The 112544-nt window shown below is 61.8% G+C and carries 104 protein-coding genes and 3 pseudogenes (1 of these 107 cut by a window edge); 45 read left to right on the forward strand and 62 right to left on the reverse strand.

Annotated elements, in window-relative coordinates; translation table 11 throughout:
* A protein-coding gene (locus J7557_RS13190; protein ID WP_291420521.1) for a DMT family transporter crosses the window boundary here: on the reverse strand, positions 1 to 228 show its 5' portion. Its footprint begins 711 nt before the window's first position; the window shows 228 of its 939 coding nt (coding positions 1-228); the start codon lies at positions 226 to 228; its stop codon lies beyond the left edge, outside the window.
* A gap of 145 nt (positions 229 to 373) precedes the next feature.
* Between J7557_RS13190 and J7557_RS13195 the strand changes: the two genes are divergently transcribed.
* Positions 374 to 889 carry an RDD family protein gene (locus J7557_RS13195; RefSeq protein ID WP_291420522.1) on the forward strand — a complete coding sequence of 172 codons (516 nt, stop codon included), beginning with the start codon at positions 374 to 376 and terminating at the stop codon, positions 887 to 889.
* Positions 890 to 948: 59 nt separating this feature from the next.
* Positions 949 to 1680 (forward strand): arginyltransferase, encoded by a 732-nt coding sequence (locus J7557_RS13200; protein ID WP_291420523.1) that lies wholly within the window; start codon positions 949 to 951, stop codon positions 1678 to 1680.
* Between the two features lie 138 nt (positions 1681 to 1818).
* Here the strand turns inward: J7557_RS13200 and J7557_RS13205 are convergent, their stop codons facing one another.
* From J7557_RS13205 to J7557_RS13225, 5 genes are all read right to left on the reverse strand, one after another.
* Positions 1819 to 2127 carry a Dabb family protein gene (locus J7557_RS13205; RefSeq protein ID WP_291420524.1) on the reverse strand — a complete coding sequence of 103 codons (309 nt, stop codon included), beginning with the start codon at positions 2125 to 2127 and terminating at the stop codon, positions 1819 to 1821.
* A 322-nt stretch (positions 2128 to 2449) separates the two neighbouring features.
* Positions 2450 to 4750 carry a DNA topoisomerase IV subunit A gene (gene parC, locus J7557_RS13210; protein WP_291420525.1) on the reverse strand — a complete coding sequence of 767 codons (2301 nt, stop codon included), beginning with the start codon at positions 4748 to 4750 and terminating at the stop codon, positions 2450 to 2452.
* 266 nt (positions 4751 to 5016) lie between these two features.
* Positions 5017 to 5727, reverse strand: a complete 711-nt coding sequence (gene recO / locus J7557_RS13215) for a DNA repair protein RecO (protein WP_291420526.1) — start codon at positions 5725 to 5727, stop codon at positions 5017 to 5019.
* Positions 5728 to 5732: 5 nt separating this feature from the next.
* On the reverse strand, positions 5733 to 6350 hold the full coding sequence (locus tag J7557_RS13220) for a Pr6Pr family membrane protein (protein WP_291420527.1): 618 nt from the start codon (positions 6348 to 6350) through the stop codon (positions 5733 to 5735).
* A 6-nt stretch (positions 6351 to 6356) separates the two neighbouring features.
* Positions 6357 to 6800, reverse strand: coding sequence for a MarR family transcriptional regulator (locus tag J7557_RS13225; RefSeq protein ID WP_291420528.1), 444 nt, complete (start codon positions 6798 to 6800; stop codon positions 6357 to 6359).
* Positions 6801 to 6891: 91 nt separating this feature from the next.
* On the opposite strand from J7557_RS13225, the gene J7557_RS13230 reads away from it, so the two are divergent.
* Positions 6892 to 7230 carry an antibiotic biosynthesis monooxygenase gene (locus J7557_RS13230; RefSeq protein ID WP_291420529.1) on the forward strand — a complete coding sequence of 113 codons (339 nt, stop codon included), beginning with the start codon at positions 6892 to 6894 and terminating at the stop codon, positions 7228 to 7230.
* A 9-nt stretch (positions 7231 to 7239) separates the two neighbouring features.
* Here the strand turns inward: J7557_RS13230 and era are convergent, their stop codons facing one another.
* From era to rpoZ, 7 genes are all read right to left on the reverse strand, one after another.
* The gene (era, locus tag J7557_RS13235) at positions 7240 to 8163 is read right to left on the reverse strand and encodes a GTPase Era (protein ID WP_291420530.1); all 924 of its coding nucleotides are present in this window, start codon (positions 8161 to 8163) and stop codon (positions 7240 to 7242) included.
* On the reverse strand, positions 8163 to 8867 hold the full coding sequence (gene rnc / locus J7557_RS13240; protein WP_291420531.1) for a ribonuclease III: 705 nt from the start codon (positions 8865 to 8867) through the stop codon (positions 8163 to 8165). Before rnc ends, era begins: the two co-directional genes overlap by 1 nt.
* Positions 8864 to 9688 (reverse strand): signal peptidase I, encoded by an 825-nt coding sequence (gene lepB / locus J7557_RS13245; protein WP_291420532.1) that lies wholly within the window; start codon positions 9686 to 9688, stop codon positions 8864 to 8866. Before lepB ends, rnc begins: the two co-directional genes overlap by 4 nt.
* Before the next feature lie 31 nt (positions 9689 to 9719).
* Entirely contained in the window at positions 9720 to 10139 is a 420-nt protein-coding gene (gene acpS, locus J7557_RS13250; RefSeq protein WP_291420533.1) for a holo-ACP synthase, read from the reverse strand.
* A gap of 160 nt (positions 10140 to 10299) precedes the next feature.
* A complete protein-coding gene (pyrE, locus tag J7557_RS13255; protein WP_291420534.1) occupies positions 10300 to 10890 on the reverse strand; it encodes an orotate phosphoribosyltransferase in 591 nt (196 codons plus the stop codon).
* Positions 10877 to 13162, reverse strand: coding sequence for a bifunctional (p)ppGpp synthetase/guanosine-3',5'-bis(diphosphate) 3'-pyrophosphohydrolase (locus tag J7557_RS13260; protein WP_291420535.1), 2286 nt, complete (start codon positions 13160 to 13162; stop codon positions 10877 to 10879). Before J7557_RS13260 ends, pyrE begins: the two co-directional genes overlap by 14 nt.
* Positions 13163 to 13311: 149 nt before the next feature.
* On the reverse strand, positions 13312 to 13680 hold the full coding sequence (gene rpoZ / locus J7557_RS13265; protein ID WP_035081556.1) for a DNA-directed RNA polymerase subunit omega: 369 nt from the start codon (positions 13678 to 13680) through the stop codon (positions 13312 to 13314).
* A 223-nt stretch (positions 13681 to 13903) separates the two neighbouring features.
* Here rpoZ and J7557_RS13270 point away from each other — a divergent pair, with 223 nt between their 5' ends.
* The gene (locus J7557_RS13270) at positions 13904 to 14455 is read left to right on the forward strand and encodes an NYN domain-containing protein (RefSeq protein ID WP_291420536.1); all 552 of its coding nucleotides are present in this window, start codon (positions 13904 to 13906) and stop codon (positions 14453 to 14455) included.
* Between the two features lie 176 nt (positions 14456 to 14631).
* Here the strand turns inward: J7557_RS13270 and smpB are convergent, their stop codons facing one another.
* Positions 14632 to 15132 carry an SsrA-binding protein SmpB gene (gene smpB, locus J7557_RS13275; RefSeq protein WP_051960501.1) on the reverse strand — a complete coding sequence of 167 codons (501 nt, stop codon included), beginning with the start codon at positions 15130 to 15132 and terminating at the stop codon, positions 14632 to 14634.
* A 5-nt stretch (positions 15133 to 15137) separates the two neighbouring features.
* Entirely contained in the window at positions 15138 to 16013 is an 876-nt protein-coding gene (gene dapA, locus J7557_RS13280) for a 4-hydroxy-tetrahydrodipicolinate synthase (RefSeq protein WP_291420622.1), read from the reverse strand.
* Positions 16014 to 16246: 233 nt separating this feature from the next.
* Here dapA and J7557_RS13285 point away from each other — a divergent pair, with 233 nt between their 5' ends.
* Positions 16247 to 17191, forward strand: coding sequence for an alpha/beta hydrolase (locus J7557_RS13285; RefSeq protein WP_291420537.1), 945 nt, complete (start codon positions 16247 to 16249; stop codon positions 17189 to 17191).
* 10 nt (positions 17192 to 17201) lie between these two features.
* On the opposite strand, the gene J7557_RS13290 is transcribed toward J7557_RS13285, so the two are convergent.
* Positions 17202 to 18554 carry an OmpA family protein gene (locus tag J7557_RS13290; protein ID WP_291420538.1) on the reverse strand — a complete coding sequence of 451 codons (1353 nt, stop codon included), beginning with the start codon at positions 18552 to 18554 and terminating at the stop codon, positions 17202 to 17204.
* A gap of 151 nt (positions 18555 to 18705) precedes the next feature.
* Positions 18706 to 20166, reverse strand: a complete 1461-nt coding sequence (locus tag J7557_RS13295) for a hypothetical protein (protein WP_291420539.1) — start codon at positions 20164 to 20166, stop codon at positions 18706 to 18708.
* Positions 20167 to 20567: 401 nt separating this feature from the next.
* Between J7557_RS13295 and J7557_RS13300 the strand changes: the two genes are divergently transcribed.
* A complete protein-coding gene (locus tag J7557_RS13300; RefSeq protein ID WP_291420540.1) occupies positions 20568 to 21308 on the forward strand; it encodes an SDR family oxidoreductase in 741 nt (246 codons plus the stop codon).
* A 176-nt stretch (positions 21309 to 21484) separates the two neighbouring features.
* On the opposite strand, the gene nagA is transcribed toward J7557_RS13300, so the two are convergent.
* From nagA to J7557_RS13315, 3 genes are read right to left on the reverse strand one after another with little or no spacing between them, the layout of a single operon-like run.
* Complete coding sequence (nagA, locus tag J7557_RS13305) at positions 21485 to 22645, reverse strand: N-acetylglucosamine-6-phosphate deacetylase (RefSeq protein WP_291420541.1); 1161 nt, start codon at positions 22643 to 22645, stop codon at positions 21485 to 21487.
* Complete coding sequence (locus J7557_RS13310) at positions 22642 to 23673, reverse strand: SIS domain-containing protein (protein WP_291420542.1); 1032 nt, start codon at positions 23671 to 23673, stop codon at positions 22642 to 22644. The genes nagA and J7557_RS13310 overlap by 4 nt, the downstream gene beginning before the upstream one ends.
* Complete coding sequence (locus tag J7557_RS13315; RefSeq protein ID WP_035081539.1) at positions 23670 to 24455, reverse strand: GntR family transcriptional regulator; 786 nt, start codon at positions 24453 to 24455, stop codon at positions 23670 to 23672. Before J7557_RS13315 ends, J7557_RS13310 begins: the two co-directional genes overlap by 4 nt.
* Positions 24456 to 24705: 250 nt before the next feature.
* On the opposite strand from J7557_RS13315, the gene J7557_RS13320 reads away from it, so the two are divergent.
* A complete protein-coding gene (locus tag J7557_RS13320; RefSeq protein WP_291420543.1) occupies positions 24706 to 25602 on the forward strand; it encodes an N-acetylmuramic acid 6-phosphate etherase in 897 nt (298 codons plus the stop codon).
* 103 nt (positions 25603 to 25705) lie between these two features.
* Here J7557_RS13320 and J7557_RS13325 read toward each other — a convergent pair whose 3' ends face one another.
* Positions 25706 to 28129, reverse strand: a complete 2424-nt coding sequence (locus J7557_RS13325; RefSeq protein ID WP_291420544.1) for a glycoside hydrolase family 2 protein — start codon at positions 28127 to 28129, stop codon at positions 25706 to 25708.
* A 137-nt stretch (positions 28130 to 28266) separates the two neighbouring features.
* Here J7557_RS13325 and J7557_RS13330 point away from each other — a divergent pair, with 137 nt between their 5' ends.
* Positions 28267 to 28743 carry an SRPBCC family protein gene (locus J7557_RS13330; RefSeq protein ID WP_291420545.1) on the forward strand — a complete coding sequence of 159 codons (477 nt, stop codon included), beginning with the start codon at positions 28267 to 28269 and terminating at the stop codon, positions 28741 to 28743.
* Positions 28744 to 28884: 141 nt separating this feature from the next.
* Here the strand turns inward: J7557_RS13330 and J7557_RS13335 are convergent, their stop codons facing one another.
* The 4 genes from J7557_RS13335 to J7557_RS13350 all read right to left on the reverse strand — a co-directional run bounded on the left by J7557_RS13335 (position 28885) and on the right by J7557_RS13350 (position 32953).
* Complete coding sequence (locus J7557_RS13335) at positions 28885 to 29394, reverse strand: GNAT family N-acetyltransferase (protein ID WP_291420546.1); 510 nt, start codon at positions 29392 to 29394, stop codon at positions 28885 to 28887.
* Complete coding sequence (locus J7557_RS13340; protein WP_291420547.1) at positions 29394 to 30494, reverse strand: Xaa-Pro peptidase family protein; 1101 nt, start codon at positions 30492 to 30494, stop codon at positions 29394 to 29396. The genes J7557_RS13335 and J7557_RS13340 overlap by 1 nt, the downstream gene beginning before the upstream one ends.
* A gap of 198 nt (positions 30495 to 30692) precedes the next feature.
* Complete coding sequence (locus tag J7557_RS13345; protein ID WP_291420548.1) at positions 30693 to 32282, reverse strand: ABC transporter substrate-binding protein; 1590 nt, start codon at positions 32280 to 32282, stop codon at positions 30693 to 30695.
* Positions 32279 to 32953: a helix-turn-helix domain-containing protein gene (locus J7557_RS13350; RefSeq protein WP_291420549.1), complete on the reverse strand. Its 675-nt coding sequence runs from the start codon at positions 32951 to 32953 to the stop codon at positions 32279 to 32281. The genes J7557_RS13345 and J7557_RS13350 overlap by 4 nt, the downstream gene beginning before the upstream one ends.
* Positions 32954 to 33154: 201 nt before the next feature.
* Here J7557_RS13350 and J7557_RS13355 point away from each other — a divergent pair, with 201 nt between their 5' ends.
* The 5 genes from J7557_RS13355 to J7557_RS13375 all read left to right on the forward strand — a co-directional run bounded on the left by J7557_RS13355 (position 33155) and on the right by J7557_RS13375 (position 37263).
* Positions 33155 to 34156 (forward strand): ABC transporter permease, encoded by a 1002-nt coding sequence (locus J7557_RS13355; RefSeq protein ID WP_291420623.1) that lies wholly within the window; start codon positions 33155 to 33157, stop codon positions 34154 to 34156.
* 127 nt (positions 34157 to 34283) lie between these two features.
* Positions 34284 to 35186 (forward strand): ABC transporter permease, encoded by a 903-nt coding sequence (locus tag J7557_RS13360; RefSeq protein ID WP_291420550.1) that lies wholly within the window; start codon positions 34284 to 34286, stop codon positions 35184 to 35186.
* On the forward strand, positions 35183 to 36019 hold the full coding sequence (locus tag J7557_RS13365; protein WP_291420551.1) for an ABC transporter ATP-binding protein: 837 nt from the start codon (positions 35183 to 35185) through the stop codon (positions 36017 to 36019). The genes J7557_RS13360 and J7557_RS13365 overlap by 4 nt, the downstream gene beginning before the upstream one ends.
* The gene (locus tag J7557_RS13370; protein ID WP_291420552.1) at positions 36016 to 36747 is read left to right on the forward strand and encodes an ABC transporter ATP-binding protein; all 732 of its coding nucleotides are present in this window, start codon (positions 36016 to 36018) and stop codon (positions 36745 to 36747) included. Before J7557_RS13365 ends, J7557_RS13370 begins: the two co-directional genes overlap by 4 nt.
* Before the next feature lie 24 nt (positions 36748 to 36771).
* Positions 36772 to 37263, forward strand: a complete 492-nt coding sequence (locus tag J7557_RS13375) for a GAF domain-containing protein (RefSeq protein ID WP_291420553.1) — start codon at positions 36772 to 36774, stop codon at positions 37261 to 37263.
* A 196-nt stretch (positions 37264 to 37459) separates the two neighbouring features.
* Here the strand turns inward: J7557_RS13375 and putA are convergent, their stop codons facing one another.
* Positions 37460 to 40831 carry a bifunctional proline dehydrogenase/L-glutamate gamma-semialdehyde dehydrogenase PutA gene (putA, locus tag J7557_RS13380; RefSeq protein WP_291420554.1) on the reverse strand — a complete coding sequence of 1124 codons (3372 nt, stop codon included), beginning with the start codon at positions 40829 to 40831 and terminating at the stop codon, positions 37460 to 37462.
* Between the two features lie 120 nt (positions 40832 to 40951).
* Here putA and J7557_RS13385 point away from each other — a divergent pair, with 120 nt between their 5' ends.
* From J7557_RS13385 to J7557_RS13415, 7 genes are all read left to right on the forward strand, one after another.
* A complete protein-coding gene (locus J7557_RS13385; protein WP_291420555.1) occupies positions 40952 to 41419 on the forward strand; it encodes an Lrp/AsnC ligand binding domain-containing protein in 468 nt (155 codons plus the stop codon).
* Between the two features lie 139 nt (positions 41420 to 41558).
* On the forward strand, positions 41559 to 42596 hold the full coding sequence (locus tag J7557_RS13390) for a PotD/PotF family extracellular solute-binding protein (protein WP_291420556.1): 1038 nt from the start codon (positions 41559 to 41561) through the stop codon (positions 42594 to 42596).
* Positions 42597 to 42749: 153 nt separating this feature from the next.
* Entirely contained in the window at positions 42750 to 43574 is an 825-nt protein-coding gene (locus J7557_RS13395; protein WP_291420557.1) for an ABC transporter permease, read from the forward strand.
* On the forward strand, positions 43571 to 44362 hold the full coding sequence (locus J7557_RS13400) for an ABC transporter permease (RefSeq protein ID WP_291420624.1): 792 nt from the start codon (positions 43571 to 43573) through the stop codon (positions 44360 to 44362). The genes J7557_RS13395 and J7557_RS13400 overlap by 4 nt, the downstream gene beginning before the upstream one ends.
* A gap of 9 nt (positions 44363 to 44371) precedes the next feature.
* Positions 44372 to 45433 (forward strand): ABC transporter ATP-binding protein, encoded by a 1062-nt coding sequence (locus J7557_RS13405; RefSeq protein WP_291420558.1) that lies wholly within the window; start codon positions 44372 to 44374, stop codon positions 45431 to 45433.
* 157 nt (positions 45434 to 45590) lie between these two features.
* Entirely contained in the window at positions 45591 to 46928 is a 1338-nt protein-coding gene (locus J7557_RS13410; RefSeq protein ID WP_291420559.1) for an amidohydrolase, read from the forward strand.
* A gap of 4 nt (positions 46929 to 46932) precedes the next feature.
* Positions 46933 to 47826 carry a nucleoside hydrolase gene (locus J7557_RS13415; protein WP_291420560.1) on the forward strand — a complete coding sequence of 298 codons (894 nt, stop codon included), beginning with the start codon at positions 46933 to 46935 and terminating at the stop codon, positions 47824 to 47826.
* Here J7557_RS13415 and J7557_RS13420 read toward each other — a convergent pair whose 3' ends face one another.
* Complete coding sequence (locus J7557_RS13420; protein ID WP_291420561.1) at positions 47827 to 48996, reverse strand: M20 aminoacylase family protein; 1170 nt, start codon at positions 48994 to 48996, stop codon at positions 47827 to 47829. It lies immediately after the preceding gene.
* Positions 48997 to 49069: 73 nt separating this feature from the next.
* On the opposite strand from J7557_RS13420, the gene J7557_RS13425 reads away from it, so the two are divergent.
* On the forward strand, positions 49070 to 49756 hold the full coding sequence (locus tag J7557_RS13425; RefSeq protein WP_291420562.1) for a phosphoribosyltransferase: 687 nt from the start codon (positions 49070 to 49072) through the stop codon (positions 49754 to 49756).
* Here the strand turns inward: J7557_RS13425 and J7557_RS13430 are convergent.
* Both J7557_RS13430 and J7557_RS13435 read right to left on the reverse strand, forming a co-directional pair.
* On the reverse strand, positions 49753 to 50547 hold the full coding sequence (locus J7557_RS13430) for a creatininase family protein (protein WP_291420563.1): 795 nt from the start codon (positions 50545 to 50547) through the stop codon (positions 49753 to 49755). The genes J7557_RS13425 and J7557_RS13430 overlap by 4 nt on opposite strands.
* Positions 50548 to 50559: 12 nt before the next feature.
* On the reverse strand, positions 50560 to 50949 hold the full coding sequence (locus tag J7557_RS13435) for a RidA family protein (RefSeq protein ID WP_291420564.1): 390 nt from the start codon (positions 50947 to 50949) through the stop codon (positions 50560 to 50562).
* Positions 50950 to 51165: 216 nt separating this feature from the next.
* Here J7557_RS13435 and J7557_RS13440 point away from each other — a divergent pair, with 216 nt between their 5' ends.
* From J7557_RS13440 to pepT, 12 genes are all read left to right on the forward strand, one after another.
* Positions 51166 to 52191 carry an ABC transporter substrate-binding protein gene (locus J7557_RS13440; protein WP_291420565.1) on the forward strand — a complete coding sequence of 342 codons (1026 nt, stop codon included), beginning with the start codon at positions 51166 to 51168 and terminating at the stop codon, positions 52189 to 52191.
* 133 nt (positions 52192 to 52324) lie between these two features.
* Positions 52325 to 53089, forward strand: coding sequence for an ABC transporter ATP-binding protein (locus J7557_RS13445; protein ID WP_291420566.1), 765 nt, complete (start codon positions 52325 to 52327; stop codon positions 53087 to 53089).
* Positions 53086 to 53955 (forward strand): ABC transporter permease, encoded by an 870-nt coding sequence (locus J7557_RS13450; protein ID WP_291420567.1) that lies wholly within the window; start codon positions 53086 to 53088, stop codon positions 53953 to 53955. The genes J7557_RS13445 and J7557_RS13450 overlap by 4 nt, the downstream gene beginning before the upstream one ends.
* Positions 53951 to 55270, forward strand: a complete 1320-nt coding sequence (locus J7557_RS13455) for a cytosine deaminase (RefSeq protein WP_291420625.1) — start codon at positions 53951 to 53953, stop codon at positions 55268 to 55270. Before J7557_RS13450 ends, J7557_RS13455 begins: the two co-directional genes overlap by 5 nt.
* Complete coding sequence (locus J7557_RS13460; RefSeq protein WP_291420568.1) at positions 55267 to 56667, forward strand: FAD-binding oxidoreductase; 1401 nt, start codon at positions 55267 to 55269, stop codon at positions 56665 to 56667. The genes J7557_RS13455 and J7557_RS13460 overlap by 4 nt, the downstream gene beginning before the upstream one ends.
* A complete protein-coding gene (locus J7557_RS13465) occupies positions 56667 to 57257 on the forward strand; it encodes an NAD(P)H-dependent oxidoreductase (protein ID WP_291420569.1) in 591 nt (196 codons plus the stop codon). Before J7557_RS13460 ends, J7557_RS13465 begins: the two co-directional genes overlap by 1 nt.
* A 167-nt stretch (positions 57258 to 57424) precedes the next feature.
* A complete protein-coding gene (locus tag J7557_RS13470; RefSeq protein ID WP_291420626.1) occupies positions 57425 to 58363 on the forward strand; it encodes a BMP family protein in 939 nt (312 codons plus the stop codon).
* Positions 58364 to 58592: 229 nt separating this feature from the next.
* On the forward strand, positions 58593 to 60137 hold the full coding sequence (locus J7557_RS13475) for an ABC transporter ATP-binding protein (protein WP_291420570.1): 1545 nt from the start codon (positions 58593 to 58595) through the stop codon (positions 60135 to 60137).
* Entirely contained in the window at positions 60134 to 61207 is a 1074-nt protein-coding gene (locus J7557_RS13480; protein WP_291420571.1) for an ABC transporter permease, read from the forward strand. The genes J7557_RS13475 and J7557_RS13480 overlap by 4 nt, the downstream gene beginning before the upstream one ends.
* Positions 61208 to 61209: 2 nt before the next feature.
* Entirely contained in the window at positions 61210 to 62157 is a 948-nt protein-coding gene (locus J7557_RS13485; protein WP_291420572.1) for an ABC transporter permease, read from the forward strand.
* Between the two features lie 171 nt (positions 62158 to 62328).
* Entirely contained in the window at positions 62329 to 63618 is a 1290-nt protein-coding gene (locus J7557_RS13490) for an amidohydrolase family protein (protein WP_291420573.1), read from the forward strand.
* Between the two features lie 26 nt (positions 63619 to 63644).
* On the forward strand, positions 63645 to 64877 hold the full coding sequence (pepT, locus tag J7557_RS13495) for a peptidase T (protein ID WP_291420574.1): 1233 nt from the start codon (positions 63645 to 63647) through the stop codon (positions 64875 to 64877).
* Here pepT and J7557_RS13500 read toward each other — a convergent pair.
* Positions 64874 to 65905: an AraC family transcriptional regulator gene (locus tag J7557_RS13500; protein WP_291420575.1), complete on the reverse strand. Its 1032-nt coding sequence runs from the start codon at positions 65903 to 65905 to the stop codon at positions 64874 to 64876. The genes pepT and J7557_RS13500 overlap by 4 nt on opposite strands.
* 298 nt (positions 65906 to 66203) lie before the next feature.
* On the opposite strand from J7557_RS13500, the gene J7557_RS13505 reads away from it, so the two are divergent.
* From J7557_RS13505 to J7557_RS13530, 6 genes are all read left to right on the forward strand, one after another.
* A complete protein-coding gene (locus tag J7557_RS13505) occupies positions 66204 to 67070 on the forward strand; it encodes a sugar phosphate isomerase/epimerase (RefSeq protein ID WP_291420576.1) in 867 nt (288 codons plus the stop codon).
* Entirely contained in the window at positions 67067 to 68578 is a 1512-nt protein-coding gene (locus J7557_RS13510; RefSeq protein ID WP_291420577.1) for a sugar ABC transporter ATP-binding protein, read from the forward strand. Before J7557_RS13505 ends, J7557_RS13510 begins: the two co-directional genes overlap by 4 nt.
* Positions 68575 to 69561, forward strand: coding sequence for an ABC transporter permease (locus J7557_RS13515; protein WP_291420578.1), 987 nt, complete (start codon positions 68575 to 68577; stop codon positions 69559 to 69561). Before J7557_RS13510 ends, J7557_RS13515 begins: the two co-directional genes overlap by 4 nt.
* Positions 69558 to 70544: an ABC transporter permease gene (locus tag J7557_RS13520; protein WP_291420579.1), complete on the forward strand. Its 987-nt coding sequence runs from the start codon at positions 69558 to 69560 to the stop codon at positions 70542 to 70544. Before J7557_RS13515 ends, J7557_RS13520 begins: the two co-directional genes overlap by 4 nt.
* Positions 70545 to 70609: 65 nt before the next feature.
* Positions 70610 to 71740, forward strand: coding sequence for a substrate-binding domain-containing protein (locus J7557_RS13525; RefSeq protein ID WP_291420580.1), 1131 nt, complete (start codon positions 70610 to 70612; stop codon positions 71738 to 71740).
* Between the two features lie 65 nt (positions 71741 to 71805).
* A complete protein-coding gene (locus J7557_RS13530; RefSeq protein ID WP_291420581.1) occupies positions 71806 to 72366 on the forward strand; it encodes a cupin domain-containing protein in 561 nt (186 codons plus the stop codon).
* 202 nt (positions 72367 to 72568) lie between these two features.
* On the opposite strand, the gene J7557_RS13535 is transcribed toward J7557_RS13530, so the two are convergent.
* From J7557_RS13535 to hisD, 3 genes are read right to left on the reverse strand one after another with little or no spacing between them, the layout of a single operon-like run.
* Entirely contained in the window at positions 72569 to 73639 is a 1071-nt protein-coding gene (locus J7557_RS13535) for a LacI family DNA-binding transcriptional regulator (RefSeq protein WP_291420582.1), read from the reverse strand.
* Positions 73624 to 74388, reverse strand: coding sequence for an SDR family oxidoreductase (locus tag J7557_RS13540; protein ID WP_291420583.1), 765 nt, complete (start codon positions 74386 to 74388; stop codon positions 73624 to 73626). The genes J7557_RS13535 and J7557_RS13540 overlap by 16 nt, the downstream gene beginning before the upstream one ends.
* On the reverse strand, positions 74385 to 75716 hold the full coding sequence (hisD, locus tag J7557_RS13545) for a histidinol dehydrogenase (protein ID WP_291420584.1): 1332 nt from the start codon (positions 75714 to 75716) through the stop codon (positions 74385 to 74387). The genes J7557_RS13540 and hisD overlap by 4 nt, the downstream gene beginning before the upstream one ends.
* 159 nt (positions 75717 to 75875) lie before the next feature.
* On the opposite strand from hisD, the pseudogene J7557_RS13550 reads away from it, so the two are divergent.
* Positions 75876 to 76142 (forward strand): annotated as a pseudogene (locus J7557_RS13550) (ribonuclease activity regulator RraA); the annotation flags it as partial.
* 24 nt (positions 76143 to 76166) lie between these two features.
* Here the strand turns inward: J7557_RS13550 and J7557_RS13555 are convergent.
* The 10 genes from J7557_RS13555 to J7557_RS13600 form a co-directional block, all read right to left on the reverse strand.
* Complete coding sequence (locus J7557_RS13555; protein ID WP_291420585.1) at positions 76167 to 77768, reverse strand: GMC family oxidoreductase; 1602 nt, start codon at positions 77766 to 77768, stop codon at positions 76167 to 76169.
* Positions 77758 to 79281 (reverse strand): FGGY-family carbohydrate kinase, encoded by a 1524-nt coding sequence (locus J7557_RS13560; RefSeq protein ID WP_291420586.1) that lies wholly within the window; start codon positions 79279 to 79281, stop codon positions 77758 to 77760. The genes J7557_RS13555 and J7557_RS13560 overlap by 11 nt, the downstream gene beginning before the upstream one ends.
* A complete protein-coding gene (locus J7557_RS13565; protein ID WP_291420587.1) occupies positions 79274 to 80113 on the reverse strand; it encodes an aldolase in 840 nt (279 codons plus the stop codon). The genes J7557_RS13560 and J7557_RS13565 overlap by 8 nt, the downstream gene beginning before the upstream one ends.
* On the reverse strand, positions 80104 to 81834 hold the full coding sequence (locus J7557_RS13570) for a glycerol-3-phosphate dehydrogenase/oxidase (RefSeq protein WP_291420588.1): 1731 nt from the start codon (positions 81832 to 81834) through the stop codon (positions 80104 to 80106). Before J7557_RS13570 ends, J7557_RS13565 begins: the two co-directional genes overlap by 10 nt.
* Positions 81835 to 81891: 57 nt before the next feature.
* The gene (locus J7557_RS13575) at positions 81892 to 82887 is read right to left on the reverse strand and encodes an aldo/keto reductase (protein ID WP_291420589.1); all 996 of its coding nucleotides are present in this window, start codon (positions 82885 to 82887) and stop codon (positions 81892 to 81894) included.
* Positions 82877 to 83854 carry a sugar-binding transcriptional regulator gene (locus tag J7557_RS13580; RefSeq protein WP_291420590.1) on the reverse strand — a complete coding sequence of 326 codons (978 nt, stop codon included), beginning with the start codon at positions 83852 to 83854 and terminating at the stop codon, positions 82877 to 82879. The genes J7557_RS13575 and J7557_RS13580 overlap by 11 nt, the downstream gene beginning before the upstream one ends.
* Before the next feature lie 27 nt (positions 83855 to 83881).
* Positions 83882 to 84805 carry an ABC transporter permease gene (locus J7557_RS13585; protein WP_035081953.1) on the reverse strand — a complete coding sequence of 308 codons (924 nt, stop codon included), beginning with the start codon at positions 84803 to 84805 and terminating at the stop codon, positions 83882 to 83884.
* A 65-nt stretch (positions 84806 to 84870) separates the two neighbouring features.
* A complete protein-coding gene (locus J7557_RS13590) occupies positions 84871 to 86397 on the reverse strand; it encodes a sugar ABC transporter ATP-binding protein (RefSeq protein WP_291420591.1) in 1527 nt (508 codons plus the stop codon).
* Positions 86398 to 86468: 71 nt separating this feature from the next.
* A complete protein-coding gene (locus J7557_RS13595) occupies positions 86469 to 87485 on the reverse strand; it encodes a substrate-binding domain-containing protein (protein WP_291420592.1) in 1017 nt (338 codons plus the stop codon).
* 246 nt (positions 87486 to 87731) lie between these two features.
* The gene (locus tag J7557_RS13600; protein WP_291420593.1) at positions 87732 to 88613 is read right to left on the reverse strand and encodes a LysR family transcriptional regulator; all 882 of its coding nucleotides are present in this window, start codon (positions 88611 to 88613) and stop codon (positions 87732 to 87734) included.
* Positions 88614 to 88705: 92 nt separating this feature from the next.
* Between J7557_RS13600 and J7557_RS13605 the strand changes: the two genes are divergently transcribed.
* From J7557_RS13605 to J7557_RS13615, 3 genes and pseudogenes are all read left to right on the forward strand, one after another.
* Positions 88706 to 90202, forward strand: coding sequence for a CoA-acylating methylmalonate-semialdehyde dehydrogenase (locus tag J7557_RS13605; protein ID WP_291420594.1), 1497 nt, complete (start codon positions 88706 to 88708; stop codon positions 90200 to 90202).
* Between the two features lie 120 nt (positions 90203 to 90322).
* Positions 90323 to 90460 (forward strand): hypothetical protein, encoded by a 138-nt coding sequence (locus J7557_RS13610; RefSeq protein WP_291420595.1) that lies wholly within the window; start codon positions 90323 to 90325, stop codon positions 90458 to 90460.
* 42 nt (positions 90461 to 90502) lie between these two features.
* A pseudogene (locus tag J7557_RS13615) lies at positions 90503 to 90778 on the forward strand (esterase); the annotation flags it as partial.
* A 393-nt stretch (positions 90779 to 91171) separates the two neighbouring features.
* On the opposite strand, the gene J7557_RS13620 reads toward J7557_RS13615, so the two are convergent.
* The 14 genes from J7557_RS13620 to coxB all read right to left on the reverse strand — a co-directional run bounded on the left by J7557_RS13620 (position 91172) and on the right by coxB (position 105976).
* Positions 91172 to 92083 (reverse strand): MFS transporter, encoded by a 912-nt coding sequence (locus J7557_RS13620; RefSeq protein ID WP_367272897.1) that lies wholly within the window; start codon positions 92081 to 92083, stop codon positions 91172 to 91174.
* A gap of 60 nt (positions 92084 to 92143) precedes the next feature.
* On the reverse strand, positions 92144 to 92626 hold the full coding sequence (locus J7557_RS21485; RefSeq protein ID WP_367272898.1) for an MFS transporter: 483 nt from the start codon (positions 92624 to 92626) through the stop codon (positions 92144 to 92146).
* Positions 92623 to 93363, reverse strand: a complete 741-nt coding sequence (locus J7557_RS13625; RefSeq protein ID WP_291420596.1) for an ABC transporter permease — start codon at positions 93361 to 93363, stop codon at positions 92623 to 92625. Before J7557_RS13625 ends, J7557_RS21485 begins: the two co-directional genes overlap by 4 nt.
* Positions 93360 to 94298 carry an ABC transporter ATP-binding protein gene (locus J7557_RS13630; RefSeq protein ID WP_291420597.1) on the reverse strand — a complete coding sequence of 313 codons (939 nt, stop codon included), beginning with the start codon at positions 94296 to 94298 and terminating at the stop codon, positions 93360 to 93362. Before J7557_RS13630 ends, J7557_RS13625 begins: the two co-directional genes overlap by 4 nt.
* Positions 94295 to 95473, reverse strand: coding sequence for an ABC transporter permease (locus J7557_RS13635; protein WP_291420598.1), 1179 nt, complete (start codon positions 95471 to 95473; stop codon positions 94295 to 94297). Before J7557_RS13635 ends, J7557_RS13630 begins: the two co-directional genes overlap by 4 nt.
* Before the next feature lie 52 nt (positions 95474 to 95525).
* Positions 95526 to 96437, reverse strand: a complete 912-nt coding sequence (locus J7557_RS13640) for an ABC transporter substrate-binding protein (RefSeq protein ID WP_291420599.1) — start codon at positions 96435 to 96437, stop codon at positions 95526 to 95528.
* Between the two features lie 51 nt (positions 96438 to 96488).
* Positions 96489 to 97280, reverse strand: a complete 792-nt coding sequence (locus J7557_RS13645) for a PhnD/SsuA/transferrin family substrate-binding protein (RefSeq protein ID WP_291420600.1) — start codon at positions 97278 to 97280, stop codon at positions 96489 to 96491.
* Positions 97277 to 98218: a fatty acid desaturase gene (locus J7557_RS13650; protein ID WP_291420601.1), complete on the reverse strand. Its 942-nt coding sequence runs from the start codon at positions 98216 to 98218 to the stop codon at positions 97277 to 97279. Before J7557_RS13650 ends, J7557_RS13645 begins: the two co-directional genes overlap by 4 nt.
* A gap of 346 nt (positions 98219 to 98564) precedes the next feature.
* Entirely contained in the window at positions 98565 to 100361 is a 1797-nt protein-coding gene (gene treZ / locus J7557_RS13655) for a malto-oligosyltrehalose trehalohydrolase (RefSeq protein WP_291420602.1), read from the reverse strand.
* Positions 100362 to 100466: 105 nt separating this feature from the next.
* Positions 100467 to 101480, reverse strand: coding sequence for a c-type cytochrome (locus tag J7557_RS13660; protein WP_291420603.1), 1014 nt, complete (start codon positions 101478 to 101480; stop codon positions 100467 to 100469).
* Entirely contained in the window at positions 101477 to 102103 is a 627-nt protein-coding gene (locus J7557_RS13665; RefSeq protein WP_291420604.1) for a cytochrome c oxidase assembly protein, read from the reverse strand. Before J7557_RS13665 ends, J7557_RS13660 begins: the two co-directional genes overlap by 4 nt.
* Entirely contained in the window at positions 102100 to 102510 is a 411-nt protein-coding gene (locus tag J7557_RS13670; RefSeq protein ID WP_291420605.1) for a hypothetical protein, read from the reverse strand. The genes J7557_RS13665 and J7557_RS13670 overlap by 4 nt, the downstream gene beginning before the upstream one ends.
* Complete coding sequence (locus J7557_RS13675) at positions 102507 to 104993, reverse strand: cbb3-type cytochrome c oxidase subunit I (protein ID WP_291420606.1); 2487 nt, start codon at positions 104991 to 104993, stop codon at positions 102507 to 102509. Before J7557_RS13675 ends, J7557_RS13670 begins: the two co-directional genes overlap by 4 nt.
* Positions 104990 to 105976: a cytochrome c oxidase subunit II gene (gene coxB / locus J7557_RS13680; protein ID WP_291420607.1), complete on the reverse strand. Its 987-nt coding sequence runs from the start codon at positions 105974 to 105976 to the stop codon at positions 104990 to 104992. The genes J7557_RS13675 and coxB overlap by 4 nt, the downstream gene beginning before the upstream one ends.
* A 79-nt stretch (positions 105977 to 106055) precedes the next feature.
* On the opposite strand from coxB, the gene J7557_RS13685 reads away from it, so the two are divergent.
* Positions 106056 to 106544, forward strand: coding sequence for a cytochrome b/b6 domain-containing protein (locus tag J7557_RS13685; RefSeq protein WP_291420608.1), 489 nt, complete (start codon positions 106056 to 106058; stop codon positions 106542 to 106544).
* Positions 106545 to 106553: 9 nt separating this feature from the next.
* On the opposite strand, the gene J7557_RS13690 is transcribed toward J7557_RS13685, so the two are convergent.
* Positions 106554 to 109019, reverse strand: coding sequence for a membrane-bound PQQ-dependent dehydrogenase, glucose/quinate/shikimate family (locus J7557_RS13690; RefSeq protein ID WP_291420609.1), 2466 nt, complete (start codon positions 109017 to 109019; stop codon positions 106554 to 106556).
* Between the two features lie 142 nt (positions 109020 to 109161).
* Here J7557_RS13690 and J7557_RS13695 point away from each other — a divergent pair, with 142 nt between their 5' ends.
* The gene (locus tag J7557_RS13695; RefSeq protein WP_291420610.1) at positions 109162 to 110055 is read left to right on the forward strand and encodes an SDR family oxidoreductase; all 894 of its coding nucleotides are present in this window, start codon (positions 109162 to 109164) and stop codon (positions 110053 to 110055) included.
* A 376-nt stretch (positions 110056 to 110431) separates the two neighbouring features.
* Here the strand turns inward: J7557_RS13695 and J7557_RS13700 are convergent, their stop codons facing one another.
* The 4 genes and pseudogenes from J7557_RS13700 to J7557_RS13715 form a co-directional block, all read right to left on the reverse strand.
* Positions 110432 to 110713, reverse strand: coding sequence for a hypothetical protein (locus J7557_RS13700; RefSeq protein WP_291420611.1), 282 nt, complete (start codon positions 110711 to 110713; stop codon positions 110432 to 110434).
* 1 nt (position 110714) lies between these two features.
* Complete coding sequence (locus J7557_RS13705; protein ID WP_291420612.1) at positions 110715 to 111359, reverse strand: methyl-accepting chemotaxis protein; 645 nt, start codon at positions 111357 to 111359, stop codon at positions 110715 to 110717.
* Positions 111313 to 112131, reverse strand: coding sequence for a PAS domain-containing methyl-accepting chemotaxis protein (locus tag J7557_RS13710; protein ID WP_291420627.1), 819 nt, complete (start codon positions 112129 to 112131; stop codon positions 111313 to 111315). The genes J7557_RS13705 and J7557_RS13710 overlap by 47 nt, the downstream gene beginning before the upstream one ends.
* Positions 112105 to 112335: pseudogene (locus J7557_RS13715) on the reverse strand (PAS domain-containing protein); the annotation flags it as partial. The gene J7557_RS13710 and the pseudogene J7557_RS13715, both read right to left, overlap by 27 nt.
* Positions 112336 to 112544 lie beyond the last annotated feature (209 nt).

Consider the following 112544-nt stretch of genomic DNA (forward strand, 5'->3'; position numbering starts at 1 on the left):
GCGTTGGGTGCGGACCATTTCGCGGCCGTGCAGCGGAGCGACGATGGCCAGCATGAGCAAGCAGTGCACGATGTAGCGAATGGCCGCCACCATGGGTACGTTGTACTCGGTGATCAGCAGCTTGTTGGTCGTGTCGTTATAGGCAAACAGCAGGGTTGCCCCGATGATCAGGGCAAGGCCGCGCAATGGCTGATCGGTCAGCGGCGCGGGGGCGGAAGTCGTCGACATTTGGTATTCCGAGGGGGCGGGCGCGGGCGATGCGACTCGCGCGAGGGCAGGATTAAAGCAAGGATAGGCCGGGAGTGCACCGAAGCACAGGAAGAATTGCGCTGGAGGTCTTGCATTGCGGCGAGGTCGTGACAATTTCTGCAGCATGACCCAGGAATATGCCGCATCCCGCCCCTACCTGCCCGACCCTGCCACCGCGCCGGAGCTGTTCGACGGCCTGCTGACGCGACGCGTGATGGCCTATTTCATCGACCTCGCCATCATGGGCGGGCTGGTGTTGGCCGCAACGATTGTCGGGGGCATATTGGGCTTTCTGACATTTGGGCTTGCCTGGGCGGCGCTGGTCCTTGTCGTGCCGGCGGTGATTATCCTCTACTATGCGGCGACGCTGGGCTCGCCGCGGCGCGCCACGGTGGGCATGCAGATGATGGATATCGTGCTAACGCCGACACGCGGGCAGCCGCTCGATGGCTGGATGGCCATTCTGCACGCGCTGGTTTTCTGGCTGACGTTCTGGATCTGCTGGCCAATTTCGCTGCTCTTCGCGCTGTTCACGCCGCGACGGCAGATGATCCACGATTTCGTGGTCGGCACGCTGATGGTGCGTCGTTCGCCGATGATCCGGCACTGGCAGAATGCGCGGAGCAGCGCCTTTTACTGAAATATTGCGGGCGGGGGACGGGAGGGATACAATCACAGGATTGTAGCCATGGGTCGTAGATGACCGACCAGACGCCTGAAACCACCCAGCTCTTTCTTACAGCGGCCATGCCGTGCCCGTATTTGCCGGGCCACATGGAGCGTAAACTGTTCACGCACCTCAGCGGGCGCCGGGCGTCGGCGCTACATCATGTGCTGAGCGACAATGGTTTCCGCCGCAGCCAGAACCTGATCTATCGGCCGGCCTGCGAGGGCTGTAATGCCTGCCAGTCGGTGCGAATCGTGGCGAGCGAATTTGCGGCGTCGGCGCGGTTCCGGCGCGTCTTGCGTGGCAATGCCGACATTTCCATCACTGTGCGGCCGACGACGGCGACGGTAGAGCAGTACGAACTCTTTAAGCGCTATCTCGACTCGCGCCATGCTGGTGGCGGCATGACGCAGATGTCGTATCAGGACTATGAATACATGGTCGAGGATACGCCGGTGCAGTCGGTGCTGGTGGAGTATCGGCTGCGCGATCATCCTGATCAGACGCTGGTGGCTGTGGCGCTGACCGATGTGATGCCCGATGGGCTGTCCATGGTCTATTCGTTCTACGATCCCGATCTGGCGCATCGCAGCCTTGGGACGTTTCTCATTCTCGACCACATCGCGCAGGTGCGCTCGGCGCAGCTGAACTATGTCTACCTCGGCTACTGGGTGAAGGACTCGCCGAAGATGGCCTACAAGGCGCAGTATCGCCCGCTGGAAGTGCAGCGCGGGCATGCTGGCTGGTGTCGGGTCGAGGACTAAGCTCCTCATACCGTACGCAGCCACAACGTCATTCCCGCGAAAGCGGGAATCCCACCTCAGATGCCTGAAACAGAGATCCCCGCTTTCGCGGGGATGACGCCGTGGGTGTGGGTGCGTTGATCGACGAAGGCTGATAGTTCACACAACCATATCAAACACGATCAGGCCGTCCCTACCGCCTTCCAAGGCGGCGACCAGCTTTGCGCCGGCGGCTTTGTGGTCGGGGTGGATGAGGTAGGCGTCGCGGGCGGTTTCGTCGGAGAAATCCATGGTGAAGCCATCGACAAAACCCTGGTGAACGCCTTCGGGGGAGACATTGGGGCCGGCAGACATGGCGAGGAAGCCGGGGACGACTTCACGTAGAGATTCAAGTTCGGCGTAGATCGCGGCGCGATCTTCCTGCGTTACTTCAGGACGGAAACGGACGAGAACGCAGTGGCGGATCATTTTGTTGAGTCCTGTGAATCGGTTGGGGCGGGAAGTTCAGACGATTGGTCGCAACACTCGTCCGGCTGTCATCCCGGCGAAGGCCGGGAGCCATCTTGAGATCTCGGGATGGGCCCCGGCCTTCGCCGGGGTGACAATCGAGTTTGGGAAGACTGCCCCGGCCCTGCGAGCGTAGCTCTCCGGGCGTTCGGGCCTAAAATTGCTCCACTGGAGCAATTTTGCGCTGTGCGCACGGCAACCCGGCCCTTCGCGCATAGCGCTTCGGGCGTTCCTCCCTTCACTCGCTCCACTGGAGCGAGTGATCGCCGTTGGCGAACGGTCGTCACCCCACAAACTTATTGTTCCTCGGGAAGCCTGTCGGCGGCTGGCGGCCGGCGGTGGCGCGGTCGGCCAGCCAGTCGGTCAGTTCTTCGGTGGGCTTGGAATAGGTGCGGCCTGAACTGTCGGTCCAGGTGAGGCCGTCGGCGGCGTAGAAGGTCTTGATGTCTGAAATGCCACCATCCTTGTAGCGCTGCAGGCGCACGCCCTTGCCGCGGCTCATGGTCGCGAGCTGGGCGATCGGGAAGACCAGCAGCTTGCGGTTTTCGCCCACGGTGGCGACGCGGTCGCCATCGCAGGGGACGATCAGGCGTGCTTCTTCGGGCAGCGAGACGTTGAGGATCTGCTTGCCCTTGCGGGTATTGGCGATCAGGTCGTCTTCGGGGACGATGAAGCCGTAGCCGGCCGAAGACGCGATGATGCGCTTGGCGCCAGGGCGATAGACGAAGAGTTCGACAATGTCCTGGCCCTCTTCCATGTCAACCATGATGCGGACCGGTTCGCCTTGGCCGCGTCCGCCGGGAAGCTTGTCGGCGCCGAGCGTATAGACCTTACCGCCGGTGGTGAGCATCAAGAGCTTGTCGGTGGTCTCGCAATTGAGGGCCAGTTTCAGGCGGTCGCCAGTCTTAAAGCCCTTTTCGTCGACTGGGGCATTGTGGCCCTTGGGAGCGCGGATCCAGCCTTTCTCCGAGAGAATGACGGTGATCGGCTCGCGCTCGATGAAGGCTTCGGTGATTTCGGCAGCGTCGGCGGTCGGGGCGTCGAAATAGACGGTGCGACGGGCGCCGAGCGCGTGGGGCGTAGTGCCATCGGCCTCGAAGAGCGGGTAGGCCTTTTTGAGGGCCTCGACCTGGCGCGAGATTTCGCCCCACTGCTTCTTGTCTGAGGCGAGGAGCGCTTCGAGCTTGCCCTTTTCGGCCGTCAGGTTCTCGTGCTCCTTGCGGAGTTCGATTTCTTCTAGCTTGCGGAGGGACCGCAGGCGCATGTTTAGGATGGCTTCGGCCTGATTGTCGGTCAGCTCGAAGGTTTCCATCAGGCTCTTCTTTGCATCGTCCTCCTCGCGGATGATACGGATCACCTCATCGAGATTGAGATAAGCGATGATATAACCGGCCAGCACTTCGAGCCGGTTGGCGATCTGTTCGAGCCGGTGTTCGCTGCGGCGAACAAGGACCACCTTGCGGTGATCGAGCCAGGCGCGGAGAGCATCGGCGAGGCCCATGACGCGCGGGGTGGTGCCGTGGTCGAGAACGTTGAGATTGAGCGGGAAACGGACTTCGAGCTCGGTAAGCTTGAAGAGCTGTTCCATGAGGATAACCGCATCGACCGTGCCGGCGCGCGGCTCGAGCACGAGGCGGATATCGTCGGCGCTCTCGTCGCGTACGTCCTTGAGCAGCGGCAGTTTTTTGGCGAGGAGCAGTTCGGCGATCTTTTCGACGAGACGCGACTTTTGGACGCCATAGGGAATCTGGGTGACGACGATCTGATAGACGCCCCTGCCCTTTTCTTCCTTGCTCCAGACGGCGCGATGGCGGAAGGCGCCGCGGCCGGTTTCATAGGACTGGACGATGGACGAGCGGGATTCCACAAGGTGCCCACCGGTCGGGAAATCGGGACCGCGGACGAGGTCGTCCATGCTGGGCGGGGCGGAGAGATCGGCGTGGATCAGGTCTTCCGTCGTCGCTTCGGGATTGTAGATGAGTTTCAACGCCGCGTTGCAGAGCTCGACGATATTGTGCGGCGGCACCGAGGTCGCCATGCCCACGGCGATGCCGGTGGAGCCATTGGCGAGCAGGTTCGGGAAATTGGACGGGAGCACGACGGGCTCTTCGTCTTCGCCGTCGTAAGTCGGGCGGAAGTCGATGGCGTTTTCGGCGATGCCCTCAAGGAGGCGCATCGAGACTTCGGTCATGCGCGATTCCGTGTATCGCATGGCCGCGGCACTATCGCCGTCGATATTGCCAAAATTGCCTTGGCCATCGACGAGCGGATAGCGGAGGGCAAAATCCTGCGCGAGGCGGACCAGGGCGTCGTAGATCGACTGGTCGCCATGCGGGTGGAACTTACCGATCACGTCGCCGACGATACGGGCGGATTTCTTGTAGCCCTGGCCCGGGTCGAGGCGCAGCAGGCGCATGGCGTGGATGATGCGGCGATGGACCGGCTTCAGGCCATCGCGAGCATCAGGCAAAGCGCGCTGGGTGATCGTCGAGAGGGCATAGCTCAGATACCGCTCTTCGAGCGCCTGCTTGAGATCAACGATGCGCTGATCGTCGGGCGGCGGGAGGGTATCGGCATCGGACATGCGTGGCTCAATCTTCGAGAGAACGAATCAGGAAGAAGAATACAGGAGGTGGTGGAAATCCGCATAATTCGTGCGGATTTTGTTACGCGGTTCTCCACGGAATACGTCGTGATTTTCTCTCCACATGGGAGGAAAGTGCCCCCAAGGGGCGGTTGGGGGTGTGCGATACGACAACGTGCTCCTCTGCGGAGGAGAGAATACCCCTCACCCTGCAATTCTGCTGAACGCAGAATTGCTGTCCCTCTCCCACAAGGGGCGAGGGAAGATCAGTGGGGATCGCGACTGAGGAGATCGACCAATGTGTCCCGTACCGAAGGGTGATCGATCTGCCGCGCCGACCAGATGTGGCGATCGAGGAAATGGGCGGTCAGCTTGAAGGCGTTGCGGATGTCGTCCGGTGAGGCATTGCCGCGTTCGTGGAGGAAGCTGGGGAGCGGCAACAAACGGTCGAGATAGGGCGCTGCGGCGGCGCGGGAGACGGCGCGGCCGGTTTTGGGGGAGACGTGGGTCAGGTCGGTCGTGGCCCCTGTCGCAGCGCAGCTAAAAAGATCGAGGCCGAAGCCGAGTTCGTCGAGAAGTGCGAGTTCGAAGCGCGCCAGGGCAGCGCCGTCGGGAGCGTGGTCGATGAGGGACAGGGCCTGGCCGAGGAGGCTATCGTGGGGGTCGCGTTCGGGGAGGAGGCGCAGGTGGTCGCAGACGAGCTGGGTGAGGTAGAGCTTTGTGCGGTCGGCCATGAGGTCAGCGGCGCGGCTCTGCATGAGATCGACTGTGAAGGTGCCGAGATGGTCTTCGAGGCGCGCGCGCCAGGTGAGCTGGATGGTGTTGCCGACCTGCAGCGCGGGCGCGAGTTTTGGGCTTCGACCGCCGCGCACGAGGCCGAGGCAGCGCCCGCGGCCGGCGACCATGGCCTCTGCTATGAGGCTGGTATCACCGTGGCGACGGACGCCTATGAGCAGGGCTTCACCGGTCCATTCCATGGGAATCAGCGCGCGAGGCGCCTGTCGAGAAGAACCATGAGCCAGCCAGCGACAAGGAAAGCGAAGAAGATAACAACGCAGGTGATGGCGACCTGCGGAATGCCGTTGTCGACATAATTGATGAAGGGATAGGCGAAGCTACCCTGGGCCGTGCCGCGGACAAGCGCGTAGACAAGATAGACGACGGGATAGAGAGACCAGAGCAGAGGGTCGTTCCAGCGCAGCACGCCACGTGGAACGCAGAGCAACCAGTAAATTGGACCGAGGACGGGTGTCACCATATGAAGGAGCACATTCGCGACCGCGGCGCCGGCGGTGAGCTCGACGAGGCCGCGCAGCAAGAGGCCGTATATGATCCCGACAAGGGCGATGCAAATGGCAACGCCGCCGAGGCTACGAGTGCCAATGGCGTCAGGGCCGCGCAGCGCGATGACCGAGAAAGTGACGGCGACGAGGAGATTGGTGAGGACGGTGAAATAGCCGCCCAGAACCCAAAAGGCGGTCAGCAGCGAGCCGGACTGGCTCCATTGCGCCTGGACATGGATGGCTAGGCCGACCCACGCGCAAAGGGCGATGACCAGGGCCAGGGAGCGACTTAGCCAATCAGTCTGCCTTTCGGTCATACCCGTTCACTCCGCCTGATCGCCAAGTCGTTGCTCCAGTCTTGCGCGCAAGCTCTGTAACACCTCGGCTGCAATGGCTATTTTTTCCGTTTCGAGGCCTTCCGCAAGCCCATCGACCCATGGCCGCTGCAATTTGTGGATCGCATCGAAGGAGTGCCGGCCCGCTTCGCTGAGGCAAATGAGTTTTGCGCGCTTGTGATGCGGATTGTCCCTGAGATCGACGAGGCCCGCTTCGGCCAATTCGTTGACGAGGCGCTGAACGCTCTGGCGGGCGAGGCCCATGTCTCGCGCGATATGGGCGACGGGCTGCGGCGTCGGCGCCATCGCGACCGTACCCAGCACCTGCCAGCGGGCGCTGGTGAGGCCAAGTGGCGCGACGAGCTCGTCGCCCGAGGCAACCAGCAGGGCATTGGCGCGAAAAATATCGAGGAACAGGGCGCTCAGCGCCATGGATGATTTCATATTGACAGCACAATACCGTTTTGACAGCATACTGTCAATTCAACGGATCGGTTGAATGACTGCAACATGGAGACCAGAGATGACCGCCCCAGCGCAAGCCAAGAATGCTTCCGTGTTTCGTATCGACAGTTTTGCCGTGCCAGCGGAGGCGCGCGACGCCTTCATGGCACAGGTGCAGGACACCAAGGATTTCCTCGACCAGCAACAAGGCTGCCTGCAGAACCTGGTGCTGGAGCACCATTCCGGCGCGCAGCGCTTCAATGTGGTGACGGTGGTGGAATGGGAAAGCGAGGCGGCATTCGCAGGCGCCAAGGCCGCCATGGTGGAAAAGCGCCGGGTCAGTGGTTTTGATCCCGGCCAGTTCCTGAGCGCCCTCGGCATCGAGGCCAATATGTCGAACTACGCAGCCGTGCCCTGAGGGGCGCGGCTAGCTCTTGTTCTGCGGAAATTCGAGGCCCATTTCCTGATAGCGCTCTGGATCATCAGCCCACTTTTCGCGGACCTTGACGAAGAGGAAGAGGTGGATCGGCACCTCGTACATTTCCATCAGTTCCTTGCGGGCCTCGGCGCCAATGGCCTTGATGGTCTGGCCGCCGGCGCCGAGCACGATCTTCTTGTGGCTGTCGCGGGTGACGTAGACGACCTGGTCGATCTTGTAGGAGCCGTCCTTCTGGATCTTGAAGGATTCGGTTTCGACCGTGGAATTGTAGGGGATCTCGTCGTGGACGCGGAGGAAGAGCTTTTCGCGCGTGATCTCGGCGGCGGTGATGGCCATGGTCAGATCGGTGAGGTGATCTTCCGGGAAGTGCCAGGGGCCGGGCGGGATATGCTTGACGCACCAGTCGATGAAATCCTGCACGCCGTGGCCTTTCAAGGCCGAGAGCATGAAGGTCGCTTCGAAGCGCAGGCGCTCGTTGAGCTTCTGCGACAGGGTAAGAAGGCTCTCGTGCTTGACCGTGTCGATCTTGTTGAGAATCAGAACGCGCGGCTGCTTGATGTTTTCGAGGCCCTCAAGGAGGATTTCGATATCGGGGGTGATGCCGCGATCGACGTCGATGATGAAGGCGACGAGATCGGCATCCCCTGCCCCGCCCCAGGCGCTTTCGACCATGGCGCGCTCAAGACGGCGTTTCGGTGCAAAAATGCCCGGCGTGTCGATGAAAACGAGCTGGGCCTGATCAAGCGTCAGCACACCGCGCACCTGCGAGCGCGTGGTCTGCGCCTTGTGGGTGACGATGGAGACCTTGGTGCCGACGAGGGAATTGAGCAGGGTCGACTTGCCGGCATTGGGGGCGCCGACAAGGGCGATGAAACCGCAGGAGGTGTTGGCGAGTTCGGCGGGTTCGGTCATCAGCTTTCCTTCCAAACCTTCTGGCGCCTGAGAAAGTCCTCGGCGGCCTTATGTTCGGCAATTTTCTTCGAGGGGCCAGTCGCCGAGATGCGGTCAAAGCCGGCGAGATCGATGGCGATGGTGAATTCGGGGGCATGGTCGGGGCCGGTGCGCTCGACAAGCGCATAGGTCGGCGGTTCGAGACCACGGGCCTGGGCCCATTCCTGCAGGGTGGTCTTGGCATCGGCGCGATGGGTTTGGCCATCGGCGATGAATTCTTCGAAATGGCGCTCGATGAAGGTGCGCGCCTCTTCGAGGCCGCCATCGAGATAGATGGCGCCGATAATGGCTTCGGTGACGTCGCCTAAAATGGCTTCCTTTTCGGCGCCGCCGGTGCGGGCTTCGCTCTCGCCGAGGATCAGTTCGGGGCCGACTTCGAGCTGGCGGGCGATGACGGCGCAGGTCTCCTTGCGCACGAGCGTGTTGAGCGTGCGGCTCAATTCGCCTTCATTGGCCTTAGGGAAGCGCTTGTAGAGCATGTCGGCGACGACGAGGCCGAGCACGCGATCGCCCAAAAATTCGAGGCGCTGATAGGAACGCTCAACGCGCTTGCCGGGGGAAACGGCGCTCGAATGGGTCAGCGCACGATTGAGAAGGTCCGGATCGGCAAAATTGTAGCCGATCCGGACCTGAAGCTGTTCGTGCGTTTTGTCGCGCCGGCTCACGGCGAGGGCGTCGTGTCGTATGGCGGGTTGCCGTAGACGGACTGGAACATGCGGTCCCAGCGGACATTGGCCGGCCACTGCCAGATCTGCCAGGGCGGAATATTGTCGCGGATGGAGAAAAAGCGCGCTTCGGCCTTGGCGATGAGATTGACCGCCGGAACGTAGCCGACCTGGGAAAGGACGCGGCTATCCGCCGAGCGGTCGCGATTGTCGCCCATCATGAAGAAGTGGCCGGCGGGCACGACATATTCGGGCGTATTGTCGAGCGGCGCGTTGTCGGAGATTTCCTGGATGATGTGGGTCGTGCCCTCAGGGAAAGTCTCGCGATAGACCGTGACTTCGCGTGCATCGCCATTGCTGTCGGTGTCGGTGGCCGTGCCGACCTTTTCGCGCTCGACCATGGTGCCGTTGATATAGAGGCGACCTTCGATCATCTGGATGCGGTCGCCTGGCAGGCCGACGATGCGCTTGATGTATTCCATGGTTTGCGGAACCGGGCGGAACACGGCGATGTCGCCACGGTTCGGATCGCGGCCGAGAATGCGGTTGGAAATCGGCAGTTCGAAATCCAAGAGGGCGAAATCGCCGTAGCGGCCGAGCGAGAAGGAATGCTTGCCATAGCCCCAGACAAACTTGTTGGCGACGAAATAGTCGCCAATCATCAGCGTCTGCTGCATGGACGCGGTGGGGATGGAGAAGGGCTGATAGAGGAAGAAGCGCAGCACAATGGCGATCAACAGCGCTTCGACGATGACCACGAACGTATCCCACCACTCGTTGGCGGCGGATTTCTTGATGGGCTTTTGGGCGGATTGGGTCATTGCAATTCCAGGATCAGCGCTGACGAGAGCGTTAGACGCTTGCCCTTGCAGGGTCAACCGGCAGCGCTTCGATGATGACGAAAGCCTGCGCCAGGCCCGCGTCGTCGGTAATTGTGATGTGGATATGGGGCTCGTGGCCCGGCGGGACAAGACGCTCCAGGGCGCGCAGGGCGCCATTGGTGAGTTTCATCGTGGGCTTGCCCGAAGGCAGGTTCACAACGCCCATATCGCGCCAATAAACGCCGGAACTAAGGCCGGTGCCGAGGGCCTTGGAACAGGCCTCCTTGGCGGCAAAGCGCTTGGCATAAGAGGCGGCGCGCTGGGCGCGGCGGTCGGACTTCTTGCGCTCCAGTTCGGTGAAGCAGCGATGGGTGAAGCGCTCGCCATGGCGGTCGAGTGCGGCGCCGATGCGGTGGATCTCGATGAGGTCGGAGCCGAGGCCGATAATCATAGGACGAACTCCGTGGTGGTGATGAACTCCCCCTCACCCGTCTCGGCCTTTGGCCGATCCACCCTCTCCCCGATGGGGAGAGGAATAGAGGCGAACGCGAGGCCATTCTTCTCCCCATCGGGGAGAAGGTGGCGCGAAGCGCTGGATGAGGGGGCGCGTGTCACTTAACGCCCTGAATGCCGCGACTGCCGGGCTTGATGGCCGGGATGGCGGCGAGTTCGGGCGGCAGTTGATCGGCAGGATAGGCCGGGACCTTGAATTCGATCAGGGACACCAGCGGCACGCCGACATCGGCTTCGCCGGCGGAGCGGTCGATGAGGCAGGCGGCGGCTACGACATTGGCGCCGATGCCGCGCAGGGCGGCGACGCATTCGCGGATGGAGAGGCCGGTCGAGACGATATCTTCGACGACGATCACCTTGTCGTCGGGCGAGATTTCAAAACCGCGGCGCAGTTCGAACTGGCCTTCGACGCGCTCGGTATAGAGCGCCGGCAAGCCGAGCTGGCGGGCGGTTTCGTAGCCGGGGATGATGCCACCGATGGCGGGCGAGACGACCTTGGTGACGCCGGGGACTTCGGCCTTAATCTTCTCGGCCAGTGCCTTGCAGAGCTTTTCGGTCTCGGCGGCGTACTGGAACACCTTGGCCTTCTGCAGGAACAGCGGCGAGCGCAGGCCCGAGGACAGGATGAAGTGGCCTTCGAGCAGCGCGCCACACTTGCGGAAAACATCCAGCACTTCATCTTTCGTCACGGCGCGCACTCCTGTCTATCTTCCCGTCCCATTCGAGGGTCGAGATCATGCTCGCTTCCCTCAGGCCAGCCCGCTGGACGGCGGAAAGGCCGGGACTGCGCTTGAGCGTTGCCAGAACATCGGTCAATTGCGCAAGGTCGCGGACCTCGATTTCAAAAATCATCTGGTGGAAGTCGGGCGAAATCATCCGCATGACCAGATTGTTGATGTTGGCTTCGCACGAAGCGATGGCGGCAGAAATCTGTGCCAGCGAACCCGGGCGGTTGACCGATTCCATCGATACGACGGTCGGATAGAGCTTGTCTTCGGTTGCCGTCACATCCCAGCGAACATCGACCCAGGCGACGTCGCCATCATGCTTTTCGATCAGCGCGTCCGAATGGATCGGGTAGACGGTGAGTGGCGTATTGGGCTCGAGAATACCCACCAGACGATCGCCGGGCACAACCCCCTCCCCCGTAATGGTGACGGGGGTATGGAAATCGAGCTGGGCGAGAGCCGCCTTGGCATTGGGGCCGGCATGTTGGCCGCCGGGCACGCGGAACTTGAACTGATCAGTGGCGCGGAGGGCAAACCAGCCGTCTGCGGTGTCGGCGACCGGCAGGTCGAGCTTGCGGCGGCGCTTGCGGATGCCCTTCACCTTGGCGAGGGCATTGCCGAGGTCTTCGCTGCCGATCTTGCCTTCACCCACGGCGATGAGGAATTCGCGCTTGCCAGTCTGGCCGAGTTCTTCGGCCAGCGTCTTGCTCTCGCTGTCGTCGAGCATGACGCCTTCGCGCTCGAGCATCATGTTGAGCACGTGTTCGCCCAGCGCATAAGCACGCTGCTGGGACGATTGGCGCACCGCGCGGCGGATGGCGGCGCGGGCCTTGCCGGTGGCGGCAATGCCGATCCAGTTGCTGGGCGGGCGATGGTTCTGATCGCGCAGAATTTCGACTTCGTCGCCCGAGCGGAGCTGGGTGACGAGCGGCAGGATCAGGCCATTGATCTTGGCGCCGACACAGGTGTCGCCGATGTCAGTATGGAGAGCATAGGCGAAGTCGATGGGCGTCGCGCCGCGCGGCAGGGCGATGAGGCGCCCGCGCGGGGTGAAGCAGAAGACCTGATCCTGGAAGAGTTCGAGTTTTGTATATTCGAGAAAATCTTCGGCGGAGATGCCGGAGGTCAAGTGGCTGATCGACTGGCGCAGCGAACCATAGGCCTGGGATTCGTTCTCGATGCGGCCGAGATTGGCCGAGGAGCCGTCCTTATAGAGCGCATGCGCCGCGATGCCGAACTCGGCGATGCGGTCCATTTCCTCGGTGCGGATCTGCAGCTCGACGCGCTGGCGGCTGGGGCCGACAATGGTGGTGTGGATCGAGCGATAGTCGTTGTGCTTGGGGACCGAGATATAGTCCTTGAAGCGGCCGGGCACGACTTTCCATGTCGTGTGGATGAAGCCGACGGTGCGGTAGCACTCCTCGGTCGAACCGACGATGACGCGGAAGCCGATCATGTCCGAAAGCTGTTCGAGCGCGATCGACTTGCGCTGGATCTTCGAGAAGATCGAATAGGGCGATTTCACCCGCGCTTTTACGCGAGGGACGATGCCCTCGGCCGAGAGGCGCTCGGTCAGTTCGCGCGTGATGGTGTCGATGGTTTCCTTGTTCTCGGCCTGCAGATGCTCGAGGCGTTCGGTGATCGCCTTGTAGTGATCGGGCTGGAGAATGCGGAAGGAGAGATCTTCAAGCTCGTTGCGCATGTCCTGCATACCCATGCGGCCGGCAAGCGGGGCATAGATATCCATGGTTTCCTGCGCGATGCGCTGCTGCTTGTCGGCGCGCATATATTGCAGCGTGCGCATATTGTGCAGGCGATCGGCGAGCTTCACCAGAAGGACGCGAACGTCCTGGCTGATGGCAAGCAGCAGCTTGCGCAGGTTTTCGGCTTGCGCTTCCTCGCGGCTGACGAGGTTGAGACGTTCGATCTTGGTCAGACCATCGACGATGGTGGCGATTTCGGCGCCAAAAATCTGGTCGATCTCGGCGCGCGTCGCGTCGGTGTCTTCAACCGTGTCGTGCAACAGACCGACGGCGATCGAGGCGTCGTCGAGCTTCAATTCGGTGAGAATGGCTGCGACTTCGAGCGGATGGTTGAAATAGGGGTCGCCGGAGGCGCGCTTTTGCGAGCCATGCTTCTGCATGGCGTAGACATAGGCCTTATTCAACAACTGCTCGTCGGCGTTCGGGTTATAGGCCTGAACGCGTTCGACGAGCTCATACTGACGCATCATGGAAGTCGCCGCTCTCGGAAGATTCCATACTTAGCGCGTTGAATGAAAATGGGAAGTGTCCGAAGGACAGTTTCGGAGTGCAGTAAACGAAACACCCCCGGCGAGGCCAGGGGTGCTTTGCAGATTTTCGCTGTAAGCGACGAGACGACTTAGTCGTCGCGGCGTTCCGGCGGGGCCAGGCTCTCGATGCCGCGCAGCAGCTCTTCTTCGCTGATCGTATCGAAGTTGATCGAGTCGTCGTCGCCGGCGCTTTCGATGAGCGGAGCAGCATGGCTCTCGGGCTCGTCGACCTCGACATACTTCTGCAGCGAGTGGATCAGGTCTTCATGCAGGTCATCGGGCGAAATGGTGCCATCGCCGATTTCACGCAGGGCAACGACGGGATTCTTGTCGTTGTCGCGCGCGACGGTGATCTGGGCGCCGGAGGAAATCATGCGCGCACGATGAGCGGCCATGAGCACGAGGTCGAAGCGATTGTCGACCTTTTCGATGCAGTCTTCAACGGTGACGCGTGCCACGAACGTCTCCAAAATTGTGGGGAGAAAGTCTCCGCATACACCACGTTAACCGGGATGGCAAGCTTGACCCGAAAAGCGACTCCCCTTGCGCTGCCGACCCCGAGAAAATATACGGATAGAGAACTTAAGATAAGCGTCAGGGCGAGATTGCCTCGCCGCGCCCCAGGGCAGATGGGCGCAGTGTGATTGCAACCAACTCATTTCATTAAGGAAATTTGAAAGCATGGCCGTAGATCCACGGGAGAAGATTGCGCTCTTCATCGATGGCGCCAATCTTTATGCCACGTCGAAGGCGATTGGCGTCGACATCGACTACCGCAAGCTGCTCAGCGAATTCAGCAGCAAGGCCTATCTTTTGCGGGCCAATTACTACACCGCGCTGATCGAGGATCAGGAATATTCCTCGATCCGGCCGCTGATCGATTGGCTCGATTATAACGGCTACACGGTCGTCACCAAGCCGGCCAAGGAATTCACCGACGCCCTCGGCCGCCGCAAGGTGAAGGGCAATATGGACATCGAGCTTTGCGTCGATGCGCTGGAGCTCTCCCCATACTTCGACCACCTCATTCTCTTTTCCGGCGACGGCGATTTCACCGCGCTGGTCGCGGCGCTGCAGCGCAAGGGCAAGCGGGTGACCGTGGTTTCGACGCTGACCACTTCGACGCCAATGATCTCGGACGATCTGCGACGGCAGGCAGACTTTTTCCTCGATGTGGCGGAGCTGGCGAAGACCGTGGGCCGGCCGCAGGTGCAGAGGCCGGTCGAGGCTTGAGAGGCTTCCTCCGCTTCACGGTGTTCCCGTAGCCCTCATGGTGAGGTGCTTTGCAGAGCAAAGCCTCGAACCACGAGGGCGGGCGAGGGGCGCCATCGGGGCACGACCTCGCCCTTCGAGGCTACGCTACGCTAACGCTCCGCACCTCAGGATGAGGTCTACTAAGCAATCGGCTCTTAGCCGCGCCCGCCTTCCTTCATGATGCGGGCCTTGTCGCGGTTCCAGTCGCGGTCACGGCTGGTGGCGCGCTTGTCGAAGTTTTTCTTGCCCTTGCCGATGCCGATCAGCAGCTTGGCGCGGCCCTGATCGTTGAAATAGAGCTTTAGGGGCACGATCGTATTGCCGGCGCGGGCAACTTCCTGATCAAGGCGAGCCAGTTGCTTCTTGCTCACCAAGAGTTTGCGCGGACGCTTTTCCTGGTGGTTGAAGCGATTGCCTTGCAGGTATTCCTGGACGTGGGAATTGATCAGCCAGAGCTCGCCCTTTTCCGGGGAAGCATAGGATTCGGCGATCTGGGCCTTGCCCATACGAAGAGACTTGACCTCGGTGCCGGTCAACTCGATGCCGGCCTCAAGGGTATCGCCGATCTCATAATCGAAACGCGCACGACGGTTTTCAGCCACGAGGCCGTGGCTGATCCATCCGTTCTTGTTCTTGTCGTTTTTGGGTGTAGCCATAGAGCTTAGATAAGCCCTGCATGGCTCATGGCAAAGTCCATGGCGTCCTGGGTCGGCTTGCTGATCGGGGTCAGCGGCAGGCGCATTTCATTGGCGCAGAGATTGAGGCGGTTCGCCACATACTTGGCCGGAGCCGGATTGGGCTCCATGAACAGGTCCTTGTGGAGGAATGCCAGCTTGTCGTTGATATCGCGCGCACCAGCGAAGTCACCGGCCAGCGACAGTTCCTGCATCTGCGAACAAAGACGCGGCGCCACATTGGCGGTAACCGAAATGCAGCCATGGCCGCCATGGGCGTTGAAGCCAAGCGCGGTGCTATCGTCGCCCGAAAGCAGGATAAAATCCTTGCCGAGCTTGACGCGCTGCATGGTGGCGCGTTCGAGATTGCCGGTCGCATCCTTGACGCCGATGATGTTGGAATGCGCATCGCGGAGCCGCGCGATGGTATCGACGGTCAGGTCGACAACGGTGCGGCCAGGCACGGAATAGAGAATGACCGGGATGCCGACGGCCTTCGCAACAGCCGAGAAGTGCTGGAAGAGGCCTTCCTGGTTCGGCTTGTTATAGTAGGGCACGACGGACAGGACTGCGTCGGCACCGGTTTCCTCAGCGAACTTGGCGAGCGAAACGGCTTCGGCGGTCGAGTTGGAACCGGCACCCGCGATGATCGGCACGCGCTTGTTGGTCACTTCGACGCAGATTTCGACCACGCGACGGTGTTCCTCGTGGCTCACGGTCGGGCTTTCGCCCGTAGTGCCGACGGGAACGAGGCCATGCGAGCCTTGCTCGATCTGCCACTCGACAAAGCCTGCGAAGGCTTTCTCATCCACTGCCCCATCGCGCATGGGAGTGATGAGTGCCGTGATAGAGCCTCGCAACATTTTGTCGGTATTCCTCAATTGGCCCGGAAAGCCGGGCTGCGCATGATCGGGATTGTGGCCGAAGGGGCCTTCGGAGACGCGCACCATACTTTCAACTTCGATATGTCACAAGGCGAATGGCAAGATCGCGGCATCGGGCACAAAAAGCTGCGGCGCAAAAGCATCAGGGGCTTGATCACTCGCCCTTCTGGCGGGCACAACAGGCACAAAGCCCGAGGGCGTGAGGAAAATCCATGCTGCGCAAACGGCGCGTCGTTCCGCCCGATCACAGGCCTTTTGCCACGTTACCGGTGCAGTTCATCGAGATACGGGATGCGAGCGTGCGCGCGGCCGTGCACGTCACCGCTCCCCTGACGCGTGGAAAAATTCCGCTCGTGTGCGTTGCCGGGCTGCAGCGGAATATGAGCGATTTTGCTGATTTCGTTGCCTATTTCCGTCGCTTGAGCACGGGCAACTGGCCGGTGGTGCTGATCGACCTGCCGGGTCGCGGTCGGGCCGATGATCGAACGAGGGCCGAGGACTATAGTTCGCTAAGCGATGCGCGCGACGTTGCCGATATTCTGGCAGCATTGGGCATCGGCCGGGCGGTCATTCTGGGCCAGGGGCATGGCGGGCAGGTCGCCATGGCGCTGGCGGCAGCGCATCCGCTGCTCGTCGCAGGCACGATCCTGCTGGATGCCGGACCGATGGTGGATTCCCGCGGCATTGTGCGATTGCGCAATAATCTCAAACACATTGATGCGTTGAGAGGCGTAAAGCGCGTTGCCGCTGGTTTCCGCCGCATGTTGGCCGGGGACTATCCGGAGCTATCTGAAGAAGCTCTCGACGCCCTGGCACAGCGGAGCCATACGATCGACAAACGTGGACGCGCTCGACCGCTGTTCGACGAGCGCCTGCTGGCGCCTTTGGAGACCATCAGCTTTGACGACGTGCTGACGCCGCAATGGCCGCTCTTCGACGCGCTGAGCGGCATTCCGCTCATGATCCTCCGCACACAACTGACCGATCAATTGCGGCGCGAAACCTATGAAGAGATGGTGCGGCGGCGGCCGGATGCCCTCGCGCTGACCATTGCCGGCCAAGGCTCTCCTGCCCTGTTCGACCAGCACGATGAAATCGAAGCCGTTGCCGGCTTCGTGTTCAAGGTTGGAACGCAGATACGGAGCAAAGCGGCCTGAGGCCCTAGGCTCAGTCGCGGACTGAGACGACGATGCGACGGTTCTGCGCCTTGCCGGCGGCTGTTGCATTGTCGGCGACAGGTTGGGATTCGCCATAGCCGATGGCATAGAGACGTTCGGCACCTACACCTAGATTGATCAGCGCTGCAACCACGGCCTCAGCGCGCGCAACCGACAGGGCCAGGTTTGCTGAAGCTTCGCCATCGGAATCCGTGTGGCCAGCAACGTCGATTGCCGCACCGGGGCAATGGTTAATGGCCTCAGCGATCGACGCGAGAATTGTTTCGGCGCCCTCGGCAAGAACCGCCGCGCCGGAGCGGAAGAGGATACCATTTTGGGCCGAGAGTGCTGCGAGACTGGTGCGGCATTGGTCGAGGGTTTCAGGCGAAACGGCAGGCGCGGGATTCGTCTGCGCGGGTTCCGCTGCTGGAGCGGTCACCGGTTCAGGTTCGGCCGGAGCCGTCTCCTTACTCGGAGTGGGCTCGGTCACAACAGGTTCCGGCGTCGCCGCTGCGATCTGCGTCTGTTCCGGCGTGGTTGGAGCACTTGGCGCTGGCGCAGCGAGGGCAAGCCCCCACCCCGCTTCGCTCAAGCGATCGCGAGCAAAAGTCGCGCGGATGGATTCGGCGTCGGCCGAGGTCAGCGGCGTGCCAGAAAAGAGCCAGGCACCACCCTCGAGCTTGACCTCACCCTGCTTGAGCAAGGCAAAGAGCGGGAGGATTTTGTCGAGGCTTGCTTCAAAATTGAGGGGTTCGCCTGAACCAAAGCGCAGGGTGGAACTGGCGCGTGCACCGACCGCCAGGAGTAGCCGCTGCTCCAGTTCGGGATTTGGCACATAGCCGGAGAGCAGCACATTGCCATTGGGCTGACGGCGCAGCGAGAAGGCATAGGGTTCAACGCGCGGCGCAGAAATTTCGGCCTTGGCGAGAATGAGACCAGAAGGAACCTGTGTGGCGAGCGTCTGATGGAGGGTGATAAAATCGGCCTGGGTGGCAGCGACGCCGCTCACTGACAATACCGAGCCGCGTAAGGCAAAGCGGCCTTCCGAAAGGCGATCGAGCACATCAAGGCCGAATGCTGCGGCGGCGTCATAACCAGCCGGCGCGCCCGAGCCGAGCTTGAGCCAGGAAATGTCGGCACCGGCACGCTGACCAAGGGCATCGCGCAAAGCAGCGCTGGGCGCATAGCCGTCGAGAACCAATGTTCCGCCCGGCTGGCGCGAAATGCTGACCCAGTAGTCGGACACGTGCGGCGGCGGAACGGCGACCACGGAGGACTGAGCAAAGGATGCCGGACCATAGCTCAGAGCCAGTGCAAGCGCGATCGTTCCGGACGTCACCAAGTGACGAAGGTGCCTCTTCATATCGATTCCATTAAGTGCCGCATTGGCCGGAAGTTAGATGATTTGCCGCAAGGGAAAAAGCGGCGCGGCATCAGCATTCAAGAATTGGTCTTCAAAAAGCAGAAAGGCCCGGCGTGAGCCGGGCCTTTCCGTTCGGAAACCGAAGCTTCGATTATTCGAAGGACTTGGCAGCCTTGAAGGTGACCTTGTAGGATTCTTCCGAGTTGACTTCGCCCTTGATGGATGAGGTGAAGCCGCCGCCCGGAGCCCAAGCGAGTTCGGCAGCGCCGTAAACGACCGAGTCGTTACGGAAGCCGGTGAGGTTGCCCGGACCGTAGGAGTTGTCAGCAATAGCGTTACCAAAGTAACCACCGATTTCGCCGGTGATCTTGATGGTTTCGGTGACGGCAGCAACAACCTGAGCAGCGACCTGGATGGTCGACTTGTCTGCGTTCACGCCAGCAGCAGTCACGTCGTCGAAGAAGTAACGTGCGCCAAGGTTGATAGCGACGCCTTCAGTGACATTCACGCCGATGGAACCGCCGAAGCCGTAGTCGGTGTAGTTGCCAGCAGCGCCACCGGTGTTGTTAGCAACTTCACCGGACAGAGCGATCTTGAACAGATCAAAGGTACCTTCAACGCTCAGGAGAGCGTTCAGGAGGTCATTGTTGCCATTCTGGGTACCAAACTTGAAGTTGTCCCAGTAGGAAACAGCGCCACGAACCTTGAACGCATCGAAGGTGCCGGTGGCACCGGCGTGGACTGCCCACGATTCAACGTTGCCATCGAGGATACCGAAAGCAAGGCCGGTTGCGTGAGCGGTAATGCCTTCACCAGCATAGGAAATCACGCCAACGAGGGTACCAGCGCGAGCAACGTTGACGGCACCGCCAGCGCCCAGAGGTGCAGTAACAGCAGTGGAAGAAGACGTAACGTGCGGAGTGTCGTCGTTCAGGTTTTCGAGACCAATACCGACGTTAACACCATTGCCAAGATCCGAAACGACCTGGATAACGTGACCACCGAGACCGGTGTAGTCAGCGTCGATACCAACGCCCTTGCCGTCGATACCATCGGAGCTGAACAGGCCAAGGAAGTTGAACGGAGCATCGTCGTCGAGGTTGGCGATCGAGCCCTTCTTACCAGCCATGATCACTGTGGTATCACCGACAGCAACGTACGCTTCGTCGATGTAGAGGCCAATGCGCTCGCCATCGTTGTCAACAACGGTCGTACCAGCAGCACCGTTACGATAAACGCGGGTAAGATCGACTTCCTTGATCTTGATCACAGCCTTAGCAGGACCGAAATCGGAGTCAGCAGTGCCAACAGCCTTGAGCCAAGCCTCAACCTTGGTGCTCCAATCAGCCGCGCCGTCGCCGATCCCGATAGCGCGGTTGCTGTCGAAGGTAGCAGCAACGACGCCTTCGGTGCGGAAGTCGCCGTAGTTGAATTCGTAGGAGACGCCGCCCGAGAGCTGCAGGCAGTTGGTGTCGGACGAGATGGTCAGGCCGGAAAGACCGAGCGCATCGCAAACGTCCAGCGAGGTGAGAACGCCAAGATCGGCAGCATAGCCGGCGGTCGAGAGACCAGCAGCGGCAACAGAACCGAGGATAAGGCTCTTGAGTTTCATTAGTTGACCTCCAAAGTCAGTCATTTGGTGCCGGTTACCCAGCGGTTTGTCGAAACGCGACCACACTATTCGTGGTGCAGTGTGTTGCCGTCGCGTTGCGACCGACAAACGATCCCATGCATGGATTCGCAAGACCCACTCTACGCATGCAAACATCGGACGCAATCGAACAAAGCTGGATTCACCCCTGCCACAATATGGTTGCGATCCGGATGTTGCAGATTCAGCACACAGATCGAAACCACCTGTTAAGACTTCTGAAGCAGCCCTTAAAAACCGCGACTTTGCAGGGGTTTTGGCCTTCACAATGAGCGATGACGGCCTTTCGGGGCCAGATTTGACACACGTACCCCACTGCCCGACACATGGCGTAAACATGACCACCTTGTGGAGGAGAGACTATGACATCGACCAGAATCGCCCTTGTAACCGGGGGCACATCGGGCATCGGAAAGGCTGTAGCGCTTGGCCTGGCCAAGGCCGGATGGACCGTAACCATTTGTGGCCGGCGCGCAGAACTGGTCGAGGAGATCAGCCAAGGCGGGCTGGTCGAAGGGCTGGTTTGCGACGTGACCAGTTCGGACGACGTCGCGAATCTCTTCTCCCGGCTTCGGAAAAAACATGGTCGCATTGATCTCGTGTTCAACAATGCAGGCCGCTTTGCGCCGGCGAAACCGTTCGGCGACCTCGACGTGGTGACCTGGCGCGAGATGATCGATACGAATCTCAACGGCGCTTTCTATGCGGCCCGTGAAGCGTTCCGGCTGATGCGTGAACAGAGCCCGCAAGGCGGCCGCATTATCAACAATGGCTCGATCTCAGCCTATGTGCCGCGGCCGCAGGCGGCGTCCTATACGACCTCGAAGCACGCCATCACCGGATTGACCAAGGCCATCTCGCTCGATGGACGGGCTCACAATATCGCCTGCGGACAGATCGATATTGGCAATGCGGCAACGGATATGACGAGCCAGATGAACTCGGGTTCATTGCAGGCCAATGGCACGATGATGTCAGAGCCGACTTTTGACGTCGCGCATGTCGTGGAGGCGGTGACCTATATGGCGGGGCTGCCGCTCAGCGCTAATGTGCAGTTCATGACGGTGATGGCGACGAACATGCCCTATGTGGGAAGGGGATAGTTGGCCGCACGCAAGGCAGCTGCCATTCGAGCACAGCTCTCATGGCCTTCTCACCTCAAATCGCTCCACCGGAGCGATTTGCCCTGCGGGACGGTTCGAAGTGTGCAGTTCATGACGGTGATGGCGACGAACATGCCCTATATCGGGCGGGGTTGATCCCCGCCCTTTGGGACTGGTCAGGCGTGGAAAACTTCCACGCCGTCGATCCAGGTGGCCTTGACCTGACGGGCGTCGGACAGGTGTGCAAAGCTGCCCACGGCGCCGCGCTGCAGTGTACCGTAGGTGGCTTCTATGCCCATGGCTTCGGCGGGATAGAGCGAGGCCATGCGGAGGACTTCGTCGAAATCGAGTCCGATGGTGTCGACCATGAAGTTGACGGCGTCGATCATGTCGAGGTCGGCGCCGGCTAGGGTGCCGTCGGCAAGACGCAGGGCGCCGTCGGCGCGGGTGATGGTGCGACCGTTGAGCGTCAGGGTCTGGATGTCGGTGCCCGTCTGCGACATGGCATCGGTGACGAGGAAAATCTTCCCCGGGCCACGCTTGGCGCGCAGGGCAGCGCCGATGCTGGCCGGGTGCACATGGATGCCGTCGGCAATGAGGCCGGCAAAGGCGGTTGGACTATCGAGCGTGGCGCCGACGACGCCGGGCTCGCGATTGCCCATCTGGCTCATGGCGTTGAAGAGATGCGTCGACATGGTGGCGCCGGCCTGGAAGGCAGCCATGGCGGTCGCGTAGTCGGCGTCGGAATGGCCGATGCTGACCACCGCTCCGGCTTCGGAGAGGCTTTTGATCTGCTGTGGTGTCGCCGTCTCGGCGGCAACGGTGCAGATAAGATTGGGCAAGGTTTCCGCCGCGCGCTTGAGACGGGCAAGATCGGATTCGTCCATGGGACGGATCAAGGCCGGATCGTGCGTGCCCTTGCGAGCAAGGGACAAGTGCGGGCCCTCGAGGTGAAGGCCGACAAAGCCTGGCACGCGGGCCGCTTGCGCAGCCGCGCCGGCGGCGATGGCCCTTTCGTTGACCTCGGCCGTATCGGTGATCAGCGTCGGGAGGAGTGCCGTGGTGCCGAACTGGGCGTGGGCAGCGCAGATGGTGCGGATGGCGTCGAGCGAGGTGTCGTTGTTGAAGAGGATGCCGCCGCCGCCATTGACCTGGAGGTCAATGAAGCCGGGGACGATCATGCCGCCGTCGAGCTCTACGCGCTCGGCATTGGCAGGAATTTCACTCGCCGGGACGATGCCGGCGACATAGCCGAACTCGATCAGCAGGGCAGCGTGGTCATGCCAGGTGGCGCTGTCGAAAATGCGGGCGCCAGTGATGGCGAGAAGGTCGCTCATACCGTTTCCGTCACCTTCTTGAGGGCCGGGGGCACGTCGGGATTGAGACCACGATGGCGGGACAGCGCTTCGACGAAACCGTAGAAAGAGACGATCAGCGCCAGGGGATCGGTGATCGGGTGGCCGGTGGTCGCGAACGGTAGAGGCTTTGCGGCGCCCGGACGATCGCTGGTGAGGAAGGCGAGAGCGCCCTGCCCCGCTAGCTTGTGGGCCATGTCGGCAACCGAGGCTTCGGCAGCGTCGCGCGCAGCGAGGCCGAGCACGGGATAGCCCGGGGTCACGATGGCGACAGGGCCGTGCATGACTTCGGCGGCGCTATAGGACTCGGCCTGGATATTGCAGGTTTCCTTGAATTTCAACGCGGCTTCATTGGCGATGGCAAAGCCGGGGCCACGACCGAGGACGTAGAGGGCATTGTGGCCGTCGAGCGCGGTGATCAGTTCGGACCAATCGCAGGTGACGGCCTTGGCGAGGCTTTCCGGCAGGGCGGCAACGGCGCGGGCGAGATCGGCATCGCCGCTCCAGCGGGCCAGCAAAGCGAGGCCGGCGACCACGGAGGTCACAAAGCTCTTGGTGGCCGCGACGCTCTTTTCGAGGCCGGCATGAAGATCAATGGTGAAATCGCTGGCTTCGGCAATGGGCGAGCCGGCCGTGTTGGTGATGGCGATGGTGGTCGCGCCGCTGCGACGGGCCGACTGCGCCATGCCGACAATATCGGGGCTCTTGCCGGACTGAGAAATGGCGATGGCCACGGCGTTGGAAAGGCGCAGATCCTTGCCGTAGATTGAGGCAATGGAGGGGCCGATGGAGGCGACCGGCAGGCCGAGCGTCAGCTCGATCGCGTATTTCAGATAGGCCGAAGCGTGGTCGGACGAGCCGCGGGCGACCGTGACGACGACGGACGGATCAACTTCGCGTAGGCGCGCGGCGGCGGCATCGAGGGTCGGCGCAGATTCGGTGAGGAAGCGGGACACAACCTGCGGGATTTCATCCACTTCGCGGCGCATATGCGTTTGGTTGGTCGTCATTTGATCGCTCCATTGACAGGGGCTTCGCCCAACCGGAGCTCGGCGACGAAGTCGTAGGTATCGCCCCGATAGATGGAGCGGGTGAATTCGATAACGCGGCCCGAAGCCAGGTAGGACGTGCGTTCTATATGAAGGCCAGCGGACCCGACAGGCACCTGCAGCAGGTGCGCATCGTCATCGTTGAGATGGGCGGCGCGAATGCGTTGGATGGCGCGGACCGGGCGATTGCCCGAGAGATCGAGGTGCTTGTAGAGCGAATCCCCGATCGCTGCCGGATCAGGCAGGATCGAGCCGGAAAGGCTGGCGCGTTCGATGGCCAGCGGCATATCGCCGGTGAGGCGCAGGCGGGAAATCCGAGCTACCTGTTCGCCCGAGGAAAGGCCGAGAATAACCGTCTCTTCCGGCGAAGGAATATAGAGGCCGCGATCGAGCCATTCGGCGCGCACGGCCATGCCGCGACGCGCCATGTCTTCAGTGAAGGAGGTGAGCTGGGACAGCGACTGTTCGACGCGCTGCGTGGCCGGGGCGACGAAGGTGCCGGAACCATGGCGCTGCACCAGGACGCCTTCCTGCACGAGCTGCGACACCGCCTTGCGCACGGTGACACGCGACACGTCGACTTTCAGCGCCAGATCGCGCTCGGATGGCAGCGCATCGCCGGGATTTAGGGCGCCGCTCTTGATGGCTTCTTCAACCCAGCGCTTGAGCTGGAGATAAAGCGGACCACCCTGCGGCAGGGTAACAGGGCGATCGGAAAAGAAGGTTTCATATGTCTCGGACATGTTTTTCCTCCTGTTCTCCGCGATAACCGGGTTTAGACTTCAGGCAAGAACTGCCATTGTCCGCGCTCACCCACAATACCAATAAAATACCATTCGCGTGATCTCGTTTCCAGGGTGTCCAGTCCGAAGCGCAACGGCACAGGACATTTCTCAACAAAAACTTGGCTCAAACGACAAGCGGGTTATGGCCCGAGGCGTCCGGCTGGACAAGTGGTATTTTTTTGGCATTATCCGGGCCAAGGAGTTTTTGATGGCCGAAAGACAAACGGAAAAGCGCCACGCCGCCGCCCAGGGACTGGAGCTGCGTTCGCCGGTCGAGATTTTGTCGCTTCTGGCGGCAGGTCAGGCGGAGGCAGCCAAGAGCGTTGTCAGCGCCGTCGACGAATTGGCCGATGGCGCCGTGCTGGCCGCGGCGAGCATCGAGGCAGGCGGGCGCCTGGTCTATGTTGCGGCGGGCAGTTCTGGGCTGATGGCGCTGGCCGATGCGCTGGAATTGCCCGGGACCTATGGCATTGCCCGCGAACAGATCGTGGTGCTGTTGGCCGGTGGGCTCGACTCGCTGGTGAACATGCTCGGTGGGCCTGAGGACGATGGCGAGGCTGCCAGGAAGGCCATCGAGGACCTTTATCTTGATGCCCGGGACTGCGTGATCGCGCTGACGGCGAGCGGGCAGACGCCTTTCCCGGTTTCCGCTGTGCTCGCGGCCAAGGCGGCAGGGGCGAAGACCATTGGCTTTTCGAACAATGCCGGGGCGCAAATTCTCGATATCGCGGATGTCGGCGTATGCCTGCCAACGCCGCCGGAGGTGATTGCCGGCTCGACCCGCATGGGTGCGGGCACGGCGCAGAAGATCGCGCTCAATATGCTATCGACCTTGATGGCCATTCACCTCGGGCATGTGCATGACGGGTTCATGGTCAACGTCATCGCGGACAATATCAAGCTCAGGCAGCGGGCGCGGGGCATTGTCGCCTCGATCTCCGGGGCCAGCGAGGATCGGGCTGCGGCAGCGCTCGAAACGAGCGAAGGCTCGGTGAAGCCTGCGGTTTTGCTAGCAGCGGGTGCCGAAGACCTCGGCGCGGCCGAGGCGATGCTGGCCGAGCACAAGGGACGACTGCGGTTGGCGCTGGCGGCGCTGCGGAGTTAAGGCCCCTAACACTCCTCCAATCCACGGTGTCATTCCCGCAAAAGCGGGAATCCCTGTTTCGAGGCGTAGATTCCCGCTTTCGCGGGAATGACACCGTGATGAGCTACCGCACCAGCTGATTGGCGCACCGGAAGACTGGCGCGCTCGACAGCAGCTTCGCGTCCAAATCTACCGGCGACTGCACAACGAATGTCCTACTCTGCCCAGGCAGCAGGGTCACCAGCATGTCATCGACGGTAGCGTCCGGATGGATGCGGTCGACGAAAAGGCAGAGGTCCTTGATCAGGGTCTTGGCTGTCACTGTGACCTGATAACCGTCCGAAGCCTTCTCCACGTTCAGATCGAATTCCGGCTGCGGCAGGTTCAGATCGATGTCTTCGGCAAAGTAATGAAATGCCGTGCTGTCGTGCATGGTGGCGACGAGCAGTTCATTGGCCTTGTCACCAACCGCTGCGACATCGGCGGGAATAGCGAGTTCGGCAGCCGTGAGCCGGTCGGCGCAGAGGCGCCAGTGGGTCCATTCGGCGAGGACGGTGCCGTCGAAGCGCAGGCGCTTGATGGTGACCGGTCCGCGCCAAAACAAGGTGCGTTCGTTGACAGCGATGACGCTGAGGCCTTCGCCGCGGGGCTGTATCGTAAGAAGGTGCGGGTGGTAGACGGCGCGCAGCGCGTACCAGAGCGGCTTCAATCGGCCATATCCGTCGATGGCGGCCCATGAAGTGACGGGCCAGCAATCGTTCAATTGCCAGACGATGGTGCCCATGTTGCGCCCGCGGAAACTGCGCATGTGCTCGATGCCGAATTTGATGGCGCGAGCCTGGTTGAGCTGAGTGGCGAAATGCCAATCGTCCATGTTTTTGGGCTCTGGCAGATGGCTTTTCAGGCCGCGCAGCAGTTTGTCATTGCCGATGGTCGCCTTTTGGTGGTGCCAGACGCCGGGCGAGGTCGGGGTGAGCGGGTTGTCATGCACCGATTGGGTTAGGGTTGCCCAGGTGGGCGGGGCCTGCCAGCCGAATTCGGAGCAGAAGCGTGGGACAGAGTCGGCATAGTGCTCGTAGCCGATTTCGTTCCAGACATCCCAGAGATGGGTGCAGCCGTGGGCGGGGTCGTTGGGGTGAATATCCATCGAGCCCGAATAGGGGCTGCCGGCCCAGTAGGGGCGCGAGGGATCGAGTTCGGCGACGAGGCGCGGCAGCAGGTCTAGATAGTAGCCGAGGCCCCAGGTGCGGTTCTTGAGAACATCCTGCCAACCCCATTCGAACCAGCCCCAGATGTTTTCATTGTTGCCGTTCCAGAGGACCAGCGAGGGATGCGGCATGAGGCGCACGATGTTTTCGCGCGCTTCGGCTTCGATCTCGGCGGGCAGATCGCCCTCTTCGGGATAAGCGGCGCAGGCGAACAGAAAGTCCTGCCAGACCAGCATGCCCTGACGGTCGCACTCTTCGTAAAAGGCCTCGGTTTCATAGATGCCGCCGCCCCAGACGCGGAGCATGTTGATGTTTGCGGCCTTGGCCTGCGCGATGCGGGCGGCATAGCGCGCGGGCGTGACGCGCGGCAGGAAGCAGTCGTCGGGAATCCAGTTGGCGCCGCAGATATAGACCGGCACGTCGTTGATGACGAAGGCGAAGGGCGCGCCCTCTTCATCGGGCGTGGTGTCGAGGCGCAGGGAGCGGAAGCCGATTTTTCGCGACCAGCTATCGCGAACCTCGTCGCCCTCCAGCAGTTCGACGGCGAGCGCGTAAAGCGGCTGATTGCCGAGGCCGGTGGGCCACCAGAGTTCAGGTTTTTCGACCGTGATTTCGGCTGTGCCGATGGGTGCGGTTATGGTCTGGCCGGCAACGCTGATGCGGAGGCTCAGATTGGTCGCGTCGCCTTCGACGTCGGCGTGGATGCGGACATGTCCATCGGCGCCGGCGAGGGTGATTTCGGGACGGATCGAACGCAGGCGGGCTTTTGACCACGATTGCAGCGTGACGCCCTGCCAGATGCCAGATGTGACAACTGTCGGACCCCAGTCCCAGCCGAAATTGCAGGCCATCTTGCGCATCAGATTGGCCGGGCCGGGATAGTTGTTGGGGCGCGGCTCGTAGAGCTTGTCGAGCGCTTCGCCGCGCTTCCAGGCGGATTCGAAGCTGACTGCGAGGTGGTTTTCGCCGGGGCGCAGATGTTCGCGCACCGGGAAGCGATAGCTCCGGTTCATATTGGCGGTTTCGCCGAGGGTCACGCCGTTGAGCGTGATTTCAGCAAAGGTGTCGAGACCGGCAAAGACGAGATCGGTGTTTTCAGCGCCGTCGTCGGACCAATCGAACTTTGTCTCATAGCGCCAGTCGCATTTGCCGACCCAATCGACAGCGATTTCGTTGAGGTCGAGATAGGGATCGGGGATCAGCCCGGCGGTGAGAAGATCGGTGTGGACAGTGCCGGGAACGGTCGCTGGAATGGCCTCGGGGAGGCCGGGACGAGCCCCCTGCCCGCCAAGACAGGTCAGCATCCAATTGCCATCGAGCGCTCGATCTATGCGCGACATCCCCAACTCCTCCAGAGAACGGCGCTTCCATACAACAGAAGTTTGGTGGCGCGAGAAAATTTCATCGCGAAATGTCGAAGGCACGTTGGGCGCTTCGTCGTTTGGGCATATCAATCTCAAATGCCCGGGAGCAAAAGATGAGCACAGACAATACTATCGACACAGAGCGCGACCTCGTCCTCACCCGCCTGATCGACGCATCGCCGGCCGCCGTCTATCGCTGCTGGACCGATCCGGAACTGATGAAGCAGTGGTTTGCGCCGAAGCCGTGGAGCACGCCGCGCGTCACGCTCGACCTGCGTCCGGGTGGCGGCAATGTGGTAGTGATGGCCGACGAGGCGGGCACGGAATATCCCAATCCCGGCCAATATCTTGAAGTCGTGCCGAACAAGAAGCTTGTCTTTACCGACGCCTATGTCGGCGACTGGAAGCCCTCGGGAAAGCCGTTCTTCACCTGCATCCTGACCTTCGAAGAAGAAGGTGGCAAGACGCGCTATACGGCGGTCGCCCGGCACTGGACCAAGGAAGACAAGGAAGGCCACGAGAAGATGGGCTTTCACGAGGGCTGGGGACTGTGCGCCGCGCAGCTCGAGGAAGTCGCGAAGACGCTCTGAGGCTCACTCAGGGCCCCGGCGTCATTCCCGCGAAAGCGGGAATCCCTGTTCCAAAACGGAGATCCCCGCTTTCGCGGGGATGACACGGTGGGGCGGAGAGGTTGTTGGGCGAGAGGCCTGAAGCATCGCACCTTTGTTGTTCTACCCGCGAACCAGCAGAATCGACGGCTTGTCGTGGTACGAGACCGTCTTCTCCTCCACATAGCCCACGCGTTGCGCGAGGCGCAGCGAGGGCGTGTTTTCGGGATCGATTAGGCAGCAGGTGCGCTTCATGTTCCGCGCATCTGCCCAATCGAGCAGAGCCGTGAGCGCCTCGGCGGCAAAGCCCTTGCCATGATGGTCGGGATGGAGCACCCAACCGGCTTCAGGATCGGTCAGCGGCGGGTCGATGGATCGGTGGAAATCGGCGAGGCCGAATTCACCGATCATGGCGCTGGATTGCTTTTCGACGACGGCAAAATAGCCGTAGCCGAGCAGGTCCCAATGGCCGGCATAGCGCAAAAGGCGCGACCAGACTTCTTCTGATGTGCTGGGGCGGCCGCCGATGTAGCGAGTGACCTCGTCATCGCCCCAGAGTCTGCAACTCGCCTCAAAATCGGAGACATGATGGCGGCGAAGCTGCAGGCGCTCCGTTTCGAGAATTGGTGACATTAGCCGGCGGCGACGGCGGTACGCGGCATTTCCGAGAAGATTTCGGCTTTGCCATTGCGGATGATGACGATCTCTTCGAGGCGCAGGCCGAACTTGCCCTGCAGATAGATACCCGGCTCGATGGAGAAGACCATGCCTTCGTCGAGCACGGTTTCGCTGGTGCCGGTGATGTAGGGCGCCTCGTGAATGTCGATGCCGAGGCCGTGGCCGGTGCGGTGCAGGAAATTGGGACCGTAGCCGGCGGCGGTGATGACGTCTCGGGCGGCCCTGTCGACTTCGCTGGCTACGACGCCGGGCTTTGCGGCAGCAATGGCGGCTTCCACGGCGCGGTCGATGATCGAGTGGATCTGACCATAGCCTTCCGGCGCCGACTGGAAGTAGCCCATGCGGGTCATATCGGACGGGTAGCCATCAAGGCGGCAGCCGGTGTCGATGAGCACGGCGTCGCCGGCCTTGAGCTGGGTGGAACCGGTGTGGTGGTGGGGGAAGGCACCGTTGGGGCCGAAACAGACCGAGCAGAATTCGGTGGTTGCGCCATTGGCCTTGTAGAATTCGCCGATAAATTCAGCGACTTCCACCTCGGTCATGCCCGGTTTCAGCGCCGAGAAAGCAGCGGTGACGGCGCGGTCATTGAGCAGATGTGCGGCCTTGATGGCCTTGTATTCAGCTTCATCCTTGCGCGAACGGAGGTAGCCGACCGTATCCTGGGTGAAGCGGCGCTTGGCGCCCGGCAGGGCATCGAGCAGCAGCAGGGCGAAATCGGCGCGCATGGTTTCGTCGAGCACGACGGACGGGTTTTCGCGCGTGATGCCCGTTGCTTCGATGAGCTGTTCGAGCGCGGCGCTGGGGCCCTCGGCATCGGCCCAGGGGAAGAAGGGTAGATCGGTGTGCTGGCGCGAAGAATCGACATTGAGCGCGGGCATCAGGAAGCCGGCATAGGTCTGGCTGACCAGCAGCATGACGGGGCGCTCATCGCCATGGGGCGACAGATCGGCCAGCCAGCGCATGTGGCTCGAAGGGCCGATGGCGACGAGATCGGTTGCGGTCTCGGCCATGCGGCGACGGAGATTGGCCATGCGGGTGGTGAGCGTGGAGGTCATTGTCGGTCTCGAACTGGTTTTTGGGCTTTTTGAAGCCTCTCACCCTAACCCTCGTCATGGACGGCTAGGGTGAAAGGCCGGGAGGAAAGAGCGGAGCCGAGCGGGAGGAGGATGCCCGGCTCCGCAAGCGGCGACCGAGGGACAATCGCCGCCATTGGTGACCGCGGGGCGCTTACCCCGCGGTCGTATTTTGGAAGATTACTGCTTCGTCACGAGACGGTAGTAGACGAAGTCCGAGTTGGAGCCGTTCACATAGCCGTCGACATTGTTGGCCATGGCGATCTGCAGCTCGGCCTGGAACATGATGACGATCGGGCTTTCGGCCTGAACCTTCTTCTGCAGGTCGATGTAGAGCTCGTTGCGCTTGGCCTGGTCGGCTTCGGCGAGAGCGGCGTTGACTTCGTCGTTCATTTCCTGGGGCACGGCCCAAGCGTTACGCCAGGTCGTGGTCGCGGTGTAGTTGTCGTCCGCATTGTTCGAATTGTAGGCGAAAGCCTTGGCGTTCGAGTGCGGGTCCATGAAGTCCGGGCCCCAGTAGAGCAGCATGGCCTGGTGGGTACGTTCACGGTACTTGGTGATCACCTGTGCGCCGGTGCCGGGCAGGATTTCGAAGTTGATGCCGGCTTCGGCAAAGCCAGCCTGCAGCGACTGGGCAATGTCGGTGAACGGGGTAGAGTTGATCACGTCGAGCGTGACATTGATCGGCGTCTGGATGCCGGCGTCAGCCAGGATCTGCTTGGCCTTTTCGACGTCGTAGGAATACGGCGTCTCGTCATAGGAGCCCGGAAAACCCTTGGGCCAGAAGGCCTGATGCTTTTCCATCTGGCCCTTGAGGAAGGTCTCGGTCATGCCGTCATAGTCGACGAGGTAACGAGCGGCTTCCCAGACGGCCGGCGGGGTCAGCGATTCCGTCTTCTGGTTGAACGACAGGAAGTGGACGGCAGCCTGCGGGTAGGATTCGACCTTCACGGTGTCAGCCGGGAGGCTCGAGATCTGGTCCGGGGTCAGGTTCTTGGCCATGTCGACGTCGCCCGAGGTCAGCAGCAGCTGCTGGGTCGCGGCTTCGGCAACGTGACGGATCAGAACCTGCTTCATGGCCGGAGCGCCACCGAAATAGGTTTCGTTGGCGGTGAGGCGAACGAGTTCAGCCGGACGGTAGTCGGTCAAGACGAACGGGCCGGAACCGGCCGAGTTGGTGTTGAGCCAGGCATTGCCCCAGTCGTCGCCGGTCACGTGCTGGGAAACCAGCACTTCGTCGACAATGGCGGCCGGGCGGGCAGCGAGCACGTTCAGCACGAAGGCCGAAGCGAAGTCGCCGGTCCACTTTACGGTGACGGTGTTGCCGTCAACGGTGACCATCTCGTCGATGTTTTCCGGGGTCCAGCCGAGCTGAGTCAGGATGAAAGCCGGGGTCAGGTTCAGCGCGATGACGCGCTTGAAGGAATAGTGCACGTCTTCGGCGCGGACCGGGTTGCCCGAGGCGAAGGTGGCGCCTTCGCGCATGGTGAAGGTCAGCGACTTGGCGGCTTCGTCAGCAGTCCATTCCGATGCGAGGCCGGGAGCGAGAACGGTGGTGTCCTCGGCGGCATACTGCACCAGGTGGTCATAGAGGTTGGCGTTGATTTCGCCGGCCGAGAATTCATAGGCCTGAGCGGGATCGAGCGCGACGATGTCGTCGATGTTCTGGGCAATGACCAGGGCATCGGCCGGGGTCGCGGCATAGACGGCGCCAGCTGCCAGCGGCAGGCTGAGCGCGGACGCCAGAAGGGCGGCGCGGAAGAGTTTCATGTGCGTTTCTCCTTTGAAGTGACTTTTTTTCGAACCGGCTTGTTGATGCCGGGTTTTGCTTTCGCCACCACTTGGCGCGACGGACGCGCCGTGGAGCGGAAGAGTGCGAGCGTGCCGGTCCAGAGGAGTTTTGCCGGCTGATCGGTATGGTTGGACCAGGAATGTGGACGATTGCCGCGGAAGTGCAGGCTATCGCCCGCACTCATCACCATCTCCTCGCCATCGAGGCGCTGGGTGATGGCCCCTTCGAGCACGTAGAGGATTTCCTCGCCCTCATGGGACACCGTTTCCGAGCGATAGCCGGGCGGCACGAGCATGATGAAGCTGGAAAGCTGATTGCCGGGGAAGTCGGCGCCGAGGCGCTCATAGATGATGGACGAGCCATCGAGCGAGAAGCGATTGCGGTCCCCTGCCCGCGTCAGCGCATTGTGTGGCGCGGGCGCTGCGACGAAATAGTCGATGGAAACGCCCAGGGCTCGCGCGATCTGGGCGAGCGTGCCGAGCGAGGGCGTGGCATGGTCGCGCTCGACCTGGCTGAGATAGCCCACGGAAACCTCCGCGGCGGCACCGAGGTCCATCAGCGTCATATGCTGCTGGCGGCGGCGCGCACGAATGAGCGCACCCACCTTCGGGTGCCCCTGCTCCACTTCTGCGAGAGCGCTCTGTGCCATCCATCCCACCAAAATTTTTTTGATATAAGCAAAGTTTCTTGTATGGTGGAAGCGAAATGTGAAGGTTTTGCAACCCGTCGTCAAACTGGTCGACGGCGCTAGAACCCTGTTCTTACAAGAGGATTTCGTGTGACGACTGAACAGCCGGCGCTGACCTCGCCACCGCCAGAAAAACTAACGAGCAAGCGCACGAGACGACAGATAAGCGCTGTCGCGACCTTCCTCGTCACGCTTTTCCTCACTTTTCTGGGCCTATTGGCGATCACCTTCTTCATCGGGCGCGTGATCCCGATCGATCCAGTGCTGGCCGTGGTCGGCGATCGCGCGACGCAGGCGCAGTATGATGCGGCCAAGATCGCCATGGGGCTCGATCAGCCGCTCTACATGCAGTTCATCAGCTATGTCGGGAATGTCTTCACCGGCAATCTCGGCATGTCCGTATCCACCGGCCGCGCCGTGGCCGCCGATCTCAGCCGCTTTTTCCCGGCGACGTTCGAAATGGCGACGCTGGGTATTCTCATAGGCGTCGCCATTGGCGTGCCGCTGGGCGTGACCGCTGCGGCACGGCAGGGCTCTTGGCTCGATCAAGCTATTCGCGTTGTTGGCCTGCTTGGCTATTCCGTCCCCGCTTTCTGGCTCGGCCTTGTCGGTCTCGCCGTATTCTATGCGCGCCTGCGCTGGGTCGGCGGCCCCGGCCGTCTCGACATTTTCTACGATGGGCTCGTCACGCCCATCACCGGCATGATCCTGATCGACAGCCTCGTGCAGGGCGAGTTCGATATTTTCTGGAACGCGGTCTGGCACATCGTGCTGCCCGCCTCAGTGCTGGGCTTTTTCAGCCTCGCCTACATCGCCCGCATGACGCGCAGTTTCATGCTCGACCAGTTGAGCCAGGAATTCGTCACCACGGCGCGCGTCAAAGGCGTGCCGGAGCGGATCGTTATCTGGCGCCATGCTTTCAACCCGATCCGCGTGCCGCTCATCACCGTTATCGGCCTTTCTTATGCGGGCCTTCTTGAAGGGTCGGTGATGATCGAGACGGTCTTTTCCTGGCCCGGCATCGGCAATTACCTGACGACGGCCTTGCTCAATGCCGACATGAATGCTGTGCTCGGTTCGACCCTGGTCATCGGCGCCGTCTTCATCGTCATCAACAAAGTTTCGGACGTGCTCTACCGCGTCCTCGATCCGAGGGCTCGCTGATGGCTGACCTTCAATCACCACGTCATTCCCGCGAAAGCGGGAATCTCCTCTCTCTGTGCCCTGAGATTCCCGCTTTCGCGGGAATGACGCCGTGGATGGAAAAGTCTTTTTGCGGGAGTTTTGCACTATGACCACCCGTGACTGGCTTCTCGCCGACTCCCCCACTTCGCGCTGGCAGGCCAATGCCGGCCGCGCCTATCGGGTGTTCACCGCCCTCCTCCGCAATCCGCTTTCGGTGCTGGGTGGGGTCATCATCCTCGCCCTGCTGCTGACGGCTTTGTTCGCGCCGTGGATCGCGCCGTTTTCGCCGACCGGGCAGAACCTCAGCCAGCGTCTCTTGCCGCCCTCGGGCACCAACTGGATGGGCACGGATGAGCTTGGCCGCGATATTTTCTCGCGCGTCGTCTGGGGTTCGCAGATCACCCTGACCATCGTTCTGCTGGTCGCGCTGATCTCGGCGCCGCTGGGCCTCCTTATCGGGGCCATCTCCGGCTATTTCGGTGGCTGGGTCGATCGCGTGCTGATGGGCTTTACCGACATCTTTCTGTCGTTGCCCAAGCTGATCCTGGCGCTGGCTTTCGTCGCAGCGCTTGGGCCCGGCATCAACAACGCCATCATCGCCATCGCCATCACCTCGTGGCCGGCCTATGCGCGTATCGCCCGCGCTGAAACGCTGACCATCCGCAATGCCGAATATATTTCGGCGGTGCAATTGGCCGGTGGTGGACCGATCCGCGTGATCGTGCAGCACATCCTGCCGCTCTGTACCTCATCGATGATCGTGCGCGTGACGCTCGACATGGCCGGTGTGATCCTGACGGCCGCAGGCCTCGGCTTCATCGGCCTCGGCGCGCAGCCGCCGCTGCCCGAATGGGGCGCGATGATTTCGCGTGGCCGTACCTTCATTCTCGATCAGTGGTGGGTCGCGACCATGCCCGGCTTTGCCATCATCATCGTCTCGCTCGGCTTTTGCTTCCTCGGCGACGGTCTACGCGACGTGCTTGATCCCAAGAGCGAGGGCAAGTCATGAGTTCTCCCCTGCTCGAAGTCGAAAATCTGCGCGTTTCGTTTCCGACCCATTCCGGTCGCGTCGAGGTCGTAAAAGGCCTGTCCTTCACCCTCGGCCGCGAGCGGCTGGGCATTGTGGGCGAGAGTGGATCGGGCAAGTCCATGACTGGCCGTTCGATCCTGAAACTCATTCGCAAGCCGGGTGAAGTGACTGCCGACAAGCTGCGTTTTGAGGGGATCGATATCCTCGACCAGAACGAAAAGCAGATGCGCGCCATTCGTGGCGCCCGCATTTCCATGGTCATGCAGGACCCGAAATTCTCGCTCAATCCGGTGATGACCGTGGGCGAGCAGATCGCCGAAGCTCTGGTGACGCACCAGAAGCTCGGGCGCAAGGAAGTGCAGCAGCGCATTCTCGACATGCTTGTTGCCGTGCGCATCAACGATCCAGAGCGCGTGGCAAAACTCTACCCGCACGAGGTTTCGGGCGGCATGGGCCAGCGCATCATGATCGCCATGATGCTGATCCCCGAGCCGGAACTACTCATCGCCGACGAGCCGACTTCGGCCCTCGACGTTTCCGTGCAGGCACAGGTGCTCGACATTATCGACGATCTCGTGACCCGCAAGGGTATGGGCCTGATCCTGATCAGCCACGATCTGGCGCTGGTCAGCCGATACTGCGACCGCATCCTCGTGATGAATGCCGGCCGCGTGGTGGAAGAATGCGCGGCGGGACAACTCGACAAGGCGCAGCACCCCTATACGCGGGGCCTCTTGGCGGCCATGCCGGTGATTGACGAAACACGCGACGAATTGCCGGTGCTCGACCGGACACAATGGGCGGGCACATGAGCGCACTTACCCTCAAAAACCTCGACATTTCCTATGGCGACACTAAGGTCGTGCATGGGGTGAACCTCGACGTGCCGGAAGGCGAAAGCTTTGCCCTTGTCGGCGAAAGCGGCTCGGGCAAATCGACGATCCTCCGCGCCATTGCAGGGCTTGCTCCGGAGTGGACCGGCGAGATCTCGGTGCTCGGCAAGCCGCGCACGCATGGCGTTGATCGTAATGTGTCGCGCACCGTGCAGATGGTGTTCCAGGACCCCTACGGTTCGCTACACCCGCGCAAGACAATCGACTCCGCGCTCTCCGAGCCGCTGGCCATTCATGGCATCGGCAATCGCGGCGAGCGGGTCGAAGCGGTGCTCAAGCAGGTCGGTCTCGACCAGCGTTTCCGCTTCCGCTTCCCACATCAGCTCTCCGGCGGCCAGCGCCAGCGTGTCGCCATTGCGCGGGCACTGATGCTTGAACCCAAGGTGTTGCTGCTCGATGAGCCGACTTCGGCGCTCGACGTTTCGGTGCAGGCGGAAATCCTCAATCTCCTGAAGCGCCTGCGCCGTGAGCAGAACCTCACCTTCCTGATGGTGACGCATAACCTGCCCGTCGTGAGCTTCCTCTGCGACCGCCTCGCCGTGATGCGGCACGGCAAAATCGTCGAGATTGCCGATGTCGCCCAGCTCAAGCAGGGCGACCTCAAGGAGCCCTATTCGCGCGAATTGCTCGCCGCGACGGCCGCCTGATATTCCATACTAAGGACTACTCGAATGACTGACCATTCCGCCGCCCTCGCCGCATTTGACGCGGCTATTGCCGAGGCCAAGGGCGTTGAGGCGGCGTTTACCGCGCTACAGACGCTGACCGAAGCCACTGTGGGCGTGAAGCTTTTCACCTATATGACCGTCGACATGGCCAATGAACTGGCCCGGCGCGCCTATACGAGCGATGCCGCCAGCTACCCGACTTCCGGTACCAAGCCGATCCATTACGACGCTTGGTTTGACATCGTGCACAAGCAGCACGCCTATTTCGTCGCCAACACGATTGAAGACATCGCCAAGGTGTTTCCGGACTATGAGCTGATCAATTCGCTCGGCTGCCAGTCGGTGGTGAACATGCCGGTTATCATCGGCGGCGAACTGGTTGGTACCGTCAACATGCTGCACGAGACGGATTTTTACACGGCGGAACGCGTTGCTGAGATCAAGGCTGTGCTGTCGATCCCGGCCAAGCTTGCCGCGGCGGTTGCTGCGCGCTGACGCTGAACTTCAGGTAGAGAGCAAAGGCCCGCAGCTTTGACTGCGGGCCTTTTTGTTTCGTGCTTGCCACCCCCTCATCCGGCGCTGCGCGCCACCTTCTCCCCGAGGGGGAGAAAAATAGTCCGGTGGACACCTCTTATTCCTCTCCCCCTCGGGGAGAGGGTGGATCGTGCGCAGCGTGAGACGGGTGAGGGTGCTAGCTCGCCGTGGCGATCAACGTGGCGTTGCCACCGGCCGCCGTGGTGTCGATGCAGACATGACGTTCATGCTGCAGGCGGGCGACATCCTCGGTTGACGTCAGCACCGGCAGGATCGGGCCATCGCGGCCGGCGAGGGTCTTGCGGATGGTCGACAGGGTCGCGTCATCGCCGAACCAGGCGACTGCATCGAAGGTGGTGGCGACGCCAAGCATGTCCTTGTCGAGCGACGCGACCAGCGGCACGCAGCCGGCCTGGCCGGCCATGACCTTCTGGGCCGAGATATCGGCTTCGGTCGGGCCGAGGCACAGCAGGGTGCCGCGCGGCGAGACGTGCAGCACATTGCTTTCGCCCGTCGGGCCCGGCAGGGTTTCGGCCGCAGCCTGCAGGCCGGAGTGGCCCTTGGTGAAGCGCGCGACATAGTGCGGGCCGCCAGCCTTGGGGCCAGTGCCGGAGAGGCCTTCGCCGCCAAAGGGCTGGGAGCCAACGACGGCGCCGATCTGGTTGCGATTGACGTAGATATTGCCAGCATGGACTGCGGCCGAAACCTTCTTCACCCGGCTCGAAATGCGGGTGTGCATGCCGAAGGTGAGGCCATAGCCGGAGGCATTGATGGCGTCGATGACGCTATCGAGCTCGTCGGCTTTGAAGGTGGCGACGTGCAGCACCGGTCCGAAGATCTCTTCCGGAATTTCGCCGATGTCACCAACCTTTACGACGGTCGGCGCAACGAAGGTGCCAGAGGCGGGCGCCTTCATGGCGTGAATCACCTTTTCCTTGTTAACATCCACATAGGACTGGATTTTCTTGCGCGCGGGTTCGTCGATGATCGGCCCGATGTCGGTGGCGAGATCCCATGGGTTGCCGAGGGTGAGTTCGTCCATCGCACCCCTAAGCATTTCAATGGTCCGCTCTGCGGCATCTTCCTGCACATAGAGAACGCGCAGCGCCGAGCAGCGCTGGCCGGCCGACTGGAAGGCCGAGGCGAGGATGTCGCGTACGGCCTGTTCAGGCAGCGCGGTTGAGTCCACGATCATGGCGTTGAGGCCACCGGTTTCGGCGATCAGCGGCGCCTTGGCGTCGACATGTTCGGCCATGGCGCGGTCGATACGATGAGCGGTCGGCAGCGAGCCGGTGAAGGCGACGCCGGCGATGCGCGCATCCGAGGTCAACGCGGTGCCGACATCGGGGCCGCCCGGCATGAGCTGGATGGCATCGGTCGGGATACCGGCTTCATGCATCAATTGCACGGCGCGGAAGGCGATGAGGGGGGTCTGCGGCGCCGGCTTTGCGACCACCGGATTGCCGGCGACAAGCGCGGCGGCGATCTGGCCGGAGAAGATGGCGAGCGGGAAGTTCCAGGGCGAGATGGCGACGAACGGACCGCGTGCGGCGGCCAGCGGCTTGGTCTCGGCTTCGGCTGCGTAATAGCGCAGGAAGTCGACGGCTTCGCGGACTTCGGCGATAGCGTCTGCCCACGACTTGCCGGCTTCGCGAGCCAGCAGCGCGAAGAGTTCGGCGCGGTTGGCTTCGTAGAGATCGGCAGTCTTGCGCAGGAGTTCGGCGCGGGTGCCGACGGCGGTCTGCGGCCACTTGCTGGCGACAGCGGCGGAGATGGCCGCGGTGACGCCTGCTGCCGAAGCCGAAACGACCTGACCGACAATGTCGGTGGGGTCGGCCGGGTTGATGACCGGCGTGGTTTCGCTCGACGCATCTGCGACCGGCAGCGGCGTCGCCAGCCACTGGGTCTTGCAGAAGGTTTCGCGGGCAGATTTGACAGCGCCGAAGGCCACCGGATCGGTCAGGTCGAGACCGGCCGAATTGCGGCGCGCGCCAAAGACGGCACCGGGCAGCGGAATGTTCGGGTTGGCAAAGCCGTCGAGCGCCAGAAGCTTGGCGATCGGATCTTCGGCAACCTTGGCAGCCGGAATGTCCTCGTCGGCGATCTGGTACACGAACGAGCCATTGGCGCCGTTTTCGAGCAGACGACGGACGAGATAGGCCAGCAGGTCCTTGTGCGGACCGACCGGCGCATAGATGCGCGTGGTGGTGCCATGGTTAGTGCGCAGCACTTCGTGCAGGCGCTCGCCCATGCCGTGGAGGCGCTGGAACTCATAGGTGTCGTTAAGGCGACCAGCTTCGGCTGCCAGATGCAGCACGGCGGCGGCCGTGTGGGCATTGTGCGAGGCGAACTGGGGATAGATGCGCTTCTTGGAGAACAGTTTTCGGGCGGCAGCGATATAGCTGACGTCGGTAATGGCCTTGCGGGTGTAAACCGGGAACCCCGGCAGACCAAGCACCTGGGCGCGCTTGATTTCGGCGTCCCAATAGGCGCCCTTCACCAGACGCACCATGATCTTGCGATCGTACTTTTCGGCTGTGGCTTCGAGCCAGTCGATCAACGGCAGCACGCGCTTGCCATAGGCCTGCACGACGACGCCAAAGCCTTCCCAGCCGGCGAGTTCGGGCGTTGCCAGCACGGCTTCGATGATTTCCATCGAGAGATCGAGGCGGTCTGCCTCTTCGGCGTCGATATTAAAGCCCATATTGGCTTCGCGGGCCGCGATGGCGAGTTTCCGAGTCGCATCAACGAGTTCGGTGAGAACGCGCTCGCGCTGGGCGAACTCGTAGCGCGGGTGCAGCGCCGAGAGCTTTACGGAAATGCCCGGGTTGTCGCGCACGGCTGAGGAGGTGCAGTGTGGGGCGAGCGTGGCGATGGCGTCCGAATAGGCCTTGAAATAGCGCTCTGCGTCTTCGGCAGTGCGGGCGGCTTCGCCCAGCATGTCGTAGGAATAGCGATAGCCCAATGACTCCGGCTTCCTCGCATTGGCGACGGCTTCGTCGATGGTGCGGCCAAAGACGAACTGACTGCCGAGGAGACGCATGGCCTGACCGACTGCGGTGCGGATGACCGGTTCGCCGAGACGGGCGATGGCGCGGTGCAGCGCGTTCTTGGGGCCGACTTCCGGATCGCCCAAAACGTCGGCCGTGAGGTTCAGCGCCCAGGAGGAGAAGTTAACGAGCGTGTTCGACGAGGAGCCGAAATGGCTGGCCCAGTCGGAACCACCGACCTTGTCGTGGATCAGCGCGTCGACAGTCTCGGCATCCGGCACGCGCAGCAGCGCTTCGGCCAGAGACATCAGCGCCACGCCTTCGTCGGTCGCAAGACCATATTCGGCGAGGAAGCTTTCCATCAGCCCGAGCTTGTTGCCGGTGCGGACGGCGGTGACCAATTTCTCGGCATGGCCGGAGATGGCTTGGCGCTGGGCGGTATCGAGGCCGGTGGCTTCGATCAGTTGCGGGACAAGGGTGTTTTCATCCGCATAAATGCGGTTGCGCATGGTGTCGCGGAAGGCGGTCGTGTCGGTCATGGAAGAGCACTCAAAAGCGTTGCCTTAAAATGCCAGAAGCCGGGAAGTCGTTTCGCCTATTTGTATGGCCGTCTCGCGACGACAGTGGTAATTTTCGCCCTACAGGCAGGCGAAGAGACCATGAAAACAGTCATTCTCGAAACTTTAGACCAGATCGACCGGAAGATTCTGGATGAGCTGGCGCGCGATGGTCGTTTGAGCGTCGCTGAACTGAGCCGCAGGGTCAATCTTTCCAAGACGCCGTGCCAGGCGCGCATCAAGCGGCTGGAGGCTGAAGGCTATATCCTCGGCTATCGCGCCGTCATCGATCCCAAGCGCCTGGGCCTGCCCCATGTCGCCTTTGTGGAAGTGAAACTTTCCGACACGCGCAAGGCGGCGCTGGCGGCTTTCAACAAGGCGGTGCGGTCCCTGCCCGAGGTCGAACAGGCGCACATGATCGCCTCGAGCTTCGATTATCTCCTGAAAGTCCGCACCAAGGACATCGCGGCCTACCGCGAGGTGCTAGGCGAAAAAATCTCGGCCCTGCCTCATGTTGCCCATACCAGCACCCACGTTTCGATGGAGGCCGTTAAGGATGACGCCGAATAGGGTAACGATTTCATGCGGATTGCGACGGAAAGCCTAGAAATTAGTCTTGTGTTAACTCGGGCGCAAAAATAGGCTGAATTTTCGAGGGAGCACACTCAAACGCCAGCGGTCCCAAGCCTGCTGGAACGGGGAACAAGACATGTCACGTATCGTCGCAACCACTCTCGCGCTTGGCCTTGCAGCCACCGCGGCTTTTGCCACGCCTGCTTTTGCCCAGACCAAGACGCTCACCATTTCCTGGTGGGGTTTTAACGGCGAAAAGCTCGAGTCCATCATCCTGGCGCCCTTCCGCGAAAAGTGCGGCTGCGAGATCCAGTTTGAAACCGGCAACAATGGCGAGCGCCTGAACAAGCTGCAGATCCGCAACGGCGCCGGCGTCGATGTGGCTTACTTCACCGATGCGTTCAGCCAGCAGGGCATCGAACTGGGCCTGTTCCAGGAACTCGACCGTTCCAAGCTGCCGAACGTTGAAGGTCTTTATGACCTCGCCAAGGACCCGCAGGGCGGTTACGGCCCGGCTTACTCCATCGGCCGCGTCGGCATTGTCTATGACAGCGCCAAGGTGACGACCCCGATCACTTCCTGGAACGACCTGTGGCGTGAAGACCTCGCCTCCTCCCTGTCGCTGCCGGGTATCACCACCACGGCTGGTCCGATGGTCGTGGTCAAGGCCGGCGAACACCAGGGCGTAGACGCCTTCGCTGACGCCGATGGCGCCTTTGCTGGCGTTGAAGCCCTCAAGCCGAACGTGGTGAAGAACTACAACACCGGCTCGGAGATGATTAACCTCTTCTCGACCGGCGAAGTGACCGCTGCCATCGCGCAGGACTTCACCCTGGCGCAGATCCAGGCTGCAGTTCCGACCGTCGTCTGGGCCGACCTCTCGGAAGGTTCGATTGCGACGCTCAACACGGTCAATATTCCGAAGGGCGCTGCTGAGCCGGAACTGGCCTATGAGTTCATCAACTTCATCCTGTCCCCGGAAATCCAGCAGCAGCTGGCCGAACAGGGCGTTGACGCTCCGGTCAATACCGCCGTCACCCTGACCCCGGAACAGGCCGCGCTCTGGACCTATGGTGCAGACGTGATCGCCGGCCTCCAGAGCATCGACTCGGCCAAGCTCAATGCCGCCAAGGGCGGCTGGGTTGATCGCTGGAACGAAATCTTCGGCATGTAAGATGTGTGGGTGGGGAAACGCGAGTTTTCCCCACCTCTACTTTGAGGTCATTCCCGCAGCCCCGGGAATCCCGTATTGCACTGAATGAGATTCCCGTTATCTGCGGGAACAACGCGGTGGTTGAGGGGCTACCAAAGAAAAAGGCCATAGGCGATGAAACGCTTTGCAGGCTGGACGCTGGCTTCGCCGGCAACCCTGCTGGTGCTGCTGGGACTAGTTGCTCCCGTTGCAGCCACGATCTACACGACGTTCGGAACGCCGGGCGGACCATTTGCACCCTATATGGCCTTCTTCGGCAGCGGCTTTCGCCGTACAGTGCTGCTGCGGACCATCAATGTCTCGCTTGCTGTCACAGCCATCGCGCTATTCGTCGGCTTTATCACCGCCTATGTGGTGTCGCGCGCCCCGGGTTGGCTCAAATCCATCCTGATCATCGCCGCGGTCTTTCCGCTGCTGACCGGCGTTGTCGTACGCTCGTTCGCCTGGCTGATTATCCTTGGCAAGAACGGCATTCTCAATTCGACCCTGATCAATCTCGGGATCATCAGCGAACCGTTCCAGATGCTCTACACGCAGGGCTCTGTCATCGTCGCCATGGTCTATCTCTTCGTGCCGCTGATGGTGCTCACGCTGGTCGGTGTGCTCGAAGCCATTCCCGATGACCTGATCCAGGCTTCCGCTTCGCTTGGCGCCAATTCGTGGGCGACCTTTACCCAGGTTATCCTGCCGTTGGCCGTGCCCGGCCTGATCGTCGGCGCCGTGCTTGTCTTTACCGGCAGCTTCACCTCATACGCCACGCCCCAGCTTCTCGGCGGCGAACAGGTGATGATGATGGGCACGCTGATGTATCAGCAGGCCATGGTCACCTTTGACTGGGTGAGCGCCTCCACCATTGCCACCATCATGGTGGTGATCACCATTGCCATCGTCATGGCGATGAATGCCGCGGCGCGCCGCCTCAACCCGATGACCGTCTGATGCCGACAAAAATTCATCCAGCCCTGATCGGCTTTACCGCACTGGTCTTCATCTTCCTCGTCGGGCCGCTCGTCATCGTGCTCGGCTCGGCACTGAGCGACACGACCTATCTCACCTTCCCGCCGCAGGGACTTAGCCTCCGGTGGTTCGAAAACATCTTCGCCATCGATGCTTTCCGCCGCACCATCCTCACCAGCCTCCAGGTCGCCGTTATCTCGACCTTCGTGGCGCTGCTGATCGGCATTCCCGCGTCGTACGCGATGAGCCGCTATCGCATCCAGCTTCCGGGCTGGCTGTCGACGCTCTTCGTGCTGCCGGTGCTGGTGCCCGAACTGGTGCTGGGCTTTTCGCTCCTCAAAAACCTCGCCTTCCAGTTCAATGCGCCGATCTTCCTGTCGCTGATCATCGGCCACACGATCCTGATCCTGCCCTATGTGATCCGGGTTATTTCGGCCTCACTCGCCTCCTTCGATTTCTCCATCGAGGAAGCGGCGATCAGCCTCGGCTCGCCGCCACTGAAGACCTTCTTCACCGTGCTTTTGCCCAATGTCCGCTCGGGCGTGATCGCGGCCTTCATCCTGGCCTTCATCACCTCGGTCAATGACGTGTCGATCTCGATCTTCCTGACGGGACCGGGCATCTCCACGCTTCCCATCCAGCTGCTCGCCCACATGGAGCAGTTCTTCGATCCCACCGTCGCTTCGGTCTCGGTGCTGCTCATGGTGCTTACGGTGGCCGTCATGGCCATTGTCGAGCGTACCCTGGGCCTCACCTTCCTTGCCAAATAGAGGTCAGCCGTGACCAAGCCACTTTCCATTCGCAACATCACCGCCCACTACGGCCAGACCAAGGTTCTCGAGGATCTGTCGCTCGATATCGCTGAGGGTGAACTCGTTTCCCTCCTCGGCGCTTCCGGCTGCGGCAAGACCACGACCCTGCGCCTCGTCGCCGGCTTCCTGCAGCCGACCTCGGGCAGCATTACCCTTGGCGGCAAGGACCTGACCAAGCTGCCCGCGCATCAGCGCGATATCGGTCTCGTCTTCCAGAATTACGCACTCTTCCCGCATCTGAGCGTTGCCGACAATGTCGGCTTCGGCCTCAAGCAGCGCGGCGTTTCGGGCGAAGCCAAGACCAAGCGCGTTGGCGCCATGCTGGAGCGCGTCGGCCTTGCTCACCTCGCCGACCGCCTGCCCGGCGCCCTTTCCGGTGGCCAGAAGCAGCGCGTGGCGCTTGCCCGCGCCCTCGTCATCGAGCCGCCACTTCTGATGTTCGATGAGCCCCTGTCGAACCTCGACGCAAAACTGCGCGTCGACATGCGCGTCGAAATCCGCCAGCTCCAGCGCGCCAATGGCACGACCTCGGTCTATGTGACCCACGATCAGGAAGAAGCCTTCTCGATCTCCGATCGCGTCGCCATCATGCATGCCGGCAAGATCATGCAGCTCGATACGCCGGAAAACCTCTACCAGCGCCCGGCCAATGCCTTCGTCGCCCGCTTCGTCGGCTTCGAAAACCTCGTGCCGATGAAGGTGGTGGCCCGCGATGGCGCCCAGATCACCGCGGAAGCTGCGGGTGGCGTGAAGCTGACGCTGAGCCTTGAGCACTTTGGTGCGATCCCGGACAACTTTGTTCTCGCCTGCCGCGCCGATGGCCTTGCCGTAACCGACAACATGGCCGCCGAAGGCATCCCGACGACGCTGGGCCTGCGCACCTATCTCGGCCGCGCCTATCAGTACCAGAGCGAAACCGCTGCCGGCATGCTGGTGGCCAATGGTCTGCTCAGCAAGCCGCTGGAGCCGGGCTCGTCTGCAAAGCTGGTGCCAGTGCCGGATCAGTGCACCATTCTGGCTGTAGAGTAGCCGTGATCTCCGTGGTTCACCCCCTCCCAGCCTCCCCCATCAAGGGGGAGGTGCAGGTCTGTGATTGGGGTGGGATAGTGCCAACAACTCGATATGACACCTCCCCCTTTATGGGGGAGGCTGGGAGGGGGTGGAGCCACACGCTCCCAAATAGCCAATGACCACAATCCTCACCAATGCCCTCGTCGTCACCATGGACGATGCCCTGACCGTTTATGAAAACGGTTGGGTACACGTAGAGGGTACGACGATATCGGCACTCGGCTCCGGCACACCGCCCGATGTGCCGGGTGCGGAAATCATCGACTGTGGTGGCGATATAGTCATGCCCGGCATGGTCAATGCCCACTGCCACATGGGCATGTCGGTATTCCGCGGCCTGGGCGAAGATGTCGACGATCGGCTCTACCGCTACATCCTGCCGCTTGAGCGAAAATTCGTGTCGGCGGAGATGGTGCGCGTAGGTTCGGCCATGTCGGCACTGGAGATGATCCAGGGCGGCGTCACCACCGTCGCCGACATGTATTATTTCGAAACCGAAGTCGGCGACGTCTGCGACAAGGCGGGCCTCCGCGCCATCGTCGGCCAGACGCTGGCCGATTTCGATCCGCCGGATCACAAGAGTTTTGATGAGGGTTTTGCTCGCGTCGAAGAGCTGGTCGATCGCTATGCGGGCCACCCGCTGGTGACGCCGTCAATCGCCCCGCACGCCCCCTACTCCACGGGTCGCGAAACCATGGCGCGCATCGCCCAGTGGTCGGCCGATCACCCCGACGTGCCGGTCCAGATACACCTCGCCGAAAGCACGCTGGAGGTGAAGTGGGCGCTGGATACGCACGGCAAATCTACCGTCGCCGTTACCGCTGAAGCGGGGCTCCTGAAGCCCAATCTCATTTGCGCGCATTGCCTGCAGCTCGATGACGCCGACATCCGCATGATGTCCGAGCATCAGGTCTGCGTCGTCACCAATCCGCGCTCCAACGGCAAGGCCGGTCGCGGCATCGCGCCGGTCGAGAAGATGCGCAATGCGGGCCTGCCCGTGGGCATCGGCAGCGATGGCGCCATGAGCGGCAATACGCTCGATCTCTTTAGCCAGTTCGCGCCGGTCTCGATGTTCGCCAAGCTCTTCGCCGGCTCGCGAAAACCGCTGCCGGCCGTAGACGTGATCCGCATGGCGACGATCGAAGGCGCGCGGACGCTGAGCCTGAATTTGAAGACCGGTTCGCTGGAAGCTGGAAAACAGGCGGACCTGATCCGCATCAGCCTCGCCGCTCCGCGCTTCCACCCGATCTACGACCCCTATTCGGCACTCGTCTTCGCCGCCATGCCGTCCGACGTGACCGACACCATGGTTGCAGGCCGCTGGCTGATGCGCGAGCGCAAGGTGCAAACGCTGGATGTCGGCAAGACCGTTGCCGATGCCAATCAGATCGCCCGCCAGTTCAAGGCGGAAATGGATCGGATAGATCGCCAGGCCGGCGTTAAGGACAACTAAGACCATGAAGAAGCGCGTCATTATCGATACTGACCCGGGCCTCGACGACGCCCTGGCCATCCTGTTCGCGTTGGGCAGTGACAAGTTCGACGTGCTTGGCATCACCACGATTGCCGGCAATATCGGGCTTGATCGCACCACCGCAAACGCAGGTGGCCTGCTCGCCTTCATGGGGCGTGGCGACATTCCGGTTATCCGGGGCACCGATATCCCGCTGACGCGTGAATTGCAGGATCTCGTCGCCATCGTGCATGGCATGGACGGACTCAAGGGCGTCACGCTGCCCGACGCTACCAGCGCTCCGCTCAATGGCGCGCCGGACTGGATTGCCCGCACGCTGGCCGAGGCTGCGCCCGGCAGCATCGACATTCTGGCGCTTGGCCCGCTGACCAACATCGCCCATGTGGTGACAGAGCATCCCGAAGTCGTCGATCGCATCGGCGAGATCATCGTCATGGGCGGAGCCGTCCACGCGCCGGGCAATTCCGGTCCCAGCTCCGAGTTCAACTTCGCATCGGACCCAGAGGCGGCCTCGGTGGTTATCGGCAGCCCGGTCAAGGTCACGATCATTCCGCTCGACGTCACCCGTCAGGTGCGCGCCGATCTCAACTATGTCGCGGCAATGCCAGATACGCCGCATGGCCGGCTGGCACGCGAACTGCTCGGCGTCTATCTCCACAATGGTCGCGAAAGCCGCCCGCTGCATGATCCCTGCGTCATGCTGGCAGCCGTGGACGCGAGCATTTTCAGCATCGAGAACATGAAGCTCGATATCGATCTCGGCGATGATCCCGATGCCGGGCGCCTGCTGGTTGATCGCCGAGGCATGCCGGTCGACGTGGCGCTCGGCGTCGATACCGAGCGCGCCCTGGCGCTGTTCCGCACCGGCTTCGTCTGATCAGGCCGACAGTTCCTGTTCCACCAACGTCGCCCAGAAACGGGCGCCGGTGAGAATGGCGTCGTCGTTGAAATCGTAGCGCGAATTGTGGTGCAGCGCGCCATCGACGGCCGGCCCATTTCCCAACCAGACATAGGCGCCCGGCGCTTCGGCGCCGAAGTATGCAAAATCATCGCCCGCGGTCGAGGGTGGGAAATCGGTGACAACCGGCCGGCCCGTCGCTGCCTGCGCGGCCTTCAGCGCACGGGCGGTCGCGTCACCATCATTCACCACGGGCGGAATGCGGCGCAGGAATTCGTATTCGACCTCGATGCCGAATGTCACCGCAACACCCCGCGCGATATTGCCAATCTCCAGCTCAAGCTGATCGCGCACATCGGCGCGATAGGCCCGCGCGGTGCCGCCAATCCGGACCACATCGGGAATCACATTGAGCGCCTTAAAGTCTCCAGCTTCGAGCGCACAGGCACTGACCACCGCAGGCTGCAATGGATCGACCACGCGGGCGACGATGGTGTGGATGGCCGCGAGGAAGTGACCCGCCGCCGTCACGGCATCGCGGCCCAGATGCGGCTTGGCGCCGTGGGTACCGACACCCTTGAAGGTAACCGTCCAGCTATCGGACGAAGCCAGTTGGGGGCCTGCCACCACGGCCATTTCGTCGGTGGCGAGACCCGGCATGTTGTGGAGGCCATAGACGGCATCCACCGGGAATTGCTCGAAGAACCCCTCGTCCACCATGGCCTTGGCGCCGCCTCTGCCCTCTTCCGCCGGCTGGAAGATGAAGTGCACGGTGCCCGAGAAATTCTTCGTCCGCGCCAGATGGCGGGCAGCGGCAAGAAGCATGACGGTGTGGCCGTCATGGCCGCAGGCGTGCATGGTGTTGGGCGTGCCGGACTTATAGGGACGATCCGCCAGTTCGGGCATGGCGAGTGCATCCATGTCGGCGCGCAACGCAATGCGCCGGGTGCCGTCACCGATTTTGAGCGTGCCCACGAGACCGGTTTTCCCGAGCCCACGATGCACTTCAATGCCCGCCTCTTCGAGTTTTTCCGCGACAATGGCGCTGGTGCGGACTTCCTCGAAGCCCAGTTCGGGGTGGGCATGAAAGTCGCGGCGCAGCGCCGTCATGGCTTCGAGTTCGAAGGGATCGTTGCTGCGCGATTGCATTGGCCTGCTCGTCTTGTCATAGGATCGGTGGAGAACCTTTGCTTGCACCGCATCATTGAATCAAGGACTTGGCGTGAGTTTCGAGCCGCATGAATTCTGGCAGGCCTTTGCCGCGCCCGGTACCCATGAGCAAAACCCGGCTGACGGGCATCTGGGCTTTTATCCCGCGCCCCTCGCCGACGGTCGGCAATTGCCGCTGCCGCTGCGGGTCTTGCCTGGCGATGGCAAATCGGCGGTCGCCTCGCTGATCCTCAATCAGGCGAGTTTCGCGGTCGAAGACGGCCTTGCGGCAGCACTTGCTGCATTGCTCAGGACCAAGGATATCGACGTCGTCATCGGTGTGCCAACGCTCGGCCTGCCGCTCGCCTCGAATGTGGCGCGCCGGCTCGGCCATACGCGCATGGTGCCGCTCGGGACCTCGCGCAAATTCTGGTATCGGGACGATCTTTCCGAGCCGATGAAATCCATCACCAGCCCGAAGGCGAGCAAGACCCTCTACGTCGATCCGCGCATGCTGCCGCTGCTGCGAGGCAAGCGCGTGGCCGTGATCGACGATGTCATCAGTTCCGGCCAGTCGATGGGCGCTGTTCTCCGCCTTCTGCACAAGGCCGAGATCGAGCCTGCTGTTATCGGTTGCGCCATGCTTCAAGGCACGAATTGGCAGGAGCCGCTGGCGCAATGGCGCGACCGGATCGTCGCGCCCCTGGCGTCACCGCGCTTCACACTCAACGAAAACGAGCGCTGGACACCGGTCGCTTAGTCCCAGCGCTCGCCGGGCAACGGCATGGCTTCGATCTCGCGGAGGACTTCGATCATGCCGGCCACATTGGCTTCGGCGATCGTCTTGCCCTTCTCTGCCGTGGCGATAGACGCATCGCCCACCGCGCCTGACGGGTTTACGTCGGACGCGATCCAGGCATAGGTGTGCCCGAAGGCGCCCGTGGGTCGCAGATACTGGAACTGTTGCTCATCGCTCGCGGCGATGGAAACAAAGTTCTCCGCCTTCGACATATCCACGAGGTGCGGCTTGAAGTGCAGCACCAGCGACGTCTCCGCATCACCACCATGAATGCCGTGGCGGCGCTCGAGATCGCTCAACACGCCGGGCGGCGTGAAGCGCCAGCCGCTCTTGACCGCCAGCATGCCGGCGCGAACGCGCAGCTCGCGGGCGACAATGCCCATGATCTCTTCGTTGCCGCCGTGCGAATTGATGAAGATGATCTTCTTCACCCCCGACCGGGCCACTTCGAGGCCGATCTGCGTCCAGGCGTCGATCAGGTTGGTCGCCGTGTGGGTAATCGTGCCCTTGGCCCAGATATGTTCGTTAGATTTGCCGATAGCCTGAACCGGCAGGATGCGCAGGTCCATATCCCCCGGCGCGCGCTCAATAAGCAGTTCGATCATCGATGTGTTGATGATCGTATCGGTGCCGACCGGAAGGTGCGGGCCGTGCTGTTCCACCGCCGCTATGGGCAGGATAGCTATGGTCTTGTTGGGGTCGAGCCCTTCGAATTCGTGCGCCGCGAAATCAGTCCACCAGATCTTGCGCATGTAAAAAATTCCTCAGGCGGGTCCGGCCGCGATGACTTCGATTTCGACGACGAATTCGGGCCGGGCAAAGCCGGAGACGATCATCAGCGTCGAGGCAGGGTATGGAGCGGCAAAGAGCGCATTGCGTACGCCCATGTATTCGGGGAGATGCTCGCGCCCCGTCACATAGGCATTGATGCGGATGATGTGTTGGAGGCCAAGCCCGGCTTCGCGGAGGATAGCCGCGACATTGTCGAAGCAGAGCTTTGTCTGGCCCGCGCAATCGGGGGGAATGGTCTTGTCGGCGGATATGCCGAGCTGGCCGGAGCAGAACACCAGACGCTGGCCGGGCGGGACGACGATGCCGTGGCTATAGGGCGCGAATGGCGGGTGGATGTCCTTGGGGTCTAGGGCGGTGGTCATGGTTATCCAATGCTTGCCGGGCGAATGCTAAGCCAAAGGTAAAGCGCTTGACTAGTCCCAAAAGCCATAAATTGCACGCATGGCAGGCATTCGCGTAAATTGCCTATTTTTTGGGTTCACAGGGGAACCGTGGTGCGGAATGGTGCTGCGAGGGCGAAGGAGATCGCCCGACAAATTAGCCTTGGCGAAACGACCGGGCTCAGGGGAACGCAGCAAATGCACGCTTCAATCAAGACGACCATTCTGGCCGCCATGGCGCTCGCCGCCACGCCGGCGATGACGCTATCGGTCACGCCGGCTTTCGCGCAGGACCTCGACAAGGTCACCTTTGCCACCAACTGGCTGGCCCAGGCCGAGCACGGTGGCTACTACCAGGCCGTCGCCGACGGCACCTATGAAAAGTATGGTCTCGACGTCACCATCATGCAGGGCGGGCCGCAGTCGCCGGGCCGGCCGATGCTGGTTTCGGGCCAGGTCCAGTTCTACATGGGCGGCGCCACGGGCGCGATCAATGCGGTCAAGGAGGGCATTCCGACCATCACACTGGCCGCGATCTTCCAGAAGGACCCCCAGATCCTGATGTCGCATCCGGGCAAATTCGCGAGCTTCCCGGAGCTGGCGGGTGCGTCGAAGTACATCCTCAGCGCCGACGGCTTCACTTCGTACTTCAGCTGGATGAAGACCGAATGGCCGGATTTCGTTGAAGAGAAATACGAGCCCTACCAATTCAACCCCGCCTCGTTCCTCGCCGACGATATGGCGATCCAGCAGGGCTACCTGACCTCCGAACCCCTCGCCATCGAACGCGAAGCCGCCTTTGCGCCTGACGTGTGGCTGCTGGCCGATCAGGGATACCATCCCTATTCGACCACGATCGAGGCAATGAAGCCCTGGGTCGAAGAACACCCCGATATCGCCAAGCGCTTCGTCGAAGCCACGATCGTGGGCTGGTCGAACTATCTCTACGGCGACAATGCGGCGGCCAATGAACTGATCAAGGCCGACAATCCGGAAATGACCGACGACCAGATCGCCTATGGCATCGAGAAGATGAAGGAATACGGCATCGTCGTTTCCGGCGAAGCCGAGACCAAGGGCATCGGTTGCATGACCGATGCCGGCTGGACCGACTTCTACAATTCCATGGTCGAAGTTGGCGTCTTCGAAGCCGGTATCGATGTGAGCCAGGCCTATACGACCGAATATGTCTGCCAGGGCCTCGGCGTAGATCTCTTCAAGTAATTTTCCAGACACCGGCGCGGGCAAGCCGCCCGCGCCGCTCCGACCCTAGATTGGGCGCATTATTTTGACTGACCTAGCCACTTCTTCGCCGGCTTCAGCCGAGCAACCCGCTTCGCCACGACTGGTCGTTTCCATGCGACACGTCAGCAAGCTCTTTTCCAATGGCACGCTGGCGCTCAAGGACATGTCGCTCGACGTGCAGCGCGGCGAGTTTTTGAGCCTCCTCGGTCCCTCCGGCTGCGGCAAATCCACCGCCCTCCGCATCATCGCCGGGCTCGGCGCACCAAGCTCGGGTGAGATCGACTGGCCCTCTTCCCAGATCAACAAGAAGGGCCTGCCCGAAGGCGATGTTGGCTTCGTGTTCCAGGAACCGACGCTGATGCCGTGGCAGACCGTGTGGGGCAATGTCTATCTACCCCTGCGCCTGCGCGGTGTTTCCAAGCGCGACGCCGATCCGGCGATCATGGAAGTACTGGCCTCCGTCGGCCTCGCCGATTTCACCAAATCCTATCCTCGTGAACTGTCGGGCGGCATGAAGATGCGCGTCTCGATCGCGCGCGCGCTGGTGACCAAGCCAAAGCTGCTGCTGATGGATGAGCCCTTTGCGGCGCTCGATGAAATCACCCGGCAAAAACTCAATGACGACGTACTGCGCCTCTGGCGCGAGACCGGGATCACGGTGATCTTCGTCACCCATTCCGTGTTCGAAAGCGCCTTCCTCAGCAATCGCATCGTCGTCATGCGCGCCCGCCCCGGTCAGGTCTATGCCGACCTGCCACTCATCACCTCCGCGGTGCGCGACGAGAATTATCGCACTTCGGAAGAATATCGCGCCACGACCGACACCGTCTCGCGCGCCCTGCAGGAAGCCATCATGCGTGGAGCCCAGGCGAAATGACCGACACCGCACCCCTACCAAATGCCTCGGCCGAAGCCGGCACCGATAGCCAGGTCGCCGTGGTCACCAATCGCTCCAGCGTGAGCGAGCGCGTGCTGTCCATCGTCATTCCGATCTTCATGGTCCTCCTCGCCATTGCAGCCTGGCAAGCGCACATCATGATCAACGAAGTGCCACGCTACATCATGCCAGCGCCGCTCGACGTGGTGACCGCGCTCTTCACCGATTGGGGCACGCTATCCCCCTCGCTGCTGGTGACGCTGCGCATCACCTTCATGGCGCTTGGCCTTGCTTTGCTGGGCGGCGTCGGCCTTGCCATCATTCTGGTGCAAAGCCGCTGGATCGAGCTGGCGCTGTTTCCCTTCGCGGTGATCCTGCAGGTGACGCCGATGATCGCCATCGCGCCGCTCCTCATCATCTACATGCCCGATACGCAATCGGCGCTGCTAACCTGCGCCTTCGTCGTCGCCTTCTTCCCGATCCTCTCCAACATGGTTGCGGGCCTCAAGAGCGTTGACCACAACCTGCTCAACCTCTTCGAGCTTTATGGCGCGAGCCGCTGGCAGACGCTGATCCACCTCAAGCTTCCATCCTCCCTGCCCTATTTCGCAGCCGGCCTGCGCATTGGTGGCGGCCTCTCCCTGATTGCCGCCGTGGTCGCCGAATTCGCCGCGGGCTCGGCCGGCAAGGGGTCAGGTCTCGCCTTCCGCCTGCTCGAATCCGGCTATCGCCTCAACTATCCGCGTCTCTACGCGGCGCTGGTTCTGCTCATGTGCACCGGTGTCGCCATTTTTGCGCTGACCTCGCTGATTTCCTGGGCAATGCTGCACCGCTGGCACGAAAGTGCCCTCAAGCGGGAGAATTGAGGTGCCGATCACTATTCCTGCCGATGGCCACTACGCCATCACCAATGCCAGCGTGCCGGTTTCGGTGCTTGGCGATGCCACTTCGGGCGATCTCGCCAAGGTCGATATCACCATTGCTGACGGCGCGATTGCTGCCATCGACGCGGCGGGGTCGGCAACCTTGCCGCAGCAGATCGATCTCCGCGGCGATATCGTGCTGCCGGCCTTCGTTGATCTCCACACCCATCTCGACAAGGGCCATATCTGGGCGCGAAAAGAAAACCCGGATGGGACCTGGCTCGGCGCCCTGATGGCGGTGCTGAGCGACCGCGAAGCCAATTGGGCGGCGAGCGATGTCGAGCGGCGCATGGATTTCTCGCTACGCTGTGCCTATGCGCACGGCACGGCCGCCATTCGCACCCATCTCGACATGGCCCCGCCTCAGCACAACATCACCTGGGATGTGTTTGAGGTCATGCGCGAGCGCTGGGCCGGACGGATCGAATTGCAGGGCGCTGGCCTGATGGGCCCGGACACGATCCTCGACGCCGAAAAGCTGCGGGCCGTCGCAACGCGGACCAAGGCATCGGGCGGTATTCTCGGCGGCTCCACCGCCGTGCACCCGGAAAATCCGAAAATTATGCGCAATCTCGTCGCCATTGCGGGAGAGCTGGGCCTCAACATTGACCTCCACACCGATGAAAGCCCAGACCCAAAAGCCAACGCGCTGGAGTGCCTGGCCGATGCCGTCATCGATAGCGGCTTTACCGGCTCGGTCGTTGCCGGCCATTGCTGCTCGCTTGCCGTGCAGGACAGCGACACCGCCAAGGGTGTCATCGACAAGGTGGCTCGGGCCGGCATTGCCGTCGTGTCCCTGCCCATGTGCAACATGTATCTGCAGGACCGCGACAACAAGGATGGCGTCCGCACGCCGCGCTGGCGAGGCGTCACGCTCGTCAACGAACTCAAGGCGGCGGGGGTAAAAGTCGCCATCGCCTCTGACAACACGCGCGACCCCTTCTATGCCTATGGCGACCTCGACGGCTTTGAAGTTTTCCGCGAGGGCGCGCGCATCCTCCATTTCGACCATCCGCAGACCGAGGCCTTCGCCTGGTCGCGCGTGGTCTCCGCTGACCCGGCCGCAATTGCCGGCTTCGGCTACAGAGGTGAACTGGCCGTCGGGGCGCCGGCTGATCTGGTCCTTTTCAAAGGCCGCACCTGGACTGAACTGATTTCGCGCCCGCAGGCCGACCGGATCGTGATCCGCGCCGGACAGGCGATCGACACCACCCTTCCCGATTACCGTGAACTCGACGACTTGATGGGCCAATCATGAGCATTGCCGCTTTCCGCGCCGAACTGGGCGACATTCCGCAAGAAGACAATCCGCGCATCGTGCAGCAGCGCAGCCGTGACCATTATTGGTATTCGCCGGTTCTCAAGGCCAAGCTCGACCACGTCACCGCCGAAGTCGTCGTCTCCCCGCGCTCCAATGAAGAAGTGAAAACCGTCCTCCGCGCCGCCTACAAGCATGGCGTGGCGATCACCCCACGCGGCGCCGGCACCGGCAATTACGGCCAGGCCATGCCGCTGTCGGGCGGCGCCATGCTCAACCTCATGAACATGGACAAGGTGCTCGAGATCAAGAAAGACCGTGTGCGCGCCCAGGCCGGCGCGGTGCTCGAAAAGCTCGACCACGAAACCAAGGAAGCCGTAGGCGGCGAACTGCGCTTTCATCCCTCCACCTATCGCATGGCCTCGCTCGGCGGCTTTATTGCCGGCGGTTCGGGCGGCGTCGGCTCGATCCGCTGGGGCGGCCTCCGCGCGCTGGGCTCAATCCTCGGCCTGAAAATCATCACCTGCGAAGCCGAACCGCGCGAACTCGACCTCGTCGGCGAAGACATCCTCAAGGTTGCCCATGCCTATGGCACCAATGGCATCATCGTCGAAGCAGAAATGCCTCTTACGGAGGCGCATGACTGGATCGACGTCATGGTTGGGTTCGATGATTTCATCGACGCCGCGGCCTTCTCCGAAAAGCTGGCCAAGCAGGACGGCATCCTGCTCAAGGAACTATCGCCCTGCGCCGCGCCCATTCCGCAAGCCTATTTCAACCGCCACAAGCCTTACATCAAGGACGGCCAATCGGTGGTGCTGATCATGGTCGCCCCGGTTTCGGTGGAAGCGCTCGATCTCTTCATCAGGCACCACAAGGGCGAAATGCTCTATCGCTCGGACAAAGCGAGCGAAGAGGAACTGAAGCGCCTGCCGCCGATCTATGAGCTCGCCTGGAACCATACGACCCTGCGCGCGCTCAAGATCGACCCGACCATCACGTATCTCCAGACGCGGTATCCGACGATCGAGCACGTGAAAAAGATCGTCGACATTCTGGGCGACGAATTGCCCATGCATATCGAGATGACCCGACAGGATGGTCTCGTCACCTATGCCGGCCTGCCCATGGTGCGCTACACCACCGAAGAGCGCCTCGAAGAGATCATCCGCATTCACGAGGAAAACGGCTGCGACGTCTTCAACCCGCATCGCTTTACTCTTGAAGAAGGCGGCATGAAGCGTACGGACCAGAAGCAGCTCGACTTCAAGAAGGAAGCCGACCCCAAGGGCATTCTCAACCCCGGCAAGATGATTGCCTGGGAAAACCCGGACTTCGACTTTTCCTCGGGCAAGGCCTGGCTCTTTGATGGCCTCAATCCGGTGCATGCGGCCTGATGCGCGTCCACGTCATCCACGCCCATCCCGTCGAGACCAGTTTTAATCGCACGCTCTTTCGCACCGCCATCGAAGGCCTGCAAAGCGCAGGCCACGAGGTCGACGCGCTCAACCTCTATGAGGAAGGTTTTTCGCCGGTCCTGACACGCGAAGAGCGGCTCAACTATCACGAAGTGCCGGGGAACCTGACCCCGGCCATCAAACCTTATGTCGAGCGCCTACGCGCCGCCGAGGCGCTGGTCGTCGTGCATCCTGTCTGGAACTATGGCTATCCGGCCATGCTAAAAGGCTATTTCGACCGGGTCTTCCTGCCCGGCGTGTCCTTCACCATGGAAGGCGGCGGCGATCGCGGCAAGCTCATACCCTGCCTCACCAACATCAAGAAAGTCGCCTTCGTCACGACCTATGGTGGCAATCGCTGGCGCACCTGGGTGATGGGCGATCCGCCACGGCGCATCGCCATGCGCTGGGGCTGGGTCACTTTCAAGACGCGGCCAAAATACCTGGCGCTCTATGACATGAACAATGTCTCGCCCGGCCAGCTCAATGGCTTTTTGGGCACGGTACGGACCACTCTCAGTCAGTTCTGATTGTGACAGTTCGGTGCACAACGGAATGGCTGCGCTTGCCAAGGCCCGGGTTCTTGCTCAGAGAATGAGCAAGGGACTGCCCGGATGAAGTTTTCGACACGAGGGACAAAATGAGCAAATTTTCTACGCTTGGACGACGCAGCTTTGTGGGTGTACTCACCGCGGGTATGGCTTTGGCCATGAGCGGCGTCAGCATCGCGCAGGAGCTGACCAAGGTCGCCGCAATCTGGACCGTGCCGGTCGAGCAGCAGTGGGCGAGCCGCCTTCACAATGCGCTGGTGGCCGCCAAGGATCGCGGCGAGATCGACTACGTCTATTCCGAAAACATCTCCAACACTGACTACGAGCGCGTCATGCGCGAATATGCCGAACAGGGCGTGCAGCTCATCGTCGGCGAAGCGTTCGGTGTCGAGCAGCCGGCCCGTGCCGTCGCCTCGGAATATCCGGAAATCTCATTCCTCATGGGTTCGTCGCTGCCGCCGGTGGAGCCGAACTTTGCCACCTTCGACAACTTCATCCATGAGCCGAGCTACCTCACGGGTATCGTTGCCGGCCTCAAGACCGAGAGCAACAAGATCGGCATGGTGGGTGGCTACGCCATCCCCGAAGTGAACCGCCTGATGAACGCCTTCAAGGCGGGTGCCCTGTCGGTGAACCCCGACGTGACCTTCTCGGTGAGCTTCATCAACTCCTGGTATGATCCGCCGAAGGCCAAGGAAGCTGCCTTCGCCATGGTCGATGCCGGCGCCGACATTCTCTACGCCGAACGCTTTGGCGTCTCCGACGCTGCCAAGGAACGCGGCATCCTTGCCATCGGCAACGTGATCGACACCTCTGCCGACTATCCCGGCACGATCCTCGCCAGCGCCCTCTGGCACGGTGAGCCGATGATCGACAAGGCCATCGCCGACGTGAAGGCCGGGTCGTTCACCGCTTCCGACTACGGCATCTATGCCTTCATGGAATATGGCGGCTCCAGCGCCGTGTATGATGAAGCTCTCGCCGGCGCAGACGCGGTTGCCGCGGCAAAGGCCAAGGAAGCCGAAATCCTCGCCAAGACTTTCGTGGTCGAGATCGACGACACCGAACCGACTTCGACGCCGTAAGATATTGGGAGCCGCAACGTTTGTGGCTCCCTCACCCCCTCCCAGCCTCCCCCATCAAGGGGGAGGTGAAGATTTGTGGGTTTGACGAGATAGTGCCACACACTCGATCGGCACCTCCCCCTTGATGGGCTCCGACCCGTCCCGAAGGGCAAATCGTTCCAGTGGAGCGATTTGAGGGGAGGGGGTGAACGGCAAAGACGAAGTCCGAACTCCCCCCGGAGCACCACCCATGACCGACGCCCCAGTGCTCCTCTCCCTACAAAACATCACCAAGCGTTTCGGCTCGCTCACCGCCAACAACGCCATCTCCCTCGATCTGCATCGCGGCGAAATTCTTGCGCTTTTGGGCGAGAACGGCGCGGGCAAGACGACGCTGATGAACATCCTCTTCGGGCACTATGTGCAGGACGAAGGGGACGTGCGCGTGCTCGCTGACGACGGCGCCCTGGCCACCCTGCCCCCCGGCTCACCCGGCGCGGCGCTCAAGGCCGGCATCGGCATGGTGCACCAGCACTTTACGCTCGCCGAAAACCTCTCCGGCCTCGCCAATATCCGCCTCGGCACCGAACCGCTGCTCTCCTTCGGGCGCGAAGCCGCTGCCCGAGCCAAGGTCAAAAAGATCATCGCCGAGAGCGGTCTCGACGTCGATCTCGACCGGCGCGTCGCCGACCTGACGGTTGGCGAAAAGCAGCGCATCGAGATTTTGAAGGCGCTCTATCGCGACGCCAAAGTGCTCATTCTCGACGAGCCCACCGCCGTGCTGACCCCGCAGGAAGCCGAGGGGCTGTTCGTGGTCCTGCGCCGGCTCGCCAGCAATGGGCTCGGCGTCATTTTCATCTCCCACAAGCTGGGCGAAGTGCTCGCCGTCTCCCATCGCATTCTCGTGCTGCGCGCCGGGACCAAGGCGGGCGAACTGGTGACGGCCAAGGCCGATCGTCGCGCCATCGCCGATCTGATGGTGGGCAAAGCCGTCGCCGAGGTGATCCGCATCCCCGCCCTGCCCGGCGAAACGCTGATGGAATTTGACGGCGTCTCGCTGCACGGCGCAGGTCGCCAGATGCTGAGCGGGGTGAACCTGAAATTGCGTTCGGGCGAAATCGTTGGTCTCGCGGGCGTTTCCGGCAATGGGCAATCAGGCATTGCTGCGCTGATTTCGGGCCTCGCCGTACCGAGCAGCGGCACGCTGCGGCTCTATGGCGAGGCAGTCACCAAGGCAAGCCCGCGTGATCTCGTCGAGGCTGGGGTGGCCCGCATGCCAGAAGACCGACAGCACGACGGCGTCGTCGGCACGATGAGCGTTGCTGACAATATCGCCATCGAAGACGTGCGGACCCCCGCCTTTTCCAAGATGGGCTTTCTCGACCGCAAAGCCATGCGCGAGCGCGCGACCTCGGCCATTTCCGGTTATGACGTCCGCTGCCCCGGCCCTGATGCCGAGGCGAGGCTGCTCTCGGGCGGCAATGTGCAAAAGCTCATTCTCGCCCGCGTCCTGGAGCGCGAGCCGCGCGTCATCCTCGCCAATCAGCCGACGCGCGGCCTCGACGTCGGCGCACAGGCTGAAGTCCACCGCCGCATCCTCGCCGCGCGTGATCGTGGCGCCGCCGTGCTGGTCATCTCCGAGGACCTCGACGAACTCTTCGCCCTCGCCGACCGCTTCGTCGTGGTTCACGCTGGCGAATTGGCAGATGCCGGTTCCAGCGAAAGCCTCGACCGCGGCACGATCGGTCTGATGATGGCCGGCCAGGCCCGCACGCCAGTAGGAATTGCGTCATGAGCTTTCGTCTGGAACCGCGGGACCACGCCTCAGTCGGCCTCAAACTCACCGTGTCGCTCGCGGCTGGCGTCATAGCCCTGCTGCTCGTCGCCATTCCCGTTGTTGCCGCCGGCGGCACGCCGCTTGATGCCTATTGGCTGATGCTGCAGGGCGCGTTCGGCTCGATGTTTGCGCTGAGCGAAACGCTCAACCGCGCTACGCCGCTGATCCTGACCGGCCTGGCCGCCGCCGTCGCCTTCCGCGCCAAGCTCTGGAATATCGGTGCCGAAGGCCAGCTTTATATCGGCGCCCTCGCCGCCGTCTGCGTCGGCAGCGGCCTGCTGCAATTGCCGCCGGCCCTGATGATCCCGACCGTAATGATTGCCGGTTTCCTCGCTGGCGGGCTGATGATGGTGATCCCCACGATCATCAAGCAGCGCTTTGGTGCCGACGAAGTGGTCATCACCCTGCTGCTCAATTTCGTGGTCATTCTCTTCATCCAGATGCTGGTCGAAGGCGTGCTGAAAGACCCGCTCTCGATGGGCTGGCCGCAATCGGTGCCGCTGATTGCGGAAGCAAAGCTGCCAAAACTCCTGCCACGCCTGCGCATGCATTGGGGCCTTATTGTCGGTCTGTTCGCCGCGCTGATCCTGTGGCTTATGGTGCGCAAAACCGTGCTCGGCTTTGAAATCCGCGCCGTCGGCGAGAACAAGGCCGCCGCGCGCTTTGCGGGCATTCCCGTCGATGCAACCATGCTGAAGGTTGCACTGATCTCCGGCGGCCTCGCTGGGCTTGCAGGCGTCGGCGAAGTGGCCGGTGTGAAAGGCTATCTCTCCTCCGACCTGTCGCCGGGCTTTGGCTATTCCGGCATCGTCGTCGCCATGCTCGCGGGGCTCTCGCCTGTCGGCACGGTGATCGCCGCGGTCTTTGTCGCCGCGGTCTTCGTGGGCGCTGACTCCATGAGCCGCGCCACCGGCATTTCGAGCTATATCGCCGATCTCGTCGTGGCCCTGTCGCTGCTCTGCGTGCTGGTCGGCAGCTTCTTCCTGCGGTTCCGCGTCAAATTCGAACGCCGGCAAGTGGGGGCCTGATCATGGACGTCCTCTTCGACATTCTGGGCTCCGCCAATTTCTGGGCCGCCGCCATCCGCATCGCCACGCCACTGATTTTTGGCGTGTTGGGCGCCCTCATATGCGAACGCGCCGGCGTGCTCAATCTCGGCATCGAAGGCATTTTCGTCGCCGGTGCCATGGCCGGCTGGCTTGCCGTCTATCTCGGTGCCGGTCTCTGGGGGGGCGTTCTCGTCGCGGCGCTGGCCGGCGCGCTCTTCGGCCTCCTCCACGCCTTCCTCACCGTCATCTTGGGCCTCTCCCAGCACGTCTCCGGCATCGGCATAACGCTCCTTGCGACCAGCGTGAGCTATTTCACCTATCGCACTGCCCTGCCCGATGTGACTTCGCCGCCGCGCATCGCCGCCTTCCAGCCGCTCAACATTCCCGGTCTCTCCGATCTGCCCTTCATCGGCCCCGCCCTCTTCCAGCAGACGCCGCTGACTTTCCTCGCGCTGGTCTTCGTCGCTTTCGTCGCGCTGGTGCTCTATCGCACGCCGCTTGGCCTCGCCATTCGCGCCGTGGGGGACAATCCTGCCTCCGTCGAAGCTCAGGGTCTGTCGGTGGTCGGCCTGCGCGTCGGCGCCGTCGTCGTCGGCTCGGCGCTGATGGCGTTGGGCGGTGCTTTCCTCACCATGTCGGCCTTCGATGCCTTCTTCTTCGGCATGGTCAATGGCCGCGGCTGGATCTGTATCGCGCTCGTCGTCTTCGCCTCTTGGCAACCCGGCAAAGCACTCCTCGGCGCGCTGCTCTTTGGCGCCTTCGATGCCTTCCAGATCCGCCTCCAGACACAGATCGGCCAGGTCGTGCCCGGCCAGGTCTTCCTCATGCTGCCATATCTGCTATCCATCGTGGCATTGATCCTGGTGGCGCGCCGCGCGGACTATCCCCGCGCGCTGTTGCAGCCGTGGACCAAGGGGCAGCGGCACTAGTTTCCGAACTGGCCAAGACCTATCAATCGTCGTCACTACCGGGCTTGTCCCGGTAGTCCATGCTGCGGCGAGATGGATTGCCGGGACAAGCCCGGCAATGACGACGGAGGGGAGAAGACGGTGCTAGTCCGCCATCTGCCCGACCACCTTTCGAGACGAGAGACCAAAAGAATGTTCGAGCTGAAAATCACCAACGCCACCCTGCCCGATGGTCGCAAAAACCTCGATATCGGCATCAAGGACGACAAGATCGCCGCCATCGAAGCCAATCTCGGCGGCGAGGCGGGTGAAGTGATCGACGCCGATGGACAGCTCATTTCTCCGCCCTTCGTCGATTGCCATTTCCATATGGACGCGACGCTCTCCCTCGGCCAGCCGCGCTTCAACGAAAGCGGGCGCCTGCTCGAAGGCATCCAGATCTGGGGCGAGTTGAAGCCGCTCCTCACCCATGAAGCCGTCATCGAACGTGCGCTGAACTATTGCGACCTCGCCGTCGCCCAGGGTCTCCTCGCCATCCGCACTCATGTTGATATCTGCGATGATCGCCTGCTCGGCGTCGAAGCGCTGCTTGAGGTGAAGAAGCGCGTCGCTCCCTATATCGACCTGCAGCTCGTCGCCTTCCCGCAGGACGGCTACTATCGCTATCCCGGCGCCATTGACCTGCTCAACCGCGCCCTCGACATGGGCGTCGATGTCGTCGGCGGCATTCCGCATTTCGAGCGGACCATGGCTGACGGAGCAGCGAGCGTGAAAGTCCTCTGCGAAATCGCCGAAAAGCGCGGCCTGCTCGTCGATCTCCATTGCGACGAAACCGACGATCCGCTGAGCCGCCATATCGAGACGCTGACCTATGAAACCCAGCGCCTTGGCCTGAATGGTCGCGTCAATGGCTCGCACCTGACCTCCATGCATTCCATGGACAATTATTACGTCTCAAAGCTGCTGCCGCTGATGGCCGAGGCCGACGTTTCAGCCACCGCCAATCCCAATATCAATATCGGCATCCAGGGCCGCCACGATACCTATCCCAAGCGCCGCGGCATGACGCGCATCCCCGAAATGCTGACCTATGGCATCACCTGCGCCTTCGGCCAGGATTGCATGATGGACCCCTGGTATTCGCTCGGCCAGGCCGACATGCTCGACGTCGCCTCCATGGGTCTCCACGTCGCCCAGATGACCAGCCGCGCCGCCATGCGCCAGTGCTTTGACGCCGTCACCACCGGCCCGGCGAAAATCATGCACCTCGAAGGCTATGGCGTCGAAGTCGGCAACAAGGCCGACATGGTGCTGCTGCAAGCAACGGATTCCATCGAAGCCATCCGCCTAAAAGCGACCCGCCTCGCCGTCATCAAATCCGGCCGCGTCATCGCCCGCACGGCCCCCCGTCAAACGGCGCTGGCTTTGCCCGATCGCCCGACACGCCTCGATCCCGCCCGCGTCGGCCCGAGCGCCAACTGACTGTTCTTTTAGAGACGAGCCTTTTCATGACCGATACCGTTCTCGACCGCTTCCTGCGCTATGTGCAGATCGACACCCAATCGGACCCCGCTTCGCCCACCCAGCCTTCGACGGAAAAGCAAAAGACCCTCAGCCGCCTGCTGGTCAGCGAGTTGCTCGCCATCGGCTTTGCCGACGCCGAAATGGACAGCAATGGCTATGTCTATGCCACCGTGCCGGCCAATACCGACAAGGACGTGCCGGTCATCTGCTTCTGCTCGCATGTGGATACGGCGCCCGATTTCAGCGGCACAGGCGTGAAGCCGCAGATGATCAAGAACTATGCTGGCGGCGACATCACGCTTGTCGGCGACAAGAACCGTGTCATCCGCGTCTCCGAACATCCCGAACTGAACAACCAGATCGCCAATGATCTCATCACCACCGACGGCACGACCCTGCTCGGTGCCGATGACAAGGCGGGCGTGGCCGAAATCGTGACGGCGGCGGAAATCCTCCTCAAGGACAAATCCATCCCGCATGGCGCGATCAAACTGCTGTTCACGCCCGACGAGGAAATCGGCCGCGGCGTCGACAAGGTGGACCTCAAAAAGCTCGGCGCGCGCTTCGCCTATACAATGGATGGCGAAACCGCCGGGACCATCGAGGACGAGACGTTCTCGGCCGATGGGCTCGAAATCTCCATCACCGGCGTCGCCATGCATCCCGGCTTTGCCAAGGGCCGCATGGAAAATGCCATCAAGATCGCTGGCGAGATCATCGCCCGCTTGCCCCATGACGTCTCGCCTGAAGGCACCGAAGGCCGCGACGGTTTCGTGCATCCCGTCGGCGTCACCGGCTCGATGGAAAAAGCCACGATCTCCATGATCGTGCGCGATTTCACCGTCGCCGGGCTCCACGAGAAGGAAGCCATGGTGGACGAGATCGCCAAGGCGGTGATCGCGAACTACCCGGGCTCCAGCTATCGCATTGCGGTGAAAGAGCAATACCGCAACATGAAGGAGGTTCTGGACAAGAACCCCGAGATCGTCGAGTTCGCCGTCGAAGCCATCCGCCGCGCCGGGATGGAGCCGGTGCGCGGCTCGATCCGCGGCGGCACCGATGGCTCGCGCCTCTCCTTCATGGGCCTGCCCACCGCCAATATCTTTGCCGGTGGCCATGCTTTCCATTCGCCGCTCGAATGGATCAGCCGCCAGGACATGGAAAAGGCCGTGTCCACGATCGTCGAACTTGCGCGCCTCTGGGAAGAGCGCGCCTAAGCGGCGTGCGGCTCTCGCCGCGTTTCCTGCGGCGAGAATCCGAAGCGACGTTTGTAGCAAGTCGCAAAGTACTGGCTTGAGGAGAAGCCGCATTCCAGCGCGATTTCGGTCACGCTGGCATCGGCCTTTTCACTCAGCCACTTCTTTGCCGCCTCCAGCCGCACCATCTGCAGATAGCGCACCGGCGTCATATTGGTCAGCGCCTGGCAATGTTGGGAAAATTGGGTGCGCGACAGGCTGCACTCGGCCGCCATGTTTTCGAGCGTCCAGTTTTCATCGAGCGCATGCGGCAGGCGATTGAGAAAAATCTGCACCGTGCGCTTGGAGCTCGCGAGATCTTCGTCGAGCACTGGCGCCTGGCTCTCCAACTGCTTCATAAACTGCAGCAGCATCATCGAGATCAAGAGGCGCAGGCGCGTCTCGTCGCCCGCCACATCATGGCCCGCGACGATCTCGGCAATATCGTGAAAACTGCGCATCACATCGCGGCTGGCGGTAAGCACATGTTGCTCGTTGCGTGAGAGCAGCCGCGTCAGTCGCTCGGTATCGCGCTCCGGCCAGGCCATCCAGTCGGGCCAGAGCCAATCTTCATGCGGCCGGCGCACGCCGACATCGAACAGCACCCAGATGATCTGGCTGGCCGATACATGGGGATCGCCGAACTGGTGCAATTGCCAGGGGCGCACGACGAACATCTGGCCCTCGGTCAGCTCATGCCGGTGCCCATCGACCTTGAGCACCATGGAGCCGCGCGCCAGATAGGCGATTTTTACGCCCTCGTTGCAATGCTCCTTGAGCCCCCAATCCTGCGAGCGCACCGCGTCCCAACCACCCACGGAAAGCACCTGTGGCAGCGCTTCGCCTAGCGGCTTTCCCGGATACTTTCGGCGCGTCCAGGCGTTCAGCGTCACCTTGCCGGCAAGCGAAGCCTCGTAGAGGTCGGCGCAATTGCCGGCATACATCAGCGCGCCGGGCTCGGTGAAGACAGCCGGCCGGGCCAGGGCGTGCAAACGGGCCTCTGCGTTCATGGCCCCCTCCCATGTGCAAATTCTACCAGTGTTATCATTCGAACGCGCGAGTGCACGCAGTGCGCAATGATCGCAACGTTCGCCTCCTGGCCCTGATGCTAGAGAGTCGAACGTCCGGAAGTCAACCAGAGCAGTCATAAAGACAGCCAGACTGACATTTCGGGCCGTGGAGGAGTTTTAGCCGGAGCCGGTTTCGGCGGCGTTCGAAATTCGCTGACGAGGTGAGGTGCAACAATTGTTGTATGTGCCTCAAGGCGATCGAGAGCGGCTGCGCACCGTCCGGCGCGAGGGGAAAAGTATGAAGCTCGGCATCAATCTGCTGTGCTTGACCGACTTCGTGACCGAAGCGCATCTGTCGGCGATCCGGCAGATCAAGGCGCTGGGTTATGATGGCGTCGAGGTGCCGGTTCTTTCCGGCGAGCCTGCGCATTATGCGTGGCTGGCCAAGGAGCTGGATGCCATAGGGCTCGAGCGCTGCACGACCTCCATAGTGCCGAGCCCCGATGCCAGCCCGATTTCGGACGACCGGGACAATCGTGCACGCGGCAGGAAGCACCTCGATTGGGCCCTCGATTGCGCCATTGCGCTCGGCGCGCAAAGCGTCGGCGGGCCGATCCACGCTCCCATAGGGCATTTCACCGGCAGCGGCCCCACCGAGAGCGAGCTTTCCTATGGCGCAGAGGCGCATCGCGCGCTGGCCACTCGCGCCGAGGCCAATGGCATCTATCTCAGCCTCGAACATCTCAATCGTTTCGAGACCTATTTCCTCAACACCACCACCCAGTGCCGCGACTACGCGCGCCGCGTCGACCATCCGGCCTGCCGGATCATGTACGACACGTTCCACGCCAATATCGAAGATCGCAACCAGGTCGCAGCCTACGAAACCGTGGCGCCCCATGTCGGCATCGTCCACATTTCCGAGAACGATCGCGGCATTCCCGGGCGCGGCCACATCGATTTCCTGTCGATCATGCAGGCCGTCCGCCGCTCTGGCTATGATGGCTGGGTGACGCTCGAAGCCTTTGGTGCCGGCCTCCCCGCCATCGCGGCCGCGACGCGCGTGTGGCGCCCGCTCTTTCCCGATTACGACACGCTCTTTTCCGAAAGCGCCGCTTTCATCCGCAGCACCTGGGACGCGGCCGGGAGGGACATCGCCGCATGAGTGATGCCCCGACCATCGAGATGCGCGGCATTTCCAAGTCGTTTCCGGCGGTAAAGGCGCTGCGTGGTGTGTCCTTCACCTGTTCCCGCGGCGAGGTCCATGCGCTGTGCGGCGAGAACGGCGCGGGCAAGTCGACACTCATCAAGATCCTCTCGGGCGTCTATCGGCCCGACGGCGGCGACGTGCTGATCGACGGGCAAGAGCAGCATTTCAAGCACCCGCAGGAGGCCCTGCTCGCCGGCATTTCGGTGATCTATCAGGAATTCTCGCTGCTGCCCGAGCGCACGGTGGCGCAAAACCTCTTCCTCGGACGCGAGCCGATGAAGAACGGGCTGATCGACAACAAGGCCATGGTCGCCGAAACGCAGCGTGTGCTCGGCCTCTTTGGTGTGCGCCACCGCATCGAGCCGGAAACGCTGGTGGCCGATCTCGATGTGGCGAGCCAGCAGATGGTCGAGATCGCCAAGGCGATTTCGCTCAATGCCAAAGTCATCGTCATGGATGAGCCAACCGCCGCGCTGAACGAAGCCGAATGCGAGGTGCTGTTCTCGCTCGTCGACCAACTCCGCGCCTCGGGCACGGCCATCGTCTACATCACCCACCGCATGCGCGAGGTCACGCGCCTCGCCAATCGTGTCACCGTCATCAAGGACGGCGAAGTCACGGCGAGCTTCGACCACGTCCCAGCGCCCGACGTCATCGTTCGAGCCATGGTCGGCCGCGACATCTCCGAATATTATCCCGAGCCCGCGACGCCGTCTGAAATCGGTCCGGTCGTTCTCTCGGTCTCCGGCGGTGCCAATGCCGCGCTGAGCGACATCAATCTCGAGCTGCGCTCCGGCGAAATCGTCGGCTTTGCGGGCCTCCAAGGCGCCGGCCGCACGCCGCTCGCCATGGCCCTCTTCGGCGCCGCGCCGTTCACATCCGGCTCCATGACCCTCGATGGCAAGGCGGTCCACCTCACCTCGCCGCGGGACGCCATCCGCGCCGGCATCGGCATGTTGCCGGGCGATCGCAAAGCCCAAGCGCTGTTCCTTATGCAGTCGGTGCGCGACAACGGCATGCTGACCGCCCGCAGCTTTGCCAATCCGTTCGGTGGTCACAAAGCCAATCGCTTCACCGACCTCACCGGCATGAATGCCCTTCTCGACCAGATGAAGGTTCGCGCCCCCTCCTACGAGCAGGAAATGCGCTTCCTCTCTGGCGGCAATCAACAAAAGGCCATCGTCGCCCGCTGGCTCGCCTTGCGTCCAAAAATCCTGATCTTCATCGAACCCACCCGCGGCATCGACGTCGACGCCAAGGCCAGCATCTATCACCTGATGCGCGACCTCGCCCGCGCCGGAACGGCCGTGATGATGGTCTCGTCCGACCTGCCCGAAATCCTCGGCGCCTCGGATCGCATCGTGGTCATGCGCGAAGGCCGCATTGCCGGCGAGTTCAGCCGCTCCGCCACCGAAGCCGAACTCATGCTGGCCGCCACGGGCGAAACGGGAGTGGCCGCATGACCGACATGCCCCTCCCCGCCAAAAATCCCCGCCGCTTCCGGTTCGAGCGCCACGCGTCGACCATCCTGCTGCTGGCGTCAGTCGCGCTTTACATCGCCCTGATCATCATCATGGGCCAAACGCGCTTCCTCACGCTCGAAAACCTCGTCGCCATCCTCAGCCGCTCCATCACGCTGGGGATCACCGCCATTGGCCAGACCTTTGCCATCCTAGTCGCCTCGATCGACCTTAGCGTCGCCAGCGTCATCTCGGCGTCCGCCGTCGTCACCTCGGTGGTGATGAATGGCAACCCGGCCATGATGATGCCGGCTGTCCTCGCGGTCCTCGCCCTCGGCGCCGTCGTCGGCCTCCTCAATGGCCTCGTCATCACCAAGCTGGAGGTCAATCCGCTGATCGCGACGCTCGGGATGTCGCTGATCATTCAGGGCGTTTTGTCTTATTATTACAATAACTTCGCCGGCAACGTGCCGGTTGAGTTCCAGATCTTCGCCTATGGCACGTTGGGCATCGTGCCCTTCTCGCTGATCTTCATGTTCGTGCTCGCCGGCTGCGCCTGGTTCGTCCTGCGCTTTTCCCGCTTCGGCTCCGATGTCTATTCCGTCGGCGGCAACAAGGACGCGGCGCGCCTTGCCGGCATCAAGACCGATCGCGTCGTCATCCGCGCCCATGTCATCTGCTCGCTCTGCGCCGCAATTGCCGGCATCTATCTCGCCTCGCGCCTTCGTTCCGGCGCGCCCTGGATCGGGGCCGAGGGCGTCTATGATCTCGAATCCATCGCCGTCGTCGTCATCGGCGGCACCGTGCTCGCGGGCGGGCGCGGCGGCATCTGGGGCACCATGGCCGGGGTCATCATCTTCTCGCTTATCGACTCGATCTTCAACGTCGCCGGCGTCGATGCCTTCGTGAAGCAGGTGCTACGCGGCATCATCATCGTCGCCGCCGTCGCCTTCTATGCCGCCCGTTCGAAGAGGCCCGTCGCATGAGCGCGCAATCTCTGCCCCAAGCCACGAGCCCAACGCGCCGCCTGCCCCGGATCAATCCCGTCTATGTGCTGGTAGTGGCGCTGATCCTTGCCATCATCGTCATGAACCCGGCCTTCGGCGAACCCACGGGCTACATGAACTTTCTGAAAAGGGTGACCGCCCTCGCCATTCTCTCGGCCGGCGCGCTCTATGTCATCGTCTCCGGCGGCTTCGATCTCAGCGTCGGCTCGATCATGACGCTGACTGTCATCGGCTCGTCCATGCTCGCCAGCAACGATCCCAATTCGACCTATTGGATCATTCCGCTGATGCTCGGCATCGGTGCCGTCATCGGGCTCATCAACGGCCTCGTCGTCAGCTACCTGAAAGTGCCATCGCTGATCGCCACGCTGGGCATGATGATCACGCTCAACGGCGTTGCCTTCATGTGGTCCGGCGGCGCCCCGCGCGGCTACCTGCCCGACACGTTCCGCTTCTTCGGTCGCTACAACATCACCGACGTGCCAATCATCTCGCTGCTCCCCATCGCCGTGATCTGCCTCGTCGTCTTCGGCGCCATTCTCTGGTGGGGCATGCACCGCACCAATTTCGGTCGCATGCTGCATGCCGTAGGCGACAACCAGCAGGCCGCGCGCCTTGCCGGCGTGCCGGTTGAGCGCGTGCGCATCTCGGCCTTCGTCGTCTCGGCACTGACCGCGGTTCTCGCCGGCGTCATCCTCGGCGGCCGTGCCGGCGTCTCCGTCGATATCGGCTCCGGCTTCGAATTGCAGGCCATCACGGCCGCCGTCATCGGCGGTGCGCAATTGCTCGGCGGGCGCGGCTCCGTCCCCGCGACCATTGCCGGTGCGCTGGCCCTTGAAGCCATATTCACCCTGCTCAATCTCCTCGGACTGGCGCAGCCCGTTCGCCTGGTGGTGCAGGGACTAATCCTCATCGGCGCAGTGGCGTTTGCGACTTATCAGCGAAAGCGCGCCGGCCGATGAGCTGAGACAGGCGGCCGGTCGGCCGTCTGAGGAAAAAGTGGGAAAACCTCACGAGGGAGGAAGACGTGAAGAAGATTATTTTGGCGGCTGCCGCGTTTGGCATGCTGACCGGAGCCGCATTTTCTCAGGCTCCAAACTTTGACGACCCGGCGGAATTCGCCAAGCAGCGCGACCAGCTGACGGCGGCCTTCAACGGCCCAGCCGACCAGCCCTATCTGCAATATGCTGGCGACTCCATGGCCGATACCGCCTCGTTCAAGAAGGAAGGTCCCTGGACCGTTTGCTTCTCGAATGCCGGCGTCAACAATCCCTGGCGCGTTGTCGGCTATACCGACATGACCGAGGAGGTAAAACTCCATCCGGAAATCGGCACCTTCACCCATGTCGATGCCGAAGGTTCCGACGACAAGCAGATCGCCGATATCGACGACCTGCTTGCGGGCGGCAATTGCAGCGTTCTGATCGTCTCGCCGAACTCCACGGCAGCCCTGACTCCGGCCGTTGAAAAGGCCTGCGCCGCCGGTCTCCCGGTCATCGTTTTCGACCGCGGCGTCACCACCGATTGCCCGGTCACCTTCGTGCACCCGGTTGGCGGCTATGGTTTCGGCATCCAAGCAGCCGAACACATCATCGCCAATGTGCCGGCTGGCGGCAAAGTGCTGATGCTGCGCATCTTGCCCGGCGTCGACGTGCTCGAAACCCGCGCTTCGGGCGCCCGCAACATGTTCAAGGAAGCGGGCCTGACCGTCCTCGGTGAAGAATTCACCGATGGCGACAATGCCAAGACCAAGTCCATCGTTGAGGATTACCTGCAGCGCGGCACGATCGACGCCGTGTGGATGGATGCCGGCGCCACTGCCGTCGCCGCCGTCGAAGCTTTTGAGGACCAGGGCGTCGATGTCCCCGTTGTCACCGGCGAAGACCAGCAGGATTACCTGCAGAAGTGGCGCGACCTTGGCTTCAAGGGTATCGCCCCGACCTACCCGACCTATCAGTGGCGCACCGCCATCATCGCTGCAGTGAACACGCTGAAGGGCGAGCAGGTCCCGAGCCCGGAATGGATCCTGCCCCAGCCGGCCATCACCCAGGACGTGCTCGACCAGTACATCAACGAAAAGATGCCGCCGCTCCACTACGCCATGTGCGGCTGCGAAGACATGCCGAACTATCCCCAGGCCTGGGGCGGCACGGAATAATCTTCCCAACGACGACTGCGGGGCGCCCATGGGCGCCTCTTCTTCGTTTCAACAAGGGGAAGCTCATGAGCATCAAGACAGAACTGCACTGGTCCAAGCCCAAGGGCATGCTGCCCAATTCGCGCTTTCCGCTGCTGGTGCATCGCAATGCCGTGCCGGGCGGCGGCGAAGACGCGGTGATGGAGAGGCTGCGCTCAAACAACTGGCTCAACAACTGGCGCTATCCCGGCATCTATACCTATCCCCATTTCCACTCGACGACGCATGAATGCCTCGGCTGCGCCCGCGGCTGGATGGAGGTCGAGTTCTTCGGCGTGGGCGGGGTAAAAGTACGTGTGGAGGCTGGAGACTTTGTCGTGCTGCCTGCCGGAGTATCGCATTGCATGATCGGTAATTCCGGTGACGTCCAGATGGTCGGCGGCTATCCCGAAGGGCGCGACTGGGACAATGTGCAGGAGGCTAATCTCACCGAAGAGAAGCGCCGCACCGTCGCCAAGCGCATCATGTCTCTGCCCATCCCTGCACGCGACCCCGCTACGGGCGAGCCCATGCACGAATGGATCGACACGCCGTCATCCGTGGACGCAGATCTCAACGATTTTCGCGATGGCCTGGGGGACGGCTGAGGGCTGCATCGAGCCCACAGCATCGCCGAACACTTCCCCTCCGTCGTCATTGCCGGGCTTGTCCCGGCAATCCATCTTGGGGAGGCCTGCCAATCCTGCGGATTGGCATGGACCACCGGGACGAGCCCGGTGGTGACGAGTGGGGATAAATCCGCTTGGACAAAAGGTTCCTGGCAACCGGGCCGTTTGTGAAGGCTTCCCCTTAGCCCCGTCCGGGCCGATAAATCCGTCGTCCGTCGAGTTCGACGATGCCTGTTTTGGGCAGTCTTGCGGAGGTCCTGACGACGAGTTCGCCATTGAGAATGCGGTGTTCGGCTTCGATCTCGCCGCTGGCGATCTGATCCATCAGAATGGCGACTGTGGCTTCAACCATGCGCTTGAGCGGCTGGCTCATCGAGGTGATGCCATAGGAGGTCCAGCGGGCCGGACCGACATCGTCATAGCCGACAATGGAAAGGTCTTCGGGAATGGACAGCCCCAGTTCATGCCGCGCGATGTCCATCACCGCGACGGCCATATGGTCATTGGCCACGAAAATGGCATCGGGACGATCCTCGCGGCTCAACATCTTGCGCGCCGCCGTTTCGGCTTCGGCGCGGTCGTAATTGCCGACTTCGACGATGATGTCGGTATGGCCGGCCGCAGCGAGAGCCTCCTGGTAGCCGCCAAAGCGATCGCGATTGGTCGAGGAGCTTTCAAGACCCGAGATATAGCCGAACCGCTTGTGCCCCCCGGCAATCAGGAACTCGGCAACCCGCCGCCCACCCTCGCGATTGCGCGTCGTCACGCTCGAGACCGCATCGCGCTCGGTGGTGCGGTTGAACAGCACCACCGGAATGCCGGCCGCCGCACATTCTTCGGACAGCTCCGAGGAGAGCGAGGTCGACGCCAGCACAATGCCATCAACACGATATTGCATGAGCTGATCGAAGACCGGATCGCTGTCGCGATCCATGAAGCCGGTGAACAGCAAGAGACGATAGTCTTCCTTGGCGAGAAGCCGGCCCAGCTCTTCGAGCACACCGGGATAGAAGAGGTTTTCCAGATACGCCATCACCACCGCGATCATGCGCGAGCGATTGGTGATCAGCGAGCGGGCAATCGCATTTGGCCGATAGCCCAGCTCCTTGGCGGCAGCCAAAACCTTGGCTCGGGTCTTTGGGGCAATGGAGGCGCCGGGGGTAAAAGTGCGGGAGACAGCCGATTGCGACACGCCGGCGCGGCGCGCGACTTCCGCCGAAGTCACCCCCGGCTTTTTTACTCCGCCGTCCATCCGCCATCCACCAAGAGCGCCGTGCCGGTGATCAGCGCCGCCGCGTCCGAGGCGAGGAAAACCACCGGCCCCATAATATCCTCCACCCGGCCCAAACGCCCCAGCTTGATCTTGGACAGAACCCAGGAGCGGAAGTCGGGATCGCTCAGGTTCTTCGCCGTCAGCTCGGTTTCGATAAAAGTCGGGCAGACTGTGTTGACGCGAATATTGCTGGCGCCAAGCTCGATCGCCATGGCCTTGGTCAGGCCTTCGACGGCATGCTTGCTCGCCGCATAGATGGCGCGGTTCGGTCCGCCGACATGCCCCATTTGCGAAGAGACATTGATGATCGACCCCGCCTGCCCTGCGTCCTGCAGCTTGCCCACCACGGCCTGCGACACGAAAACGGTCGCGGCAAGATTGAGCTGCAGCACCGCCTGATAGTCGGGCTCGGTAATGCCGGCGATGGCACTGTGCCGCGCCGTACCGGCCGAATTGACCAGCACGTGGAAGGGATCGCTGTCGGCGACGAAGGCGCGAACCGCATCAAAGTCCGTGATATCGATGGCAACGCCCTCGGCGGCAAGGCCGATCTCCGCCATTTCGTTGACCACGCGCTCGAGATCGGCAGCGGTGCGCGCTGCCACCGTCACATGCGCTCCCGCCTCGGCCAGGGCTACCGAGGCACCCAGCCCGATCCCGCGCGTGCCGCCGGTAACCAGGGCGCGCTTGCCATCGAGACGAAAACTGGGCGTGCGGGGAAGCGTCATAATTTGGCGGCCTCTGCTGTGGGTGCCGCAGCGGTACCATAGGGCACATTGCGACCGCCATAGCGACGCACGCGGATATTGGCCTGTTCGGCGTGGCCGACAAAACCTTCAAGCATGGAGAGACGCGAGCCATAGGCGCCGATCTTGGCCGAGGCCTCGTCGGTGGTCACCGTCTGCCAGGTGCAGGTTTTCAGGAACTTTCCGACCCAGAGGCCGCCCGTATAGCGCGCCGCCTTCATGGTAGGCAGCGTGTGATTGGTGCCGATAACCTTGTCGCCATAGGCCACATTGGTGCGCGGTCCGAGGAACAGAGCGCCAAAGTTCGTCATGTTGTCCCGGAACCACATGTCCCGATCGGTCATCACCTGCACATGTTCCGAGGCAATGCGGGCGGCTTCGGCCAGCATTTCCTCGTAAGAGTCGCAGACAATAACCTCACCGAAATCGGTCCATGATTTGCGGGCGATATCGGCTGTCGGCAGGATGGCGAGAATGCGTTCGATCTCCGCCATGGTATCGCGTGCCAGCTTTTCCGAATTCGTAAGAAGGATCGCCGGGCTCGTTGGCCCATGCTCTGCCTGCCCCAGAAGATCGGTGGCGCAGAGTTCGCCGTCGACCGTTTCGTCGGCAATCACCAGCGTCTCGGTTGGGCCGGCAAAGAGGTCGATACCGACGCGACCATAAAGCTGGCGCTTGGCTTCCGCGACAAAGGCATTGCCGGGGCCGACAAGCATGTCGACCGGGCTGATGCTCTCGGTGCCAATCGCCATGGCGCCGATCGCCTGGATGCCACCCAGGACGTAAATCTCATCCGCACCCGCCATGGCCTGGGCCGCGACGATGGCCGGCGCCGGCTTGCCATTAAAGGGCGGCGCACAGGTGATGACGCGCGGGCAACCAGCGACCTTGGCGGTGAGAACCGACATATGGGCCGAGGCCAGCAGCGGATATTTCCCGCCCGGCACATAGCAGCCCACCGCATTGATCGGCACGTGCTTATGGCCCAGTGTCACGCCCGGCATGGTCTCGACCTCAAGCGCAAGCATCGTGTCCTTCTGCTTCTGGGCAAAGTTGCGCACTTGGGTCTGGGCGAACTCGATGTCGTGCAGGTCCTGACCGGTCAATTGCGCGAAGCAATCGTCGATTTCTTTCTGGCTCAGCCGGAAATCCGCGCGATCCCACTTGTCGAATTTTTGCGACAGCTCCCGCACGGCCTCGTCGCCGCGCTTCTCGATATCGCCGAGAATTCCCTCGACTGTCGCGCGAACCTGGCGATCCGCCTCGGCCCGCTCTTCGACATCCTTACCGCGCTTGAGCCAAACTGCCATGGATCGATCCTCCTGATGACGTACGCATATTTTTGCATACGCATTCATTATGGCAATCCAACGATATGAGCTAGTAAGACTTTTGGTTTGATCATTTAAATGCGAATTTTATGCATGCGCATTCATTAGCACGTGTGACGCAGACGTCCAGGATATGCCAATCTGATGCCCTTTGCCGTCAACACGCCCTTAGCCTGTGGCGGCGTGACGGTCATGTCCGGGAACATCATCGTGGCCGATGACGATGGCGCGGTCTGCGTCCCGGCTGCGCGGGCCGCCGAGGTTATCCAGCGATAAGCCAACGAATGGGAAGACTTTTCGCGCATGAAGCTCAAGCAGGGCGCGCCGTTGCAGCGCTATTATCCTCTGCATCAGCATGCGCGCGGCGAATATGAGGAATGGCGCAGGACCAATCCGGTTGGATAATCGGCCAGAATACTGGCAGCGGACCTATCGGCCCGCCTTCAACAGTTCGGCTGCTTTTTCGGCGATCATGATGACGGGGCTGGCGGTGTTGCCTGAGACAATGTGGGGCATGATGGAAGCGTCGATGATGCGGAGACCCTCGCAGCCATTGAGGCGGAGGTCGGGGGTGACTACGGCTTCGGCGTCCACGCCCATACGGCAGGTGCCGACGGGGTGAAAGATGGTCGTGGCGATGTCGCCGATGCTGTGGAGGAGATCGGCTTCGCTTTCGACCTTTGGGCCGGGCAGGATTTCCTCGGGGCGATAACGCTGGAGCGCCTTGGCCGTCATGATGCGGCGGGCCTGCTGCACCGAGCGGACGGCGACCTGGCGGTCGTGGTCGGCGGACAGGTAGTTGGGGCGAATATCGGGCTGGATCTGCGAGTCAGTGCTCGTGATGTGCACGCTGCCGGTACTGTGCGGGCGCAGGTTGCAGACCGATACCGTGATGGCCGGGAAGTCATGCAGCGGCTCGCCCAGGCGGTTCGTCGAGAGCGGCTGGACGTGATATTCGAGGTCAGGCGTGTCGAGCGCGGCGTCGGACTTGGTGAACATGCCGAATTGGCTAGGTGCCATGGACATGGGGCCGCTGCGCATCAGCGCATATTGGAGGCCGATCTGCGCTTTGCCCAGGGGACTGTGGAATAGCGTATTGAGGGTACGGGCGCCCGTGACGCGATAGACGGTGCGGATCTGCAAATGATCCTGCAGGTTCTCGCCGACGCCGCTCATGGCGTATTGCACGGGAATGCCGTGGGCCTGCAGGACGTCCGGGCGACCGATACCGGAAAGCTCAAGCAGCTTTGGGGAATTGATGGCGCCGGCAGCGAGAAGGACTTCGCGCCCTGCCCTTGCCTCGTGGAGCTGCCCGCCTTGACGGAAGCGAACGCCAGTGAAGCGGCGACCTTCGAGGATCAGCGATTGTGTCTCGGCCTTGGTGATAAGGCGGAGATTGGGGCGCTTCAGGGCCGGGCGCAAAAAGCCACGCGCGGTGTTCCAGCGGCGACCGCCGGCTTGGTTGACCTCGAAGAGGCCAGAACCTTCATTGTTGCCATCGTTGAAATCGGCGCGCGGCAGAATGCCGAATTCTTCGGCGCCCTTTTGCACGGCTTCGAGAATGTCCCAGCGCAGGCGCTGGCGGGACACTTTCCATTCGCCGCCAGAACCATGAAGGTCGGATTCGCCACCATGGTGGTCTTCGGATTTGCGGAAATAGGGCAAGACGTCATCCCAGCCCCAGCCGACATTGCCGGCCTGACGCCAGCGATCATAGTCGGCGGCCTGGCCGCGCATGTAGATCATGCCATTGACCGAGGTGCAGCCGCCTAAAACCTTGCCGCGGGGATAGACCAGCGAGCGGCCATTGAGGCCGGGCTCGGCGGCGGTTTTCATCATCCAGTCGGTGCGGGGATTGCCGATGCAATAGAGGTAACCCACCGGGATATTGACCCAGTGGTAGTTGTCGCTGCCGCCGGCTTCGAGGAGGAGCACGCGGTTGCGCGGGTCCTCCGTCAGGCGGTTGGCGAGCACGCAGCCCGCCGTGCCCGCGCCGACGATGATGTAGTCATATTGGCCGTCAATCTGCATGCGGGGGCTCCGCAGCCGCGAGGGCGCGCCATGCGGTCTGGCTGGCTGCATTGAGCGCGGTCCAGGCCTCGTAGCGCCGGTCATAATGGCGGCGCATGGGAGCCTGCGGCTTATAGGTTTTTACCGGCCGCGTCATTTCGGCGGCGGCGGTGATTTCGTCGGGATAGATGCCGACGCCAATGGCGGCCACCATGGCGGCGCCGAGCGCGCCGGTTTCGCGCGCTTCAGCGACGGTGACGGGAACGCCGAGGCCATCGGCGAACATTTGCGGCCAATGGGGCGAGCGGGCGCCGCCACCCGACAGCACGGCCTGCGACAGGCCGACCCCGGCATCGGCGAGGACACCAATATGGCGGCGGTGTTCGAACATGACGCCCTCGAAAAGCGCGCGCAGCATATGGCCTTCGCCATGCCAGCCGGCAAGGCCGAAGAAGCCGCCGCGATAATGCGCGCCGAGCCGGCCGCCATAGATGAAGGGCTGGAACAGCGGATCATCGGGCGAAGGCGTGGTCTCGCCCACGAGCGCGTTGACGAGGCCGAAGGGGTCGTCGTGATGGTGGCCGCGCTCGATGAGGGTGCGGACATACCATTCGAGATTGGCCGCCGAAGTGGCGCTGTTTTCCATATTGGCGTAGCGCGAGGGGCCATAGGCGGCGACCATGAAGACGCGGTCGTCATGCACCGGGGTATCGGAAAAGACCTGGTTGATCGACCAACTCCCGGCAACGACCGAGGCAGAGCCCGGAAGAGCGGCGCCCGAGCCCATGGCGGAGGCGACGACATCGAAGAGACCGGCGACGACGGGCGTTCCGGTGGCGAGGCCGGTCGCAGCGGCGGCATCCGGGGTGACGGTGCCGACGATGGCGCTCGGCTGGTGCAGCGCGGGGAGAAGGTGACGGGAGTCTTCTAGGCCGTAGAGACGGAGAAGCTCGTCGTCGTACTCGGCCTCGGGCAAGCGCAGGAGGCCGGCGCCGGACATGTCGGAAATATCGGTGGCAAGCGTGCCAGTCAGGTGCCACGTGAGCACGTCCTTGGCATACAGCAAGGTGCCAGCCTGGGCGTAGATTTCGGGGCGGTTCTGCTTGAGCCAGGCAAGAAGCATCGGGGTCTGCGAGGGCCAGGGGCGCTGCAGGCAGATGGCGTGGAGCGCGGCGCCGACGGCCTCGTCGGTCGCGGCGGCGAGCACGGCGGCGCGGCTATCGAGGGACTGGATGCCGAGGAGCGGCTGATTGGCGCGATCGAGGAGATAGAGGCCATTGCCGTGGCCGGCCGTACCAATGGCGGCGATGTCGGCCGGATTGATCCCGGCCGTCTCGATGCAGCGGGCGATGGCGATCTGAGCATTGGCCCAGAGTTCGCCGACGGAGCGCTCCACCATGCCGGCGGCGGGCTTGTGGGTGGCGCCATCGAGCCCATGGGCGGCGATCTGGCGGCCGCTCAGGTCGAAGAGTACCGCCTTAATGACGGTGTTTCCGGCGTCGAGGCCGAGGAGGTAGCGTTGCGGATTAGCCATTGTACACGTCCCAGGCTTGCTCGCCGCTGGCGCCCTGATGAATGATCGCCATCAGGGCGGATACGACCGCGCGCGGATTGGCATGCTGATAGATATTGCGCCCATAGACCATGCCCTTGGCGCCCTGCCCCATCAAGCGGGCTGATTTGGCGAGCACGGCCTTAAGGTCCTCTTTGCCGCCGCCGCGCACCAGAACCGGCACGCGGGCGGCTTCGACGACGCGATGAAAATCGTCGGGATTGTCGGTGGGGTCGGCCTTGATGATGTCGGCGCCCATTTCGGCGGCGAGGCGCACGAGGGTGACGATCTTTTCCGCATCGCCATCGACTTGATAGCCGCCCCTTATGTCATTGGGGAGCATGACGAGGGGTTCGATCATGAGGGGCATGCCGTATTTGTGGCAATCGGCGCGCACGCGGCTGATATTGGCGACGCACTGGCGGAAGAGTTCGGGCTCGTCCGGCAGCATGAAGAGATTGACCACAACGCAGGCGGCATCCATTTCGAGCGCGCCGATAATGGGTTCGTCGTGGTTCTGCAGCATGGACCACATAACCTTGTGGCGCTGGGCATTATAGGGATTGCCCATGTCGATGCGCATGACGAGGGCTGGCTTGTCCTTGCCCGGGCGAGATTGCAAGAGGTCGGCTTGGCCATAGGCCATCTGGATGGCGTCGGGTTCCGCGTCGACTAGGGCGTCAACCACGCCGGCCATGTCTTCGAGGCCCTGTAGAAAGCTCGGTTCGTTGCAGACGCCGTGGTCGATGGCGACGTCGAGGCAGCCGCCATTGGCAAAGAGTCGGTTCATTCGGGCCTTGCCGCTCACGCGCATGGCTGGTTCCTTTCGTCGGTCCTCAGCGCCAGCATTTCTGCGGTGACGCCGTGATAGGTTGCGAGTTCGTTGGTGAGCCGGGCGATCTGCGCGGCGGTTTCGGTGGCGCTCCAGCCGAGTTCGGCGGCGGCGATGGCGGCGATGGCAGCGATGCGGCCGGATGAAATGGCGCCGGTGATGGCGAGAGGCAGGCGGCGGAGCACGAGATCGGCGAGATCGGCGACGTGTTCGTGGCAGGTGAGGAAGGCGATCTCGGCTGAGGTCAGCGTCGTGCCGGGGTCCAGCGGTTCGTCGTCAGTGCGGGCGCGACAGAAGGCGAGGACGTCTTCTGCTCGGGAGCCGTAGAGGTCGACGAGGCGGTTGGCGCGATCCGTGGTGATGTTGTGGTGCGAAGTCAGGCGCTGGACGAAGTCAGTCGCGTCCTTGGGGAAGTTTTCTCCGCCGCCGATCGGAAGGGCGAGAGTGTCGGTGAGACGCTCCTGGCCGAGAGCTTCCAGAACCGCATCGGCGGTCTGTTCGGCGAAGGCGCGGAACGTGGTCCACTTGCCGCCGACCATGCAGAATTGCGGTACGTCGCCATCGATGCGGTGGACGAAATGACCGCGGGAGATGCGGCCGGTGAATTGCTGGTCGCTGCGCGGTAGCGGGCGGATGCCGCTAAAACTGAAGACGACCTGCTCGGAGGTGATTGTCAGCGTCGGGAAAACGCCGCGCAGGGCGCCGATGATGTAGTCGCGCTCTTCGTCCGTGCAGGCGACGCGCTCGGCGCTGTCGACGCGGATGTCGGTGGCGCCGGCGAGGACCCGGCCGAGATAGGGGAAGACGATGCAGACGCGGCCGTCTTCGTTCTCAAAGAAGATCATGTGGCCGCCCAGCGCTTCGAAAAGTACTGGGTTATCGAGCACAATGTGGGAGCCCTTGGTGCCGGAGACGAAGTTTTCGTGGTCCTTCTTCGCTGCGCCGAGGGCGACAAGGGACTCGTCGAGCCAGGCGCCGGTTGCGTTGACCATGGCGCGGGCGGAGACGGGAAAGCGGCGGTTGGTCAGCTTGTCGAGAAGGACATAGCCGCCGTTTTCTGGAACCAGTTCGGCATAGTTTAGCGCGATGCTTTCCGCCGCCAGACGCTTGGTATCGAGCACGAGTTCGAGGGCCAAGCGTTCGGGGTAGCTGATCCAGGCGTCGTAATAGGTGGCGGAATAGGTGAGGCGCGGCATGAGCTTGGGCCAGGTCTTGAACGTTTCGGCGGCATTGCGGAAACGATGCGGCGGCAGGACGCGGCGGTTGCGCGTGGTCCAATCGTAGAGCCAGAGGCCGATCTTGATCGGCACGGCGCCTCGCGGAGCCGGCCGGCCGGAAAAACCGAGGAAACTCGCCGCGCCATTGAGAAGGCCGGAAAAGAGCGAGGTGATCGGGACAGTGGTCGGCAATGGCCGCACCATGTGGGGGGCGTTGGCGAGCAGGGCATCACGCTCGCGGAGGGATTCGCGGACGAGGGAAAATTCGCCGTTTTCGAGATAGCGAAGACCGCCGTGGATCATGCGCGAGGGGGCAGCGCTGCAGCCGGAAGCAAAATCGTTGCGCTCGACGAGGAGGACGCGCAGACCCTGCAGGGCCAGCTCGCGGAAGACGCCGATGCCGTTGATGCCGCCACCAACGACGATGACGTCGAAGGCGCCATCGGCACCGATCTGTTCGAAACTGTCGCGTCGTTGTTGAGACAATAGAGTACCCCTCGCTGTCTCGCGACAGCGTTGAAAAGTTCGGTTCTTCGGGTTCGATCAGGCGTCGAGCTGGACGAGTTGCCGGGCGACGGCCTCGCTGATGATGGTGATTTCGTCCGAGCTCAGGTCAATTTCGGCGGCCCCGGCATTTTCGCGGGCTTGGCTGACATTGCGCGCGCCGCAAAGGGCAAAGGTGATGCCGGGCTGCCTGATGGTCCAGGCGATGACGACTTGTGACGGCGTGGCGCCATGGGCAGCGGCGATGGGGGCGATGTCGGCCATCAGTCGTCCGACCTTTTCGCGATTGCCGAGGGAAAAATGCGGGTCGGTGCGACGCTGGTCGTCGCCCGAAAATTCGCGATCGGGGCCGACTTTGCCGGTAAGAAGGCCACGCGACAGCGAGGAATAACTGAGGACCGAGACGCCGTTCTCACGACAAAGCGGCAACAGCGTACTCTCGATACCGCGGCGGGCCATGGAGTATTCCTCCTGGATCGCATCGAGCGCGCCGGTGGCGATATAGGCCTTAAGGTCGGCTTCCGAGACATTGCTGGCGCCGATGGAGCCGATCTTGCCCTGCTGCTTGAGCTCGACAAGGGCATCCATGGTTTCGGCGATTGGGGTCGTCGGGTCCTGCCAATGGGTGATGTAGTGATCGATGTGATCGGTGCCTAGGCGGAGGAGGCTCTGTTCTACCTCGTAGAAAATGGCGTCGCGACCGAGATAGCGGTGTACGGGCTTGCCATCATAATCGAAGAAGTGGTGGCCCTTGGTGGTGTGCCAGACGAGGCCGCACTTGGTGGCGAGCACGACTTTGTCGCGGCGGCCTTTTATGGCGCGGCCAACCAGCTCTTCGGCAAGACCCTGACCATAGGCGGGGGCCGTATCGATCAGGGTAATTCCGGCGTCGATGGAAGCCTGGATGGCGGCGATGGATTCGGATTCTTCCGTACCGCCCCACATCCAGCCGCCAATGGCCCAGGTGCCAAGGCCGATGGCCGAAGCTTTTATGCCGGAGGCGCCGATCTGGCGGGTCTGAGCATCAGGCGACATTCTGCTTACTTTCCATCTTGTCGAGCACGCCGGCCGCGGTTTCTTCGTCGAGCACGAGCGAATTGAGGTAGTGGCCGCGCAGCGCCGCGCGGATCGGCAGGACCTTTTCGGCACCGGCCGCAACGCCGATGACCTTTGGGCATCCGGCGAGATCGGCGGGGGACAGGGCCACGAGGCGTGAATTGAGGGCGTAGTCGGCGACCTCGCCGTTTTCGCCGATGAGATGGGCAAGGAATTCGGCGACGACGCCGCTCTTGGTCAGGCGTTCGCGGTCGGCGGTGGAGTCTGGGTGAAGGTCGTAGTAGCTCGACCCCGGCGTCTGGATGGAGCCGATGCCGACAAGGGCAATGGCGGCCTTGCGGGCGAGCTGGAAGGCTTCCTTGACCGAGCCCAGGTCCATCAACATGTCGCGCTGCTCGACGCTTTCGGCAAAGAGCGGCGCGTGGACGAGATGGGTGCTGCCTCCCAGACGTTCCGCAAGGCGCGAGGCCAGGTGGTTGACGTCGGTATAGTATTTGCCCTGCACGCCGCCGGTGAGCGGCACGACGGTGACGTCAAAGGTCCGTTCAGGGTCGAGGTTGTCGACCACGGCGCTGACCGCCTTGCCGCCCGTGATGGCGATGACGTCGCCGTCACGCAGCGATTCCAGCAACTGATTGGCGGCGGCGCGGCCAACCTGTTTCAGCGTCGTGTCGAGATTGCCTGAGACCGTGGGGGTGACCACGGCATTGGCGAGGCCAGCGGCCTGGACCAGCAGGCGTTCGATTTCGACGAGCCGCTGGAAGGGCGACTCGATCTCGATCCGCACCATGCCCTGCTTGCGCCCTTGGGCGATCAGCCGGTTGACCTTGGAGGTCGACAGGTTCAGCGCCTCGGCAATGTCGGACTGCTTATGGCCCTCGAGAAAGTGCATCACGAGCACGGTGTAAATCTGGCGCGTTGCTTCGAAGTCGCTGTTTTCGGTCATCTCGTCACCCAGTCGCCTGAACATGGATCACCTACGCCGCTTGCTGAGATAGTGGTCGATGGTCACGGCCGCGAGCAGGATCGATCCTCGAATAATGTCCTGCCAGTAGACCGATACGTCGAGCAAGGCGAGCGAGCTGGAAACCACCGAAAGCAGAATCGTCCCGAGGATGGCGCCGAAGATGGTGCCTGAACCACCGGAGAGGCTTGCTCCGCCGATCACCGCTGCGGCGATGACATTGAGCTCCATGCCGACGCCAAAGGTGGGCTGGGCCGAACCGAAGCGGGCCATGTAGATGACCCCGGCAAAGCCGCAGAGGGCGGAACAGAGCGTCGTCGTAAGGAAGATCACCTTCTTGGTGCGGATGCCGGAATAGGCGGCCGCCTTCTCGTTGCTGCCGGTGTAAAAAACCTTCCGGAACATGGTGGTGCGGCGCAGCATGAAGTCGAAGGCGACAACGACGACCACGAAGATTACGATGACGACCGGAATGACGCCGATCGAGCCCTGGCCGATGAACTTGAACTCGGGTGGTAGCGTGAAGAGGCCGAGCGGCCGGCCACCGGTGCCGAGGAGACAGGCGCCGCGGGCAATCACCATGGCGGCGAGCGACACGATGAAGTGGTGCAAACCGACCTTGGTAACGAAGAAGCCCATGAGCGCGCCGATGGCGGTGCAGGCGAGAATGGCGATCAGCGAGGCCGTCCAGGGGTCGACGCCGTTGAGGAACAGGAGGCCTGCGATGACCATGGCGAGAGCTGTGACCGAGCCGACCGAGAGGTCGATGCCGCCGGAGATGAGCAGGATGGTCATGCCGACCACCACGATGCCCTCCACGGCGAAAGCCATGGCCATGGCCCGCATGTTTTCCCAGGTGAGGAAGTAGGGCGAGGCGAACGACATCGCGGCGAAGAGCGCCAGGATGATCAGGATCAGCCCGATCTCGCGCATGCCGGCGAGGCGTTTCCAGCCTGAGCCGGACGTCTTGCCTGTTTCGGCCGCTATGGTCTGAGTGGTCATGGTCTTGCTCCCCCGGCCCGCGCCCGTTCGGCGTCTATTGAGGCCAGATACATGATATTCTGTTCGGTCATGGCGTCGCCCGAGACCTCGCCATTGATGCGGCCTTCGCGCACCACGAGGACGCGATCACAGACGCCGATCAATTCGGGCAGTTCGGACGAGATGACCACGATGCCGACCCCGGCATTGGCGAGGTCACGCAGGATGCGGTGAATTTCGAGCTTGGCGCCGACATCGACGCCGCGTGTCGGCTCATCGAGGAAGATCACTTTCGGGTTGACCGAAAGCATCTTGGCGATGGCGACCTTCTGCTGGTTGCCGCCGGACAGGGCGGAGACAGGCTGGCCGACATGGCCGCATTTGAGATTGAGGCGGCGACCGAGATCGCTGGCCTGCAGGTTTTCGCGGCGCTGATCGATAATGCCGCCCTTGCTAACGAGGCCAAGGCGCAGGGCCGAGACATTGGCGGCGATGGACATATCGAGGAAAAGGCCGTCGCCCTTGCGGTCCTCGGAGAGATAGACCAGCCCTTCCCTGATGCTCTGCTGATAGCGGCGAGCATCGAGCGGCTTGCCTTCGAGGCGCACCGTGCCGGTGGCGGTTTCGTCGATGCGGCAGATGCCTTTGATGATTTCGCTGCGGCCGGCGCCGATGAGGCCACCAAGACCAAGGATTTCGCCACGGCGGAGGGTGAAGCTGACATCGGAAAAGAGGCCGGGGCTCGAAAGGTTCTCGACTTCGAGGATGGCCGGCGCCGAGAGACTGTCGCCCTGGAATTTTGCGGGATAGCGATTGTCCACCACGCGGCCAACCATGGCGTTGACAATATCGGTTGGCGTGGTTTCGGCCACATTATGGGTGACCACATATTGCCCATCGCGGAACACCGAGACCCGATCGCAATGGCCAAAAATTTCGGCCATGCGGTGGGAGATATAGATGATGGCGATGCCTTGCTCGGCTAGGCGATGCATGATGGCGAAGAGGACCGTGGCTTCCTTTTCGGTCAGCGCGGCCGTGGGTTCGTCGAGGATCAGCACGCGGCAATCGAGCGTCAGCGCCTTGGCGATCTCAACCAACTGCTGCTGGGAGATCGAGAGGCTGCGCACGAGCGTAGAGGGATCGATATCACCCAGGCCGGACAGGATGTCGGCGGCGCGACCGTTGAGACCGGCATAGTCGACGAGGAGCGACCGGCTCGCATTGGTCGCAGCCATAAAGATGTTTTCGGCGACGGTGATATCAGGGCAAAGCGCGATTTCCTGATGCACGAGGCCGATGCCGAGGCGCTGGGCCGCGGCGGGCGAGGATATACGCACCGGGCGACCGTCGAGATGGATCTCGCCGCTATCGGGCTGCAGAATGCCATCGATGATGTTCATCAGCGTCGATTTGCCAGCGCCGTTCTCGCCAGCCAGCGCATGGATTTCCCCGCGCCGCAGCTCGAACTGCACATCGCGCAGGGCCTGGATTGCACCAAAGGCCTTGCTGAGATGGCTCACCTTGAGAATGACATCGGACATGGTCGGCACTCGCGTTACACCGGGTGCCCGCGCCGAACCCCATGGTCCGGCGCAGGCAGTTCGTCGGAGGATCAGTTGGGATCGCGGCCTTCCATGTAGACGCCGAGGTCGAAGGAGTCGGCGTTTTCCTTGGTGATCACGGCAAAGCCGTTGTCCACGAAGGGGATCTGCATGGGGTTGTAGCCAGAGACCTTGTAGTCGTTGAACGGATCGAACATGTCCGAATGGGCTGCCATGAAGGTGGCGACAAAGCCCATAAAGCCCTGGATACCCTGGTTGGGATTGAGGGCCATGTGGATATTGCCGGCCTTGATGTGTTCGAGCGTCGTCGGGGTGACGTCGGCGTGCATGATCAGCACGTCAGCCTTGGCCTCGAGCACCGCGGCAACGGCGCCTTCGGCAGAACCCGCTTCGGGGATCCACATGGCGTCGAGTTCGGGATTGGCCTGCAGGATGGAAGCGGTGGCACGATAGGCCGCGTTGCTATCCTGGTTGGTGGCCTGACGGCCGACCAGTTCCATGTTCGGATAGTTCTCTTCCATGTAGGCGATAAAGGCGGTCACGCGCAGGTCGTGATTGCTCTGGCCGGGGTTTTCGAGCACTGCATACTGGCCGGCATCGCCCACCTGCTTGACGATTTCTTCAGCGGCGAACTTTGCCTCGGTGACATTGTCCGAAGTGATATAGGCGGTGCGGTTCGAATTGGGCGAGTCAGCCGCGAAGGTCACGATCTCGACGCCGCCCTCGATGGCGCGGTTGATCGGCTCGATGAACGGGTCCGACTGCATCGGGTGCAGCAGGATGCCCGCCGGCTTCTTGATCAGGTCCTGTTCGAACGAGGCGATCTGCTTGGCGATGTCATAGTCGGGCGTGCCCGAAAACACCGTCTCGCAGCCCATGGCCTCGGCGGCCTGCTTGAAACCCTGGTAGACCGGCACCCAATAGGGGTGGGCCGAAACCATCACGTTCATGACGTAGGTTTCGCCCGGCTCACACTGAAAACCGGCCTGGGCATAGCCCGTCACTGCCCCGCCAAGGCTCACGCCGACCAGCAAAGCCACGCTCAGCGCGCTCTTGTTCATACGCATTCGATCTCCTCCTCAGGACATTGCCGACCTCCCGCCAGCAATTTTTCCCATGCGTTGATATTTCTTCCAACACCCCATCGATAGCGGACGATTTTGGTCGCCGTCAAGCGACTTGAGCAATTTTTCCTTAACTGAAATTTATTTCAGAACGAGCCACGATGGAAGAGTGAAAACTCGCGGGCGAGCGGAATGGGCGCCCCTCCCAGCGGCGGGGTTCCGGAGGCATTTCGTGAAGCTGACCAGCTGTCAGGCGGCGAAAATCGCGCGGTCGCGGGCGACGAGTTCGGTCAGAAAATCCGAGACGATGGCGACACGGCGGGAGCCGCGCAGGTCTTCGTGCCAGACGGTCCAATAGGACCGGGTGAGACTGTGTTCCGGCAGGACGGGGACGAGATCGGGCGAACGGCGGGCCATGAAAGTGTGGAGGATGCCGATTCCGGCGCCGGAGCGGACCGCTTCGGTCTGGCCCATGGCCGAGGAGACCGCGATGGTTGAGCGCCATTCCTTGTGGAACTCGGCCGTGTAGTCCAGCGAGGCGGAGAAGAGCAGGTCTTCCACATAGCCCACGAGACGGTGCTGCTTGAGGTCGTCGAGGGATTCGGGACCGCCATATCGGGAAAGATAATCGGGGGAAGCATAGAGGCCGAGGGCATAGTCGGTGAGCTTGCGGGCGATCAGTCGCCCTTCCCTCGGGCGTTCCATGGTCACGGCGATGTCGGCCTCGCGGCGAGAGAGCGAGAAGGTCCGCGGCACGGGAACGAGCTCGATGCGCAGCTGGGGATGGCGCTCGGATAGTTCGTGAAGACGCGGGGCGAGGAAGGCGACGCCAAAGCCGTCCGGGGCGCCGATACGCACCGTGCCCTCGGCGGCACTATCGGCACCGGTGAGGCCGCGTGCGGCAAGACCAGCGCTTTCCATGGCTTCGGCATGGACCAAAAACTTTTCGCCATAGGGGGTCAGCTCAGCACCCTGGGTATGGCGGCGGAGGAGCACGCTGCCCAAGTCGGTCTCGAGGGCTGTGAGGCGGCGGGCCACTGTCGCGTGATTGAGGCCCAGTGTCCTGGAGGCGGCCAGAATTTGGCCGTGGCGGACGACCGAGAGAAAGATGCGCACGTCGTCCCAGTTCATTGACTACACTTTCTGCACAACAGATGCGAAGTTTCTGGCGTTGATGTGCGCTGATCATATTGCGAAAGCTGCCTGATACCAAGGAGGTCAGCATGCGCAGGATTGGTCATTTCATCGACGGCGTCGAAACAGAGGGTAAAGCCCCAGATTTCCAGGATGTTTTCAACCCGGCGACCGGCGAAGTGCAGGCGCAGGTGGCGCTGGCGAGTGCTGCAGATCTTGAGGCCGCCGTGGCCTCGGCCGCAGCAGCGCAGCCGAAATGGGCGGCGACCAATCCACAGCGCCGGGCGCGTGTCTTTTTCAACTTTGTCGGACTGATCAACCAGCACATGGACGAGCTTGCCGCGCTGCTCTCGAGTGAGCACGGCAAGACCATTGATGACGCCAAGGGCGATATTCAGCGCGGGCTGGAAGTGGCCGAGTTCGTGGCCGGGGCGCCGCATCTCCTCAAGGGCGAATTCACCGACGGCGCCGGTCCGGGGATCGACATGTATTCGATGCGCCAGGCGGTGGGCATTGGCGCGGGGATTACCCCGTTCAACTTTCCGGCGATGATCCCGCTCTGGATGCTCTCGCCGGCCATCGCCGCGGGCAATGCCTTTATCCTGAAGCCGTCAGAGCGCGATCCCTCCGTGCCCGTGCGGCTGGCACAATTGGCCATCGAGGCGGGCCTGCCCAAGGGCATTCTCAACGTGGTGCACGGCGGCAAGGACGTCGTCGACCGCATTCTCGCCCATGAGAAAATCGAGGCCATCAGCTTTGTCGGGTCGACCCCAATTGCCCGCTATGTCTATGGAACGGCGGCGGCGCAGGGTAAGCGCGTGCAGGCCTTTGGCGGGGCCAAGAACCACATGGTCATCATGCCCGATGCCGATATGGAAAAGGCGGCCGATGCGCTGATCGGGGCCGGCTATGGCTCGGCCGGCGAGCGCTGCATGGCGATTTCCGTGGCGGTTCCTGTCGGTGCTGAAACGGCGGACCGGATTGTCGCTGCGCTCAAGCCCCGCGTCGAAAAGCTCAAGGTCGGGCCGGCCAGCGACAAGGCTTCGGAGATGGGGCCGGTGATCACCAAGGCGAGCCAGGACCGGATCAAGGGGCTGATTTCGAACGGTATTAGCCAGGGCGCAGAATTGGTGCTGGATGGGCGCGACTTCTCCCTGCAGGGCTATGAGAATGGCTACTTCGTCGGGCCAACGCTGTTCGATCGCGTCACGCCAGACATGGACATCTACAAGGAAGAGATCTTTGGGCCGGTGCTGAGCGTCGTGCGTAGCAAGACCTATGACGAGGCCCTGCAGCTGGTGATGGACAATCCCTATGGCAATGGGACGGCCATCTTTACTCGCGATGGCGACGCGGCACGTGATTTCGCGGCGCGTATCAATGTGGGCATGGTGGGCGTCAATGTGCCGGTGCCGGTTCCCCTCGCCTATCACAGCTTTGGCGGATGGAAGGCCAGCGCCTTTGGCGACCTCAACCAGCACGGCATGGATTCGATAAAGTTCTGGACCCGGACCAAGACTGTGACGGCGCGTTGGCCGAGCGGCATCAAGGACGGCGCCGAATTACAGATGCCGACCATGGCCTGAAGCGCCATTCTCACATGAAACAGCGGTAATTGTGTAACGCTTGAAGGGTTCCATGTGATGGTATAGCGCGGTGCGCCTCAGGCGCGCCGCGATCGCTGACTGTTCGGAAATAGGAAAACAATGCGGCATATCTACTCGACGCTGGGCAAGCTGAGTTCCGAACAGCTGGGGATGATCCTCCCGCACGAGCATGTCTTCGTCGATCTGAGGACGCCGACAAACCCGGCTATGCACAAGCCGAAGCCGCAGACGTCCTAGGCAGAGCCGGACTTCGAACTCCACCGCACCGTCGCCGCCCGCGGCGCGTGGATCGAATACGACAATATCGGCTCCGTTCCCATCGAGGAAAGCGCTGACCTCGTCATGCGTGCGCTGGACGCTGGCCTCGCCACTCAACTGTTGATCAGCCACGACCGCGGCTGGTACGATCCGGCCCAACCCAATGGCGGCGTGCCCAAACCCTATACCGTTGTCATTACCGAGCTAATTCCCCTGCTCAGGACGCGCGGCATATCGGAAGACACCATTGTCCAACTCTTCCACCGTAACCCGTTCAATGCCTTTTCCCGCCCATAGGCGTCGCTAGATCTTTTGTTCTCGATCACGCTCAACCACGGAAAGCTTCGTGTACCTCGATCGACATCGGCCCGTCCGCACCGAGCGCGAAATCAACCGCCAATCGAAATATAAAGGGATAGAGCGCCCGGTCTCTGGTCGTCGACCAATTCCATCCGGCAACTGGCTTCGTGCTGTTGCCGCCGCCAGCTATCGTCGTCCGTTTGCCAGATAAATTCGCCGGCTTCATCATGGCGCAACGAGGTCAGCTCTGCGCCAAAAGGCGAAATCGAACTCGACTAGGCGCCAGCGCGAAGCCGAATGTTACTCGCCACCATGTCTTGATTTGACCTCACGTCGATGGACACCATTCGACAACTGACTCCGCCGGATGGCTGGAACAGCCGACCGCTACTAGGCCTTGCCCCGCTCCACGGGGCGATGATTCTGCAGGGTGGTCCAGCTCAGGACCGTTCCGATCGCAGCGAGGACAGCCGTTGCGTAGCAAATGACCGCGAAAGCGTGGTCTGTCGCGGCGACACGCGCTGTTTCAATTGCGCTGGGGGTAGCGGCGTCATCGACGATACCAAAGGCAACGGCCTCCGGTGGGGCGTTGAGTTTGAAGACCGCAAGTGCGAGACCACCCATGGCCGCGATGGCAACGAGGCCCGCAATGCGAGCGACGGCATTATTGATGGCGGACGCTGTTCCGGTCTCTCCATCCTCGACCGATCCCATCACCGCTGTCGAGATCGGCCCGGCTATAGCGCTCATGCCGATGCCGAACAGGGTCATCAGCGGCGCGATGCCCAACCAGACTTGATGCAAATGCACGGTGAGACCCAGGCCGATAAAGCAGAGCGTGACCAACAGGCCGCCTGTCGCGATCACCGGCCCGGGCCCGAACCGGTCGGTCAGTTTGCCGGCTGGCGGCGAGAGCACCGTGAGCACTATGCCGAATGGCAGCATAGCGATGGCCACTTCGGCCGGCGATATGCGCCATCCGGCGATCATCACCATGGGGAGGTAAAAAAGAACCGCGGAGAGACCGAAATAGATGAGAAAGGTTACAGCCTGTGCCCCTGAAAATCGGCGATCGGCAAAGAGCGTGAGCGGCAGCATGGGTGCTGTGACCCTGGCCTCCCAAACGAGGAAGACAGCAAGCATTGCAAAGCCGGCGCCCAGATATGCCCAGAACCAGCTAGAGGCATCGATGAAGGCCCAAGAGATAAGCAACAGGGTCACGGTCGCCAGCGCGGCACCGAAGAAATCGAGCGGCTTACGCGCGAGATTAGCTTTGCCCGGTATGCCCAAGAGGAGCGCCAAGGCCAGTGCTCCCAGCGGCAGATTGATAGCGAAGACCCAGCGCCAGCTATCATCACCCAGCTAGGTCAGCAAGGCGCCGCCCAATACCGGTCCCAAAAGCGTGGTGAGCGAGGAGGCCGCGGCCCATGTACCTATGGCGCCGCCACGTTGGTCTTTTGGATAGGCCTCGGCGATGATGGCAAGACTGCCTGGTACCATGAAAGCCGCGCCAATTCCCTGAACGGCGCGCGCCGCGATCAGAAAGGCCGCATTTCCGGCAAGGGCCGAAGCCAGCGAGGCGATCACGAAGAGCACAATACCTGCCGCAAAAACATTGCGCAGCCCGAAGCGATCTCCCGCGGCACCACCGAGGAGCAGCAGCGAGGACAGCGTGAGGAGATAGGCATTGGAGACCCACTGCACATCGGCGAGGCTCGCACCAAGACTGGCGCGGATGGCCGGGGTGACGATGGAAATCACCGAGCCATCGATAAAGCCCATTGAAGAAGCCACGATGGCAGCGACGAGAATGCGGCGGCGTTGTGCGGGCGAATAGTCCGTCATCGCTGATCCCTCCGATAACGACTGAAATGACGTTCGATGGCAAAGAGGGATGTGTTGACGATGATGGCGAGTGCGCCAACCACCAACGCTCCCTGTGCCACAAAGGCAAGGTTGCTGTTGATGAGGCCCGCGATAATCGTCTCGCCCAGCGTGCTGGCCGCAACAGTAGACCCGATGGTCGCCGTCCCCATGGAAATGATGGCCGAGATGCGGATGCCGGCGAGGATCGTAGGCAGCGCGAGGGGCAGTTCGACGCGCAGGAGTCTTTGCCCATCGGTCATGCCCGTGCCGCGAGCCGCCTCCTGCACATCGGGCGATACCGAAGCCAGCCCGGCCAAAGCATTTTCGAAGATGGGCAGCAGCCCATAGAGAAAGAGCGCGAGCAGGGTCGGAGCAGCGCCGAAACCGAGGACCGGCACGGCCAGGGCCAGAACAGCAACCGGCGGAAAGGTTTGACCGGCATTGGCAAGGGTGCGGGACAGCGGCAGAAATTCACGTCCCGCAGGGCGCGTGACGAGAACGGCAAGACCTATAGCGACAATACTCCCCGCCAATGTTGCAGCAGCGACAATGGCAAGATGATTGAGCGTCAGGTTAAGTAGCGAATTCTGCGTATAGATCGCGGCTTGGCCATTGCGGGTCAGCGGCGTGAAGAGCCAGCCAAACCAATCGGGCCGAGCCAGAAAGACTCCGAGCAGGATCAGCACCGCCAGCCGGGAAAGCGCTCCGATCTTCATTGTGGGCGCGCCGCCTGGCGAATGGCGGTCGCGAGCGTCACGCGGCCAAGGGTTTTGCCGGCACCATCGCGGACAGGCACGGCCGCGCGCCCACTCCAGAGCGCTTCTTCCAGCGCATCGCGTAGCGAGGCATCTACGTCAAGGGCAGCGCCGGGGGCCTCGCCTGGTTCGATGTACGGGCGTAAGGGCTGCAGCGAGAGCAGGCGGAAGGGCCGCTCGCCACTGCCCAACAGTTCGCCGACAAATTCGGTTGCGGGACGAATGACGATCTCCTGCGGCGTGTCATATTGCAGGAGTTTCGCGCGATCCATCACCGCGATCCGATCGCCGAGATGGATCGCCTCGTTCATGTCATGGGTCACGAGCACGATGGTCGTGCCCAGCCGCTGCTGGATCTGGCGCAGATCCTCCTGAGCCCGAGCGCGGATGATGGGATCGAGCGCCCCGAACGGTTCGTCCATCAAGAGAAGCTTTGGCGCAGCGGCCAAGGCCCGCGCTACGCCCACGCGCTGTTGCTGGCCGCCGGAAAGCTGGCTCGGATAGCGATCGCGGAATTCGGCGGCGTCGAGCTGAAAGAGATCGAGCAGTTCCTCGACCCGTGCACTGACCTTGGCTGCGTCCCAACCGAGCAGGTGCGGCACGGTGGCGATGTTCTGGCCTACGGTGCGATGCGGAAAAAGGCCATGACCTTGAATAGCGTAGCCGATCTGACGGCGCAGCTCGTGCGGCGGGATGGCGCTGATGTCCTTGCCGTCGATCAGGATACGTCCGGAACTCGGTTCGACTAGGCGATTGATCATGCGCAGCAGCGTGGTCTTGCCCGAACCAGATGTTCCGACGATGACGGCAAGCGCACCACCGGGGATGGTCATGGACACATCGTCGACGACACAGGTTTCGTCAAAAAACTTCGACAGATGCTCAATCTCGATCATGTTCGGCCTTTCACGGAGACCAGTTCGACTGCTGCGTCGAGAATGACGGCGGAGGCAAAGGCGAGCGCGACGGTCGGCACGGCGCCCAGCAGCACCAGGTCCATCGCGGTCTGCCCGACGCCCTGGAAAACGAAGACACCAAAGCCCCCTCCTCCGATCAGAGCAGCCACGGTGGCAAGGCCGATATTTTGCACCAGTACAATGCGAATGGCCGCCAGGATGGAGGGGAAGGCCAGTGGCAATTGCACCTGCAGCAGGCGCTCGGCATCAGTCATGCCCATGCCGCGCGCGGCCACATTGGCGGCAGGCGGTACAGCATCGAGCCCCGCCAGCGTGTTGGAGACAACAGGCATCAGCGAATAGAGAAACAAGGCAAGCATGGCGGGAGCGGCGCCGATGCCAGCAATGCCTATGGCCGCTGCGGCCGGGACAGTGGCAGCAAGCCAGGCGAGCGGCGCAATGAGGAGCCCAAAAAGCGCGATCGAGGGGATGGTTTGCACCGCGCTCAAGAGGCCGGTGACCACGGCGCGCAGACGCTTGGTGGGATGAATAGCAATACCGAGCGGAAGGCCGACCAATGCCGCGGCGACCAGTGAACCCAGCGCCAGGGCGATGTGGGTTGCGGCCTCACGCCAGAAGACGTCGGCGCGGTTGGCATATTCGCGCAATACCGAGAGGTCGGACCAGATGCCGGAGAGAAGGATGGTCGCGATGGCGACACTTACCGCGATGAGAAGAGCGATGCGCGACAGCGGCTTCAGCCCCAATCGCACGACGCTGTCAGCGGCAAGCAGGCCAAAAGCCAGCAATTCGAGCCAGAAACCGAGTGCCGGCGCCGTGCGTGAAATCTTGTCGCCCGCGGGCGTCACACTATCCACGGCCCAGCCGAGGCCGACGGCGAGTATGGCGAGCGCAGCAAAGCTGACCGCAAGACGCAGACGTGAATCGAGGCGAAGCAAGGCCAGGACAGCGCCAGTACCGACTGCCGCCAGAAGAAAATAGCCCGGCCAGCCGGGCAAGGCATCGAGCGCATAGCGGGCCTCGCCTGCCACGATGCGATTGGCGCGGAACAGCACGAATGGGCAAAAGAGCCCGGCTACCGCGAGAGCAAAGATTACAATCCCCAGCCGGTCAATGACATGCCGCGAGGATAAGGGCGTTGAATTATCTGTCATGACCAAAGAAGGGTTGGGGTGGGCCGGAATGACCCACCCCTCAATGAGACTACTACTTCAGGAAGCCGTCGGTCTTCAGCCAATCGACGGCCACGGCCTGCGCGGATTCGCCACCGACCTGGATACGGCCGTTGAGCTCCTGAAGGGTGGTGATGTCGAGCTTGGCGAAGACGGGCGCCAGCAGGTCCTTGATCTGAGGATATTCTGCAAGCACGGCTTCGCGAATGATCGGAGCCGGCTCATAGACAGGCTGCACGCCCTTGTCGTCTTCGAGGACGACGAGGCCCGACGGGGCGATGCCGCCATCCGTACCATAGACCATGGCGGCATTGACGCCGTCGGTCTGCTGGGCTGCGGCGGCGATGGTCGCCGAGGTGTCGCCGCCAGACAGCGTCACCAATTGTTCGGGCTTGAGGGTGAAGCCATAGACTTCCTGGAACTTCGGCAGGGCGGCCGGCGAGCTCACGAACTCGGCTGATGCAGCGAGCTTCACGTCACCACCATCGGCAACATACTTGCCGAAATCGCTGAAGGTCACGAGGCTATTGGCGTCGGCGATATCCTTGCGAAGCGCGACAGCCCAGGTGTTGTTGGCCGGAGCCGGCTGCAGCCAGACTATCTTGTTGGCCTCTAGATCGAGCTTGGCCGCTTCGGCATAGGCCTTGGCAGCGTCGTTCCAGAGCGGGTCGTCGGCCTTGTTGAAGAAGAAGGCCGCGTTGCCGGTATATTCGGGATAGATATCAATCTGGCCGGCCACGATAGCTTCGCGTACGACAGAGGTAGCGCCAAGCTGAATCTTTTCTGTCACCGGCACGCCATTGGCCTGCAGCACCTGCGAAATGATGTTGCCAAGCAGACCACCTTCAGTGTCGATCTTGGACGACACGACGACTTGTGCATTCGCAATGCCTGTGGTCAGGGCCAGGGCGAGGGTTGCTGCGGTAAGTTTGGTCAGTAGACGCACGTTGATCTCCTTGGATCGTTGGCCAGTGTGGCCGCTTGTCTTTGGGAAGGTTCAGGCGAGGCGCGGATAGGATCGGTCGATCGCCCGCTGTTCCATCGCAAGAATGCTGTCATAGGCTTCGTACTGGAGGACTTCGAAGCCGGCGAAATGAAATTCGGGATGATCCTTGCGTGCCGCCCCGCCGAAGAAGTCGGCGAGTACGGCCCGCAATTTGACGAGGTCACTGTCAGATATTGTCAGCACGGTGATGAAGGGGAGGCCCGGAGCAGCGGCGGTCCAGCCAATGACCTTGATCGCATCCCGCACATCCTGTGGTTGCAGTTGCAGTGTGACGGGATCGATCGCCGCCACATCGGCGCGCCTGCCGATCACTGATTGCAACGACGCCGAATGGCTGCCGGTTGCAAAAGTCTCCGAGAAGAAGCGCCCATTTTCGGCATAGGCGGAAACCGTCTCGCGAAATGCGTTGTAGCCGGACTGAGAATGGACGGCGTTGTAGGCGGCGCGACGGCCGCGCAGGTCTTCGAGTCGTCCGGCGCGATCATCGGCCCTGACGACGATGGCGCTGCGGTAGTTTGGACCGTCTGTCCCCTCTACCGCATAGATCGGTGTGCCCACATAACGGACTCGACCATCAAGCAGACGGCGGAGGGGATAGCCGCAGGTCTGTGCGAGGAGGAGATTACTATCAAGCCAGGTGGCTTCGATGTCCTCGCTGCCGCCTGGCGTCACGGGCAGTTCATCGAAACCGGTGGCGATCAGGCGCCCCCGCAGATCGTCCCACAGCCGATCAACCGCGCCCTCGCCCGGATCGTACATGGCGAGTGAAACTGCCCGTGTCATTCGCGTGCGTCCGTGGTGCAGTGATGGGGATGCAACAGCTTGTCATGCGGCCGTACGAAAAAGCGCCCGAAGAGCTCTCCGTAACTACGATAGACGAGGCCGCCATTACGCTCCACCAAGGTCTCGCGATGCGCCCTATAGAAAGCAGGCAAATCGTACCAGGCGATGGTGGGACGCAGGTGGTGGAGCACATGAAGGTTGTTGTTGAGAAACAGCAGCGCCAGCGGACCACCGCCTTCGACGATGGCCGTGCGTTCCTCATGCTTGTCGGCATAACGGTGTTCGGCGAAGGAGCGGATGCGGGTCAGCGCGCCGCCGGCATAAACAAAGGCCAGCAGATAGAGCCAAAGCGGCATCTGGCAGATAGCAAGAACCCAAACCAAGACCAGCGCAACCAGAACAGCCTGGATGGTCCACATGCGCCGCCGCGTCCCATGGTTGGCAAGGATCAGGCCAAATTCGGCATGCAGGAAAAATCCGATCATGAAGGCCGGCCCAACGATGAGGCGCCCCAGCAGCGTCTGATTGAACCGCAGCAGCGCCCGCAGCCATGCCGGCGCGTCACTCCAGGCCTTTTCGGTGATGTAGAAGGATTCCGGATCGTCGAGCGGGTCGGTCAGCCGCTCGTCGCGGTGATGCTGCAAGTGGCTCAGCTTGTAGATCGGATAGGGCAGCCAAAGCGACAGCGGCGGCCAACCAAGCGCATCGTTGAGCGCCCTTATCCGCGTCGGATGACCATGAATGATTTCATGCTGCAACGAGCCTTGCCAGGCCACAATCCAAGCCGCGAGCGGAACGAGCAACCAGAGCGGTATCGACTGCCAGAAAAAGGTGAACGCCAGCCACCCGCCATAGATCGCCAGAACCAGGGCAAGCGTGGGCCATTCCAGCGTTCTGGCACGGACATAAGGTATGGTCTGATCGGCTCGGTGCATCATGCAGGATTTAGAGCACCGGCCGCCGCTTTAAGTCTATAATTTGAATAGACAATATTGCCGAACTGGCAAAGCCGCGAGGTATTGCCTTCTGGCAGCGTCGGGGCGCAGGCAACTTCTTACCACCATCCATCAAAAACAGCTTTCAAAGCCCAAGCCTGATGCCCTCACCAGGGCTCGACTCTGTTCCGAGTGTTATCAGGAAGAGGCAATGACCGAAGGCACCGACGGGACTGCGCGCATTAGAAAGGGCAATGGCGAAGCGATCGACCAAGGGAGGCCATCCACATCCTGGGACCAAAACCGCGGAGCTTTCGTTGAGATGGCGGCCGGACATTATGCAGTCAATCTAAACTTCCACCGTCCATAGAACTGACCACGGGCCCAGCCGCCCCTCCTCCGCAAAGCCTTGAAGATAGAGCTTCCGGCCGATAATCGGCGGGACTTCAGGCTGAGTTTCATCGGTAAGGTTGGCATAGAGGCGCAGGATGGAGCCGTCGCCCATCTTCCAGCTCACGAGAACGGATTTGATGCCCAGCGGTTCGTGTTGGCCAGCAAAGCCCTGCTGACCGACCAAGCGGGGTACGATCTCCATTTTGCGCAGATCGATGAGGGAGCGGTAGTGCTTCAGCCAATTCGAATGCGGCTGCTTCCGAAGACTGGGCCAGTCGAGCTTGGCCGAACTGAACGTCTTGATGCCCGTCGGATCGACGGCCTCTTCAACCTCGGGTCTATCCTGATCCTCATGCTCCGGGGCGCCTCTGAGGTCCTTTTGCCTCCCGTTGCGGACCGCATCGCGCACTTCGGCAGGCGCGTCCGAAAAGAATGGAAATGGTCGCGCGCTGGCCCACTCTTCCCCCTGGAAGAGCATCGGTATTTGCGGACAGAGCAAATAGATCGCGATCAGCGCCTTCACCGCGTCATCATGGGCGATGTGCGTAATCCGATCGCCCTTGATCCGATTACCGATCTGGTCGTGGTCCTGCATGTAGACCACAAAGGATGTCGCTGGCAGTCCTCCGCTGGGCTCTCCACGCTTCAAAGCCTCATGCGGCTTTACTTCACCTTGATAGGCAAAGCCTTCGGCGAGCGCGCGACCCAGTCGACCGGAACGTTCGTCGGAGTCGGAAAAGTCAGCATAGTAGCCGGTATTCTCGCCAGTCGCGGCAGCGTGGAGCAGATGGTGGATGTCGTCATTCCATTGCGCAGTGTAGTGCACCGGCTCGGAGTCACTATTGCGGCGCAGCCAGACCTCCTGATTGTCCGAATTCTCGATGATGAGATGAGTATGCCGATGGGGGCGCGAGGCTCGAATGCGCGCTGAGAGGAGCTCGAGAATGTGGCTCGAGCTGTCATCCACCATCGTGTGCACGGAATCGAACCGCAGTCCGTCCAAATTGAATTCGCTCATCCAGTAGAGCGCGTTTTCGACCACCAGTTCCCGCACCACATTGGCACCCGGGCCATCGAAGTTGAGTGCTTCGCCCCATGGGCTCTGATGCTTTTTCGTGAAGATCGGCGCGATGGCCGGCAGGTAATTTCCGTGCGGGCCGAAATGGTTGTAGACCACATCGAGGAACACCATCATCGAGCGTCGATGCGCCGCATTGATCAGCGCTTTCAGGTCGTCTGGGCGCCCATAGTTGGATGACGGGGCGAACCACATCGCTCCATCATAACCCCAGTTGAATTTCCCGTAGAATTCGCCGACTGGCATGATCTGAATGGCAGTAACGCCGAGCGCCGCGAGATGATCCAGCTTGGCGATAGCAGCGGCGAAGGTCCCCTCCTCGGTAAATGTACCTATGTGGAGTTCGTAGATGATCGCTTCTTCCCAGGGACGTCCCCTCCAGTCGCGATCGGTCCAACCAAAGGCCTGGGGGTCGATGACCTCGCTAAAGCCTGCAATGCCTTCGGGCTGGTGCCGCGAGGTTGGATCGGGAATGGCCGATCCATCGGGCAGCACATATTTGTAGAGTGCGCCGGCGCTGACGCCCTCCACATCCACACGAAACCAGCCGTCGTCTACCGCATCCATTTCGATGAGCGATCGCCGACCTTTCAGTTTGAGCTGCAGTGTCTTGCACTTCGGCGCCCATAGCTTGAAGCGCGTACCCCCTTTCTGAACCTCGGCGCCAAACCGCATTTTGTGGCTGCGAAAGACAGTGTCGGGACTGGGCCGCTTCATCTGCGAACTCTTTTGGTGATCGGGCCCATTTCCAATGGCGGCCGTATCAAAGCGTTCCCTGGCTCAGTGGCCGTAGTAGTCGGCCAACGCCTCGATGGCTTCCGGCTCCAGGCGATGCGGTCCCTCCTCGAGCGCATCCTCGATAACTTTGGCCATGATGTCGGCGTGCTGGCCGCCGCGCTCCGCGCCATATTTCTGGAACAGGTGCAACTGCCGCCGGAGGTAGTCGGCGGATTGACCGGAAAGACGCGGAAAATCTGTTCGGGCGATCGGACCGTGGCACTTTTCGCAGGCGGGAACGTCGCGCGACACGATCCCCTCAAGGGCAATAGTTCTGCCCAGATCGCTGCCATCGGGAGGTGGCAGAGAGGCAGTGTGGCCATAAAGATCGGCGAACTCGGCGATCTCTTCGTCCGTCAGTTGTCGCGCCGCCGACATCATCGTGCCACTCGGACGACTGCCGTCACGAAACGCCAGAAGCGCATCAGCCAGGTATTGCGGGCTTTGGATATCGAGACGTGGGAAAGCGCCACCTCGTCCCTCCCCATCTTGCCCATGACAGGAGGCGCAGGAGCCAGGTTCGGCCCCGCCATGCGCCAGCATGGCATAGGTTTCGGCGTCCATGGTGGGCAGGCGCCGGAGGAAAGCAACCATGTCCCAGACCTCGTCGTCGCGCATATCGGTCGGCCAGGCGGGCATAGCCGTGTGGCGGATGCCATATTTGACGGTCTGAAACAGTCGGGCGTCCGGACGCCAACTGGTAAGTTGGGGCGGTGCCGGCGACAAATCCCGCGCCAGTTGCGCCGGCGGCGCTTCGGGACTGCCGTGACAGGCAGCACAGACGAGCTGGAAATGCCCTGCCCCGCGCAAAACCATTTTGGGATCATCGAGATCGGGGACGGCAATCATGGCCGATCGTAGCGCTATGGATTGCCGGGCAGCCAGTTGATTGTACCAATTGACCACCCCCTTGCCAGCGGAATGCACTGCGTGGTCGAGCAGGCCGGTAAGGGGTATGGCGAGAAGAAGCAGCGCACCCGCAGCGGCACTGGCGAGAAAGGGAGCAAGCCGCTTCATGATGGCACCGGCCGCTTGAGCGCTCGACCGACAAGGGTGAGGCCACCGGCGAGATAGATGATGCCGCCGATTGCGAGCATGATCACACCGCCCACTTGCTGATCGGCCATTTCACCCAAGCCGAATGGATTGTTGTGGGCGTGGCCAGGATAGATCGGCCGCGGCGCAAGGCTGATCAATGCGCCGAGCAGGGTCATGTGCATCGAGGTAAAAAACAGCGTCAGCGCACCGGCCAGTGCTGCACTATCCCTGCGGCCCGAAGGGGCCGCGAGCGCCAGCACCCACACGAGCAGTGAGGCAAAGGCAAAGGAGGCCTGCTCATAAACGAGAGCCCAAGCGGACGTCCGCGATGCGTGATGCAAGGCGGGCGTATGCCAACCCCAGACGATAACGAGATCGAGGAGACTGACGGCAATCGGCAGGGCCAGCTGTGAACGCAGCCAGGGATGGTCGGCAATCATCGGCGCCAGTCCGATGGCAAGGATGGGGACGGCGATACCAACCACGCCCATATGCAGCGCCATATGCGCTGCAAAGCTTTCGGGCACGAGGCGCGGCAGTGGACCAGCCCAGGCGAGGAGCAGCAGCAAGATGCCGAGCGCTGTGAAAAGGCGCGGGCTCATCGACAGCTCTCGAGATAGAGCATGGGAATGGTCACATAGATGACCGCCACCGCGGACAATACGCAGAGCATCAGAGCGACATGGCTGAGAAAGCGATGCCGTTCCTCGGGCGTGTTGTGCTCATATTCGAAATCATCGTCGGTCAGGCTGCGATCATGCACACGCCAGAGTCGGACGCTCGACCAGAAGATGCCGACCAGGGCGATAACCGTGACGGCGATGACGAGAAGGCGGATGTCCGACAGCGGCGCATCTCTCCCGAGCTTTTGGCAATAGATGGCGGCGGAGACGTAGCAGACGAGGAAATGCAGCGCCCAGATGCTGGGCGAGATGATGACACTCCAGAGATCGGTTCCCGATCCGGTTTCGCGTCTGGCTTCTGCTGTGACGGGATCTTCCTTGCTCATGTCAGGTACGGAAAGCCTCCGATGACAATGGCAGTCAGAACGCCGCTGAATGCAACAAAGTGCCAATAGAGCGTGATGTTCCAAAGATCGGCGTCATGGGTCGGCGTCGCCTTGCCATAGAGCAGTCGCGCGAAGCCATAGCCCTGCATCAACATGCCGGTCGCCAGATGCGCGAGGATCCAGATGACAAGCGCCCAGACGATGGCCGGATAGGCATGCGCGGTCGGGTCGAGGTCTGAGGTCCACGGGCCGGCCATCAGGGCAAGGCCGCCGCCGAGCGTCGCCAAGACGCCGAGCAGCAAAAATAGTTGTGCCAAGCTCGACTGCCCGCCTGAATTGACCAGCCGCGCGCCAAGGGTCAGCGCCCAGGCAAGAAGAATGAGAGCACCGGCTATCGTCGGCCAGAACCAGCCCGGCCCAAACATGTCTGGCGGGGGAAAGTCGGAGTGGATGGTCCAGAAGAAAAAGTAGCCGAACAGCAGCGCAAGAAAGGCCGTCAGGTCCCCGGTCATGGTGATGAACATGGCCCACCAGCCGGTCGACTTGTAGCCTGAGACATAGAGAGGTAGGCGCTTGCCGCCACCGATATCCTTGGTTTTCTTCTCGGGGATTTCGGCTGTACCGGTCCAGAGCCAACGAAGGACCGCTGTCAAGAACACGACCGCGCCGAGCCCCATGGGCAGCCACCATTTGAAGGCCATAAAAATGAAAACAGCGCCGAGCCCGCCGGCGGCGATCATCGGCAGCCAGCCGGGGCCGCCGACGCGCAGCACAAGGATGGGCTGGGCGTCGAGCACGCTCGTCACCAGCGTTTCGCGTCGCCCCTCCTTGGCATCTGCGAGGTATCCCTCACCTTCGTCGACCTTTCGCAGGAAGTCCTTGTCGTGCCAAAGCGGATAGCGGCTGCTGACCTCGGGGATGGAGCGCATGCCCCAGCTATTGCCGAAGCGCGCCGCCCATTCGAGCGTGCCCGCATTCCAGACGTTGCGCGGGACATCGCGCTGGTGACGCTTGGGGCGCACGCAATCCCACACCAGCAGCAAAAAACCGGCGGCGAAGATGAAGGCGCCGACCGAAGAGATCATGTTGAGTTCGGTCCAGCCGCGGTCTGCGCCATAGGTGAAGACGCGCCGCGGCATGCCCAGCATGCCGGTCAGGTGCATGGGCAGGAAAGCCATGTTGAACCCGATGAGCATCAGCCAGAACGACCAGATGCCATAGGCGCGAGACAGCTCCTTGCCCCTGATCAGAGGGTAATAGTAGCAGATGCCCGCCATGACCGGGAAAAGCATGCCGCCGATCAGGGTGTAGTGGAGGTGCGCGACGATGAAATAAGTATCGTGCACCTGAAAATCGAAGGGTGCCACTGCCACCATAACGCCCGTCAGGCCGCCGATGATGAAGACGGCCAGCGCGCCGAGGCAGAAAAGCATGGGTACGCTGCGCACCACGGAACCCAGCATCACCGTGGCAATAAACGCAAAGATCTGGATGCCGGTGGGAATGGCCACGGCTTCCGAGGCCGCGGAGAAAAACCCCAGCGACACCGACGGCAGACCGGTGGTGAACATGTGGTGCACCCAGAGCCCAAAGCTCAGGAACCCGGTTCCCAGCGCCGAAAGCACGATCCAAGAATAGCCGGTAATTTCCCGCTGGGCAAAGGTCGGCACGATCATGGCAAGGAGCGCGATGGCGGGCAGGAAGATGATGTAGACTTCAGGGTGTCCGAAAATCCAGAACAGGTGCTGCCAAAGGATGGGATCACCGCCCCGGGTCACATCGAAAAATGGCCAGTCAAGCAGACGCTCGAGCTCGAAAAGAATGTCGCCGGCGATCAGCGGCGGAAAGGCGAAAAGGATCATCCCGCCCACGACCAGAACGTACCAACCATAGAGCGGCGTCAGATTGATGTGCATTCCGGGCGCCCGGCATTTCAGCACGCCCACGATCAGTTCGACCGCGGCTGCAATGGAGGCGACTTCGATAAAGGAAAGGCCGAGCAACCAGATATCGGCACCGATACCGCTCTGCTCGGTGGAAAGTGGGGGATACATGAACCACCCCGCATCAGGGGCAGCATTGAAAAAAATCGAACCGCAGACGAAAACACCGCCGATGAGATAGCACCAGAAGCCGAAAGCCGAGAGGCGCGGAAACGGCAGGTCACGTGCGCCCAGCATGCCCGGCAGGATCAGGATCGCCACCGCCTCGAAGATCGGCACGGCGAAGAGAAACATCATCACCGTGCCATGGAGGGTAAAGGCCTGATTGTAGAATTCGGCCGTTACCAGCGTGTTGTCGGGCACAAAGAGCTGCACGCGGATGATCAGCGCCAGCGCGCCGGCAAAGAGCATGAAGGCAAAAGCGGCAGCGAAGTACCAGAGGCCGACAATCGAATTGTTGACGTCCGACAGGGCGCGCCAGCCCCGGGGATTGTCCCAGACTTTGGCTAGTTGTTCGGTCTCGGCGCGCTTGTCGGTCATTTGAGATCCAGAAGGTAGGCAATCAGGGCGTCGCGCTCGGTGGCTTCGAGGCTTGCATAGGCGGGCATGCGCACATCGGGCTTGTGGTGACTGGGATCGATAAGCCAGCTTTGAAGACCGTCCGCCGTAATTGGCAGAGTGCCCGCGGCCATGGTGCGCCGGCCGGCGAAATGGGTGAGGTCTGGCCCTATGGCCCCGTCAGCGCTGGTGCCGCGCACCGCGTGACAGGCGCCACAGCCGGCGGAAACGAAGAGGGCATGCCCTTCCCGTTCCTCGACATCAGCGGCTTCGCCCGCGAGCCAGGTTTCGAAACCAGCCGGCTCATGGACCACGACTGGAAAGGCCATCAGAGCATGAGAGGGACCGCAGAACTCGGCGCAGACGCCGCGGTAGACGCCTGTGTCCGTTGGTTTCAACCGCCAGAGATTGGTGCGTCCAGGAATGACATCCATCTTGCCGCCGAGATTGGGAATCCAGAAGGAATGGATGACGTCGGTAGAGGTCAGGACGAATTCGGCCGTCTGACTCGCCGGTAGGTGCAATTCGTTCGCCGTATTGATCAGCGAGCCATCGGGCATTTCATAGGCCACCCGCCACCAATATTGCTCGGCCGTGATGTGGACACGCAAATCCGGCCGGTGTGAGCGCACCCAATCGGGCAATAGCGCCAGGCCAAAGATCAGCAAAGCGGCAAGTGTGATGGTCGGAAATGCGACGCCGCCCACGAGAATAAATCGGTCGGCAAAACGCTCGGTCTTCGGTCGCTTCTTGCCGAGGACGGCATAGACGGTAATGCCCATGACGATGAGCCAAATGACGACGGTTCCGGCCGCCATGACCCAGAAAAGATTGGCTATCGCGGCTGCATCTTCGCCAGCGGGATGCAGCATGCTCTGTTCTGAAACGCAGCCAGCGAGAACAGGCACGCAGACCAGCGGCACGAAACGATAGACGAGAAAGGAACGACGCTGCCCCTGTTGCATACACCCCCGCAAATCAACTCGGGGTGGAACGCCAATGCCTTAGCTGAGTTCCATGCAAATGGCCGTCAGGGAGAAAAGCATGTCGCCACAAATGGGATATTCCCGCCTGCAGATCATTTTGCACTGGACCATAGCGGTGCTGATCCTCGTACAATTGACTATCAATTCCGACATGCAGCAGGCCTTTGCTCAACGTCTTGCCAGCGACGTGCTACCGGAAAGTACCGGAGCAACATTCCACGCCGGTATTGGCATTGCCGTCCTGGTCCTCGCGATCCTGCGCCTCGCCATCCGCCGTTTTCACGGCGTGCCTCTTCCGCCCAAGGCCAATCATCCGCTGCTGAACCTGCTCGGCCACGCCACACATTTGCTGCTTTACGGCTTCCTGTTCTTCATGCCGATCAGCGGCGCCATCGCCTGGTTCGGCGGTATCGAAATGGCCGGCGTGTTACACGAACTCGGCCGCTTCATTTTTATCCCGGCCATACTCCTCCACATCGGTGGCGCCGTCGTCGAGGAGCTGGTGCTGGGCAACCGCGTCATCAGGCGAATGATCAGGGCGAAATAGTCCTGATCCTCATGAATCTGGCAACGCATAGGCGATGAAATAGTCGCCGATAGGCGTTTCCATGAAGTCGTGGCCGCCGGCGTTGATGACAATGATCTGCTTGCCGCCGGCTTCGTAAGTCATGGGGGTAGCTTGCCCCCCCGCGGGCAATTCGACTTGCCAGAGTTCTTCGCCCGTTTCGGTATCGACAGCCCGGAAGAGATCGTCGGTAGCCGCGGCTATGAAGAAGAGACCCGAGGCGGTCACCACACCGCCCCCATTATTGGGCGTACCGATATCGACCGGCAACATCGAGGGGATGCCGAAGGGCCCATTCTTGCGGGCAGAGCCGAATGGCCGATCCCACAAAAATTCCCGCGTATTGAGATCGATCGCGGCAATTCCCCCATAAGGCGGCTGCTTGCAGAGAAGTCCCGTGAACGGAACTCGCCAGCCTGCATTGACGCGAATGCCATAGGGCGACTCCGCCTGCGGGCTAATCGATCCATGTGAGCCTGAACCGGCCGCGGGATCGTAACTCGGGTCGTTGATAGAACGGACGCCCATGGCATCGACCTCTTCGCGGGACACCAGTTGATTGTAGTTCGGCATGTTATTGTAATTGGCGATCAAGACGCCATTGACGGGATCGACGGCGATCCCACCCCAGTCCGTACCGCCATTGTATCCCGGGAACTGAATCCACGGCTGGTCGACGGTTGGAGGCGTATAGACCCCCTCATAGGCCGCCTGACGGAACTGGATCCGGCACCAGAGCTGGTCAAGCGGCGTCGCGCCCCACATCTGCGCCTCGGTCAGCATCGGCTTGAGGAGATTCGGAAAGTCCGTCACATAGGGCTGCGTTGGCGAGAGCCGGTCCGGCTCGACCCCGCCCTGCGGCGCAGGACGCTCCTCGATATTGACCAGTGGCTCGCCTGTTGCTCGATCGAGAATATAGAACTGGGCTTGTTTGGACGGCATGATGATTGCCGGGACCGGACCATCGGGCGTTGGGAAGTCGACGAGACTCCCCTGCCCGCCGAGGTCGTAGTCCCAGACGTCATAGTGCACCGTCTGGTAGTGCCAGGCGACATCGCCTGTCTCGACATTGAGCGCCACGACGGCGGTCGAATAGGTGTTTTCCGCCTCAGAGCGATCGCCGCCCCAATAGTCGACCGCCGAATTGCCCATGGGGATGTAGACAAGACCAAGTTCGTCGTCGCCGGAGGCTATGGTCCAGCTATTGGGCGTACCCTCGGTATAGACCTCGCCTTCAGCCGGCAATCCGTTTTCCCCGGGCCGCCCCATATCCCAGGCCCATTTCAACTCGCCCGTCACCGCATTGAACCCGCGGATCACGCCCGACGGTGCGCTCCGCTCCTGATTGTCGCTGACTTGGCTGCCCACCACGAGCACACCACGCACAAGCGTCGGCGGAGAGGTCGGCGCATAGAAACCCGGTGCAACATCGCCGATCCCTTGCATGAGATTGACTATGCCGCCATTGCCAAAGTCGGGGCAAAGCTGGCCGGTCTCGGTGTCGAGGGCAATCATGCGCGCGTCATGGGTGAGGTTCACAACACGGGTGGCGCAAAGCTCGCCCTGCGCCGCAGTCGGGTCCTCGAAATACACAAGGCCTCGGCAGGAGGCGTTGTAGCCAAGAGCATCCGTCGAAACGTCGGGATCGAAGGTCCAGAACTGCGTTCCCGTCGCGGCGTCGAGCGCAAAAATCTTGTTCATTGCAGAGCAAATATAGAGCCGATCCCCAACCTTGACCGGCGTGTTCTGATTGCCAAAGGGCTCGTCATCCTGCGGCAGGTCGCCGGTACGGAACTCCCATATCTTCTCGAGGTCCGTCACGTTGTCTTTAGTAATCTCTTCGAGCGGAGAATAGCGCAGGGCTCGATGCGTACCGCCATAAGCTGGCCAGTCAGCGCCCGTTTCGAGTGCCACATAGCTCGGCTCTGCTGGAGGAGCCGTTGGGACCGTGGCTTGCGGCGCATTCGGTGTTGCTGGCGCGACTTCGGCCGGTTCTTCTGCCTCCTGGGCAAGGGATGCCTCGATCCCCTGATTGGCAACGCCGATCACGCCGAGCGCCGCCAACACCGTCGCGGCTGTTAATGCCCGGCCGAAACGTCGGACCGAGCCTCGCAAGGTAGGTACGGTTGTCAACACCAGGATAAGCACCACGGTCGGTGCCACCAGTCGCGGCACTTGCGCCCAGCCGTCAAGTCCGCTCTCCCAAAGGGCCCAGGCCAAAGTAGCGGTATAAGTGACGACATAGACCCAAAGCGCATTGATGCTTCGCTGCAGCAGGAACCAAGCCGTTAGAAGCAGGCCAATGCCGGCAGGCAGGTAATACCATGAACCTCCAAGGCTAATGAGCCAGAGACCGCCTGCTGCGATCGGCATGCCAAACATGAGCAATACGACACCCACGAACATGGTCCACCAGAACCCAGTCCCTTTGCGTTCTGTATCGCTATGCCCGCTCATCCGCTGCTCCTCCCGCTTTGCCGCCTAAGTTCGCAACGCCGCGGGCGAGCGCTAGTTCCGAAGCCAGCAGAACTGGCCCGCCCTGAGTTGAAGGAACGTCCTGCCTCGTTGCCCCGTTGGCCAATCGAACAAGGAGATTCCGATGGCCGACCGTTTCACCATGCAAGACCCGCGATACCAGTTCCCTGCACCGCCCTTTCCGCAGCAACCACAATCGCCTCCGGGCTTGGTCAGCGAAATGCGGCCCGCACCGGATCATGGCGAGGAAAGTTATGCCGGCTTCGGCCGTCTCCTCGGCCACAAGGCGCTCATTACAGGCGGCGATTCCGGCATCGGCCGCGCTGCCGCCATCGCGTATGCCCGCGAGGGGGCCGATGTCGCGATAAACTATCTTCCCTCCGAGCAAAGCGATGCCGAAGAGGTGCTCGGCTATATCGAAAAGGCCGGCACGAAGGGCGTGGCTCTACCCGGCGACGTATCCGATGAGAATATCTGCCAGGCCCTGATCAAAGACGCCGTAAAACAATTAGGTGGTCTCGATATCCTCGTCATCAATGCCGCGCGGCAACAGGCGCGAAAATCGGTCGCCGAGGTTACGAGCGAAGACTTCGACCGCACGCTTAAGACCAATCTCTATGCCCTGCACTGGCTCGCGCAGGCCGCAGTACCTCATCTTCTACCCGGTGCATCGATTATCACGACGGCGTCGATCCAGGCCTATGAGCCATCGGCGCATCTGCTCGACTATGCAACCACCAAGGCCGGCATCGTCGCCTATACCAAGGCGCTATCTACCCAGCTCATCGAGAAAGGCATCCGCGTGAATGCCGTTGCTCCCGGCCCGTTCTGGACCGTGTTGCAGCCGAGCGGCGGACAATTCCCGGAAAAGGTCGAAACATTCGGACAGGACAGCGCTTTCGGGCGCCCAGGGCAGCCGGTCGAACTCGCCCCGATCTATGTCCTGCTCGCCTCGCAGGAAGGGAGTTATATCACCGGGGAGGTCTTTGGCGTGACCGGGGGAAAGGGAATCGCTTAGTGCAAGAGGAAGGGACTCTCCGGGAGTTCCGGAAGCGCGGGCTTTAACCGATATAGGCTCAAAAACAAATATGTATCAGGCACATGGCAACTTCAAGGCGTACCTGCAACAATGAACCGGGCCACACTAGCCTAGTGACGGATTGTCCAAACTGGGGTGGTTAGCGGACCGGCTGCTTATAGGGCCATTTGCCAAGAAGGGCGACCAGTACGCGTGGCCATCTTCCGTTACTCGTTTCTCATTGTTGACACCTTGATCTCCTGCCAACTCCGAGAGCGGATTAGGAAAGGACTGCAATTCTTAGCGCCCTGCTGAGCTTGATTGCTAGAAATTGACGCGCGAAGGCCGCGTCATATTTAGCTTTAAGGGCCTTATGTCATGAGAGCCAGGGGGGAAGGCCCCTAACAGAGGCATCGTCTGCATCATGCAAGATCAACAGATGCGCCAAGGCCTGATTCAACTGAGAACGAGCAAACAGGAGTCTCTCATAAACCACTTCAGGACAGCCCTGGGCCCGACAGACTTCCAGCTCTTGAGTGGCCAAGGTAAGCCGCTGTTGCTGATATTCAACGCAGTGGATAACTTCGGCATTCGTGAGCTGGGAAATATTCGCGTGATGGCCAAGGCGGCCCGGCGTCAAGACAATAACTTCGCCCATTTCAGAACTCCGCCCAGTCTGCCATCGATGCGGCGTTCCCACGGGACAAAAGCCGCTGCACCGGTCGTTCTCGCAAGTGGGCCCTATCCAGCGGCGTAACCTTTTCAGACACGGCCCCGCTGCTCACGCCGAAGACGTCGACAATTGCATCCAACTCAGCTGATTCACGCTCCGTTTGCTCGATCGCGGCATTGGTTTCTTCCACGAGAGCCGCATTATGCTGGGGCATCTGGTCCATCTGCCGCATGGCGGCCATAACCTCGCCAATAGCGCTGGCCTGTTCGCTGTTGACGCGAGCGATCTCCCTGACAATCATGCTGTTTTCGCGGACGCCTTCGACCATAGTGGCAAGCTTGGTCGTCGCTTCTCGTAGTAGGCGACTACCGATCATCACTTCTTGCCCTGACTGTTCGATCAGGGCCTTTACGTCCGAGGATGCGGTGGCAGTGGATTGGGCCAACCGCCGGACTTCTACCGCGACGACGGCAAACCCCTTGCCCGCCTCTCCAGCTCGTGCTGCCTCGACCGAGGCATTGAGAGCCAGCAGGTTGGTCTGGAACGCAACATTGTCGATCATGCCGATAATGTCGGAAATCTTACTAGACGAGGACAAGATGCGATCCATCGCTTCGTTGGCTGTGCCCATCGCCTCGCCCGCCTGCTCGGCAGAGTGGGAGACAATGCCAGCCTTTGCGTCCGCCGCCTTGGCGCGCGTCGTTCTCATTGACGGCTTGTGCCAAGTGTTCCATCGACGCCGACGTTTCCTCGAGCGCCGCGGCCTGCCGTGTGGTGCGATCTGCCAGATCGTTGGCACCCATCAAGATTTCCTGTGTGGCCGTGCGCAATCCACTGGAGTTGATGCGGAGGGCTGTTACGATCTCCCCGAACTTGTCGAGAGTGTCATTGAAGGACACTCTAACGTCGTCGAGATCACCCGGCAGAGTCTCTGTCAGGTGCGCTTTGATATCGCCCCGCGCCAGTCGGGCGAGGTGCTCTCCAACGCGCAGCACTGCGATCTTACGCGAGGTAACATCGCTCGCATATTTCACGACTTTGTACGGCTTGCCGAATGCATCAAAAATAGGGTTGTAAGTGGCCAGTATCCAAACAGGGCGCCCCCCCTTACCGATGCGACGATATTCGCCTGCCTCGAACTGCCCCTGCGCGAGACGGTGCCAAAAATCACGATAGTCCTTACTGGCTGCAAACGCAGGATCGACAAACAGGCTGTGATGCCGGCCACGAATCTCCTCGAGCTGATAGCCCAACGCAGCACAGAAGTTGGCGTTGGCCGTCAAAATGGTACCATCTAGGCCAAACTCAATAACGGCCTGAGAGCGTCGAATAGCGTCCAGCTGGCCCTGCCAGTCCAGCGCCTGAGCCTTTTGAGCCGTGATATCGGAGGCGATTTTGACGATCTTCTGAACCTTGCCGCCTTTTCCAATTACGGGGTTGTAAGAGGCGACGATCCAGACCTTGCGATCATCCTTTCCTACCCTCATAAACTCGCCGCTGCTAAACTTGCCTGCGGCTAGCTGTTTCCAGAATTCCATATATTCGGGGCTCGACGCGAATTCTGCGTCGACGAACATGCGATGGTGTTGACCAACGACTTCATCGCGCGAGTACCCATGACGCTCAGGAAGTTACGGTTGGCCGCCAATATGGTGCCATCCGGCTTGAACTCGATGATCGCTTGCGACTGGTCCAGCGTGTTGATTTCCGCCGAGAAGTGACCCGGGTTTTCCATTGAGAAGTGACCCGCCTGTTAGTTTTGTTTTGGGTCGGTTGCTGTGGTCAAGGGTCTAGGTTTCTCCTTTGTTTTTGGCGG

Origin of the sequence: Devosia sp. (genome assembly GCF_017744655.1) — a bacterium.
GTDB lineage: Bacteria > Pseudomonadota > Alphaproteobacteria > Rhizobiales > Devosiaceae > Devosia.

Coding starts and splice junctions, on each gene's coding strand:
- J7557_RS13195 (WP_291420522.1), top strand. CDS start 374: ATGACCCAGGAATATGCCGCATCCCGCCCCTACCTGCCCGACCCTGCC.
- J7557_RS13200 (WP_291420523.1), top strand. CDS start 949: ATGACCGACCAGACGCCTGAAACCACCCAGCTCTTTCTTACAGCGGCC.
- J7557_RS13205 (WP_291420524.1), bottom strand. CDS start 2,127: ATGATCCGCCACTGCGTTCTCGTCCGTTTCCGTCCTGAAGTAACGCAG.
- parC (WP_291420525.1), bottom strand. CDS start 4,750: ATGTCCGATGCCGATACCCTCCCGCCGCCCGACGATCAGCGCATCGTT.
- recO (WP_291420526.1), bottom strand. CDS start 5,727: ATGGAATGGACCGGTGAAGCCCTGCTCATAGGCGTCCGTCGCCACGGT.
- J7557_RS13220 (WP_291420527.1), bottom strand. CDS start 6,350: ATGACCGAAAGGCAGACTGATTGGCTAAGTCGCTCCCTGGCCCTGGTC.
- J7557_RS13225 (WP_291420528.1), bottom strand. CDS start 6,800: ATGGCGCTGAGCGCCCTGTTCCTCGATATTTTTCGCGCCAATGCCCTG.
- J7557_RS13230 (WP_291420529.1), top strand. CDS start 6,892: ATGACCGCCCCAGCGCAAGCCAAGAATGCTTCCGTGTTTCGTATCGAC.
- era (WP_291420530.1), bottom strand. CDS start 8,163: ATGACCGAACCCGCCGAACTCGCCAACACCTCCTGCGGTTTCATCGCC.
- lepB (WP_291420532.1), bottom strand. CDS start 9,688: ATGACCCAATCCGCCCAAAAGCCCATCAAGAAATCCGCCGCCAACGAG.
- acpS (WP_291420533.1), bottom strand. CDS start 10,139: ATGATTATCGGCCTCGGCTCCGACCTCATCGAGATCCACCGCATCGGC.
- J7557_RS13260 (WP_291420535.1), bottom strand. CDS start 13,162: ATGATGCGTCAGTATGAGCTCGTCGAACGCGTTCAGGCCTATAACCCG.
- J7557_RS13270 (WP_291420536.1), top strand. CDS start 13,904: ATGGCCGTAGATCCACGGGAGAAGATTGCGCTCTTCATCGATGGCGCC.
- smpB (WP_051960501.1), bottom strand. CDS start 15,132: ATGGCTACACCCAAAAACGACAAGAACAAGAACGGATGGATCAGCCAC.
- dapA (WP_291420622.1), bottom strand. CDS start 16,013: ATGTTGCGAGGCTCTATCACGGCACTCATCACTCCCATGCGCGATGGG.
- J7557_RS13285 (WP_291420537.1), top strand. CDS start 16,247: ATGCTGCGCAAACGGCGCGTCGTTCCGCCCGATCACAGGCCTTTTGCC.
- J7557_RS13290 (WP_291420538.1), bottom strand. CDS start 18,554: ATGAAGAGGCACCTTCGTCACTTGGTGACGTCCGGAACGATCGCGCTT.
- J7557_RS13295 (WP_291420539.1), bottom strand. CDS start 20,166: ATGAAACTCAAGAGCCTTATCCTCGGTTCTGTTGCCGCTGCTGGTCTC.
- J7557_RS13300 (WP_291420540.1), top strand. CDS start 20,568: ATGACATCGACCAGAATCGCCCTTGTAACCGGGGGCACATCGGGCATC.
- nagA (WP_291420541.1), bottom strand. CDS start 22,645: ATGAGCGACCTTCTCGCCATCACTGGCGCCCGCATTTTCGACAGCGCC.
- J7557_RS13310 (WP_291420542.1), bottom strand. CDS start 23,673: ATGACGACCAACCAAACGCATATGCGCCGCGAAGTGGATGAAATCCCG.
- J7557_RS13315 (WP_035081539.1), bottom strand. CDS start 24,455: ATGTCCGAGACATATGAAACCTTCTTTTCCGATCGCCCTGTTACCCTG.
- J7557_RS13320 (WP_291420543.1), top strand. CDS start 24,706: ATGGCCGAAAGACAAACGGAAAAGCGCCACGCCGCCGCCCAGGGACTG.
- J7557_RS13325 (WP_291420544.1), bottom strand. CDS start 28,129: ATGTCGCGCATAGATCGAGCGCTCGATGGCAATTGGATGCTGACCTGT.
- J7557_RS13330 (WP_291420545.1), top strand. CDS start 28,267: ATGAGCACAGACAATACTATCGACACAGAGCGCGACCTCGTCCTCACC.
- J7557_RS13335 (WP_291420546.1), bottom strand. CDS start 29,394: ATGTCACCAATTCTCGAAACGGAGCGCCTGCAGCTTCGCCGCCATCAT.
- J7557_RS13340 (WP_291420547.1), bottom strand. CDS start 30,494: ATGACCTCCACGCTCACCACCCGCATGGCCAATCTCCGTCGCCGCATG.
- J7557_RS13345 (WP_291420548.1), bottom strand. CDS start 32,282: ATGAAACTCTTCCGCGCCGCCCTTCTGGCGTCCGCGCTCAGCCTGCCG.
- J7557_RS13350 (WP_291420549.1), bottom strand. CDS start 32,953: ATGGCACAGAGCGCTCTCGCAGAAGTGGAGCAGGGGCACCCGAAGGTG.
- J7557_RS13360 (WP_291420550.1), top strand. CDS start 34,284: ATGACCACCCGTGACTGGCTTCTCGCCGACTCCCCCACTTCGCGCTGG.
- J7557_RS13365 (WP_291420551.1), top strand. CDS start 35,183: ATGAGTTCTCCCCTGCTCGAAGTCGAAAATCTGCGCGTTTCGTTTCCG.
- J7557_RS13370 (WP_291420552.1), top strand. CDS start 36,016: ATGAGCGCACTTACCCTCAAAAACCTCGACATTTCCTATGGCGACACT.
- J7557_RS13375 (WP_291420553.1), top strand. CDS start 36,772: ATGACTGACCATTCCGCCGCCCTCGCCGCATTTGACGCGGCTATTGCC.
- putA (WP_291420554.1), bottom strand. CDS start 40,831: ATGACCGACACGACCGCCTTCCGCGACACCATGCGCAACCGCATTTAT.
- J7557_RS13385 (WP_291420555.1), top strand. CDS start 40,952: ATGAAAACAGTCATTCTCGAAACTTTAGACCAGATCGACCGGAAGATT.
- J7557_RS13390 (WP_291420556.1), top strand. CDS start 41,559: ATGTCACGTATCGTCGCAACCACTCTCGCGCTTGGCCTTGCAGCCACC.
- J7557_RS13395 (WP_291420557.1), top strand. CDS start 42,750: ATGAAACGCTTTGCAGGCTGGACGCTGGCTTCGCCGGCAACCCTGCTG.
- J7557_RS13410 (WP_291420559.1), top strand. CDS start 45,591: ATGACCACAATCCTCACCAATGCCCTCGTCGTCACCATGGACGATGCC.
- J7557_RS13415 (WP_291420560.1), top strand. CDS start 46,933: ATGAAGAAGCGCGTCATTATCGATACTGACCCGGGCCTCGACGACGCC.
- J7557_RS13420 (WP_291420561.1), bottom strand. CDS start 48,996: ATGCAATCGCGCAGCAACGATCCCTTCGAACTCGAAGCCATGACGGCG.
- J7557_RS13430 (WP_291420563.1), bottom strand. CDS start 50,547: ATGCGCAAGATCTGGTGGACTGATTTCGCGGCGCACGAATTCGAAGGG.
- J7557_RS13435 (WP_291420564.1), bottom strand. CDS start 50,949: ATGACCACCGCCCTAGACCCCAAGGACATCCACCCGCCATTCGCGCCC.
- J7557_RS13440 (WP_291420565.1), top strand. CDS start 51,166: ATGCACGCTTCAATCAAGACGACCATTCTGGCCGCCATGGCGCTCGCC.
- J7557_RS13445 (WP_291420566.1), top strand. CDS start 52,325: ATGCGACACGTCAGCAAGCTCTTTTCCAATGGCACGCTGGCGCTCAAG.
- J7557_RS13450 (WP_291420567.1), top strand. CDS start 53,086: ATGACCGACACCGCACCCCTACCAAATGCCTCGGCCGAAGCCGGCACC.
- J7557_RS13460 (WP_291420568.1), top strand. CDS start 55,267: ATGAGCATTGCCGCTTTCCGCGCCGAACTGGGCGACATTCCGCAAGAA.
- J7557_RS13465 (WP_291420569.1), top strand. CDS start 56,667: ATGCGCGTCCACGTCATCCACGCCCATCCCGTCGAGACCAGTTTTAAT.
- J7557_RS13470 (WP_291420626.1), top strand. CDS start 57,425: ATGGCTTTGGCCATGAGCGGCGTCAGCATCGCGCAGGAGCTGACCAAG.
- J7557_RS13475 (WP_291420570.1), top strand. CDS start 58,593: ATGACCGACGCCCCAGTGCTCCTCTCCCTACAAAACATCACCAAGCGT.
- J7557_RS13480 (WP_291420571.1), top strand. CDS start 60,134: ATGAGCTTTCGTCTGGAACCGCGGGACCACGCCTCAGTCGGCCTCAAA.
- J7557_RS13485 (WP_291420572.1), top strand. CDS start 61,210: ATGGACGTCCTCTTCGACATTCTGGGCTCCGCCAATTTCTGGGCCGCC.
- J7557_RS13490 (WP_291420573.1), top strand. CDS start 62,329: ATGTTCGAGCTGAAAATCACCAACGCCACCCTGCCCGATGGTCGCAAA.
- pepT (WP_291420574.1), top strand. CDS start 63,645: ATGACCGATACCGTTCTCGACCGCTTCCTGCGCTATGTGCAGATCGAC.
- J7557_RS13500 (WP_291420575.1), bottom strand. CDS start 65,905: ATGAACGCAGAGGCCCGTTTGCACGCCCTGGCCCGGCCGGCTGTCTTC.
- J7557_RS13505 (WP_291420576.1), top strand. CDS start 66,204: ATGAAGCTCGGCATCAATCTGCTGTGCTTGACCGACTTCGTGACCGAA.
- J7557_RS13510 (WP_291420577.1), top strand. CDS start 67,067: ATGAGTGATGCCCCGACCATCGAGATGCGCGGCATTTCCAAGTCGTTT.
- J7557_RS13515 (WP_291420578.1), top strand. CDS start 68,575: ATGACCGACATGCCCCTCCCCGCCAAAAATCCCCGCCGCTTCCGGTTC.
- J7557_RS13520 (WP_291420579.1), top strand. CDS start 69,558: ATGAGCGCGCAATCTCTGCCCCAAGCCACGAGCCCAACGCGCCGCCTG.
- J7557_RS13530 (WP_291420581.1), top strand. CDS start 71,806: ATGAGCATCAAGACAGAACTGCACTGGTCCAAGCCCAAGGGCATGCTG.
- J7557_RS13535 (WP_291420582.1), bottom strand. CDS start 73,639: ATGGACGGCGGAGTAAAAAAGCCGGGGGTGACTTCGGCGGAAGTCGCG.
- J7557_RS13540 (WP_291420583.1), bottom strand. CDS start 74,388: ATGACGCTTCCCCGCACGCCCAGTTTTCGTCTCGATGGCAAGCGCGCC.
- hisD (WP_291420584.1), bottom strand. CDS start 75,716: ATGGCAGTTTGGCTCAAGCGCGGTAAGGATGTCGAAGAGCGGGCCGAG.
- J7557_RS13555 (WP_291420585.1), bottom strand. CDS start 77,768: ATGCAGATTGACGGCCAATATGACTACATCATCGTCGGCGCGGGCACG.
- J7557_RS13560 (WP_291420586.1), bottom strand. CDS start 79,281: ATGGCTAATCCGCAACGCTACCTCCTCGGCCTCGACGCCGGAAACACC.
- J7557_RS13565 (WP_291420587.1), bottom strand. CDS start 80,113: ATGCGCGTGAGCGGCAAGGCCCGAATGAACCGACTCTTTGCCAATGGC.
- J7557_RS13575 (WP_291420589.1), bottom strand. CDS start 82,887: ATGTCGCCTGATGCTCAGACCCGCCAGATCGGCGCCTCCGGCATAAAA.
- J7557_RS13580 (WP_291420590.1), bottom strand. CDS start 83,854: ATGACCGAAAACAGCGACTTCGAAGCAACGCGCCAGATTTACACCGTG.
- J7557_RS13585 (WP_035081953.1), bottom strand. CDS start 84,805: ATGCGCGAGATCGGGCTGATCCTGATCATCCTGGCGCTCTTCGCCGCG.
- J7557_RS13590 (WP_291420591.1), bottom strand. CDS start 86,397: ATGTCCGATGTCATTCTCAAGGTGAGCCATCTCAGCAAGGCCTTTGGT.
- J7557_RS13595 (WP_291420592.1), bottom strand. CDS start 87,485: ATGCGTATGAACAAGAGCGCGCTGAGCGTGGCTTTGCTGGTCGGCGTG.
- J7557_RS13600 (WP_291420593.1), bottom strand. CDS start 88,613: ATGAACTGGGACGACGTGCGCATCTTTCTCTCGGTCGTCCGCCACGGC.
- J7557_RS13605 (WP_291420594.1), top strand. CDS start 88,706: ATGCGCAGGATTGGTCATTTCATCGACGGCGTCGAAACAGAGGGTAAA.
- J7557_RS13610 (WP_291420595.1), top strand. CDS start 90,323: ATGCGGCATATCTACTCGACGCTGGGCAAGCTGAGTTCCGAACAGCTG.
- J7557_RS21485 (WP_367272898.1), bottom strand. CDS start 92,626: ATGACGGACTATTCGCCCGCACAACGCCGCCGCATTCTCGTCGCTGCC.
- J7557_RS13625 (WP_291420596.1), bottom strand. CDS start 93,363: ATGAAGATCGGAGCGCTTTCCCGGCTGGCGGTGCTGATCCTGCTCGGA.
- J7557_RS13630 (WP_291420597.1), bottom strand. CDS start 94,298: ATGATCGAGATTGAGCATCTGTCGAAGTTTTTTGACGAAACCTGTGTC.
- J7557_RS13635 (WP_291420598.1), bottom strand. CDS start 95,473: ATGACAGATAATTCAACGCCCTTATCCTCGCGGCATGTCATTGACCGG.
- J7557_RS13645 (WP_291420600.1), bottom strand. CDS start 97,280: ATGACACGGGCAGTTTCACTCGCCATGTACGATCCGGGCGAGGGCGCG.
- J7557_RS13650 (WP_291420601.1), bottom strand. CDS start 98,218: ATGATGCACCGAGCCGATCAGACCATACCTTATGTCCGTGCCAGAACG.
- treZ (WP_291420602.1), bottom strand. CDS start 100,361: ATGCGGTTTGGCGCCGAGGTTCAGAAAGGGGGTACGCGCTTCAAGCTA.
- J7557_RS13660 (WP_291420603.1), bottom strand. CDS start 101,480: ATGAAGCGGCTTGCTCCCTTTCTCGCCAGTGCCGCTGCGGGTGCGCTG.
- J7557_RS13665 (WP_291420604.1), bottom strand. CDS start 102,103: ATGAGCCCGCGCCTTTTCACAGCGCTCGGCATCTTGCTGCTGCTCCTC.
- J7557_RS13670 (WP_291420605.1), bottom strand. CDS start 102,510: ATGAGCAAGGAAGATCCCGTCACAGCAGAAGCCAGACGCGAAACCGGA.
- J7557_RS13675 (WP_291420606.1), bottom strand. CDS start 104,993: ATGACCGACAAGCGCGCCGAGACCGAACAACTAGCCAAAGTCTGGGAC.
- coxB (WP_291420607.1), bottom strand. CDS start 105,976: ATGCAACAGGGGCAGCGTCGTTCCTTTCTCGTCTATCGTTTCGTGCCG.
- J7557_RS13685 (WP_291420608.1), top strand. CDS start 106,056: ATGTCGCCACAAATGGGATATTCCCGCCTGCAGATCATTTTGCACTGG.
- J7557_RS13690 (WP_291420609.1), bottom strand. CDS start 109,019: ATGAGCGGGCATAGCGATACAGAACGCAAAGGGACTGGGTTCTGGTGG.
- J7557_RS13695 (WP_291420610.1), top strand. CDS start 109,162: ATGGCCGACCGTTTCACCATGCAAGACCCGCGATACCAGTTCCCTGCA.
- J7557_RS13700 (WP_291420611.1), bottom strand. CDS start 110,713: ATGGGCGAAGTTATTGTCTTGACGCCGGGCCGCCTTGGCCATCACGCG.
- J7557_RS13705 (WP_291420612.1), bottom strand. CDS start 111,359: ATGGGCACAGCCAACGAAGCGATGGATCGCATCTTGTCCTCGTCTAGT.